The sequence below is a fragment of the Kytococcus sedentarius DSM 20547 genome (genome assembly GCF_000023925.1).
Taxonomy (GTDB): Bacteria; Actinomycetota; Actinomycetes; order Actinomycetales; family Dermatophilaceae; genus Kytococcus; species Kytococcus sedentarius.
Genome location: NC_013169.1, coordinates 2550043 through 2659638, shown reverse-complemented (window position 1 = coordinate 2659638; position 109596 = coordinate 2550043). Strand labels below are relative to the sequence as shown.

Sequence of the window (109596 nt, the reverse complement as noted above, 5' to 3'; positions counted from 1 at the left end):
ACTCCGCGGGCAAAACTTGCGGTGGTATCGTCCGGTAAGGATGAGGAGGAGCTCCTCCTGGGGCCGGCCGACGCAGCGAAGGTCTCACGGCGGACGCTGCGCTTCCTCCGGGTGGTGCCCGCAGGAGAGCAGGCCACAGATGAATGAGAACGGGACGGAACTGGCGCTTCGGGCTTCCGCTGTCCGGACCACGGCGGGCAGGTGGTGACGCCGAAGGGGGATCGACCGGTCGGTCGGTCCTGGGCAGGATGCCTGACGATGCTTGTCATGGTGCTCGTGGCGGCGGCGTACCTCGCCCCGATCGTCATCCTCATGCTGGGCCGGTGACCAGGCCGTCCGGCAGCATGCGTGTCTGACCCCCGGTCAAAGTGGACGGTGCGGCCCTCTGTCTGCAGCAGCAGGGCCTCGGCTGCCTTACCGTCGTGCGGCGACTGCTGGACCGGCACCGCCATGAAGTCCGACCGCCCCCGGGACCGGTCATCCACGCCTGGCGGCGAGCACGGTGGCTTCCCAGCCTCTCGCCAGCATTCTCGGCGGCTGCTTACTCCGTCGAGCTGACGCACGTGGTCTGTCACCGCCTGGCCCTGCGTTTCTCCGACCTGCTGCCAGGCTCCCGCGCAAAACGTGTCGCGTATTCACCAGTCAACGACCGTGACCCGGCCCCGGAGGGACGGTCGCCGCGGGGGTGTCGGTCCAGGACTGCCATCAGCATGAGGAGGATGACCGTCAGATAGCCGATGCCGACTGCCATCATGCCAACGAGCTGCTGGTCAGCAAGCCGGTCCGAGACCCAGGGACCTCGATGGTCTGGTAGAAGTCCGGCGCCAGCAGGGAGCCCGTCTGCCTGAGCGCCAAGGCCAGGTGTCGCCTGCCATGAGCATGGGACCGCTCTGAGCGGTTTTCTGCCAGGTTCATGGGACCACCTGGGTTGCCAGTCATGGGACCACCCGGCGCGCCTGCCTGGTGGGGCCTCGGAGGGTTCGTTGGATCGCCTCGTCAGCGTCGTCGGCGTGGAGGTCCAGTGGGCATGGGATTCAGGGAGGTCAGTGTGATCGAGGTCAGAGAAGTGTTGCGCGGCTGGCTCGAGGGTGCGGGGTTGCGCACCGTCGCCGAGCGGGCCGGGGTCGACCGCAAGACCGCGCGCCGGTACGTGCAGGCCGCCCAGGAGGCGGGGCTGGAACGCTCGGCCGGGTGGGCCACGGTCGACGACGCGCTCGTCGGAGCTGTCGTCGCGGCGGTGCGCCCGGCACGCCCGGGCGGGCACGGTGCTTCCTGGGAGGTGCTGCTCGCGCACGAGGAGCAGATCCGCTCCTGGGTGGCCAGGGACGGCAAGGACGCCAAGCCGCTGTCGATCGTCAAGATCTAGGAGCTCCTGGCCCGCCAGGGCGTCGTGGTGGCCTACCGGACGCTGCACCGGTTCGCCACCGAGCGGTGCGGCTACCGGGCCAGGGAGACCACGGTCCGCGTGGACGACGGCGAGCCGGGCGTGGAGCTGCAGGTCGACTTCGGCCACATGGGCTACCTGGTCGACCCGGCCGACGGGCGGCGCCGCAAGGTGCACGCGCTGATCTTCACCGCGGTGGTCTCCCGGCACATGTTCGTCTGGTTGACCTACTCACAGACGCTGACCGCGGTCATCGCGGGTTGTGAGGCCGCGTGGGGCCTTCTTCGGTGGCGTGTTCAAGGTCCTGGTCCCGGACAACCTCAAGCCGGTCGTGACCGACGCCGACGCGGTCAACCCGCGCCTGTCCACCGGCTGGCTGGACTACGCCCAGCACGCCGGGTTCGTCACCGACCCCGCGAGGGTCCGCTCGCCCAAGGACAAACCCAGGGTCGAGCGGGCGGTGCAGTTCGTGCGCGGCAACTTCTGGGCCGGGGAGCACTTCAGCGACCTGGTCGACGCGCAGGCCCGTGCCGAGCAGTGGTGCTCGGTGCGTGCCGGGATGCGGATCCACGGCACGATCCAGGCGCGTCCGGTGGAGGTGTTCACCCGGGTCGAGGCCCCGGTGCTGCTGCCGGTGCCGCAACCGTATGACCAGCCGGTCTTCACCCGGGTCAGGTCCACCGCGACTACCACGTCGAGGTCGCCAGGGCGCTGTACTCGGTGCCCGAGGCCCACCTGGGCCAGTACCTGGACGCTCGCGCCGACCGTGAGCTCGTCAAGCTCTACACCAGCGGGTCCGGCGGCGGGCGCCTGGTCAAGACCCACCCCCGCCAGGCACCCGGGCGGCGGTCCACGGACCGGGCGGACCTGCCCGAGCACAGGGCCGGGTATGCCCTACGGGACCTGACCGCGCTGATCGCCACCTGCGCCTCGCACGGCCCGAGCATCGGCATCCACGCCGAGCGGCTGCTGGACGAGCCGCTGCCCTGGACCCGGATGCGCGCGGTGTACCGGCTCCTGGGGCTGGTCCGCCGCTACGGGGCCGACCCGGTGGAGGCCGCGTGCTCACGCTCACTCGACCTGGACGTGGTCAGCGTGACCAAGATCGCCAACATGCTGCAGCGCGCCACCGAGCACGCCGCTCCGGTGCTGCCCGCCGCCGCCGGCTCGGCGGTGCTGGTCAGGTCCTTGTCAGGGTTACCGCCTAGGGTCCTTGGCTGGGTGCCGGAGGCACCCTCGGCCGTGCCCCTGGTCGGTGTCTGTTCGTGGGAGTGTCCGTGCGGAACGTGGTTGTCTCTGGAGTGTTGCTCGTCCTCTTCGCCGTGGTGGTGGGTGTCGCGGTCGTGGTGACCAAGCCGTCGACGGAGCCCGGTGGTGCGCAGGCTGCTGGTGCGAGCAGCTCGGTGGTGCGGCAGGACAGTCATGTCCTGGACGAAGCCGGTGAGGGGGCGCCGGTGCTCGTGGAGTTCCTGGACTTCGAGTGCGAGGCGTGCCTGGCGGCGTACCCGTTGGTGGAGCAGGTGCGAAAGGAGTACGCCGGGGAGTTGACGTTCGTGGTCCGCTACTTCCCGATCGATGGGCATGCCAACTCGATGAACGCTGCTGTCGCGGTCGAGGCGGCGGCCCAGCAGGGCAGGTTCGAGGACATGTACGAGCGGATGTACCAGACCCAGCCCGAGTGGGGCGAGCAGCAGGAGTCCAAGGCGCCGCTGTTCCGCCAGTTCGCCCAGGAGCTGGGGCTGGACATAGAGGCCTACGACGCCGCGGTCGCCGACCCGGCCACGCAGCAACGGGTGGAACAGGACCGCCAGGACGGGATGGCGCTGGGCGTGCAGGGCACCCCGACGTTCTTCCTGGACGGGGAGCCGATGCAGCTGACCTCTGCGGAGGACTTCCGCGCCCAGATCGATGCAGCCGTCAACGACTGAGCCGCACCCGGCCAGCGGGGCGTCGCCGCCGCCGGCTGGACCGTCCATGCCGGCGGTCGCGTGGGTGCTGCTGGTGTGCGGGTCGGTCGGCCTGTCGGCGGCGTTCGTGCTGCTGGTCGAGAAGTTCCGGCTGGTCGCCGACCCGGCCTACGTGCCCAGCTGCAGCATCAGCCCCCTGCTCAGCTGCGGTTCGGTGATGAGCACCGCCCAGGCGGAGGTGTTCGGGTTCCCCAACCCAGTCATGGGCGTGGCCGGGTTCGCCGCGCTCGTCACGGTCGCGGTGACCCTGCTGGCCGGTGCACGGCTGCCGTCCTGGTACTGGATCGGCCTGACGGTCGGCACAGGACTGGGGACGGTTTTCGTGCACTGGCTCATCTTCCAGAGCCTGTACCGCATCGGTGCGCTGTGCCCGTACTGCATGGTGGTCTGGGTGGTGACGGTGAGCGCGCTGGTCGCGGTCCTGGCCCGCTGGTCGCGCGCAGGAGCGCTGCCGCCCTGGGTCGGCGGCTACGCAAGCACGATCGTCGTGGCCTGGGTCCTGGTCATCGCCGCGCTGATCGCCATCCGCTTCTGGGACTACTGGGTCACCCTCTTGTAGGTTGGCCGGCTACCGAGGCAACGTGGGTGGCGAGGATTAACATCTACGTATGTCGATGACAACGAAGGTCCCGAGCGACCGCGAAGGTCCGGGGCGCGATGGGGGGTTGGCCCTGGCGGCTGCGTTGTTCCACGGTTTGTCGGACCCGTCCCGGTTGGCGATCCTGCAGCACCTGAGCCTGGGCGAGCACCGGGTGCGTGACCTCACGGAACACCTGGGGCTGGCGCAGTCGACGGTGAGCGCGCACCTGGCGTGCCTGCGGGACTGCGGCCTGGTGGTGTCCCGGCCGCAGGGTCGGGCCTCGATGTTCTCGCTGACCAGTGCCCCCGAACTGCTGGGCGTGCTGGACGCCGCGGAGCGGCTGCTCGCCACCTCGGGGTACGCCGTGGCGCTGTGCCCGAACTACGGCATCGGCACCGAGGGCACCCTGGCCCCGGAGCAACTGCGCAGGCACACCGGTCAGGAGACGGGAGCGTGACCCGCGAGAGACGACGGCGGTACTGGCGCGGGGTAAGCCCCGGCGCGCTGGCCGGTGGTGACGATCAGCACCGCGGCGAATGCCCTTGAGGCCGTCGTGTTCCTGCCGCTCGACGCGTGCCTCGGGCGGCCAGTTGCGAGGTTCGGTGAGGTCTGGCGGAATCCCGCGCGAGGTCTGGTACCTGGCGGTCGAGTGCGTGGAGGCCTCGGTCGAGCAGTTCATGCATGTCTGGCCACCCGAGCCCGGGTTGAAACCACCGACCCGCAGGCGGTGACCTTCGCCGCCTGCGGAACGGGGTCCGCCGCGTCGAGTGACGTCGAGGTGCTGGCGTGAGAGCCGACGCCGTTCGTCTGCGCGTCCAGGATCTGTCCGACGACATGCGCAGGCGCGCTGTCCGCGGCGACAGCCTCGCGCCGGCTCAGGGTGGTCACCGGCTCGGGACCGCTCAAGCTCGCGTGCCGGTCACAACCCTGCTTCAACACCCGTGCTGAGAAGCGCTCCGAGAGTTGAGTCCCGCATAGTGGTGTAGCGCGGTGGCCACGATGTGCCCGGACATGGGTGCGGTCACCGTGTGATCCTTCGAGTCAACCTTCCACAGAATCCTCGAACGGAGTCATCACGATGACCGCACCTCACATTGTGGACCCTGCCGGCCTGCTGAGCGAAGCCCTGGCCGAAGCCTCGCCGGACCTGATGCGCCACTTGCTGCAGCAGACCATCAACGCCCTGCTGTCCGCAGACGCCGACGCGGTGGTCGGCGCCGAGTACGGCCGCCCCAGCACGACCCGTACCGCCCAGCGCAACGGGTACCGTCACCGCGACCTGGACACCCGCGTGGGCACGATCGACGTGGCCGTTCCCAAGCTCCGCACCGGGACCTACTTCCCCGAGTGGCTGTTGGAACGCCGCAAGCGGGCCGAAACCGCGCTGATCACCGTCGTGGCCGACTGCTATCTGGCCGGGGTGTCCACCCGCCGCATGGACAAGCTGGTCAAGACCCTCGGTATCGACGGCCTGTCGAAGTCCCAGGTCTCGCGGATGGCCGCCGAACTCGACGAGCACGTCGAGGAGTTCCGGCACCGGCCCCTGGACACCGCCGGGCCGTGGACCTTCATCGCGGCCGACGCCCTGACCATGAAGGTCCGTGAAGGCGGCAGGGTCATCAACACCGTCGCGTTGATCGCCACCGGGGTGAACAACGATGGCCACCGCGAAGTCCTGGGCCTGCGCGTAGCAACCGGAGAGACCGGGGCGGCATGGAACGAGTTCTTCGCCGACCTCGTCGCCCGCGGCCTGACCGGTGTGCAGCTCGTGACCTCTGACGCCCACACCGGTCTGGTCGAAGCGCTGCGGGCCAACCTGCCCGGCGCGACCTGGCAACGCTGCCGCACGCACTACGCAGCCAACCTCATGTCGGTCACTCCCAAGAGCATGTGGCCAGCAGTCAAGGCCATGCTGCACAGCGTGTACGACCAGCCCGACGCCCCCGCGGTGGACGCCCAGTTCGACCGGCTCCTGGACTACGTCCAGACCAAGCTTCCCGAGGTCCACGCCCACCTGGACGCCGCTGAGGCCGACATCCTCGCGTTCACCAATTTCCCGAAGGACGTGTGGTCCCAGATCTGGTCGAACAACCCCGCCGAACGCCTCAACCGTGAGATCCGCCGCCGCACCGACAGTGTCGGGATCTTCCCCACCCGCCAGGCCGTGGTCCGTCTCGTCGGGGCCGTCCTGGCCGAGCAAACCGACGAATGGGCCGAAGGCCGCCGCTACCTGGGCCTGGACCTCCTGGCCCGCTGCCGCATGCACCTCATCCCCACCCCCCAGGAGGACACCACCACGACCACCGAGCTACCCGCCCTCACCGCCTGACAAACCACCCCACGACCCGAAGGACACCGCTACACCACTACCCGGGACTTGACCGCTCCGAGATGCCTCGGTGCGTTCCGGCGGCGTCGCGGTCGCAGTTTCACGTCGCAACGCCACGACGTCGGGCGTCAGGCAGGAGTGTCCCTCGCGAGGAGCCGTATCGGGTAGCCGTCGGTCGGTAGTGCTGGGAGTCGACCGAAGTCGACGGCAGCGGACGGCGCCAGTGCCGTGTAGGTCATGTTTCGGACCATCTGATCCAATGCGACGGTCATGAGCCGTGTTGAGACCGGTTCGCCGGGGCACCGATGGTGAACGGCCGGGTCGCCGCCGCCTTGAGGCACGAAGGCGAACGGATCGGGTTCTTCGCCGAGGAACCGGTCGGGGTCGAAGCGTTGCGGGTCGGGCCAGATCCGGCTGTCGTGGTTCGTGCCGTAGAGGTCGAGCAGGACGCGGCGGCCCCGGGGGAACCGGTGGCCGCGCCATACGAATTCTTCGCGGACGATGGCGGCCACGGCAGGGAAGAACGGATAGTGGCGGCGCACCTCCTCCACGAAGGCCAGGTCCTCGTGCCCGTCGCCGAGCGCGAGCCGTTCCTTCCAAGCCGGTTGCGCATCCAGGGCGTGGGCAACGAACGTGATGTAGACGGCGGTGGCGACCGTGGGTCGTAGCACGTTGAGCAGCTCCACCCCCGCTACGCGGGGGGCCATGGGTCGACCGTCTCGTTCACGGTGATGGGCGATGACATACGCCGCAGATGAGGCGGGTGGGTCAAGCTTGCCCGCACGAACCTGGCCGATGATGTCTGCGGCCCACCGGTCGGCCGCCTTGCGGGCGGCACGCGACCGAAGGTGACCGACGCCGACGTGCCCGGCCTGGTCGAACAGCGCGCTGAGCTGACGGGTGCGGGTGTTGACCTCGGCTGCCGGCAGGGGGACCCCGGCCCACGCGCAAACGGCCCGGGTGAGGAGCAGCTGGAGCTCGGGATAGAGCCGAGTTCGCCCTTGCCCGATCCAGTCGTCGACAGCTCGTTGCCACTCGCGGGTGACGGCCTCGGCAAGCGCTTCGACCCGGTCGGGTTGAACGATCTGCAGGAACATCGCCTTGCGCTGCCGATGGTTCTCGCCGTCGAGGCCCTGGACGCCGCCCTGGCCGAAGAGGGTCTTCTGCAGCGGAGGTGGGGCGGCTCCGGCCCGCTGGAATCGTGACGGGTCGTAGAACACAGCGGCGGCCTCTGCGCCAGTCATGCAGGTGGTACGGCGCAGTAGTAGCCGGGTCTCGAAGATGTCCTCACCCAGTTCGGCAGCCCGGCGCGAGATGCAGCGGTACGGGTCCCGAAGGAGTGCGATCGTGCCGTCGGCACGCTTGATGTTGGACGGTGTCACAGGAATGCTCCCTTCCTTGGGCCTCGCTCGACCGTACTCACTGTCACCGGTGCGGCCAGGACAGTGGCTATGTGCGGCCGACGTCGCGGCGTCGGAAGCCGAGTAGACCGACAACCACGAGCGCCGCCGCGGTGCCGAGGACCAAGCCGAGCGGGGTCGTGTCAGGGGGTCCACCGGGCAACTTCGGCGGATGGGTGAACGGGGACAGGTTGAGCAGACTCTGGCTTACCCCGTCGAACGCGTCAAGGAGCAACAACACGAGGAACGCGACCCAGGCCGCCCAGGCTGCTGGGACGAGCCGGGGCATCAGGCCGAACAACGTGACCACGATGCCGGTGAGGACCCAGACACCGATCAGCTGCACCATGGCCGCACCCAGCAGCCGAGGCACCTGTCCTGCGACATCATCAACGCTGAAGCCGTAGACCAGGCCAGCGACCAAGCCGGCCGCGGCCAGTGCCGCCGCGGGGCCAAGCAGCGAGAAAGCGAGGTGGCTGGCGACCCAGCGCAGGCGCGCGGTGCCCGTGACGAGCACGGGCTTGGCGCGGAGCTGCTCCTCCTCCGTGCGCAGCCGCAGTCCGGCTTGTACGGCATAGCCGCCGGCGATGATGCCCAGGATGCTGAAGGTGCCGGCGAGGATCACGTCGCTGGCCCCGGCGCGGCCGCCGAGCCGTTCGAACATGCCCCTGAGCTGCTCGCTGTCGGCGAAAACCTCCCCGGCACTCTCGGCGGCGCCGGCGAACACCCCGGCGAGCACCACCAGCCCGCCCACCCATCCGAGCAGCGGTCCCCGCTGAAGCCGCCAGGCCAGGGCCAGTGGTCCGCGCAGCCACGGGGTAGCCCGGGCCGCACCAAGCCCGGGTCGGACCAGCCCAGCGCCGACGTCGCGTCGGGCCGACAGCGCCACCGCCGCGGCGGTGAGCGCGGCGACGAGTAACGCGAAGAGGCCGAGGAGCCACCATCGCTCACCGGCGAAAGGTCGGATCTCGTTCGCCCAGCCCAGCGGGGAGAGCCACGACAGCCACGGCGGGCCGTCGTCCACGCTGATGACGTCGCCGACGGCGCGGAGCACGAACGCGCCGCCGAGCACGACCCCGCCGATGCCCCGAGCGGCTGCGGCACTCTCGGTCAGTTGCGCCACCACTGCCCCAACTGCCGCGAAGGTCCACCCGACCGCGGCCAGCTCAAGCCCGATGGCCAGCGACCCCGCCGCGGGCAGGCGCTGGGCGATCTGCCCGGCCGCGGTTACCACGGCCAGCACCAGGTTCCCGGCCAGTGTCACAACCAGTGCCGCGACCAGGCCGGCGTGCCGACCAACCACGGTGACGACGAGCAGCTCACGCCGACCCGCCTCCTCGTCGGCGCGGGTATGCCTGATAACGATCAGCATGCTGACCAGGCCGTACATCCACAACATGTCGCTCGAGGACCACGTCGCCAGCGCACCTCGGCCCTGGCCGTACAACGGGCCATGGAGCATCAGCATCCCCGGGCACTCGGCCAGACCGACGTAGCCGGGCGACGCGTTCGCCACGGCCAGGATCGGGTAGCCGGCCAGGAGCACGATCCACGCCAGCAGCAGCCAGCGATCCCGGCGCACGAGCAGCCGGACCAGCGCACCAGTACCCACCACAGAGTCACCCCAGGACTTGACCGAGGTACTCATCGGGTCCCGCCGGGTCCTGACCCGGCAAGGGAGGGCTGGGTCTCGTAGTGGCGCAGGAACAGCTCCTCCAGGGTGGGTGGCTGACAGGCCACGCTGCGGACCCCAGCCGCGCCGAGGAAGCTCAACACGCCCGGCAACCCCGCGCTGTCCACACTGAACCGGACCCGGGTGCCGTCAACCTGCAGGTCCTGGACACCGGCCAGCGTTGCCAGCTCCTGGGTCGAGCCGGTCAGCTCGGCGGAGACCGAGGCACGGGTCAGGTGCCGCAGCTGGGCGAGCGTTCCGGTTTCTACGGCCCGCCCGGCGCGGATGATGGTGACTCGATCACACAACGCCTCGACCTCGCTGAGGATGTGGCTGGACACCAGCACCGCGCGACCCAGCTGTTGCCGGTCTTCGGTGATGACCTGCCTAAAAGTCTCATCCATCAACGGATCGAGCCCGGAGGTCGGCTCGTCGAGCAGCAGCAGCTCGGCGTCGCAGGCCAGCGCCGCGACCAACGGGAACTTCTGCCGGTTGCCCTTGGAGTAGGCGCGGCCCTTCTTGCGCGGGTCGAGGTCGAACCGCTCGAGCAGCTCGTCGCGGCGCCTCGCGTCCAGGCCGCCGCGCATTCGGCCGAGCAGGTCGACCACCTCACCGCCGGTCAGGCTGGGCCACAGCGCGACATCGCCGGGCACGTAGGCGATCCGCCGATGCAACTGCGTGGCATCGCGCCAGGGATCGCGCCCCCACAGCCGGGCCATGCCGGCGTCGGCGCGCATCAAACCGAGCAGGATCCGGACCATAGTGGTCTTCCCGGCCCCGTTGGGCCCCAAGAAACCGTGCACCTCACCAGCGCCGACGGCCAGGTCCAGGCCGTCCAGCGCCCGCGTCGGGCCGAAACTCTTGCGCAGCCCGGCAACGGTGATGACCTCTGCCGTGCTTCTCGGTGTCACCTGTGTCTGGGTCCTCTGGGCCTGTCCCTTCGATCGGGCTGCGCTGCCTGCACACTGGGACACCGAACTGCTCAGCGGCGCCGGGCGGCGCCGAGCAGGTAGTCCCCGCGGCGGGTGATCGAGCCCAGGGTCTGCAGGCCGTGGTGGGGCAATTCGTCCAAGAACTGCTCGGCGGTGAACCGATCGTGTTCGGGGTGGTCGAACAGGGCCCGGTAGCTGGGCCGGGCCAAGGCGTGAGCGGTGACCTCGTCGAAGTAGAAGACCCGCCCGGCCGCAGCACCCGGCCGATCTCAGCCAGCGCCGTGCGCCAGTCCTCGATGTGGTGCACGATCGCGAAAATCGAACGCGGCGTCGTACGCCGCCTCGCCCGCACCGAAGACGGCGCGCAAGTCCGTGGCATCACCCACCGCGAGCCGCGCCCGGTTCGCATGGTGGCGCAGACGTCGCCGCGCCCTGCCGACCATTCGCTCATCGAGGTCAACCGCGTCGACGTGTCCAGCACCGAAGTAGTCCAGGATCAGCGACGTGCCGTAACCGGCGCCGCAGCCGATCTCCACGACCCGGGAGCCCGCCGGCAGCGAGCCGCCGCAGTGTGGGCGCCTCGTACCAGCGTTGCAGCATCCGGCGAGGCGGACTGTCGACCACCCACGTCTCGGTCCTGTTCGCCAACATTGTGGACGGACACCTCTCTCCGGCGACGCCTATACGAGTCAACACCAACGATCAGCCCCGATCCTGATTTGACGATGCATCTAGACTACAGGGTATCATCGGGGCATGGCGATGATGCAAGAGGAGCGGGCGACGTTGGCGCCGGCAACGGCCATGTTTCGCGGGCTGGCCGATCCGGTGCGGCTGGCGATCGTGCGGCAGCTGGCATCGGGGGAGGTGCGGGTGGTGGACCTGGAGCACCGGCTGGGGCTGGCCCAGTCCACGGTGTCGGCGCACCTGGGATACCTGCGCGAGTGCGGCTTGGTGGAGTACCGAGCGGTGGGCCGGCAATCCTTCTACTCGCTGACCCGCCCGGAACTGATGGACCTGCTCACTTCGGCCGAAACCCTGCTGGCCGCGACGGGGCAGACGGTGGCTCTGTGCCCCACCTACGGCACCTCGACGGCCACTTGGGAGACCCGATGAGTACGGCGTGCGGCTGCGCCGACGAGGAGCCGCGCAACGACGAAGGTGAGCTGGAGGAGCGCGGGCCGGAGCGGCTCTGGGAGGTCAGCGAGCTGAGGTTCGCCGCGCTGGCCGGACTCTTCCTGATCGCCGGCCTCATCGCCGACCGCTCCGGCGCCTCCGAAGGTGTGGTGACCGGGCTGAACGCCGTTGCCCTGGCGCTGGGCGCCTGGACGTTCGTCCCGAGCACGCTGAGGCGGCTGGTCAAGGCCAAGATCGGCGTGGGGACCCTGATGACGATCGCCGCGGTCGGCGCGGTCATCCTCGGGGAGGTCGCCGAGGCCGCGATGCTGGCGTTCCTGTACTCCATCAGCGAGGGGCTGGAGGAGTACGCCGTGGCCCGCACGCGCCGCGGGCTGAGAGCCCTGCTCTCGCTGGTGCCGGCGGAGGCCACCGTCCTCCGCGCCGGCACCCAGGTCACCGTCGCCCCCGCCGACCTCGCGATCGGCGATCTCCTGCTGGTCCGGCCCGGGGAACGGGTCGCGACCGACGGCGTCATCCGCACCGGCCGCACCGCCCTGGACGTCTCTGCCTTGACCGGCGAGTCGGTCCCGGTCGAGGCCGGGCCCGGGGACACGGTGTACGCCGGCTCCATCAACGGTACCGGGGTTCTCGAGGTCGCGGTCACCACCACCGCCGAGGACAACTCCCTGGCAAGGATCGTCAGCATCGTCGAGGCCGAGCAGTCCCGCAAGGGGGACGCCCAGCGGCTCGCGGACCGGATCGCCAAACCCTTGGTGCCCGGCATCATGGTCCTTGCCGCTCTCATCGCCGTGGCCGGCAGCCTGCTCGGCGACCCCGCCACCTGGATCGAGCGGGCCCTGGTGGTCCTGGTCGCCGCCTCCCCGTGTGCCCTGGCGATCTCCGTGCCGGTCACCGTGGTCGCCGCCATCGGCGCCGCCAGCCGCATCGGCGCGCTGGTCAAGGGAGGCGCCGCCCTCGAGGCGCTCGGCCGGGTCCGGGCCGTCGCCCTGGACAAGACCGGCACCCTGACCCGCAACGAACCGGCGGTCGTGGAGGTGGCCACCGTCACCGGCCGGACCCGGGAGGGGGTCCTCGACATCGCGGCCGCGCTGGAGGCCCGCAGCGAGCACCCGCTGGCCCGCGCGATCCTGGCCGCCGTTCCCGAGCATCGCGACGCCGACGGGGTCCAGGCGGTCACCGGCGCGGGGTTGACCGGGACCATCGACGGGATGCCGGTTCGCCTGGGTCGTCCCGGCTGGATCCCGACCGGCGAGCTGGCCGGGGCGGTGGCCGGCATGCAGGAGGCAGGCGCCACCGCGGTGCTGGTGGAGTGCGACGGGACCGTGGTCGGTGCCGTCGCCGTCCGCGACGACCTGCGCCCCGAGGCCGCCGAAGTGGTCGCCCGGCTGCGTGCGGGCGGCTACCAGGTCGCCATGCTCACCGGTGACAACGAACGCACCGCGACCGCTCTCGCCACCCAGGCCGGTATCACCGAGGTGCACGCCGAGCTCCGCCCCGAGGACAAGTCGACCATCGTTCACCGACTGCGCGCCGAGCGACCGACCGCGATGGTCGGCGACGGCGTCAACGACGCTCCGGCCCTGGCCACCGCGGACGTCGGGATCGCGATGGGCGCCATGGGCAGCGACGTGGCCATCGAGACAGCCGACGTCGCCCTCATGGGTGAGGACCTGCGCCACCTGCCGCACACCCTCACCCACGCACGCCGTGCCCGGGCGATCATGCTGCAGAACGTCGGCCTCTCCCTGGCCCTGATCACCATCCTGATCCCGCTGGCCGCACTGGGGGTGCTCGGACTGACGGCCGTGGTACTGGTCCACGAGATCGCGGAGATCCTGGTGATCGGCAACGGCGTGCGCGCCGGCCGCGCCCGCCCGCTTCCCCCGGCGCCGCCCGCCCAGGTGGCGCCAGCTCGGACACCAGCCGAAGCGGGGGCAAGGTGACCAGCGCTACCAGCCGGGCCGTGCCGCGCGCCCGAGCGAGCCGCGCGCTCGTCCTGCTGGCAGCCCTGGCCGCCGCAGCGATCGACCTGGGTGCCAAGGCCGCGTCCGAGGCGCAGCTGGCCGGCTCCACGGTCGACCTCGGGGTGCTCCGGCTTCGGCTGGCCTACAACTCGGGCGTGGCGTTCGGCATGGGTGACGAGCTTCCCGTCGGCGTGATCGTCGCCGTCACCGCCGTCATCTGCCTGGCCCTGATCGCATACGCGTGGCGCAGGGCGCCGGACGCCGGGTGGGTCGAACGGATCGCCGGCGGCGCCGTCATCGGCGGCGCCGTCGCCAACGTCGTCGACCGCGCCCGCGACGGCACAGTGACTGACTACTTGCACACCGGCTGGTGGCCCACCTTCAACCTCGCGGACACGTTCCTGGTCACCGGCTTCATCGTGATCGCCCTGTTGCACGCCCGCCCGGAGCGAACGGCCGACCAAGCCTAGGAGCCGGCAGCTGCCCAGCGCGCCACATCGGACATCACCGACCGGCACCGGTGACGCTCGAAGACTGGCGCTGAGATCCCCGAGCAGCGGCTGGCGTGGCCCACACCAGCGCCGTCAGTCACTACTGGGGATGTGCTGACCGCCTGCCCGTCTCAGGACGCGACTGGCAGAACCATGCCGCTGGGGCGACGGCTGGCGAAGGGCACGAGAGGTTGAAGCTCCCATCATGCCGCCGAAGCAGCACGCCCGTCCGTGACAGCAACGGGCATCCACCGGCACTCGCCGTCGTGCCCACCGAACCCGCTGCAGACCCCAGAAGACCTGGCACGACCCGGAACGGGCCGACCGAAGGAGACGAAGATAGATGAACACGATCACCGCCGCGCTACAGGCAATCGGCCTCTTCATGGTCACCAATATCGACGACATCATCGTCCTGTCCCTGTTCTTCGCCCGCGGAGCCGGACAACGAGGTACCACCGCCAAGATCATCGCCGGCCAGTACCTGGGGTTCGGCGGCATCCTCCTCGCCTCGGTGGCGGTGACTCTCGGGGCCGGGCTGTTCCTACCCGACGAGGCGATCCTGTACTTCGGTCTCATCCCGCTGCTGCTGGGCATCCACGCCGCCTGGCAGGTGTGGCGTAACGGGGACGATGACGACGACACCATCGCGGATCGGCCCATCAGCGCCCTGACGGTGGCCGCAGTGACGTTCGCCAACGGCGGAGACAACATCGGGGTCTACGTGCCAGTGTTCCTCGCCGTCGGCACCGGTGCGCTCGTGGCCTACTGTGTCGTGTTCCTGGCCCTGGTCATCGTGCTCGTCGCAGTAGCGAAGTTCGTCGCCACCCGCAAGCCGATCGCTGAGGTGCTCGAACGTTGGGAGCACATCCTCTTCCCCCTGGTCCTCATCGGGCTGGGCATCGTCATCCTGATCGAAGGCGGCGCGTTCGGCTTGTGAGGAAACCGTCGCCCGCCGGTCCTCCACGCGCCGGCTCACGAGCCGTGGGCAGAGGCGCACGATATGTGGGTGCCCACGCCCTCGAACGGGTCAAGGAGCGCAAGACCAAGCTTGGCCGCAGCACCCAGGGAACCGGTCGCGGTCCGAGGGAGAGTCCAGATCTGTACAGGCGAGCGGGTGCCATGCCTGCCCAGCCCACCATCCGGGCAGGTCACATCAGGCATCGCGGATCGCTGTCAGTGAGGGCTGCAGACCGTCCACTGGTCGCGCAGCGGAAGAGTCGAGTCGGTGGTGACCCTGGGAGGGTTTCAGGTCACGGTCGCCGGCCTACGGCGGCTGTACCCGCCGCGGGACCCGGCCTCAGGTACCTTGTACCTGCCCGACGAGGTGGCCGCGGGCTCGACCACTAGTTCCTCATGGTGCCTGGACGCGCGGCATGGCAGGTGCGCACGGCCAAGCGGTTGCCGCTGCAGACGACGGGCGTGCGGGTCACTCGAGACAGCGTTGACGCGAGCGGATCCCATCCTTGTCGACGGCGCTCGAAAACTGGACGGTTTCGGCGGTCGAAGAGTGAACGGTTTCAGTCTAGGGATTCCTGCTCGGCCTTGATGCTGGGCAGGGTCTCGACGCCGCGGTCGCGGAGCCGGTAGGAGGCGCCTTTGAGGGCGATGACGTCGGCGTGGTGGACGATGCGGTCGATCATCGCGGCTGCGACGACCTGGTTGCCGAAGACGCCGGCCCAGGAGCTGAACGGCAGGTTGGACGTCAGGATGAGGGAGGCGTGCTCGTAGCGGGAGGAGACGAGCTGGAAGAAGAGGTTGGCGGCGTACTGCTCGAACGGTAGGTAGCCGACCTCGTCGACGATGATCAGGCTGTAGCGGCGTAGCCGGGTGAGCTCGGCGGCCAGGCGGCCGCGGTCGTGGGCCTCAGTCAGTCGGGTGACCCAGTCGGTGGCGGTGGCGAACAGGACCCGGTGTCCCTGCCGGGCGGCGGCGACGCCCAGGGCGGTGGCCAGGTGCGTCTTACCGGTGCCCGGCGGCCCGAGCAGGACGACGTTGCGGTGCTCGGCCAGGTACGCACCCGAGGCCAGGGCCTGGATCGGGGTGCGGGCGCCGGGTTGGTGGTCGAATTCGAAGTCGTCCAGAGTCTTGACCGCACCGAAACCGGCGGCGCGGGTGCGCAACCGGGCGCCGGAGGCGTTGCGGGCGGCGACCTCACGTTCCAGGACCGCGGCCAGGTAGTCCTCGTGGGTCCATCCGGTGTCGCGGGCGTGGTCGGCCAGGCGGGCGGCGGACTCGGTGATCCGCGGCGCCTTCAACGCCGCGGCCAGGTGGGTGATCTGCTTCAGCGACTCGGTGCCGGCGGAGGTCGGCTTGCGGCTCATCGCGACTCCAGCTCGCCGGCGTCGATCCCGAACGCCTTGTCGTAGTCGGCCAGGTCCCGGACCAGGTCGTCGGCCTCGGGACGGGACCTGGGGTGCTGGTAGGCGTGCCGCAGCCCGGCCGCGGCGGTGACGTGGGCGGGGTCGGTGATCGTCATGCTCCGGGCCCAGCGGCGCGGGTGCTCAGCCACCAGCTGACCCCCGTGACGGACCCGCACGACGTCGAGGTCGGCGGCCACGTCGACCCGGGCCCCGATCGCGCGCGGGTGCACGGAGTAGTCGTTGGTGTCGACGCGCACGTAGTAGTCCCGGCCCAGGCGGACGTGGTTGCGCCAGCCCAGGTGCAGCACCGCCGGCGGCAACGCCAGCATCGCCTCCTTGTCCGCTGCCAGCAGCTCGGTCGGGCGGGCTTTGATCGTGCGCACCGTCCGGGCGTTCGCGGTGGACAGCCAGTCGGTGAACTGGGCGTTGAAGTCGCCCGGAGAGGCGAAGTGGCGCCCGGGCATGAAGGAGGTCTCGAAGAAGCGGTTGCGACGCTCGACGATACCCTTGGACTCGGGGTCCCGCGGTGGTAGCAGCACCACCTTCGTGGCCAGCGTCCCGGCGAACACCGCGACCGGCTCGGTCAGCTTGCCGCGTCCGATGCCGGGCTCGTTGTCCCAGATCAGCCGGCGAGGTACCCGACCCAGCTGGTCCAGCAGCTCCCACGTGCCCAGGAGCAGGTCCGGTGTCTTGCGGGTCGGGATCATCCGCCCGAGCGTGAACCGGGAGTACCCGCACGTCATGACCAGCACCGGCAGCAGGGTGCGCGAGCCGTCCTCGAGCAGGATCTTGCGAGGCGGGAACCACAGGTCGCGCTGAGCCACGTCCCCGGCCGTCCAGGTGAGCCGGTCGGCCGGGTCGATCGGGCGGTGATCGACCCGGAGACGGTTGACGTTGTCACGGAACCAGCGGATCGAGCCGGTCCACCCGACCCGTTCGGCCAGCACCGTCGCGGGCATGTCCGGCGTCTCCTCGAGGAGTTCCGGGAGCCGGCGTCCGCCCGTGAGGCTGTCTCCAGTCCGGCGTAGCCGTCGGCGCGGTAGCGGGCGTGCCAGCGCTCCAGGGTCCGCAGCCCTACATCGGTCTCGCGAGCTAAGCGCGCGAGGGGCACCTGGTCCTCGACGTGGAGCCTGAGGATTCGCCACCGCGCTCGAGCGTCCACGACGCACCTACTGCAAGGCGTTCTCGCGCCCGCGCTCGGCGCGCTGAAGGGCGCGGTAGACCGTGGAGCGGCCCACGCTGAACAGCTCGGCCAGCTCGCCCACGGTGTGCTCGTCGGCAGCATGTAGCTGGACGAGGTGAGCTTCTTGCCGGGGGGTGAGTTTCGGTGACTTCCCGCGCAGCCGGCCCTTGGCCTTGGCGACCTTCATCCCCTCGCGGGTGCGGGCACGGATGAGGTCGGCTTCGAACTCGGCGACCATCGCCAACACGTTGAACAACAGTTTCCCCATCGGGTCGGTCGGGTCGTACACCGATCCGGCGATGCTCAGCTTCACTTCCCGCGCCGCGAGGTCGTCGGCGATCTGGTGGGCATCACGGACTGAACGCGCCAGCCGATCGAGCTTGGTGACCACGAACGTATCGCCGTCCCGACAGGCAGCCAGCGCCTGCCGCAGGCCCTCACGGTCGGCGTTGCGGCCCGTGAGCCCGTGATCGACGTAGATGCGCTTGGGATCGACGCCGAACGCCGCGAGTCCGTCACGCTGCGCGGTCAGGTCCTGCTCGTCGGTGGAGACTCGGGCATAGCCGACCTTCGAGGGGGACATGCTCTCCATGTGTGTCATATAGCCCCCCTTCACCGGACAGTTCACCGGACGGGTCTTACGGGACAGCCCGCCAGGCGTGCCGTCCTTCCTCTCGATAAGTAGCGGTGGTGTCCGGTGAGGGTTCCCCTTACGGGCATGCGATCTGGGCTGACGCCTGTGACCGAGTGTTCAGTGCGTGCTGTATAGTTCAGTCCATGCTGACTATTGCTTCGCGTCTCGACGTGATGAACCGCCTGGGTCGTGCACTGGCCGACCCCACTCGATCCCGGATCATCTTGACCCTGCTCGACCATCCCGCTTACCCAGCGGAACTGGCCCGAGATCTGGACCTGACACGCCCGAACGTGTCCAACCACCTGGCATGCCTGCGCGATTGCGGGATCGTCGTCTCCGAGCCCGAGGGGCGTCGGACACGATATGAGATCGCCGATTCGCACCTGGCGCAGGCGCTGACGGCACTGGTCGATGCCACCCTGGCAGTGGACGAAGACGCCCCGTGCATCGATCCCGCCTGCTCGCTTCCCGGATGCGACGCAGCTGGGGAGGGCGCATGACCCTCACCTCGGTCTTGCAGGCGATGGGCCTGTTCGCAGCGACCAACATCGACGACATCATCGTGCTCTCCCTCTTCTTCGCGCGAGGGGCAGGCCAGCGCGGCACTACCGCCCGCATTCTGGCCGGCCAGTACCTCGGATTCGCCGGCATCCTCGGTGCCGCGGTCCTGGTGACCATCGGTGCCGGAGCATTCCTGCCCTCGGCAGCCATCCCGTACTTCGGTCTCATCCCTCTGGGCCTCGGCCTCTGGGCCGCATGGCAGGCCTGGCGCGGAGACGATGACGACGATGACGATGAGGCCAAGGTTGCCGGCAAGAAGGTCGGCGTGTGGACAGTCGCAGGCGTCACCCTTGCCAACGGCGGCGACAACATCGGCGTCTACACCCCTGTCTTCCTCAGCGTGGAACCTCTCGCAGTAGTCGCCTACTGCATCGTCTTCCTCGCGCTCGTCGCGGTCCTGGTGGCCCTGGCAAAGTTCGTCGCCACCCGCCCCCCGATCGCCGAAGTGCTCGAACGCTGGGAGCACATCCTCTTCCCCATCGTTCTCATCGGCCTCGGCATCGTGATCCTCGTCAGCGGCGGAGCCTTCGGACTCTGACGTAGCGGCAGCGATCCAAACGGCCCCGACTGGGCGCACCCCTCTCGGTTCAGACCGCGACACCTACCTGCAGCCAGTCCTGCGTGATCGCGGCAACAAGACCGCCACGGAGCGCTGCAAAAACCCCGCCACCAAGCGAACGAAGCCACACCGTGCCGACGACTCGTGTTCCCTGTAGCGCCGCGATGACAACCGGAACTGCTCTGCGAACGTGGGAGGCGCCCTTTGCGCTGAGGATGGCCAGGTTGTGGTGCACCGTTGAGCCGCGGGGGTCATACAGGTCCCCGTTTCGGTCGGTCATGCCCACTGGCCTCAGGAGGTCAGTGGCTTCCAGGCGCAGGTCGTCCTCGTGGTGGCCCAGGCGGCGGACGGTGAACTCGTCGCCCACTCGTCGGGTCTCCACGAGGGCCGCGCTGCGGCGCTGGAGCTTGCTTCGACGTGCCTTGCCCATGGTTCTCCTTACTGTCTGGCCGTCTGCTGTTCAGACGTGGCAAGGGCAGTAGAGCGCGGACGCGGCCTCGGGTGAGGTGCGTCGTCCACAGGCCATCAGGGCTCGGTGGCGTTGGGCTTGCGCAGGTGGACGCAAACGCCGACGTAACGGCTGCGCGGCTGGTCACCGGATGAGGGCCCTCGTGCCGTGTCAGAGGCGGTCGCCCCGGCGCCGAGCGAGCCGCTCCCAGCGCCGTTCATAGGCCACGACGGCGGAGCTCAGCTGGGTGTGGATGAGGCGTAGGTCGGCCTCATCGAGGCGATCGGTTGACAGGGTCCAGGACAACTTTTGCAGCACCTGCGCCCACTCGGCGCCCGTCTTCGGCCGGTCTATGACGGGAACCTGGACGATCTTCTCCACGATCTTCTCGCCCCGGTAGACCTCCACCGTCTGCTGTACGACGTCGACCGCTGCTCGCTCCGACTCGGCTGCCTTCTTGTGCTGCCACGCCCGCTGACGGCACGCGGCGGAGCACCACTTCGGCACGCGTCCGCGGCGTGGAACGTCCACCGCTTCGCCGCACCATCCACACGTCACCTGCTGCCCGGGGAGGCGGCGGCCGGGGCGGTTGGGGACGTTGATGTTGTCGCCAGTTCGGCTGGTCATCGGGACGAGATTCCTGTCTGTGGGACACCGGTAAGTACACGTTGCAACGATAAACGGCGCCGTGGATGCAAGAGGTGTGTGGCACTTCGGGTTGGGGGAACGTGGGCTTCGTGAGGCCCGACGAACGCGTCACGGTGCGTGACGGGCTCGAGGCGTGCAGTCAGAGGGCGTCCAGGTGCACGAAGCCGCGCGGGTGAGGGGCGCTGCGGCGCTGGTCTTCTGGACGCGGAGAGGTTGTCGGTGAGCGGTGTTTCGCTGCGGGTGTCCGGGCCCCTGGGCGTTGTCCACGGGCCCGTGCGGTGTCACGGAAGCGAGAACGGCCGGCCGGAGGCCGGGAGAGGAGTGCGGGGATGAACACGTACGGGGTGCGTGCGAAGGAGCACTGGACGAAGTACCTGCCGGAGCGGGTCGCGCAGCTGGGGGACCCGGAGGAGTTCTTCGCGAGCCTGGGTGAGCAGGTGGAGGACCAGGTGTTCGACATCTCCCGCAGTCTGGAGGTGCAGCACGCGCAGCGGATCCGGGATGCGGACTACCTGACGCGGGCGGGGATCCTGACGAACATCAAGCGGCAGGCCGAGGAGATCGTGATGAGCGAGATGGTGCTGCTGCCTCCGGAGGTCGAGGAGGACGAGTTCCCCGAGGACGAGGAGGACGAGGTGGCCATGGAGATCAACAGGGTGACCTTCTCCAACGGGATGCCCGTGGATCGGGACCACGAGTTGTGGAGGCTGCAGGAGGACGACTCGGTGAGCGTGGAGGAGTTCCGGGCGGCGGGTCTTGCTTGGGACCGCGAAGTGGAGGCAGCGGCCCGGGAGAAGGTGCGTCAGCGCCGCGCGGCGCTCTGAGAGGTCGCCGTCACCAGGAGTCCCGGGCCCTGGCCATGTCCTCCAGGTAGGGCAGGCTCGGGGTGCCTTCGGTGTCGGCGTTGTAGCGCATCGGGATGCTGAACCGGGCCAGGGGGTGGGCCAGGCCCACGTGCCCGTCGCGCGGGGAGTAGAGGTCACCCGCTCGCAGGAGTGCTGCATGGGCATCTGCCAGCCGCTCGGGTGCTTGCTCGAGCATGGCGCTGACCCGGTCGGTCTCTGCGGGGTGGGCACACAGGGCCACTGCTGTGAGGTAGGCCCGCTGGAGTTCGGGCATGTGACTCCACCGTGGGGTGACGTACATGGTGTCCACCAACTCCCCGGCGGCCGGCAGCGCGTGGTGGACGTCCGCGGACTGGATGAGGAGTCCTGTGGTGCGGGTCCAGACCTCGGCGGCCAGGAGCTGGACGTGGGCGGGGTGTCCGAGCGTCGCACGGTGCACGGCCTCGAGGGCCTCGGGGTGCCAGTCGACACCGTGCCGTCGGGCCACCGGGCGCAGCGCCTCCGCGACTTGGTCCGCCGTGAGGTTCTGGGGCAGGTCGTGGAACTGCACGAGGTCATCGGGCAGGTCGTGGGCCCGCGTGATCTGTGCGATGCGCTGGTGCGTGGCGGGTAGTCCTGCACCGACGAAGAGGACAGGTGCTTGCGGGTGGGCGTCCCGGAGGCGGGTGAGCACCGTCAGGAACGTGGTGAGGTCCTGGGGGGACAGCATCTGGACCTCGTCGATGCAGAGGATCATTCCTGCCCCGGTGCGCTCCTGCTGGGCGGCGGCAATGTCGCTCAGTGTCCTGGCGATGCCGGGGGCGTCGTGGGCATTGGTGAGCTGGGTGAGAGGGACCGCGAGACCGGGGTTGGGTGGTGGGCCCATCTGCAGTGCGGTGGTCAGGATGCCGTGCAGCGTGGTCTGGGGTTGCCCCTGCCAGCCCAGGACCATGTGGCCAGCATCCCGTGCGATCTGGGCGCATCGGAGCATCAGGACGGTCTTGCCCACGCCTCGGTTCCCCGTAAGGGCCCAGTTCGAGGATGTTGAGAGATTGCGGGCTCTTCACAGATGAGGGTGTAGGTGGGGTCTGAAGCCGCCGGTCTCGAGCAGGCTGCGGGCGATGTAGTTGGTGAGGTTGCGGAAGCCGAGGGCGGAGCCGCGGAGGTGTTCCAGGCGTCCGTTGAGGGCCTCGGTGGGCCCGTTGGATGTGCCGGGCCGGTCGAAGTAGGCGAGCACGTCGGCGGCGCGCTTGGCCAGGGTCCGGCCCAGCGTGGTGAGCTCGACCAGTGGCTGCGGGATGCCGGCGCCCAGGTCTGTGATCAGTTTGTCCATCAACTCCCGGCCCTGGCGCCGGTCCTGGTGGCGGTAGGCGGCGATCATGCGCTGGTAGATCCCCCAGGTCGCCTCGACCTCGAGGTGTTCCTCTGCCGCGAAGAGCGCGTGCAGGCGGTCGTTCTGCTTGTCGGGGAGCAGGTCCGCGCCGGTGTGCAGGGTTCGGCGGGCCTTGTAGAGCGGGTCGTCCTTGAATCCTCGGTGGCCGTGGATCGTGAGCTGGACCCGGCGTCGGCACGCATCCAGGGCGTCGCCGGCCAGTCGAACGACGTGGAAGGGGTCCATCACCGCGACCGCGTCGGGGACCTCCTCGGCGGCGGCGGTCTTGAAGCCGGTGAACCCGTCCATCGCGACCACCTCGACCCTGTCGCGCCAGGGCTGGTCGCGGTCGGCCAGCCAGGTCTTGAACACGGCCTTGGAGCGGCCTTCGACCATGTCCAGTAGCCGGGCCGGGCCAGTGCCGTCGCGAACCGGGGTGAGGTCGATGATCACGGTCACGTACTTGTCGCCCTTGCGGGTGTGGCGCCACACGTGCTCGTCTACGCCGAGGACACGCACCGAGTCGAACCGGGCTGGGTCATCGATCAAGACCCGCTTGCCTTCGGCCAGGACCGCGTCGTTCGCGGTGTTCCAGGCAACACCGAGGCCTTCGGCGACGCGAGACATCGTCAAGTGCCCGACCACGATCCCTTCGAGTGCCCACCGCAGCCCGGCCCGGGAGATCTTCGCTCGTGGTTCGGCCGCGGCGGTGGTGTCCTGCCGCCACACATGACCGCACCCGGCGCACCGGTACCGGCGGATCGTGACCAGCAGAGTCGTGGGGCGCCAGCCCAGCGGTTCATGGGCCAGTTCCCGGGTCACGGTGTCACGCGGGACACCCTGACAACCGCACCGCCGGCACCACTGGTCCGGCTCCACGACCCGGCAGGCCAGCACGGCACGGTCGGGTTCGAGCCGTTGGCCCACTGCTTCCAGGCCGAGCACGTCCAGACGGCAGAAGGCAGTCAGGTCAGGGTGGTCGAACAAATCAGCGCGGCCACCGACGGTAGCGTCGTACATGTCGAGGTCTTTCGAGATGGGCGTGTAGGAACCTCCATCCTCGGAAGACCTCGACCCCTACCCCCACACCGACGCGCCACCCGACCGCGCGACATGCCCTACACCCTCATCTATGAAGAGCCTCGAATCCTTCTGTGTCGCGGGTCAACAGCAGCGGGGACAGTCGTCGGCCACCGGGGTGTCGTCCTGAAGCAGGTCGAGCAGGCTCGTTGTGAGCTCGTTGCCGATCCGGTAGGCCTCGGCCACCGACACCACCTCGGCACCGGGATGCTCAGAGAGCCACCCGGTGGCGTCGTCGACGGAGGCGAAATAGTGCACCTGGTTGCAGAAGGCCGAGCGGATCGAGGTGATCTGCTCCAGGTTCACCAGCGACACCACGGCGCTCGGGGGTGTGACGCCGGTGACACCGGCAACCGGATCGATGGTGACGCGGATCGTCTCTCCGCTGGCCGGGGAGACGGACTCCACGCGCGCTGGGCGATCGAGGAGGGCCGGGAAGATGAGGGTGTCCAGGGCGCACCAGGTGTAGAGCTCCTCACCGTCGACGGTGAACCGGTGCGGTGTAGGGCGCAGCGTGAGGCCCTGGCCGACGATTCGGCCCTGGTCGTCGTACTCGGTGTCCTGCATCGCGGCCAGTCCGAGCCGTACCTCGTCGATCGTGCGGCCCGCAGCCACGGACAGCTGTTGGACGGTGACGGGGTCACCGTCGGCGAGCAGCCGCAGCAGCGGGATGAGCAGGCCGGTCTCTCCCAGTCGGCTGAGCCGCTCGGGCAGTTGCATGCTGAGGTCAGACATCGTGGGTTCCTCCAGTTCGTTCACGCGCAGCACGACAGGAGCGACGGGTCGGTGGTGAAGGCCTTGGCGGCGATCCGGATGCCCTCGGCCATGGTCAGGTAGGGGGCCCAGGCGTCGGCGACCTCGGCGACCGTCTTGCCGAGCACGTGGACCCCGGCGGCGGCGAGCTCGCCGGCGTCCTTGGCGACGGCGGTGATGCCGAGGATCTTCCCGGTGTCGGCGTCCACGACGATCTTGACGAAGCCGCGGGTGTCGCGGTTGACCAGTGCGCGGGGCACGTGGTGCAGGGGCAGGACGCGGCAGTCGCAGCGGATCCCGGCGGCGACGACGTCCTTCTCGGTCATCCCGACCGCGCCGATCGCCGGGCCGGTGAACGTCACCCTCGGCAGTCGGGCGTAGTCCACGGCCCGATCGGCGTCGGCGAACGCGTTCTCGGCGACGAGGGTGCCGTGGTGGGCGGCGACGTAGACGAACTCGGGGTGGCCGGTCACGTCGCCCGCGGCCCAGATCCGCGGGTGGGAGGACTGCATCCGGTCGGAGACGACCACCTCGCCGAGGTCCCCGGTCTTGACCCCGACCCTGTCGAGGCCGAGCCCATCGGTGGCCGGTCGTCGTCCGAGGGCGACGAGCACCTGGTCGGCGCGGAACTCCTCCCGGCCGCCGGCGACGTCCGCGGTGACGACGGCCTGCCCGGTCGCGGCGTCGCGGGACACCCGCGTCGGCAGCGCGCGGCGGACCACCCGGATGCCCTCGTCGGCGAACACCTCCTGCAGCGTCCTGGACACCTCCGGCTCCTCCTTCGACGCGAGCCGGGACCGGACCAGCACGGTGACCTGGGAGCCGAGCCGGGCGAACAGCTGCGCCTGCTCCAGGGCGACGTAGCCGCCGCCGAGCACGAGCAGGGACTCAGGGAGTTCGGTCAGCTCCATCGCCGTGGTCGAGGTCAGGTACCCGGTCTGGTCCAGGCCGTCGATCGGCGGGGCCCACGGCCGAGAGCCGGTCGCGACCAGGTAGTGCCCGGCCTCGATCGTCTCGGTGCTCCCGTCGTCCCCAGCGACCTGGAGGACCGGTGCGTCGGGGGTGCCGGCGAACGCGGCGTCGCCGCGGCGGACGGCCCAACCGTAGGAGTCGGCGACGTCGGCGTACTTCTCGCCCCGCAGCGACTCGACCAGCGCCTGCTTCCCGGCGATCAGGGCGGGCATGTCCACTGGCCCCGCCGTCGTCGCGATCCCCGGGAACCGGTCGGCGGCGTCGGCCGCGGAGTGCCGTGCGTCGGCCGCGGCGATCAGGGCCTTCGACGGCACGCAGCCGGTGTTCACGCAGGTGCCACCGAGCGTCCCGCGCTCGATCATCACCACCGACTTGCCGAGCGTGGTCGCGCGGATCGCGGCGGCGAACGCACCACCGCCCGATCCGATGATGGCGAGGTCGTACTTCGTGGGCATCGCAGCTCCCGTCACTTGGGTTTCTCTTCTTTCTCGGCCATACTGGACCTTCCAGTGCAGGGGAAGGTCAAGAAGGCTTCTGCCGAAAGAAAAGGGGGCCTGCGATGCGCATCGGGGAACTCGCCGAGCGGGCGGGAACGACGGCGAAGACGCTGCGGTTCTACGAGGAGCAGGGCCTGCTGCCCCCGGCCGAGCGCACGCCGTCCGGATACCGCGACTACGCGCCCGAGACGGCCGCCCGGATCGACTTCGTCCACCGCGGCCAGGCCGCGGGCCTCACCCTCGCCCAGATCCGCCAGATCCTCGACATCCGCGACGGCGGCGCTGCTCCCTGCGAGCACGTGCGCGATCTCCTCGACGCGCGCCTCGCCGAGATCGAGCAGCAGATCGCCCAGCTCACAGCGCTCCGAGACACCATCGCCGAGCTCAGGCACGACGCCGCGCAGCCCGACCCCGACTCGTGCAGCGCGGACCAGGTCTGCCGGTACCTGTAGCTCACGGAAAATCCTCTCGGCTCTCCCAAGCGACGAGAACGGAAAGTGGCTCATCCGATCTGAGGGTGTAGCGGCGGTGGCGTGACGGGGTCGGGAGTTGGGTCGAGGTCCCCTGATGATGGGGGTTCCTACACCAACTCATCCAGAAGACCTCGACGTGAGCGACGCTACCTTCCACTGCCCTGACCTGACCACGTTCTGCCGCCTGGACGAGCTCGGCCTCGTCGTGGTCGGGCAGCGCCTGGCGCCCGACCGTGCGGTGCTGGAGTGCCGCGTCGCGACGCGCGGTGACGACGCGTTCTGCCACGGGTGCGGAGCCGAGGGCGTCGTGCGTGACACGGTCTCGCGGTCGCTGGCGCACGAGCCCTTCGGATGGCGGCCGACGACGCTGCTGATCAGGGTGCGTCGCTACCGCTGCGCGACCTGCCTTCGGGTGTGGCGCCAGGACACCACGGCCGCAGCCGAGCCACGGGCGAAGCTCTCACGGGCAGCGGTGCGCTGGGCCTTGGTCGCCCTGGTGGCCCAGCATCTGACGGTCGCCAGGATCGCCGAAGCTCTTGACGTGTCGTGGGACACGGCGAACGACGCCGTCCTGGCCGAAGGTCGCCGGTTGCTGATCGACGACCCCGCCCGGTTCGACGGCGCCCGCGTGATCGGCGTCGATGAGCACGTGTGGCGGCACACCCGCCGTGGGGACAAGTACGTCACCGTCATCATCGACCTGACCCCGATCCGTGACGGCACCGGACCGGCCCGTCTTCTGGACATGGTCGAAGGCCGGTCCAAGAGCGCGTTCAAGACCTGGCTCGCCGCCCGCCCGAAGACCTGGCGCGACGGCGTGGAGGTGGTCGCGATGGACGGGTTCACCGGCTTCAAGACCGCTGCTGCCGAGGAGCTGCCCGACGCGACCGCAGTGATGGACCCCTTCCACGTGGTGAGGTTGGCCGGTGACGCCCTGGACCGCTGCAGGCGCAGGGTCCAGCTCGATCTGCACGGCCACCGCGGCCGCGCCAAGGATCCGCTCTACCGCGCCCGGCGGACCCTGCACACCGGCGCCGACCTGCTCACCGACAAGCAGAAGACCCGGCTGGAAGCGCTGTTCGCCGCCGACGAACACATCGAGGTCGAAGTGACCTGGGGCATCTACCAGCGCATGATCACCGCCTACCGCCACCCCGACCGCTCCCAGGGCCGGACTCTCATGACCGCGGTGATCGACTCCCTGGCACGCGGCGTCCCGGCCGCGCTGAGCGAACTTGTCACGCTTGGACGGACCCTCACCAAGCGCGCCGCGGACGTGTTGGCGTTCTTCGACCTGCCCGGCACCAGCAACGGCCCCACCGAGGCCATCAACGGCCGTCTCGAACACCTGCGCGGCTCCGCCCTGGGCTTCCGGAACCTGACCCACTACATCGCCAGGAGCCTCCTCGAAGCCGGCGGCTTCAGACCACGACTACACCCTCAGATCGGATGAGCCTAACCGGCTCATCCGATCTGAGGGTGTAGCGGCGGTGGCGTGACGGGGTCGGGAGTTGGGTCGAGGTCCCCTGATGATGGGGGTTCCTACACCAACCCATCCAGAAGACCTCGACGTGAGCGACGCTACCTTCCACTGCCCTGACCTGACCACGTTCTGCCGCCTGGACGAGCTCGGCCTCGTCGTGGTCGGGCAGCGCCTGGCGCACGAGCCCTGCAGAGGGCGGCCAACAACGCTGCTGGTCAGGGTGCGTCGCTATCGCTGCGCGACCTGCCGACGGGTGTGGCGTCAGGACACCACGGCCGCAGCCGAGCCACGGGCGAAGCTCTCACGGGCAGCGGTGCGCTGGGCCTTGGTTGGCCTGGTGGCCCAGCATCTGACGATCGCCAGGATTGCCGAAGCTCTTGACCTGTCGTGGGACACGGCGAACGACGCCGTCCTGGCCGAAGGTCGCCGATTGCTGATCGACGACCCCGCCCGGTTCGACGACCCTCGCGGGCTTGCTGCAGTGGGGGCACCGGGACCCCTTCGACCCGATGATGGCGGCGCAGGCGATGTTGGAGTCGCTCACCCTGGTCACGTCTGACGCGCGCCTGCTGGCGCTCGAGGGGCTCCACACGCTGGGGTGGGGGCGCGGCTCAGCCCACCCACTCCGGCATCGCGGCGCCGTAGCCGCTGACGGGGCGCTCGATCGTCGCGCCGTCGAGGGTGAGCGGGGGCGGGGTCGTCCCCAGGTGCCCGTGCGGTGAGTCGACCTCCACCCGCTCGGCGGGCAGGTCCTCGAGGGGCTCGTCGGCAGGAGCCGGTGCGGCCAGCAGGGTGCGGGCAGCGCCGAGCAGACTGACCCGCACGATGCCGGCACGCGCCCGGGCCAGGTGCCGCAGCACCTCCGCGGCCATCACGTAGCCGGTGGAGTGGTCGAGGGCCTGCACCGGCAGCGCGCCCGGGCGCTCGCCGTCCCCGCACCGGACCGCGATGCCGGTGGCCGCCTGGACGATGGAGTCGAACCCCGGGCGCTGCGCCCACGGGCCCGATTCGCCCCACGCGGAGAGCGACGCGACCACCAGGTGCGGGTGCTCCGCCGCCAGCGTGCCCGGGTCGAGCCCGAAGCGCGCCATCGAGCCGGGGCGGTAGCCCACGAGTACCACATCGGCCCGGGGGAGCAGCGCCCTCACCGCCTCGCCGTCGGCCGGTAGGTCGAGCTCCGCCGAGCGCTTGCCCATACCGTTGGAGAGGTGCTGGTCCAGCAGCTCGGGGCGCCCCGGCGGGTCGATGCGGAGCACGTCGGCTCCCAGGCAGGCCAGCAGCTGGGAGCAGGTGGGGCCGGCGATGACGCGGGTGAGGTCGAGCACGCGCACCCCGGCCATTGGTGCAGCCGGGTCGGGGGACAGCGGCGCACGCTCGCCGCCCGGTTCGGGCAGAACCCACGGCTCGTTGGCCGTGGACGCCCCGTGCGGGTGGGCCTGCCACTGCTCGGAGGTGCGCACGGCCACCGCGATGCCGTGCTCGGCGGTGATGTCGTCCTCCACCTCGAGGGCGGTGCGCTCGGCCAGGGCGTCGGTGAGCTCCTCACGGGTGCCGGCGCCGGTGGCCCGGGTGATCGCCGCGGCGTGGTGCGGGTAGTTGCCGTGCAGGCGCACCCATCCCTCGGCGGTGGGGAAGAAGCCCGAGAGCGGTGCCCACCCCTGGGCCTCCCGCCCGTGCACGCGCAGGTGCTCGATGGCGGCGAACGCGCTGGCCACGAGCGCGGGCCGGGTGCCGACCTCCACCGTCAGCCCGCGGGCCCGGCACAGCTCCCCCGTGGCGTCGCGGGCGGCGGTGACTGACGACCACGCCAGGCCCTCGGCGTCGAGGGGGCCGGCCCACCATCGGATCGGAGCGCGGGTCATCGCCCCATCACCACGATCGCGCGGCCGGTGATGCGCCCCTCGGCGAGGTCGCGGTAGGCGCGGTCCACCTCATCGAGGCCATAGGTGCGCGTCACGGCGCCGGCAACGTCGAACCCGCCCTCGGCGGCCAGGGCGACCACCGCGGGGAGGTCCTTGCGGGTGCGGGCTCCGAACGAGCCCCGGATGGTGTGGCCACGGCGCACCAGCTGCGTGATCGGCACGCGCGCGGTGGCGTCCCCGGCGGCGATGCCGACGGCCACCATGCGGCCGCCGTCGGCCAGCAGCGACTGCGAGAGCTCGAAGGTCTCCGGCCGGCCGAGCGCCTCGAAGACCACGTCCACGCCGCCGGGCACCGCCTCACGCACGGCGGCCGCGGGGTCGTCAGTCGCTGCCGTGTTGACCGTGTGCGTGGCGCCCAGTACCCGGGCGCCGGCCAGCTTCTCGTCCGTGACGTCCAGGGCCACCACCGCGCTCGCGCCCAGGTGCTTGCCCATCTGCACGATGCTGGAGCCCACCCCGCCGACGGCGACCACCGCCATCGACTCCCCGGCCTGCAGGCCCGATGCGGCGAGCGCCCCGTAGGCCGTGAAGCCGGCGCAGCCCAGCACGCACGAGCTATCCATGGGCAGTGCCTCGTCCAGCGCCGTGAGGGCCGTGACTGGCACGACCGCGAATTCGGCCATGCCCCCCATCGAGTACATGGACAGCCGCGAGCCGTCCGGGCGGGTGAGGCGGCTGGTGCCGTCCAGCAGGTTCCCCTTGAGGCGGTTCTCGGCGAAGAAGGTCTCGCACATGTCGTCGCGGCCGCGCTCGCAGTGGCGGCAGTGGCCGCACGGCATGACGAAGGCGCCGACGACGCGGTCGCCCGTCGCCAGCCCCTCGACCCCCGGGCCCACCTGCGCGATCGTGCCGCTGATCTCGTGGCCGACCACGGCCGGGCCGGGGAAGGCGACCTCGCCCTTGAGCACGTGCAGGTCGGTGTGGCAGACGCCGCAGGCGGTGACGCGGACCAGCGCCTCGCCCTCCTGCGGCTGCGGGACGGGGATCTCCTCCACGGTGAGCTTCGGCGAGTCGCCCTGCCAGACGGCGGCGAGCATGGTGGCCGGCAGGTCGGCGGATGCGGTGGCGGTGGCGGTGTTCATGAGGGAGGGCCTCTCGGGGTGCGGTGGGGTGGGCGGGGTGACCCCCGCCACCGTTCCACTGGCGGCCCCGGGTCGCAAGGGATGCGGTGGGACCCCCGACCTCAGTCGGTCAGGACCAGCGACAGGCCGAGGTCCAGCGCCTGCTCCGCCCGGTCGCGCTCTGGCGCAGGGGCGTTCAGGACGTCGAGGGTCAACCCGTTGACCAACGCCGTCACCACCCGCGTCGCCTCCTCCGGGTTCAGCCCCTCACGGAGCCGGCCGGCGGCCTGTGCGTTCTCGAGGAGGGTCCGCACCCCATCGCGCATCTGCTGCAGCACGACCCAGTAGAGGTCGGCCAACCACTGGCGGGTCGAGGCTGCCGCCCCGAAGCTCACCCAGGCCGCGGCGTCCTCGTGGCGTTCCCCCTCGAGCGGGAGGAGCTCGCGCAGGGCCACCAGCAGGGCCCGGCGGAAGGACTCCGACGTGGCGGGGTCAGCGCGGACGGCGGTCTCCACGCGGGCGGCCTGCCGTTCGGCGGAGCGGGTCAGGGCCGCGACGAGCAGGTCCTGCCGGGTCGGGTGGTGGTACTGGACCGTGCCGGCCGAGAGCCCGGACTCGGCCGCCACCGTGCGCACGCTCACCACATCGAACCCCTGCTGGGCGATGACGCGGATCGCCGCCTCGGCCAGGCGCACCTGGGTGGGTGGCGGGGCCCCGGCGGGCCGCGGCATCGGGTCGGTCGGCATGGCCACATCCTCTCGTACGACCGTAAGGTACGCTCTGCACCTCGTCATACGATCGTAAGAGAGGCGCATCATGGGAGACCTGCTGGCCCTGGCCGGACTGGCGCTGCTCGACAGCCTGAGCGTGGGCACCCTGGTGATCCCCCTCGCGCTGGTGGTCTCGCGGCGGAGGGTCGATGTGGGGCCGCTGACCGTCTACCTCGTGACGGTGGTGGCCATCTACTTCGCCCTCGGGGTGGCGCTGGTGGTCGGCATCGAGGCGCTCACGGGGCCGTTCCTGCGGGCCTTCGAGACCGAGCCCGCCCAGTGGGTGAAGCTCGCACTGGGGGTCGTGCTGCTGGCGTTCGGCATCCTCGCCCCCACGCCGAGGACCCGCACCGGGCCCCGCCCGGCCCCGCAATCCCTCGCGCCGGCTGCGATGGTGGCGCTCGGCGCGGGGGCGGCGCTCACCGAGGCGGCCACGATGGTGCCGTACCTCGCGGGCACGGCGATCATCTCCGGGATGGAGATCGGCTGGCCGGTGCGGCTGCTCGTGCTGGCGGGGTACTGCTTGGTGATGATCCTCCCGGCGCTGGTCCTCATCGGGCTGGCCGGAGCGGTGGGTGACCGGGTCTGGCCGCGGCTCGAGCGGTTCATCCCGGTGCTGGAGCGGGAGGCCAGGACGACCCTGCTGTGGATCGCCGCCATCGCCGGTGGGTGGATGGCCGTCAGCGCGTGGGGGGCGTTGTCCGGCGGGTGAGGGGCGCCCCTCCTCGGCGGGTGGATGTTCAGCCGTCGAGGATGCAGAACTCGTTGCCCTCGGGGTCGGCCATCACGGCCCAGGAGAGGTCCTCGCGGCGGTCGTCCACCATCGTGGCGCCGAGGCGCAGGGCGCGCTCGACCTCCTCGTCCCGGGAGGTGCCGGAGTGGCGCAGGTCCATGTGGGCCCGGTTCTTCAGCCGCTTGGCGTCGGGCACGCGGAAGAACAGGATCGTGTAGCCGTCCGGGGTGACGAGGTAGCACTCGTCCGAGCCGGGGTGGTACGACTCGGGCTCGCTGACCTCCCAGCCGGTCAGCTCCCGCCAGAACTCGGCGATGGTGTGGGGGTCGAGGGCGTCCCAGGTGGTGTGGGAGAGGCGCAGGCCCATGGTGGTCTCCTCCGGGGTCGGGCGGGGTGGGGGTTCGGTGCTCGCGCCATGGTCACACGGGCGGCTGGGGCGCTACCTTCACCCCCTGAGGACGAGGGACGAGATGGTGGCCGTCGCGCGGCAGGTGCTGGACGGGCAGGCGGTGGAGGCCCGGGCACGGTGGCTGCGCCCCGCCATCGCGCTGGTGCCGCCGGTCGACGGGGGGTCGGGGGCTGGTGCGGACGCCCCGGTCGTGGGCTGCTTCGGCGGGCGGCGCCGTCCCCGCATCGTTACGCCGGGGAGGGGGCGGCGGCCGGTGGCGGCTGCGTGAGGGGGCCCTCCCAGCGGACCTCGCCGTCCACGACGGTGTCGGTGGGGGCCAGCCCCAGGTGGCGGGCGATGCGCTGCGAGGCGACGTGGTGGGGGTGGATGTGGGCGAGGGCGCGCTCGACGCCACGCGCACGGAGCCCGGCCACGAGCAGCTCCGCGGCGCGGCGGGCGAATCCCTGTCCCTGCCACGGGGTGCCGATGACCCACGCGACCTCTGCGGGGCCGCCGTCGTGGGGGAGGGTGGCCTGCACGTAGCCGATGGGGCGGCCGTCGGTCGCCAGCACCACGATCTCGTTGACCCACGTCTCGGTGCCGTCGGCTGACCCGCCGCGGGTCTGGGTCGTGTACCGCCGGGTGAGATCCTCGACGGTGGGCGGCTCGCCGCCGGTGAACGCGTAGAGGGCAGGGTCGGCCAGGACGCGCGCCATCGCCGGGGCGTCCTCGACGCGGAGCGGGCGCAGGGCGATGGGGTGGGTCACCGGTGCAGTGGAGCACTGTCTGCCGCAGGACTCAACGGGTTTTCGACCCCTGGGTCACCAGCAGAGGCAGAAGGGGTGCCCCGCCGGGTCGGCGTACACCCGGAATCCGCCCTCCCGGGCGGGCTCGGTCTCCTCGCCGAGGTACTCCGCTCCGATCTTCAGCGCGTGGGTGTGGGCGGCCTCCAGGTCCTCGGGGTGGAAGTCCAGGTGCACCTGCTGGGGGCGCCCCTCGGGCCACTGGGGCGGCTGGTGGTCGGGGTCCAGCTGGATGGCGAGGGTGAAGTCGCCATCCAGCTCGATGGCGTGCCAGTCCTCGTCGCGCCGGGTGACGGTGCCGTCGAGCAGCTGGGCCCAGAAGCTGCTGCTCGCCTCGAGGTCGGCGGCGTCGAACACGATGGTGGAGGCCTTGGTCATCTTCATGCCCGCCACGCTTGCACCAGGCCGGGCCGGCGGCAACCGGGGGGCGGACGGCGGCGCGTGACGGGCCCGTACGCACGACGATGCCGGGCGACGGTCGAAGGGGGCGACCGTCGCCCGGCATCGGGCATGGGGGGGTGGTGACCGGCGCGGTCACCAGGGGGGGTCAGGCGTTCTTGATCGCCGAGATCTCGAACTCCAGGGTCACGTCCTCGCTGACCAGCACGCCACCGGTCTCCAGGGTGGCGTTGAAGGTGAGGCCGAAGTCGCTGCGGGCGATCTTGGTGCGGCCCTCGAAACCGATGCGCTGGTTGCCGTAGGGGTCGACGGCCGCGCCCTCGTAGTCGAAGTCGATGGTGACCGGCTGGGTGACGTCCTTGATGGTCAGGTCGCCGGTGACGCGCAGGGTGTCGGCGTCGGCGGCGGTCACCTCGGTGGAGCGGAAGGTGAGGGCCGGGTACTGCTCGGCGTCGAAGAAGTCGCCGGTGCGCAGGTGGCCGTCACGCTGCTCGTTGCGGGTGTCGACGCTGGCGGTCTGGGCCGTCAGCTCGATGGTGGCGTTCTCCAAGCCGGCGCCGGTGGTGGCGGAGCCCTCGAAGTCGTTGAAGTTGCCGCGCACCTTGGTGACCATCGCGTGGCGGGTGACGAACCCGATGCGGGAGTGGGTCGGGTCGATGGTGTAGGTGCCGTTCAGCTCGGTCAGGGTGCTCATGCGATTCTCCTCGGGGGGTTGGTGATCTGTCACCAATATATGCATGACACGTCACAGTGTCAACTGAGGGGGTGGGTTGCCCGCCGGGGAGGCCGGGTCCCGGCGCCCGGCAGCGGGCCGGGCGCCGGCGTGTCGGCCCCGCTCACTCGGGGAGCGGGGCGTCCTCGAAGAGTCCGGCGTGGAGGGCGCGGAGGGCCTCGTCGCGCTCGTCGCAGCGCACCACCACCGAGAGGTTGATCTCGTTGGCGCCCTGGCTGATGAGCTCCACGTTCGCGACCGGGGCCAGGCTGGAGAACACCCGCGCTGCCAACCCGCGCGTGGCGCGCAGCCGGTCCCCCACCACGGCGATGATGGCCCGCCCCCGCGCGACCTCGACCTCCGCAAACTCCCCGAGGTCCCGCAGCAGCGCCTCCAGGTCGACCTCGTCCTCCACCGTCACCGAGACACTCACCTCGGCGGTGGCGATGAGGCCGACGCTCACCTGGTGCTCGCCGAACACCTCGAACAGCCGCTGCATGAACCCGGCGTGGTCCAGCATCCTCGGCGAGCTCACCGTCAGCAGGGTCACCGGACCCCGGGACGCGATCGCGGTGGCCGCCTGCGCGCTGACAGCGCCGGGACGGATGGTGGTGAACTCACCCTCGGGGCGCTGCGTGTGGCGCACCGTCACCGTCGCGCCACCGGCCATGGCGGGCGCGATCGTTGCCGGGTGCAGCACGTTCGCGCCGAAGGCCGCCAGCTCAGCCGCCTCGGCCGCCGAGACCTCGTGCACGCTGCGCGCCGACGGCACCACGCGCGGGTCGCACGTGAGCACGCCCTCCACGTCGGTCCAGATCTGCACCTCGTCGGCGTGGAGGGCGGCCCCGAGCAGCGAGGCCGAGAAGTCGCTCCCACCCCGGCCGAGGGTGGTGGTGGTGCCGTGCGGGTCGCTCCCGATGAAGCCCTGCGTGATGGCGGCGCCGGAGGCCTCGATGGCGGGGAGCGCGATCTCGGCCACGGCGGCCGCGATGGCGTCGGTGTCGGGCCGGGCCGCCCCGTGGCGCGAGTCGGTGTGCACCAGGTCGCGGGCGTCCAGCAGGGGGAACCCCGTGTGGGCCGCGAACAATCGGGTGGACAGGCGCTCGCCGGTGGACAGGATCGCGTCGCGGCTGCGCGGGGAGAGCTCGGCCAGGATCGCCACGGCCCGCAGCAGGCTGTCGAGGTCGCCGAACAACTCGTCAAAGGTCCGCGCCAGCCCGGCATCGACCCCGCCCAACAGGTCGACGGCGATCTCCTCGTGGCGACGGCGTAGGTCTGCGCTCAGGCCCAGGGCCTCCTCCACCCGGCCGGCGGCCGCCGCGTGCGAGGCGGCCACGAGGGTGTTCGTGGTGCCGCCGGTGGCGGACAGCACGACCAGGGGTGTCCGCCCCATCGAGGAGCGGACCAGATCCGCGGCGCGGCGCAGGCGGTCGGCATCGGCCACGGAGGACCCGCCGAACTTCATCACGAGGGGCATGCTCACTCCCGGGCGCACGGTGGATGGGTGGCCGGATCATTGCACGCCCCGCGCGCCGGGAGCGCGCCCGCGGGGGCCGATCCGGAGTTCGCCGTGACCTCCGGAGGGCCTCCGGCGGGCGGCTGTCAGTCCAAGAAGATGTCGGGCTGCAGCGTCTCCGGGCTGCCGCCGTAGACCGACAGGTCGGTGATGCCCGCCTCGGCCAGCACCTCGTCGTCGACGAAGAAGGTGCCCGTGGCCTCCCGCGCCGGGCGCGTGAGGATCGCGTGGGCGGCATCGCCCATGATGCGGGGGTCGCGGGCGCGCGCCATCGCGGCCTCCCCGCCCAGCACGTTCCGGATCGCCGCGGTGGCGATGATGGTGCGAGGCCACAGGGAGTTCACGGCGATCCCAGCCTCCCGCAGCTCCTCGGCCAGGCCCAGGGTCACCATGCTCATGCCGTACTTGCTGATCGAGTAGGCCGTGTGCGGGCCGAACCACTTCGGGTCCAGGTTCAGCGGCGGCGACATGGTCAGCACGTGCGGGTTCTCCGCTCGCTCCAGGTGCTCGATGGCCGCAGCGGTCAGCAGGTAGGTGCCGCGGGTGTTGACCTCCTGCATGAGGTCGTACTTCTTCATCGGCAGCTCCCGGGCGGGGGAGACGTCCACGGCGCTGGCGTTGTTCACGACGATGTCGATGCCGCCGAAGCGCTCCACGGTCGCCGCGACGGCCTCGCGCACGGACTCCTCGGAGCGCACGTCACCCACCACCGGCAGGGCCTTCCCGCCGGCCGCCTCGATCTCGGCAGCCGCCGTGTGGATCGTGCCCTCCAGCGCCGGGTGCGGCTGGTCGGTCTTGGCCAGCAGCGCGACGTTGGCGCCGTCGGCGGCGGCACGCAGTGCGATGGCCAGGCCGATGCCGCGGCTACCGCCGGACATCAGGATCGTGCGGCCCTGGAGTGTCGTGGTCATGGGGTCCTCTCGGGAGTGGGTCGGGTGTCCGCAGGAGCACTGGACTCCCGCGGCACCAGGGTCAACAGGGTGGCCTCGGGGCGGCACGCGAAGCGGTAGGGCGCCATCGGGGAGTGCCCCAGGCCGGCGGAGACCTCGAGCCAGGCGGCGTCGTCGGGCTCCGGGGTGCCCCGGGCGGCCGTGCCGGCACCGGGCCACCAGCGCGAGACGCCCTTGACGCGCCCGGCATCGAGGTCGCAGTTCGTGGTCAGCGCGCCCCAGCCGGGCACGCACACCTGGCCGCCGTGGGTGTGTCCGGCGAGCACCAGGCCGGCGCCGTCGCCCACCATCGCGTCCAGCACCCGTTGGTAGGGCGCGTGGGTGACGCCGATCGTCAGGTCCGCGTCGTCGGCCGCGGGGCCGGCCACGCGCTCGTACTCGTCGAGCCCCAGGTGCGGGTCGTCCACCCCGACGAACTCGAGCCGCACCCCCTCGACCTCGATGCGGGAGCGCGCGTGCGTGAGGTCGGTCCAGCCGCGCTCGCGGAAGGCGGCCGTCAGCTCCCGCCACGGCATGTCGCGCTCGGTGCGGGTCCCATCGTGGTGGCTGCGGCCCTGCGTGAGGTAGCGCAGCGGGTTGGTGAAGCGCGGCGAGTAGTAGTCGTTCGAGCCGCAGACGAACACCCCGGGCAGGTCCAGCAGCTCGTCGAAGGTCGCCAGCACGTCGGGCACCGCGGCCGGGGAGGACATGTTGTCCCCGGTGTTCACCACCAGATCCGGCTCCAGGGCCGCGAGGTCGTGCACCCACCGCATCCGCCGCTCCTGCCCGGGCACCAGGTGCAGGTCGCTCACGTGCAGCACGCGCAGCGGCAGGGCGCCGGGGGGCAGCACCGGCACGGTGAAGCGGCGCAGCGTGTAGAGGTGCCGCTCCACGAAGTGGCCCCAGGCCACGCAGGCCGCCCCGGTGGCGGCCACGCTGCCGACGGCCAGCGCGGTGCGCCGCGCGAGGGTGGCTGCGTCCCACGCACCACCGCGGGGTCGCAGCGGCGCCGGGGGGCGGGGGGCGAAGGTGGTGATCACGCGGCCATCATCGCACCGGGTGCCGGCGCCGGGTGGGATGATCACCCCATGAGCGACCTGAAGCAGCAGATCTCCACCGACCTCACGACCGCCATGAAGGCCCGCGACAAGGTGACCTCCTCCACCCTCCGGATGGTGATGACGGCCATCCAGAACGCCCAGGTCGCCGGTGACTCCGCCAAGGAGCTCACGGACGACGAGGTGCTCGCCGTGATCACCAAGGAGGGCAAGAAGCGCCGCGACGCCATCGCCGAGTACGAGAAGGCCGGGCGCGCCGAGCTGGCTGCCGCCGAGCAGGCCGAGCTCGAGGTGCTGGAGGCCTACCTGCCCCAGCAGCTCTCCGACGCGGAGCTCGAGTCGTTGGTGGCGCAGGCCGTCGCCGAGGCCGGGGTCACCGAGAAGTCCCAGATGGGCCAGGCCATGAAGGCCGCCCAGGCGAAGGTGGCCGGGCGCGCCGAGGGTGGCCGCGTGGCCGCCGCGGTGAAGAAGCACCTGGCCTGACCCGCCGCCCGACGGGGCCGGACGACACGATGAGGGGGAGCCCGCCGCGCGGCGGGCTCCCCCTCATCGTGTCTGCCTCTGCCTCGGTCAGTTCTCGCCGGTGTCGCCGTCGGCGACCGAGCCCTCCACCCGGTCGCCCTGGGCCTCGAGCTCCGTGCGGATCTCCTCGGGCGTCGGCTCCTCGGCGTCCGTGCGCGGCGTCAGCTTCACGAAGCCTGCGGTGTCCTGCTGCCCGCCGTGGGAGGTCTCGATGCGCTCGATCGTCGCGTCGCCCGGCGCCCAGGGCTTGGTGTTCAGCGCCAGCAGGCCGGCCTTGCGGAGCTCGTCGCGGGCCTCCAGGACGGTCATCCCGGAAACGTCGGGCACGTCCACGAGCGTCCCGCCGCGCAGCTCCTCCGGCGGCGTCGGGAAGGACTCGTTGGGGAGATCGCGGTGGGCGAAGTCCATGATCTTGCGGAAGGTCGGCGCGGCCAGCGTGGAGCCGTACAGCCACCCGGGGTAGGTGCGGTCGCCCAGCTGGATGTCGCGGAGGTTGCCCAGGCTGTCGGGCGTGCCGACCCACACCGAGGCCGCCAGCTGCGGGGTGTAGCCGGAGTACCAGGTCTCGTCGGACCCGTCGGCCGTCCCGGTCTTGCCGGCCGAGACCCGCCCGCCGGAGAGGCGGGCCCGCGCGGCGCCGCCGTCGGTGGTCTCCGGCACGGAGCGGAACACCTCGGTGACCGCGGCGGCCTCGCCCTCCTCCAGCACGCGCTCGCACTGCTGGGCGTCCAGCGGGATCTCGGTGCCCTCGAAGTCGGCGATCGACTCGACCGGGTAGGGGGTGCACCGCGTGCCGCCGGAGGCGACGGTCGCGAACGAGTTGGCCAGCGACAGGGGGCTGGCCTCGTCGGCGCCCAGGGCCACCGAACCGGGCTTGGCGGAGAAGGGCACGTACTCGCCGTTCTCGTCGAGCTGCGAGCGGTGCAGCCCCATCGAGGTCATCGTGTCGCGGACACGGCAGGGTGACAGGGCGGTGGTCAGCTCCGAGAAGGCGGTGTTCACCGACTCCTCGGTGGCCTCCTTGAAGTCGATCGAGTCACTGAAGCGCCCGTGGTCGTTCTGCACGGCCCACAGCTCGCCGTCGGCGACGTCGGCGCACTCCGCGAACTCCTGCGGCCGGAAGACGGCCTTGGGCACCTCGCGCTCCTCGCCGCGGGAGTTGATGGAGGTCAGGTCCACCGTGTCGCGCAGCCCGATCCGGCCGTCCACCGGGAAACCGTCGCGGATGGCGGTGACCGCCGAGTACAGCTTGGCCGTGGAGCCGATCGCGAACCCGCCGCTGGTCGTGTACGGGCGGTCCACCGAGTAGCCCACGGCGGTCTGGCCGGAGCCACGGTCGAAGCCGTACTCCCGGTTCTGGGCGATGGCGCGCACCTTGCCGGTGCCCGGCTCCACCACGGCCACGGCGGCGGCCACGGCGTTGTCGTTCTCCGCCGGCACCGCGTCGCGCAGCTCCTTGGTGGCGCGGTCCAGCAGCTCGCTGTCGAAGGTGGTGGTGATGGTCAGGCCGCCACGGTCCAGGCGGGTGCGGCGGTCGGACTCGGTCTCGCCCAGGGCCTGCTGGCGCAGCAGCCACTCGACCACGTAGATGCAGACGAACGGGTAGTCGCTGGTGGCGCAGGAGCGGCGCGTGTACGAGACGTCCAGCCCGAGGTCGGAGGCGACGGCCTCCTCGTACTGCTCGTCGGTGATGTCCCCGAGCTCGTGCATCTTGAACAGCACCACGTTGCGGCGGTCCAGGGCGCGCTCGGGGTTGCTGATGGGGTCGCTGGCACCGGGGGCGCGCACGATGCCGGCCAGCAGGGCCGACTGGGCGATGGTCAGGTCGGCGGCCGGCACCGAGAAGTAGTGCTGGGCGGCGGCCTCCACGCCGTAGGCGCGGTCGCCGTAGTAGACGAGGTTCAGGTAGTTGGTGAGGATCTCGTCCTTGCTGTGCGTCTTCTCCAAGGAGACGGCGTACTTGATCTCCCGCAGCTTGCGCGCGTAGCCGGCCAGCCCGTTCTGGGTGGTGGCCCGGCGGGCGGCCTCGAGGTCGCCCTCGCGCAGCGCCTGGTCCTGCAGCGAGACCTTCACGTACTGCTGGGTCAGCGTGGATCCGCCCTGGGTGCCGCCGCCGCCGAAGTTGTTCACCAGGGCGCGGGCGATGCCGGTGAGGTCGGCCCCGTTGTGCTCGGTGAAGCGCTCGTCCTCGATGGCGACCTGCGCCTTCTTCATCCACGGCGAGATCTGGTCGGACTCCACCACCACGCGGTTCTCCCCGAAGGGGGCCGCGATCTGCATGCCGTCGGCGGTGACGATGCGGGTCTGCTGGGTCACGCCGCCGGAGCCGAAGTCCGAGGGCAGCTCCTCGAAGTAGGTCACGCCGGCCTCGGTCGTCTTCCCCACCCCGATGGTGAAGGGGATGAACAGTGCGGCGGCCAGGAGCCCTGCGATCAGGCAGCTCACCACGAAGCCGGCCAACGCGGGCAGCGGGGTGAGGTGAGGGGTGGAGGGTCGAGCCATGGGGGCAAGGGTACGGTCCCGCCGCCCGCTAGGCTCGGAGCATGCGCACATGGGAGTACGCCACCGTTCCGTTGATCGTCCACGCGACCAAGCAGATCCTCGACCAGTGGGGTGAGGACGGGTGGGAGCTCGTCACCGTCATCCCCGGCCCCGAGGGCAACAACCTCGTGGCCTACATGAAGCGGGAGAAGGCCGCCTGATGGGGGCCGTCGAGCAGCGGCTGGCCGAGGCCGGCATCGAGATCCCCGAGGTCGCCGCCCCGGTGGCCTCCTACGTCCCGGCCACCGAGCACGCCGGGCTGGTCTACACCTCCGGTCAGCTGCCGATGGTGTCCGGCACCCTCGCCGAGACCGGCATCGTCGGTGAGGGCGTGGGCACGGTGACGCCCCAGCGGGCCGCCGAGCTGGCGCAGATCTGCGCGGTGAACGCCCTGGCGGCCGCGAAGGCCGTCGTCGGCGACCTCGACCGTATCGAGCGCGTCGTCAAGGTCGTCGGCTTCGTCGCGAGCGAGGCCGGGTTCGCCGGGCAGCCCGCCGTCGTCAACGGCGCCAGCGAGCTCATGGCCACCGCCTTCGGCGAGGCCGGGCAGCACGCCCGGTCGGCCGTCGGCGTCGCGGCCCTGCCGCTGGGCGCCCCGGTCGAGGTCGAGGTCGTCCTGGCCGTCCGGGACTGACGTGGCACGGCCGTACCGCGACTTCCCGATGCCGCCGGCCCTGGTGCCGACGGTGCGGGAGTGGCTGGCCGCCGCCCCGGCCGACCGCCCCGACCCGGTCCCGGCGCGTCCGGCGGCCACCGTGCTTGTCGTGCGCGACGGCGCCCGGGGCGTCGAGGTCTTCATGCAGACCCGCGCCGCCACCATGGCCTTCGCGCCCAACATGATGGTCTTCCCCGGCGGCGGGGTGGACGCGCGCGACGAGGTGGTCGAGACGGCCTGGTCGGGCCCCACGCCCGAGGAGTGGTCGGCGCGGATGCCGGGCACCACGCCCGCGTCGGCGCAGCAGTTGGTGCTCGCGGCCGCCCGGGAGGTCTTCGAGGAGACCGGCGTGCTGCTGGCGGCCCACCCCGACGGCCGCCCGGTGAGCGAGGCCGAGGCGAGCGCTCCCGGCATCGAGGAGGGTCGACGGCGGGTCGACGCGCGGGAGCTGTCCTTCAGCGAGTTCCTGGCCGAACAGGGCCTCACGGTGCGCAGCGAGTGCCTGGCCGTGCGGGACCACTGGACCACCCCCGAGTGCGAACCACGCCGCTACGACACGTGGTTCTTCGCCGCCCGCATCCCCGAGGGGCAGGAGCCGGACGACGGCACCAGCGAGGCGGTCTCCGCCTCCTGGGAGGTCCCGGCCCGGGTGCTGGACCGTCTGGCGGCGGACCCCGGGCTGATGCTGCCGCCCACCATCGCCGCGCTGGAGGAGCTCACCGCCGCGGCCACCACCGAGGAGGTGCTCGCCGACCGGGCCGAGGTCCCCGAGGTGATGCCCTGGCCCGAGGAGGTCGCGGTCGACGAGCGCTTCCCCGACGGCCTGGCGATGCGCTGCCCCTGGGAGCGGTGAGGCGTGCGCGCGACTCGTACGCACCTGCCCGACGGCGGTGAGTGGACCGGTGGAGTGCTCAGCGAGCGCGCCACCTGCCTGCTGTGCCCCAACCCGTCGCCGATGACGCTCGACGGCACCAACACGTGGCTGCTGTCCGAGCCGGGGTCACACGAGGTGGTCGTGGTGGACCCGGGGCCGGAGCACCCCGAGCACCTGCGCCGCATCGTCGACGAGGTCGCGCGGCGGGGAGCCCGGGTGGCCCTCACGCTGCTCACCCACGGGCACGCCGACCACGCCGAGGGGGCGGACAGCTTCCACCGCCTGACCGGTGCCCCGGTGCGGCGTGCGCGGGTGGCCGGGGGTGACGACGACCTCGTGGCCGGCGACCACCTCTCGGTCGGTGGGCTCGAGCTCGTGGTCGTGCCCACGCCCGGCCACACCTCGGACTCGGTGAGCTTCGTGCTCCCGGCGGAGAACCGGCTGCTGACGGGGGACACCGTGCTGGGCCGGGGGTCCACCGTCGTCGCCCACCCCGACGGGGACCTCGCGGCCTACCTGGACTCGCTGGAGCGCATCGAGCGGCTCACGGGGTCGGGGGAGGTCACCTCGCTGCTGCCGGGGCACGGCCCGTTCGTGGCCGATGCGGCCGGGGTGGTCGCCTGGTACCGCCAGCACCGTGCCCAGCGGCTGGAGCAGGTCGCCGCCGCCGCCGGCGAGGCCACGCCGGACGTGGGCGAGGACCTGGCCGACGCGGTGGTGCGGGTGGTCTACGCCGACGTGCCCCGGGAGGTCTGGCCCGCGGCCCGGCTCACCGTGCTGGCGCAGCTGGAGTACCTGCGCGCGCAGCGCTGAGCGAGGCGGCCCGGACCCCGCCCCGGGCACGGCTGAGCCCCCGCCAGCACGAGGGGCTGCGGGGGCTCAGGGCTGCCGGGTGCAGGACTGGGACGGGCCCCACAGCGGCAGCGGTGCGGGGGCCGGGGTCAGCGCGCGCGCTTGCGCAGTCGCTCGACCTCCAGCAGCCGCACGGAGCGGGCCTCCAGGCGGAGCCATCCGCGGGAGGCGAAGTCTGCCAGGGCCTTGTTCACCGTCTCGCGGCTGGCGCCGACCAGCTGGGCCAGCTCCTCCTGGGTGAGCTCGTGCTGCACGAGCAGGCCGTTGCCGTCGTCCACGCCGAAGCGCTCGGCGAGGTCGAGCAGGGCCTTGGCCACGCGGCCGGGCACGTCGGTGAAGACGAGGTCGGCCACGTTGTCGTTGGTGCGGCGCAGGCGGTGGGCCAGGGCGCCCAGCATCGCGACCGAGGCCTGGGTGTTGTCGCGCAGGAACCCGCGGAGGTGGCCGTGGGCCAGGGCGAGCACCTCGGTGTCGCTCACGGTGATGGCCGAGGCGGTGCGGGGGCCGGGGTCGAAGAAGCTGATCTCGCCAATGATCTCGCCGGGGCCAAGCACGGCCAGCAGGTTCTCGCGGCCGTCGTGGCTGGAGCGCGAGAGCTTGAGCTTGCCGGCGGCGATCACGTACAACTTCTCGCCCGGGTCGCCTTCGTTGAAGATGACCTGCCCCCGCTTGAAGGTCTCACGCTCGGTGAGCTCCAGCAGGGCGGCGGCTGCCGGCTCGTCCAGTCCGGCGAACAAGGGCGAACGGGTCACGATGTCGAGGTCCACGACTGCAGTGTGCCACGCCTCACAGCGGGCCCGGGAGAAGCAGCCCGTCGTGCCCCCCACCTATCGTGGTGCCGATGAGTGCGCCAGCGGCCGCCCCGCCCCCCGAATCGGACCTCGCCCGGACCCGCCGGGCCCGGAAGATGTATCGCGTCCTGGTCGAACGACACCCGGATGCCGAGTGCGAGCTGGACTTCCGCAACCCCTTCGAGCTGCTGGTGGCCACGGTGATGTCCGCGCAAACCACGGACGTAGCCGTCAACGCGGTCACCCCGGGCCTGTTCGCCCGCTACCCCGATGCGGTGTCGCTGGCCGCCGCCGTCCCGGCCGAGGTGGAGGTGCTCATCAAGCGCACCGGCTTCTACCGTGCGAAGACGCGCTCCATCATCGGCCTGGCGCAGGCCCTCGTGGAGCACCACGCCGGCGAGGTGCCCCCACGGATGGCCGAGCTCGTGAAGCTGCCGGGGGTCGGGCGCAAGACGGCGAACGTGGTGCTGGGCAACGCCTTCGACACGCCGGGGCTGACGGTCGACACCCACTTCGGGCGCCTCGTGCGCCGGATGGGGTGGACCGCCGAGACCGACCCGGTGAAGGTCGAGCACGCCATCGCCGAGCTGATGCCGCGCAGGGAGTGGACGAACCTCTCCCACACGCTGATCTTCCACGGGCGGCGCGTGTGCCACTCGCGCCGCCCGGCGTGCGGAGCCTGCCCGGTGGCGCGCTGGTGCCCCTCGTCCGACACGGGTGTGACCACCCCGAAGCAGGCGTGGTCGATGGTCAGGGGCGAGGTCCCGGTGGAGTTCCTGCCGCCGGACGAGGCCCTCCTGCCCCCGCGGGTCCGCGACCAGGAGCCTGTGGACGGCCGGGTGGTGCTGTGAGCGGGGAGCCGGTGGACGGACCCGAGGGAGGCCGGGGGGTGCCCGCCCCCGGCTGGGTGAGAGCCCTGCAGGGCCGCATCGACGCCGCCGCGACCGGTGAGCTCACGCGCCCCCTGGCCCGGCCAGCTCGGGGGCTCGAGGTGCCGCGCTCCCGCCGGGCGGCCGTCCTGGTGCTCGTGGGGCCGGACGGCATCGTCCTCACCCGCCGCTCCTCGCGCCTGAGCTCGCACGCCGGCCAGGTGTCCTTCCCCGGGGGCGGGATCGACGCGGGGGAGGACGCCCAGCAGGCCGCCCTGCGGGAGGGGCAGGAGGAGGTGTGCCTGGACCCCGCCAGCGTGCACGTGGCCGCGCACTTCCCGGAGCTGCCGGTGGCGCCGAGCTTCCGCCCCGTGACCCCGGTGGTGGGCTGGTGGCGGGAGCCGCACCCCATCGGCGTCGGGAGCGAGATCGAGGTGGCGAGCGTGCACACGGTGCCCGTGGACGAGCTGGTGGACCCCGCCCACCGGTTCACGGCGCGGCTGCCGGGCTTCGACCGCACGACGCCGGGTTTCGCGGTCGACGGGCTGTTCGTCTGGGGCTACACGGGGTGGCTGCTGTCCACCGTGCTGCAGCTGGGCGGTGTGGACCGTCCGTGGAACACCGACGACGTGCGTGAGGTGCCGCCCGACTACCGCTGAGTCGTGACACGCCGAAGGCGGCCACCCCGGTGGGGTGACCGCCTTCGAGCAGCCGTCGGGTGACGGGCCCCGGTCAGCGACGCGGGGTGGTGGCCTTCGGGTTCGCGGCGTCGGTCAGCGTGTGCTGGGTGCGCTGGGCGGCGGCGATGGCCTGCTCCGGCTTGCCCTTGATCTTCTTCATCTGCGCCATGCCGAACAGCGCGCCGACGATCGTGATGAGCAGCAGCACGCCGCCCACGATCAGGAAGGCGGCCCAGGTGGGCAGCACGGTGGCGATGCCCCACGCGGCGGCGAACAGGAACATCATGAACGCGAAGACGCCGAAGAAGGCCGCGATGCCGAAGCCGATGCCGGTCTTGACGCCCTTCTGCACGTCGGCGTTGATCTCGGCCTTGGCCAGCGCAATCTCATCGCGCACCAAGGACTGGGCGTTCGTGGTCGCGTCGCTGACGATCTGGCCGATCGTGCGCTCGCCGTCGGTCACGGTGGTGCGCTGGGGACCCTGCGTGGAATGGTTGGTCGTGGAGGCCTGGGTGGCCATGACTGCTCCCGTCGTCGGTTCGTCGTTGCTGCTCAGTCTGTCTCTGATTGTGCGGGTTCACGGTGCTCCGCGCCACCCGTCGCCCCGAGAGGTGCTGTGTCTCACGATGCCATGCCCGCCCGTCGCGTCCCTAGGCTGGTCCCCATGATCTCCCTCTCTGTGCCCTCCTCGTCCCACCCGTTGTCGGGACTGCTGGACCTCCCGGGCGTGCGGGCGGGGGCCGACGCCGCCCGTGATGCGTGCACCCAGCTGCGCTGGCACGAGGGCCTGCGGCGGCGTTCCGCGGAGTGCGCCACGGAGGCGCGTGTGCACGGCGCGTGGGCCTCGGCCTCGCTGGAGGGCGCGGAACTCCCCGTCTCCTGGGTGCGGGAGGCGATGGTGGGGGTGCGCGACTGGGGGGACGACCCGGACCCGGTGGAGGCGGTCGTGCGCGGCGCGATCCGTGCCACCGAGGAGGCCGCCCACCTCGAGTCGTTGGTCGCCAGCTCGCCCAGCCAGGTGCTGGCGCGGCTGCACACCGCGGCAGCGCAGGGTCTGGTGGACGACGACGCCCTCGGCCGCCCGCGCCGGGAGGGCGAACAGGTGCCGGAGTTCACGGAGATCGGGCCCCTGCCGCCGGTGGAGGTCGTGCACGCCCGCCTGGCCGGGTTGCGCGACGTGCTGGCGGCCCCGTCGATGGTGCCCGCCGTGGTCGTGGCGGCCGTCGCCCACGCGGAGATCGTCACCCTGCGCCCCTTCGTGCGCGGCAACGGGCTGGTGGCGCGGGCCGTGCAGCGCGCCGTGGTGCGCTCGCGGGGCCTCGACCCGATGGGGGTGGCGATCGTCGAGGCCGGCCACCGCCCCGGGGGTGGCATGGAGTACCTGGGCGCCCTGACCGCCTACGCGGGGGGTACCCCGGACGGCGTCGCACTGTGGGTGCGCCACGTCTGTGACGCCGTCGTCGGCGGCGCGCGGGCCGGGGAGCGGGTGGCCGATGCGGTGCGCGCCGGGCGGCTGCCGCAGGTCGACTGAGGGCGCCACTTGCATTTGCCCGGCACGGGGTGCATCATATTTCCAGCGCGCTCCCTTCGGGTTGAGCGCGCGGCGCACCTGCCTTTCCCCCCCAGGGCATGGCGCGCCGAAGGCCCCAGCTGCCCCCCCGGCTGGGGCCTTCACTTTTTCCCGGGAGGTCCAGGGGGTCCTGACGTCCTGCTACCCCGGCTCTGTCCGCCCGGTCTCCGCGCCCCGTCGAGGGTCTGCGGCAGTCGGCGCCGGCTGGTCGGGTGGGGGGTGACGAGCATCGCTTAGGTAAGGCTATGCTCCTCTCGGCATCCCGACAGCAACCGTTCGCCCGAAAGGCCACACCATGCAGCGTTCCCACCTGACGCGGGGGTTCGTCCTCCTCTCCGTCGCCGCTCTGTCCGTCAGTGCCTGCGGGGCCGATGAGTCGGCCGAGGCCGGGAGCGGCTCGGGTTCCGGGTCGGGTGACCAGGCCGCCGGCACGGTCAGCATCGAGGACAACCACGGCACGCAGGAGGTCACCACCCCGCCGGAGAACGTGGTGGCCACGGACAACGGCATCTTCGAGACGCTGGACGCCTGGGGTGTGAAGCTGAAGGCCGCGCCGCAGCAGCTCGTGCCCGAGGGTCTGGACTACAAGACCTCGCAGGACGTGGTGGACCTCGGGTCGCACCGCGAGCCGAACCTCGAGGCCGTCGTCGCCGCCGAGCCGGACCTGGTGCTCAACGGTTCCCGCTTCGCGCAGTTCAAGGGCGACTTCGAGAAGCTGGTGCCGGACGCCACCATCGTGGAGCTCGACCCGCGCGACGGCGAGCCGCTGGACGGCGAGCTCAAGCGCCAGACCACGGCCCTGGGTGAGGTCTTCGGGAAGACCTCCGAGGCCGAGGAGCTCAACAAGGCCCTGGACGCCGAGATCGAGCGGGTCAAGAAGGCCTACGACTCCGAGCAGACCGTGATGGGCCTCATCACCTCTGGCGGCGAGCTGGGCTACGTGGCCCCGGGCAACGGCCGCACGCTCGGCCCGTTGTTCGACATCCTCGGGCTGAAGCCGGCCCTCGAGGTCGAGGGCGGCAGCGAAGACCACCAGGGTGACGACGTGTCCGTCGAGGCGATCGCCGAGTCCAAGCCCGACATCATCCTGGTGATGGACCGGGATGCCGCGGTGGCCGCCGACGAGGAGGGCTTCCAGCCCGCCGCCGAGATCATCGAGAAGTCCGAGGCCCTCAAGGACGTTCCTGCGGTGAAGAACGGCCACGTCTACTACATGCCCAAGGACACCTACGTGAACGAGGGCATCCAGACCTACACCGAGTTCCTCAAGACCATCGCTGACGGCCTGGAGGACACGGCTTGAGCGACGGCACCACGCTCGACCAGACGGCCCCTGCCCCTCGGGACAAGGGCCGTCTGGTCGACCCCTGGCTCCTCCTGGGCATCCTGGGTGTCGCCGTGCTGCTCGTGCTCTCCCTGTTCACCGGCGTGGTCGACGTGCTCGACGGCAGCGCCCTCGGACGCGAGATGTTCGGCATCACCCGCATCCCGCGCACCGTCGCCCTGGTGCTCGCCGGCGCCGCCATGGCGATGTCCGGGCTGGTGATGCAGATGCTCACCCAGAACCGCTTCGTCGAGCCCACCACCGTGGGGACCACCGAGTGGGCCGGGCTGGGTCTGCTGCTCATGCTGCTGCTGTTCCCCACCTCCGGCCTGTTGCTGCGGATGGTGGGCGCCATCACCATGGCCTTCATCGGCACCATGGTGTTCTTCCTCTTCCTGCGGCAGGTGAAGCTCACCTCCTCGTTGGTGGTGCCGATCGTGGGCATCATGCTCGGGGCGGTCGTGGGGGCGGTGACCAGCTACATCGCACTGGCGAACGACGCGTTGCAGAGCCTCGGGGTCTGGTTCGCCGGCAGCTTCACCTCCGTGCTGCGGGGGCAGTACGAGGTGCTCTGGGTGGTCGCGCTGGTGGTCGTCGCGGTGTTCGTCGTGGCCGACCGCTTCACCGTCGCCGGCCTGGGCGAGGACGTCGCCACCAACGTGGGCCTGAACTACCGCGCCGTGATGCTGCTGGGGACGGCCCTGATCGCCGTGGCCACCGGGGTGGTCACCGTGGTGATCGGCAACCTGCCCTTCCTGGGCCTGATCGTGCCCAACATCATCTCGATGTGGCGCGGGGACGACCTGCGCTCCAACCTGCCGTGGGTGTGCCTGCTGGGCGTGGCCATCGTGACTGTCTGCGACCTGCTGGCGCGCACCCTCATCGCGCCCTTCGAGCTGCCCGTGTCGGTCATCCTGGGCGTCGTCGGCGCGGCGGTCTTCATCGGCCTGCTTCTGGGGAGGCGACGTGTCTGAGCTGACTGCCCGCGCCGGTGTCGAGGACGTCTCGACCTCGCCGGCCGACGCCCACAGCGCACCCCGCGCCAGCCAGCGCTGGCGGGGCCCGGTCAGCGGGTCCGGCCCGTTCCCGAGCGACCGCGACCGCACGCGCTATGCCGTGGTGATGGCCGTCCTGGGCGTGCTCGCGCTGGTGATCGGCGGCGGCCTCGTGGCCTGGGACAACCCCCTGCCGTACGGGAGCCCCGGGTTCTGGCGCATCGCCGAGCTGCGGGCCACCAGCCTCGTGGTCATCGTCGTGGTCGTCATCTGCCAGGGCACAGCGACCGTCGCCTTCCAGTCCGCGGCGAACAACCGCATCATCACGCCGTCGATCATGGGCTTCGAGGCGCTCTACGTGGCCATCAGCACTGGCGCGGTCTACTTCATGGGGGCTGCCGGCATCGTGGCCCTACAGGGGTGGCCGCAGTTCGCGCTGACGGTCCTGCTCATGGTCGCCTTCTCGATGGTGCTGTACGGCTGGTTGCTGACCGGCCGCCGCGGCAACATGCACGTCATGCTGCTGGTCGGCATCGTCCTGGGCGGCGGGCTGGGCTCGCTCAGCGCGTTCATGCAGCGCCTGCTGACGCCGAGCGACTTCGACGTCCTGACGGCCCGGCTGTTCGGCTCGGTGGCCAACGCCGACGCGTCCTACCTGCCCCTGGCCATCCCGCTGTGCGCGGCGAGCGCCGCGGCCCTGTGGTGGCGCAGCCGCCGGCTCAACCTGGTGGGCCTGGGCCGCGACGTCTCCACCAACCTGGGCCTCGACCACCGGCGGGAGGTGCTCATCACCCTGTTCCTGGTCTCGGTGCTCATGGCCACCTCCACCGCCCTGGTCGGCCCACTGACCTTCCTGGGCTTCCTCGTGGCCATGCTCAGCTACCAGCTGGCGGGCACCTGGGACCACCGGTACGTGCTGCCGATGGCGGGGCTGCTGGGCTTCGTCGTGCTGGGCGGTGCGTACGTGGTGCTCAAGCACGTCTTCTACGCCGAGGGGGCGGTCTCCATCCTCATCGAGGTCGTCGGGGGCTCGGCCTTCCTGTTCATCATCCTGCGGAAGGGAACGTTGTGATCGAGGTCAGTGGGGTCCGCAAGGACTACACCAGCGAGGTCCGCATCGGGCCGGTGGACGTCACCATCCCCACCGGTGGCATCACGGCGCTGGTGGGGCCCAACGGCGCCGGCAAGTCGACCCTGTTGACGATCATGGGCCGGTTGCTGGGCAGCGACGCCGGGACCACCAGCATCGGCGGGTTCGACGTCGCGCGTACCCCGTCCAAGCAGCTCGCCAAGGTGGTCTCGGTGCTGCGGCAGGAGAACCACTTCATCACCCGGCTGACGGTGCGCCAGCTGGTCGGGCTCGGCCGCTTCCCGCACAGCGGGGGCCGGCTGACGGCCCGCGACGAGGAGCTGATCGACCAGTCGATCGCCTTCTTCGACCTCACGCCGCTGCAGGGCCGCTACCTGGACGAGCTCTCCGGCGGTCAGCGACAGCGGGCGTACGTGGCGATGGTGCTCTGCCAGGACACCGACTACCTGCTGCTGGACGAGCCCCTGAACAACCTCGACATGCGCCACGCGGTGGTGATGATGCAGCACCTGCGCCGGGCCGCCGACGAGCTCGGGCGGACCATCGTGATCGTGCTGCACGACATCAACTTCGCCGGCCACTACGCCGACCACATCTGTGTGATGAAGGACGGCGCGGTCGAGGAGTTCGGCAGCCCGGACGAGATCCTGCGCGACGACCTGCTCTCGCGCGTCTTCGAGACGCCCGTGACCTGCATCGACGGCCCCCAGGGGCGCCTCGCCGTCTACTACTGACGCCGTCGGCCGGGCCCGATGGGGTGAGCCCGGGTTGAGTTGTCCCCGCACCGCTCGGGCGCTCGTCCACAGGGTCGGTCGAGCTGCCCGGTGGGGGGTGGTGCGCAGCCCGCATCGTCGTGGTCATGACGGCACACGTGATCGGCATCGGAGCAGCGACCGGCGGCCTGGGGGCATCCACCCTCGCCGCGGCGGTGGCCCTGCGGGGCGCCTCGACCGGGGCGCGCACGGTGGCCGTGGACACCTCCCGCTGGGGCACCGCGTTGGCGGTGGCGCTGGGCATGGAGTCCGCCCGCGGCCTGCACTGGGAGGACCTCACCCGTAGTGACGGGGACCTGCCCGGTGACGAGCTGGTGGCCGCCCTGCCCCGGGCCCACGGGGTGCACCTGCTGGCGCGCGACGGCATCGGGGAGCAGACCTGGGCCGACCTGCCCCGGCAGGTGGTGCACCACGCACGGCGGGCAGCCGCCGGGGTGGCGGACCTGGTGGTGGTGGATCTGCCGCCGATGGGGTCGCCGGACTTCCTGGGCTGGGCCAGCTGGTGCCACCAGCTGCGGGTGCTGGTGGGCGACGCGCCCGGCACCGTGGCGGTGTCCCCGGCCCTGCGTGGTGCCCTGGGGGTGGTGCCGGGGCGGACGGCGCTGCTGCTGCGCGGTGGCCGGCCCGCCCGGGGCCTGGTCGACGCGGTCCAGCAGGTGGCCGGGCACCCCGTGGCCGGGTCCCTGGCGCAGGACCCCTCGGTGGGCCGCTGCGAGCTGGTGGGGAGCCCGGTGGGCTCCGTGCCCGGCCCGCTGCAGGAGCTCGCCGACGAGGTGCTGCTCACCGCGGTGGAGGTGGCGGCATGAACGCCCCGCAGAGCATCCGCCAGCAGATCGCGCACGGTCGCTCCCCCGACCGCGAGACCGTCGGGGAGGTCGCCGGTGCGCAGCGGTTGCGGCTGGGGGACCGGGGGGTGCGTCAGCGCGGTGAGCGGCTGGGGCGCCAGGTCCTGGGGGCTGGGCCGTTGGAGCGGGTGCTGGCCGAGCCCGGGGTCACCGACGTGCTGGTGAACGGCACCGAGGGGGTGTGGGTCGACCGCGGGCGCGGGTTGGAGCGCGACACCACCCGGGTGGGCTCCGCCGAGGAGATCCGGGCCCTGGCCGTGCGGCTGGCAGGTCTGGCGGGGCGTCGGCTCGATGACACGGCTCCCTGCGTGGACGGCCTCCTGCCCAGGGGGATCCGGCTCCACGCGGTGCTGCCCCCGCTGGTGGACGGTGCAGCGCACCTGTCGCTGCGCGTCCCCCGCGAGGTGGTGCCCAGCATCGACGAGATGCTGCGGCTGGGCACCGTGGACGAGCTGGGTGCCCGGGTGCTGCGGGCCGTGGTGGAGCAGCGGTTGGCGTTCGTGGTCTCCGGGGGCACCGGCAGTGGCAAGACGACCCTGCTGGCCACGCTGCTCAGCCTGGTGGACCCCGCGGACCGGATCCTCGTGGTCGAGGACGTCCGGGAGCTCGCGGTGCAGCACCCCCACGTGGTGCGGATGCAGTCCCGCTCGGCCAACGTGGAGGGGCGCGGCGCCATCGACATGACGCACCTGGTGAAGCAGTCCCTGCGCATGCGTCCCGACCGGGTGGTGGTGGGGGAGGTGCGAGGGCCGGAGATGCGCGAGCTGCTCTCGGCGCTCAACACCGGCCACGAGGGGGGTTGCGGCACCTTGCATGCCAACGCCATCGAGGACGTGGTGGCCCGGTTCGAGGCGCTCGGGGCGCTGGCGGACATGACGCCGGCCGCCGTGCACGCCCAGCTCGGCAGCGCGCTGGACTGCGTGCTGCACGTCAAGCGGCTGCCCGAGCGGCGCGTCCTGGCCCAGGTGGGGGTGCTCGTGGCCGGCGAGGACGGCCGCGTGCGCGCCTTGCCGGCCATGGACTTCCGGGCCGGCGGGCTGCGCCGCGCGGCGGCCTGGGACCGCCTGCAGGACCTGCTGGGGTGGTCACGGTGACCGCCGTGGTGGTGGCCTCGCTGCTGGCGGCGGCGCTGCTGCTCTGGCCGGCCCGTGCCCGGCACGAGGTGGCGGTGGGCCTGACGGAGCTGCCCCGCCGGCGGGCCGAGCTCGAACGCAGGGAGGCCACGACCCGGTCCCTGCGGGGAGCCCTGGCGGCCGACCCCGTGAGTGCTGCGGGGTCGGGTGTGCGCGGGGTCCTCGCGCTGCTGCGACAGCGCCTCGGGAGGGTCCGCGTGACCGACGACGAGGTGCTGCGGCTGCTGGACGGCCTGGCCGCCGCCCTGTCCGCGGGTCTCCCGCCGGCTGCGGCCCTGCGGCTGGTGGCCGACTCCGGGCCCGCCGTGCCCTGGCTCGAGCCGGTGCTCGGGGCCGGGGAGCAGGGCGGCCTGTTGGGCGCGTCGTGGAAGCAGGTGGCCGCGGGGCACCAGAGCGTGGCTCTGGAGCAGGTGGCCAGTGCCTGGGCGCTCTCCGAGCGGTCCGGGGCCGCGCTGGCACCCGCCGTGGCGATGGCGGCCGAGACCGTGCGCCGTCAGCGGGAGAGCCGGCAGACCGCCCAGTCGGCCGCCTCGGGCGCCATGGCGTCCATGTACATGCTCTCGTTGCTGCCGCTGGTCGGACTGGCCGGCGCCGGAGCGCTGGGGTGGTCCCCGCAGGAGCTCTACCTTCAGCAGCCGCTGGGCCTGGTGAGCGCGCTGGCCGGGGTGGCCCTGCTGGTGGTCGGCTGGCTGGCCTCCCGCCGGCTGGTGGCACTGGCCCTGCGCGGGGAGGTCATCCGATGACGGCCACCGTGTGCGCCATGGCCCTCACGGCCTGCGCGATCTGGCTGGTGTGGCCCGCCCCCACGGCGGCGGGAGGTGAGCGCCTGGGCCGCGGTGACAGGGCGGGGTCCACGGCGTCCGGCGCCGGAGCGCCTGCGCACCCGCGGCGTCGCCTGCTGGGGCTGCTGCCGCCGCGGGCGCCGAAGCCGCCCACGGCGGACGTCGACGACCTGGCCGCGGTGCTCGACCTGATGGCGCTCGCCCTGGACTCCGGGTGCGCCGTCACCGACGCCCTCGAGCTGGTGGCCGACGAGGTCCCCGAGCCCCTGGCCGGGCACCTCCGCCAGGTGGTGGCCGCCCGCCGGTGGGGAGTCACCGGTGCCGACGCCTGGAAGGGACTGCCCTCCCAGTGGGGACCGGTCGCCCAGGCCCTGACGCTGGCGCAGCTGGCCGGCGCCCCTCCGGCGGAGACCATCCGCCGCGCCGCGGCCGACCTGCGGCGCGACCGGCGGGCCGCCCTGGAGCGTGCGGCCGCCCGCCTCCCGGTGTTCCTGGTGATCCCACTGGGCACCGTCTTCATGCCTGCCTTCGTCCTCATCGCGGTGGTCCCGCTGGTGGTGGCGCTGGCAACACAGACCCTGGGTCACGCCTGACCCGGTGGAAGGGGGGCCCACCACCCGGGTGGGTCCACGACAGAAGGAGAAATCCCATGCAGAACAAGATCACCCGCTTCGTCCAGCCCCGCCTCGAGGGCATGCGCGCCGGCAACGAGAAGGGCATGGCGGTGGCCGAGTACGCCATCGGCATCTTCGTCATCGCGGCCGTCGTGCTGCTGGGCATGCAGGCCATGGAGGACCTGGTCCCGCGCCTGATGGGCGAGATCATCCGCTCGGCCTTCGGCAAGTTCGGAGGCTGATGACCGTGCACCGTCGAGGTCTCCGCGACTGGCGCGCCCACAGGGCCGGCCGGAGCGGCGAGGGAGGCTTCACCTCGGTGGAGCTGGCCATGGTGATGCCGGTGATCGTGCTGGTGCTGGGCATGGCTGTGACCGCGATGGTGCTGGTGGTCGACCTGCTGCAGGTCACCGACGCGGCCCGGGTGGGAGCCCGGGCCGCGTCCCGCGGCGAGTCCGGCATCGAGGTCCGCCGGCAGGCGTACGCCCTGGCCCCTGACGGGGCCGACGTGGACGTGCGGCGCCGCGGACGGTCGGTCACCGTCACCGTCTCGTCCCGGGCGCGTGGCCCGGCCGCCTGGTTCCCGGGCCTGCACCCGGACTCCTCGGCCACCGCGCGCCTCGAACCGGGGGTGCGATGAGCACGCCCCACCCGCCGGCCCCGGTGCCCGGGGCGGGGTCGGCGGTCCCCTCCGGGGAGTCCACGGAGCGGGGTTCGGGGTCGATGGTGGCCGTGCTCATCGGCATGGTCCTCATCGCCCTGCTCGCTGCGGGTCTCACCGCCGGCCAGACCTGGCGGGCGGCCTCCCAGGCGCGCACCGCTGCGGACCTCTCGGCGCTCGCGGCCTCCGGGGCCACGGCGCCCACGGCGCTCCTGCCGGTACCGCCGTGCGTCACCGCGGGCCTGGTCGCACGGGAGAACGGTGCCACCCTGGTGTCGTGCACCGTGCGGGACTTCGACGTCACCGTCCGGGTGGCCGTGGACTCCCGCACACCGTTCGGTCCGGCCATCGGCCAGTCCACGGCGGGACCCCGGCCGCAGGACGGCCCGCGCAAGAAGCCGCGGGGCACACGGCCCCCGCCGCCACCCCGGGGCGAGCTGCCACCGCCCCCACCAGGGCGGTGACGGTCACGGGGCACCCGGGGGCGGTGGTCACCGCCGCCCGGGCCCCAGACGTCCGTGGGGCACCCGGATCACCGGGTGCCCCACGGGCACGTGCGCGCTCTGCCGGGCTCAGGCGCCTCGGCGCGGGTAGGGGTCCTCGTCCGTGCGCGGGTCGGTCCGCAGCGGCTCACCCGGCTGCGCCGGGCGCGGCTCCTGGTGGTCCTCGTAGCGGGGGGCCTCGTCACGCCCCGGGCGGTCGTCACGCAGGTCACCACCGCGCAGGCCGTCGCGCCCCGGAGCCTGGTGGTCCTCGTAGCGGGGAGCCGCGTCGCGGTCGGCCGGGCGGTCGGCCACGTGGTCCTCCCGCAGGCCGCCGCGGTCGGCGGGGCCCGCCACGGCCGCCTCGCGCTGGCCGCGTGCCTCACGGGCCTCGCGCTCGAGCTCCTTCTCGCGCTTGCGACGCTTGGCGCTGGAGCGCAGGCCGAGAGACATCAGCCACAGGCCCAGGCCTGCCGCGGCCAGGGCGCCCATGCCGCTGAGGAACAGGGTGAGCACCGGCATCGTGGTGCTGACGTTGAGCGCCTCGATGGTGGTGGAGCCGTCGGCGCCGGTCACCACGTAGAGGATGAACAGGACGGCGAGCACGAGGATCAACAGGCCGATGATGAGCATGGGTCGCCTTTGTGAGGGGGACGGTGCGGGCGGCACAAGACTACTGCGCCGACCACTGTGCTGCGAGGACCTGCAACACCCTCACGGCGCCCTCCTTGGAGAGTGGCTCGTTGTTGTTCCCGCACTTGGGGGACTGCACGCACGCCGGGCACCCCGCGTCGCACGGGCAGCGGCGCACCGCATCGAGGGTGGCCTCCACCCAGGGACGGCGCGCGGCGAACCCGCGGTCGCCGAAGCCCGCCCCGCCGGGGTGGCCGTCGTGGACCATCACGGTGGGCAGGCCCGTGTCCGGGTGGAGGGGGGTGGAGACCCCGCCGACGTCCCACCGGTCGCAGGTGGCCACCAGCCCCAGCATGCCGATGAGGGCGTGCTCCGCCGCGTGCAGCGCACCCGGCAGCTCCACCTCATCGACCCCGGCGTCGGCAAGCACCTCGGGGGTGAGGGTGAACCACACCGACTGCGTGGGCATGGTGCGCTCGGGCAGGTCGAGTGGGTGTTGCCCCAGCACCTCCCCGGAGGGCAGCAGGCGGCGGAAGGCCGTCACGTGCGTGCGCACCAGGACGTCCCCGACGGACCACTCCACGCCGTCGCCCGGTGCCCGGTCGCGCACGGCCGTGACGTCGAAGGCCTCCTCGGTGACCGCGCGCGTGATCCACCCGGGGTCACCCTCCACCACCGTGGCCACGCCGTCGTCCAGGTCGAGCTCGGTGACCACGTGGGTGGTGCCCTGGTGCAGGTACACCGCGCCGGTGTGGACCGTGGAGTCCGCGCGGCCGGCGTCGATGGTGCCCAGCACCCGGCCGGTGCGGCTCTCCAGCAGCTGCAGGGTGCCGGCCATGCCGCGGAGGTCCACCAGGCCGTGGGGACGCTCGGAGCCCGCCCAGTACCAGCCGGTGGGCCGCTCGCGCAGCATCCCGGCGCGGACCAGGGAGTCGCGCACCAGGGCGGTCCCCGGCCCGAACCACAGCGAGTCGGCCTCCGTCAGCGGGAGCTCCGCCGCCGCACAGGCGAGGTGCTCGGCCAGGACCCGCGGGTTGGAGGGGTCCACCACGGTGGCCTCCAGGGCGCCGGAGAAGATCCCCTCGGGGTGGTGCACCAGGTAGTGGTCCAGCGGGTTGTCGCCGGCCACGAGCACGGCCAGCGCGGGCTGCCCCGAACGCCCCGCGCGCCCGGCCTGCTGCCAGAAGCTCGCCCGCCGCCCGGGCCACCCGGCCATCACCACCGCATCGAGCCCGGAGACGTCGATGCCCAGCTCCAGGGCCGTCGTCGCGGCCACCCCCCGGAGCGTGCCGTCGCGCAGCCCCCGCTCGATGGCGCGACGCTCCTCCGGCAGGTAGCCGCCCCGGTAGGCGGCGATCGCGGGGGCCCCGGCGGCCCGTGCGTCCCCCTCGGCTCCGGTGCCCCTGCCGGTGCCCGTGAACTCGAGCTGGTCGGCGACCACCCGCGCGGTCACCTCCGCACCCACGCGCGAGGTGGTGAAGGTGAGCACCTGGCGCCCCGCCTCGATCAGGCGCGCGCTGATGCGGGCGGCTTCGGTGAGCGTGGAGGGGCGGCCGTCCCCCGCCTCGGGCTGGGGGTCCCACAGGGCGTAGGTGACCTCCCCGCGGGGGGAGCCGTCCTGGGTGACGGCCTGCACCGGGGCGTCGAGCAGGCGGCTGGCGTGGTCGGCCGGGTCGGCGACGGTGGCCGAGGCGAGCAGCACGGTGGGCTCGGTGCCGTGGCGGCGGGCGATGCGCAGCAGGCGCCGCAGCACCAGCGCGACGTGGGCACCGGGCACCCCGCGGTGCACGTGGCACTCGTCGACCACCACGTAGTGCAGCCGGCGCAGGAAGGCGCGCCACCGCTCGTGGCCGGGCAGCAGCGAGTGGTGCACCAGGTCGGGGTTGGTGAGCACGTAGTTGGCGTGCTGGCGGGCCCAGGTGCGTTCCTCGGTGGGGGTGTCGCCGTCGACCACCGCCGCGCGGATGCCGGGGACCATCCACCGCTCGACCGCCGCCAGCTGGTCCTGCGCCAGGGCCTTGGTCGGTGCGAGGTACAGGGCCGTGGCCCCACGGCCGGTGACGTGGTGGGCGCCGTCGGCCAGCGCGGAGAGCACGGGCAGCAGGTAGGCCAGTGACTTGCCCGATGCGGTGCCGGTCGCCACCACCGTGTGCCGCCCGGCGTGGGCGTGCTCGGCCACCTCGGCCTGGTGGGACCACAGCTGGTCGATGCCGGCCCCGGCCAGGGCTGCTTCGACCTGCGGGTTGAGCCAGTCGGGCAGCGGCGCGGTCACCGCATCACGAGCGGGATGGGTCTCGGTGTGGACGAGGCGGTCGGTCAGGCCCCCGGTGGTGAGCAGGGACAGCCAGTCCTCGGGGGACGTGCTGTGGGGTGCGCCGGGCATGGCCCCATTGTCCGCCACCGCCCCTTGGCCGGCCCCGCGCCGCCCCTGACCACACTGCTGCAGGCGGTGGCGGCGGTGGCGGCGGTGGGGCGGCCGGGTGTCGTCAGGTCAGCGCAGGAACAGCGTCCGCAGCCGCACCGCGGCGAACCAAATGCCGAACACAGACATCGCGACGAAGTACAGCGCGTGTCCGGCCACGGCCCACGTGAGCTCGCCGAAGGCCAGGTGCCGCATCAGCTCCACCCCGTGCCACAGCGGCAGGGCCTTCACCACCCACTCGATGGGCGTGGGAAACACCTCCACCGGGAACAGCGTGGCGCTGAACAGGAACATCGGCAGCAGCACCAGCTGCACCAGGTCCATCTGCTGGAAGCTCTTCAGGTAGCTCGTCACCGCCATGCCCAGTGCCGCGAAACCCAGCGCGATGAGCAGCGCCACCGGCACCATCAGCACCGCCCACCACGAGGTCACCAGCCCCATCGCCGTCATCACGCCCATGAACCCCAGCGCGTACAGCAGCCCCCGGATCAGCGCCAGCACGATCTCCCCGGCGGCCACGTCCAGCGGCCCCAGCGAGGTCTGCAGCATGCCCTGGTAGAGCTTGGCGAAGCGCAGCTTGAAGAACACGTTCCAGGTGGAGTCGTAGACCGCCCCGTTCATGGCCGAGGTCGCCAACAGCGCCGGGGCGATGAAGGCCGCGTACTCCACGGTGCGCCCACCGGGCCCCTCCACGTCGCCCACCAGACCGCCGAGGCCGTAGCCCATCGCCAGCAGGTACAGCACCGGCTCGAAGAAGCCCGAGACCATCACCAGCCAGTTCTGCCCGGCCATCACCTTCAGCCCACGCTCCACCACGGCGCGGATGTTGCCGCCGTACAGGCCGCCCACTCGGTTCGTCGGCGCGCTCACGAGTTCAGCCTCCGCTCGAAGATCCGCCGGGCCACCAGCAGTCCGATGAGGGCCAGCGCGGCCAGGAAGCCCACGTGCAGCGCCGCCCGGGCCCAGCTGAGATCGGAGGAGTAGGCCGCCCAGCGGGCCAGCTCCGTGCCGTGCCAGATGGGGGAGATCCACCCGATCGGTTGCAGGAACCACGGCATGCTCGACAGCTCGAAGAAGGTGCCGGCGAACAGGAACATCGGCATCACGATGAAGCGCTGCACCATCGCGAACTGGTAGCCCTCGGACTCCAGCGACGCCGCGTAGGCCAGCAACGGGGCGCCGAAGGCTGCGGCCGAGAGCACCGCGATGGGCACGCACAGCCACGCCCAGGGTGAGCTGATGGCGCCGAAGACCCACATGATCCCCAGGAAGATCGCCGCCTGGGCCACGAAGCGCAGCATCACGCCGGCGAAGTGCCCCTCGGCGATCTGCTGTGGCGTCACCGGGGTGGCGTGCGGCCCGTGGTACAGCCGCTCCCACTTGAACCCCGCCATCACCGGGTAGGTGAACTCCCCGGCCGCGGACATGACGATGGTCGACACCAGCAGCGCCGGCGCCACGAAGGTCAGGTACTCCACACCGTCGACGCCCCCTGCCCCGGCATCCACCAGCGTGCCCAGTCCCACACCGAGGGCCACCAGGTACAGCAGCGGCTCGGCGATGGCGTAGACGAGGATCGACTGCGCCCACGCCCTGGCAGTGATCAGCCAGTACTCCACGTGGTACCACCAGCCCCAGCGCCGCGCCCGGCGCGCCATCTCGGCCGGGGGTGGCACCCGCCCGGAGGACGCCAGGTGCCGCAGGCTCACGAGGTCGTCGCCGGCGCTCGATGCGGTGTGCCCGCCGGCCGCGGCCGGCCCCGGTGCGCGGTGCTCAGTCAACGAGGGTCCGCCCGGTGAGGTGGAGGAACACGTCCTCCAGCGAGGAGCGACGCACCAGCGACGTGACGGGCTGAAGCCCGCGGGAGGTCACCGCATCGAGGGCGGCCTCGGCGTCGTCGGCGTAGAGCAGGATGCGGTCGGGCAGCACCTCGGTGCGCTCGCCGAGCGACTCCAGCTGGCCCACCACCTCGGCGTTGCGGTCGGCGCCGAAGCGCAGCTCGAGCACCTCGCGGGTGGAGTAGGTGCGGATCAGCTCGCGGGGTGAGCCCTCGGCCTTGATGGTGCCGTGGTCCACCACGATCAGGCGGTCGCACAGCTGCTCGGCCTCGTCCATGAAGTGGGTGGTGACCACCAGGGTGACGCCCACCTCCTTGAGGCGGAACAGCCGGTCCCACAGCACGTGGCGGGCCTGCGGGTCCAGACCGGTGGTCGGCTCGTCGAGCAACAACACCTTCGGCTCGTTCACCAGCGAACGCGCGATGGTGAGGCGCCGCTTCATGCCGCCGGAGAGGTCGTCGACCTTGCTCTTGGCCTTCTCGGTGAGCTGGGCGAACTCGAGCAGCTCGTCGGCCTTGGGGCGCAGGTAGCTCCACGGCAGCCCGAAGTAGCGGCCGTAGACCATCAGGTTGTCGCGGGCGGTGAGCTCGGTGTCGAGGTTGTCCTGCTGCGGCACCACGCCCAAGGTGGCGCGCACCTCCGGGCCGTGGGTGTCGGGGTCGAGCCCGGCCACCTCCATCGTGCCGCTGGTGCGGTTCAGGGTGCCGCCGATCATCCGCATCGTCGTGGACTTGCCGGCACCGTTGGGGCCGAGCAGGCCGAAGGACTCACCCGGGGCGATGTCGAAGTCGATGCCGTCGACGGCCGCGAAGTCGCCGTAGGTCTTGGTGAGCCCGCGGGCGCGGATGACGGGGGCCGATGAGGAGGCGGGGGACGAGGGGGAGCTCACCTGCGCATCGTGGCACGGGCCTGCGACAACCTCCACGGAACTGCTGGTCAGCCCATCAGGCGACCGATGCCCTGCAGTGACAGGACCACCCCGATGATGCCCACCACCCAGCCGGCCTCCCGCCCGGCGTTGCGGTCCAGCCAGCCGCCCACGCGGCCCAGTGCTCCGTCCAGGCGGTGCCCGAGCGCGGTGCGGGCGGCCACCAGCAGCAGGGCGGGCAGCACCATGACCAGGCAGTAGCCCGCGAGCACCGCCAGTCGCGCGGGTACGGACAGGTCAGAGCCCAACAGCAGCCCGATGGCGCCCAGGTAGGGCAGCATCGACGCCGCCTCGATGAGCCCGGAGACCAGGGCGACGGCCACCACGGTGCGCGCGTCGGCATCAGGCCCGATGGCGTGTCGCATCCAGTCCTTGAGCCGTGCCGCCCTGCCCCCCAGACCCCCGGGGAGGGTGATGGTGCCGTCCACGACGTAGCTCAGGGCCACCAGTGCGAGCCCCCCGACGATCCAGGTGATGGGGTGACTGAGCCAGTCGGGCCAGCCGCCCAGGGCTGACAGGGCGGTCTGGCCACCCAGCATCAGGGCCACACCGAGCACCCAGTAGAACGCGGCGATGACGGCCAGATGGGCCAGCACGCGGCGGCCGGCTCGGGCGTGCGCGAGCAGCGCCAGCACGGGCAGCACGAGGGTGCCGAAGCTGGTGCTGTCGAGCAGGGCGAGCCCGGCGAGGGCCACGAAGCCGCCGATGTCCACGATCTCTCCTTGGAAGCACAGGTGTGTCGGAAGGAGTGTGCGGGTGCTCCGTTGCGTGTGTCAACACAGGTGTGCTGCTTCCGTGGCACGATGGGGGCGTGCCCCGCCTCGCAGACCACGCCGAACGCCGCGCCGCCCTGGCCGATGCGGTGTTCGCGGTCGTGGCGCGTGAGGGGCTGCGTGGTACCTCGGTGCGCACCATCGCCGCCGAGGTGGGGTGGTCACCCGGTGCGGTGCGGCACTACTTCTCCGCCCAGCACGACCTGCTGGCCTTCGCCATGGAGGAGATGGACCACCGCATCGCGGCCCGGGTCATGGACGTGATCACGTGGGACGGGCCGGGTGAGGAATGCGCCCTGGAGTTGTTGGAGCAGCTGCTCCCGCTGGACGACCTGCGCCGGCAGGAGGTGGCCGTCTACGTGGAGTTCGTGGTGGCGGGGCGGACCGACGAGCGATTGCGCCCGGTGGCGACGCGCGCCTGGCAGGGGGAGCGGTGGCTGGTGCGGGCGGCCCTGGCCCAGGCCCTGGGTCTGGACTCGCCCCAGGAGGCCCAGACAACCCTGCCCGCCGCCGCCGAGGGGGCAGTGCCCGGACTGCATGCCGTGGTGGACGGGCTGACGCTCAGCGGAGTCGGTGTGCCGCAGGAGATGGACGCGGCCGCCCTGCGAGCGGTGTTGCGGGAAGCCCTGGCGGCCGCCGTCGCCCGCGCCGCGGGCTGAGCAGCGGGGCGGGCCGGCTGGGACGGGGGCGTCCGCTACCGTGCCAGCACACCGGGGTCACCGTGGCCCGGTGGGAGGGAGAAACCCATGGAACCGCCCGTCCTCATTGGCCTCGTCGTGCTGGCGCTGCTCGTGGTGCTGGTCATCTGGCTGTACAACGCACTCGTGCAGGCGCGCAACGCCATGCGCCAGGCCAAGCACGGCATCGAGGTGGCCCTCACCCAGCGCCACGACCTGCTCACCAAGCAGATGCAGGTGGTGCCCGCAGCGGTGCAGGCCGAGCGGTCCTTCCAGGAGCGCGTGGTGGAGCTGCGCCAAGCGCGACCCGCCGAGGGGCAGAGCGTGCCGCAGCTGGAGCAGGCCGACCGGGCCATGGATCGCGCCCAGGGGGCGGTGAACGTGACCGCCGAGGCCTACCCGGAGTTCCGCGCCAACGCCTCGTTCGTGGAGTTGCAGCAGGCCGTCACCTACACCGAGGAGCAGTTGGCCGCCGCGCGGCGCAGTTACAACGGGGCGGTGGCACGCCTGGACGACCGACGCCAGATGTTCCCCTCCAACATCGTGGCCGGCATGTTCGGCTTCGGGACCGAGCCCATGTTCCGGGCCAGCGACTCCGAGCGCCAGGACGTGGACCTCTCCGGCCTGGGTGACCAGGTGGGTGGCGGGGGGAGTCGCGGGTGATCCGCCTGCCCGAGCCGGCTGACGTCATCGATGCTGCCGGCGTGGACCCCGAGTCCTTCCGCGCCGAGCGGGACCGGGCGGGGCGGATGGGGCGCTGGCTGTGGATCGTCGGCGGGCTGATGGCGGCCGCGCTGCTGGTGCTGCACTTCTCCGGCATGACCGGCCGGGTGGGCCTGGGGCTCATGGTGCCGGGGTTCATCGGCGGGGTGTTCCTGCTGATCGTGGTGGTTGCCGCCGGCAGCATGGTGGTCTCCCGCAGGCAACAGCCGGTGGTGGACCGTCTGAACGCCGAACTGGTGGTTCCGGTGCTGCGCTCCTACGCGGCGCAGATCGACCGGTTGAACGGCACGTCCGGCAGTGAACTGCACCTGGAACGCGCGGAGCCGCAGTGGGTTCGCGCCGTGGAGGTGGTGGACACCGGCGACCGCGTGCGCACCGACGACGCCCTGGTGGGGGTGCTGGCCGGCGAGCCGTTCATGGTGGGGGAGTACAAGGTCACCGAACGCCGGGGCACCAAGGACAACCGGCGCACGGTCACCCTCTTCCACGGCACCGTGGCGCGGGTGCGCACGGCCCGCCCGGTGGCGGCGCCGCTGCGCATCGTGCCCCGGGGCAAGGAGAACTTCAGTGGGGCGGGCCTGTTCTCCGGTGGTGGGATTCCTCTGGAGAACCCGGCCATGGGGGACGGCTTCAAGGTGTTCACCGACACCCCGCAGGACGCGTACTTCGTGCTGCCGCAGACGGTGCAGGAGGGATGGGTGATGGTGGCCCAGCGCCACGGTGGCGCCATGGGCCTGCGCGCCGAGGGCGACCAGTTGCTGGTGGCCCTCGACCACGGAGGCAACGTCTTCGACGTGAGTCTGCGCTCGCGTGAGCCGGTGCGGACCTGCCTGGAGAAGATCGTGCACCAGGTGAACGACACCGTGGAGGCCGCGTCCCTGTTGGGTGCCTGGGGTGGGCGGATGGAGCGTCCCCGCCTCTGAGCCGTGGGACGATCAGGCGCGTGACCGCATCGAGCACGCCCGCCGCGCCCACGGGCCCCCTGACCGTCGTCTTCCTGCACGCCCACCCCGATGACGAGGCGTCCCAGACCTCCGGCTCGCAGCGCCTGCTGGCCGATGCGGGGCACCGCGTGGTGGTGGTCTACGGCACCAACGGCGACCACGGCATCGTGCCGGAGGACCTGGCGCCCGGTGAGACGGTGGTGGACCGCCGCCGTGCGGAGGCCGAGGCCTCGGCGGAGGTGACGGGCACGCAGGCCGTGCACTGGCTGGGCTACGCGGACTCCGGCATGACCGGCTGGGACCAGAACGCGCACGAGACCTCCTTCCACAGCGCGGATGCCGCCGCGGCGGCGGTGAAGCTGGCCGCGGTGCTGGATGCGGACGACGCCGACGTGCTGGTGACCTACGACTGGCACGGCGGATACGGCCACCCGGACCACGTGAAGGCCCACCAGGTGGCGCACCTGGCGGCCGACGCCGCGGCCCGCCGCCCGCGCCTGCTGGAGAGCACCATGAACCGGGACCGCCTGAGGGCGAGCTTCGAGCTGGCGCGCGAGGCAGGGATCGACGACATGGACCCTGACGCCCCGGCCGACGACGGCAACCCCTTCGGCGAGCCCGAGGCGAACATCCACTGGGAGGTCGACACCTCATCGGTGCTGGGTGCCAAGCGCGCGGCGCTGGAGTGCCACGCCAGCCAGACCAGCGACGTGGGCTTCATGCTGGCGCTGCCCGAGGAGGCCTTTGCGGCCTGGTTCGGCACGGAGTTCTACATCGAGCCCGGGCGTGAGCCGGGCCTGGTGGCCGGCCGCTGGTGGGAGGTCGCGTGAGCACCCCCGCGCAGACCCCCGTCCCGCATCGCCACCCCTCGCCGCCGGCCCCGCGCCGGGTGACTGATGACGGCGAGGACCTGACGCCCCTCATCGAGTCCCTGCGGGCCGACCTGGAGGCCGCCGACTACACCATCGAGGGCATCGGGGCGGCCGTGGGCGAGCTGGCGGCCGCCGCCCTGCACCGCGACCAGCCGCTGCCGGCCGACCGGGCGACCTGCGACCGCACCGAGCCGGTCGCGCTGCTCACGCGCCTGTTCGGCCTGGGCCTGACTCTCACCCCCGATGAGGTGGCGCTCGCCCTGCCTCGCACGCGCGCCGAGGGGCTGGCGACGCTGGGGCTGGCCCGCATCGAGGGCGATGGGGTGCGCGCCGTGGTGGACCTGCGCCCCCACGCCACGGAACACGACTCCTGGTGGGTGGTCTCCGACCTGCCGGAGCTGCAGGCCGGCGGTGGGCCCCTGCCCGAGGACCACGTGCTCGGCATCGGCGGGGCGAGCGTCACCCTGGCGGCGTGGACCCCCCGGCCCGAGGTGGCGCGCGCGTTGGACATCGGCACCGGATGCGGGGTGCAGGCTTTGCACCTGACGCACCACGCCCAGCGCGTGGTGGCCACGGACATCTCCGAGCGGGCGCTGGAGTTCGCGCGCTTCACGTGCGCGCTGAACGGGGTGGAGCTGGACCTGCGGCACGGGTCGCTCACCGAGCCGGTCGCGGGCGAGGAGTTCGACCTCATCGTGAGCAACCCGCCGTTCGTCATCACCCCGCGCACCAAGGGGGTGCCGGTGTACGAGTACCGCGACGGTGGGGTGGAGGCCGACGGCATCACGTCCGGGCTGATCGGGCAGGTGGCCGCGCGGCTGGCTCCCGGGGGCATGGCGCAGATGCTGGGCAACTGGGAGATCGGGCCCGATGAGGACTGGCGCGACCGGGTGCGGCCGTGGCTGGCGGGGCTCGGCGTGGACGCGTGGGTGGTGCTGCGCGAGGTGCAGGACCCCGCCGAGTACGCCGAGACCTGGGCCCGCGACGGCGGCCACACCCCGGGGGACGGCCAGTACGAGGCCATGTACGGCGCGTGGTTGGACGACTTCGCGGCGCGCGGCACGGCATCGATCGGGTTCGGGGTGATCACCCTGCATCGGCCCGAGGTCGAGCGGGAGCCGTGGATCGCGCTGGACGAGGCGCGCGGGCAGGTGGACGCCGCGATGGGGCCGCACGTTCTGGCCGGCGTGCGGGCGCGGACCTGGCTGGCGGAGCACTCCGACGACGAGCTGTTGGACATCGCGTGGCAGTACGCCGATGACGTGACGCAGGAGCGCTACTACGCCCACCCGGGCGATCCGGACCCGCAGGTGGTGCTGATCCGGCAGGGCGGTGGGCTGCGGCGGGCGTTCCAGGTGGACACGGTCACCGCGGGGCTGGTGGGCGTGTGCGACGGCGACCTGACGGCGCGCCAGGGGCTGGCCGGCATCGCGGTGTTGACCGAGGCCGACCAGAGCGACCTGGCCCGACAGGTGCTGCCGGTGCTGCGGGACCTGGTGGCCGACGGGCTGCTGGTGCGCTGAGGGGGCGAGGGGGGGGGCACGGCGACAAGGTCACAATCGTGTATCACTCTGGGGGGGGGGTTGACCCCAACGAAGCATGTCGGTTGGTTGGGGGGTACCGATTGCAAGCAACCACGACGGGAAATGTGTATGTTCTACCTAGGGTACGATGCGTCTTGTGGAACCTGCCGAGCAGTTGCGCTCGCGGCGCAGGAGGCGGCAGGTGGGAGCCTCGAGATTGAGCCGCTGCAGTCGCGCCGGATGCTTGATTGGCATCGCACAATTGGGCGTGTTCCCGTGTTCGAGCCGACTTTGGTTCAGGTGCATGGAGGAACGGTCTCCGGAATGTGGCATGGGCGGGCTATGGGTGCCCTGCTCGTGAAGGAGTTTGGTTTCAAAGCAGGTCTTCGGATGGCAGAAGCGCTCAGAGGTGGCGTAACACTCGGGGCTGCGGCGACGTCCAGGCGAACCTTCATGTCCCGAGTCGCCTTGGGGGGCTGTCCGCGGGGGCTCTATTCATGATCAGCCCAGCTAGGGCAATGGCAGGGCCACGAGGGGAAGTGGCGGGCGCGGGTCGAACGCTGAGTCGCCAAGAAGTGAGGCAAGTCTCTCATTCCGAGGCGCTCACAGAATTGGCTGGACGATTCGCCACCAATCCTGATTTATCAAACGTGGTAGCGTGGAATGTGGCCTCTCCGCCAGTAGGACGGTCAAATGGTGAGGGAGGTATGCTGCAAGCGCTGGAGCGAACGAGGAAGTCGCGGGCGACCGATGCATCAGGGGTGGGTGGCTTAGTCGCGATTGATGAAGTTGATTTCAATTCCCCGCAAGGCCTGGTTGGCGTCGCAGCGATGAGGATTGTGGATCGTGGCAACAGCCTGGTGCTTTGGAGTCCGGCGGAACAAAGCATGGTGATTACCGTTGAGGTCCCAGAGGGTGTAGACGGGGCAATCTCATGGTCCGTGCGCTATCAGCTTTGGGGTTCATCACTGGATGAACTGGAGTATCAGGAGGTGGCTCGCAGTCAGAACGGCGAAATGGTGCGGAGTGCGCGACCTGTCTCGACGGGGGTTGGCATCATCCCGATGGACCCCCCATACTCGAACAAGTGTGGCCCCGGATGTTGCGCGAACGGCCCTGGGGGATACGGATACGAGGTCGGGGGGAGTTGCGTCAGCAGAAATGTGTACTCGTGTCTCGCGAAAATAGCTGCTTACACGTCTTGTCTCGCGTGCCGCATGCCCAAGATGAGTTGGCCGCAATTGATTTTTTGCGTTTCGGTCTCGTGCCCATGGATGTTTGGAAAATGCTGCACTGCGAGAGAGAAGCCACACTGCCGCCGGTGCAGGTGTCGATTCACGAGGTAGTGGCCGACGGGCCAGTTAGCTTACCGGAGGGAGTTGTGTCTTGACTAGTGCCAGTCCGCATGAGAAACGAGAGAGTCCGCAGCTCTGGGGATTCATTATCGCTGGAATTGCATGCAGCTTCCAGTTGATAAATTTAGGAATGGCGCGCTTGGACTACCGTTTCGTGGTGGCTGGCGCAATGTTCCTGGTTATTACCCTAGTGCTCTTGCTGCGCCGCGACCGCGTCTCAAAAAAAGCCATGGTTGCTTGGGGTGCTGTCGCGTCGCTACTTGTAGGGACCGCGGTGTGGTTGACTCTTTCATGGCATTGGGGGGTGGCAGTGGGTTTTGGGGCGTTGACCCTTCTTGTGTTCGAGGCGGCACGACGCTGACCGCCATCGTGCGCAGGCTACCGGTGTTGCGCGTCCTAGTGGCCGACGGGCTGCTGGTGCGCTGAGGGGCCGGAGAACCTCAGCTGTTCGACGGCGTGCCCTCGGGCTGACCGAAGGTGATCTCTGCGCCATCGCCGTGGAAGACCACCCCGGCGTCAGTGATCTTCACCCTGAAGGGCGCGTCCAGGAGTTCCGTCACCCAGTCGGGCTGCTCGGTCGCGTGTCGCACCCCATGGCCGAGTCTGTCCGGCGGTCAGGGTGTGGAGTCCACGATGGCGAACCACCCGTCAAAGGCGTTGTCCACAGCCGGCACCCCTCTGCGGTTGCAATCATGGAGTACCCGTCTCCGAAGGGGTCAGGGGTGACCTCGACCTTGAGAGCATCCTGGAGATCGATCGCCTTCGCGTCGCCCTTCCTGGCCTCGACGCTGGTCATAGCGCCGCAGAGCCCGCCTCTCTCGGTCGTGGGCCAGCACCGAATATGGGCGGACTCGGAGGCCGGCTGGCTCCTCGAGGACGTGGCACGTGACGAGGTGGTGGAACTCTGCACGTGCGGTCCTTCAGAGGTGGTGCAGCCGGCCAGCAGCCCACTCCCGATGAGAACCGAAACGGCAAAGCCGTACAGAACAGGTCGGTTCAACGAGATCGTCCTTGGCCACCAGCGAAGAGTGGCCTTGTATCCGCGGCGCGAGACCTGGCCGGCGCAGCATCTCCCCGCACAACGTCAACATCGGCCCCCACGCTCAGCCCGGATGATGCGCTCGACATCCTCAGGTGACTGGACTCCGCGTGCCCTGGTGATGGAGGCGAGGTCGTCTCGCTGGTCAAGGGGCGCTGGCTCGACGAAGGTTCCGATCAGCTCGATGGGCCCATCATCAACACGCAAGGTGCTGACGGCCTCCAGTTCGAACCCGATCAGCTGGCGTGAGTCGCCCCGGGTTTCGTGGAGGGCGGGTTATGCCGTGCTGGCGGTTTCCGGGGCACGGTTGAGTGAAGCGTAGTAGGCGGCCTCGTACTCGGCCGGTGGGGTGTGGGCACAGTGGCCGTGCAGGCGGCTGGTGTTGTACCAGTCGACCCAGGACAGCGTCGCTGCCTCGACGGCCTCCATGCCGCTCCACGGCCCCTCCCGCCAAATGAGCTCCTTCTTGCAGAGCCGGTTGACGGCCTCCGCAGCGGCATTGTCGAAGGAATCGCCGACGGACCCGACGGAGGCCTCGATCCCGGCCTCAGCAAGGCGGTCGGTGTAGGCAATCGCAACATATTGCGCGTGTTCAACCGGTCGTTGCAACACTGCTTCGTGGGATTGATCTTAGGTGTTCGTCGAGGACTTCGGCCGGGGTCTTCCAACCGAGGACCTTGCGGGGCCTGTTGTTGAGGGTGTAGGCGACTGCTGCGAGGTCCTCAGCGGACCAGCGCGACAGGTCGGTGACGAACGCGACGTACACGAAACCGGACCACGTGGAGACATATGTGGGGGCACCTCCCGCTTGCGGGGGAATGTCGGCGACCCACCGCGTGTCCGGGGCGGGCGCAGAGAAGTCCCGCTCGAGCTGGTCGTCGGGAAACTCCACCGCCTGGGTGGGACGTCGAGTGGTCTTCGGGGTCCTGGTGTTTGGGACACCTGCCAGGCCCAATGCGTTCATCCGACGCTCGACGGTGCACCGAGCGATGTGCTCTCCGGGATACGCGCGTAGCAGCGCCTTCCACACCTTCCGGACGCCGTACACGCCACGATTCGCGGCGTGAACGGCGATGATCCTCTCGTCCCATGCTTGGTCCGAGAGAGTTCGGGTGCTGGGTGGGCGAGCCTTGCGGGCGTAGTAAGAGCTGGGGGCGATCTGGTAGCCGGCCTCGGCCAGCGTGGTGCAGATCGGCTCGACCCCGTGCTCCTCACGATGCTCGTCGATGAACCCATCGACGTCAGTCAGCGGCGGTCGAGCTCCGCCTGGGCAGAATGCGCACTCGCCTGGCGCAAGATCGTGTTCGCTCGTCGTAGGTCGCGGTTCTCCTTCTCCAGCTCGGCGATCCTCACCGCCTCAGCGGTAGTGGTGCCGGGCAGCTCACCGTCGTCGACGCGGGCGGTCTTGACCCAGTTCCGCAAGGTAGCGCCGTTGATCCCCAACTGCTCACCGATGGCCATGCAGGCCTTGTGCTGGGACAGACGCGGCTCGTCGGCGAGGCGATCGCGCACCAGGCGGATCGCTCGCTCACGCAGTTCATCGGGGTACTTCCTCGGTGCGGGCATGTCTGCATCCTTCCGGCAGATCAGACCCTCCACCACACCCGGGGCGACTCACGTTCCAGGTGGACTCGGTCACGGCCGGGCTGGTGGGTGTGTGCGACGGTGAGCTGACCGCGCGGCAGGGGCTGGCCGGCATCGCGGTGCTCACCGACGCCGACCAGGGCGACCTGGCCCGGCAGGTGATGCCGGTGCTGCGCGACATGGTGGCCGACGGGTTGTTGGTGCGCTGAGGGGGGGGGGCGAGGGGGCTCTTCCCACAAGCGCGGGAAGAGCCCCCCGTGTGCCCTCAGTCGGGCTGCGTGAGCCGCGACAGTTCCTGCGTCGTGGCTTCGAGTGCCTTCTTCGCGGAGCCGGCCTGGACCGCAGCGTTGCGTGGGCCGTCGGCTCTCCTCTCCCAGATGCCCTCGTCGAAGGTGATCACGTACTCCTGGTCCACCTCCTGGGGCCCCTCGAAGTCCGTGAGAGCGAGCGTGTACTCGCGCGACGGGTCCAGGATCTCCGGCAGTTCTGAGACGGCAGCCGTCCCGTCACCGGTCTGGCGGACCTTCACCGAGCTGCCCACCAGTTCGGGCACGGAGGACGCCGTGACCGCGAAGGTGGACCGGGTGAAGGGAATGCCCTTGACGTCCAGGACCTCGTGGCCCGTGGCGCGGCCGGTGACGAAGACGTCTGCCTCGGCCTCGATGTCCTGGATGCTGTCGGCCGTCTCCACCTTGCTCACCGCGACCGTGCCTGATCGTGACGGCTCGGCCGCCGCCATCCCGTCGCTGGTCTGGTTGTTGTTGCAGCCGGCGAGCCCTACCAGCAGGACGGTGGCCACGGAACATGCCTGAAGACGCTTCTTAGGAGAGCGCATTGATCCCCCTACGGTCGTCGGACGTGAGCCCTCTTATGCCTCTTATGCCTCTCATGCGGCATGTGTGACTATCGCCACACTTACAGGGTGACACTGGAAGGCCTCGGTGTCCAGCACTCATGCGTCGTGACCCGAGGGGCCGGCGCTGCGGTTTGGCCGGAGCCTGTCACAGTCTGACCAAGTGCTCCTGGCCGGCCCCTGGGACGTGACGAGTGGTGATGCGTCGGTCAAAGGTCACCAGGCACCCGTTCTGGTGCACGGCAAGGGCAAGCAGGTACGCATCCGTGATCTGGCGGTGGCCCGTGATCACATCGAGGGACACGGAGCCGGCACAGGGCTGCGGTTCCGAGCTCCAGTACTCGTGCGAGGGGTGGTCGGTCGCTCGTCGGAGCAGGCGTCCGGCCTCGTCCACTGTGATGGGACTGGGGTAACCCGGCTGGCTGATGACACGGAGGAAGCCCATTTGTGTCGTGGCACAGGTGGCCCACCCGTTCGAGAGGCGTTCTTCAGCCCATCGGTGGGCGGCCTCATGGTCACGGTGATCGATGTCGAGCAAGGCGATCAGGGTGTTCACGTCCAACAGAGCCGCCACGTCAGGCTGGGTCCTCATCGAGAAGGGCCTCTACCTGCTCACGTGTGACGGGTTCCCCACGGTGCTGGAGAACCGGGAGGCCGTTTCGTTCACCCACGTCAACGAACGTCGGCGCGGACAGAGCAGCACGGGCAAGGGCCGACAGTTCCTGCCCGGCCGTGGTCCCACGGGCGCGAGCGCGGTCCTTGACGGCCTGGAGCACGTCGTCCTCGATGGTGAGTGTCGTACGCATGCATCTGATGCTAGTGCATCATGTGCGCTGGTGTCTGTGACGTGGGCGGCTGATGGCAGAACGCTGGCGGTTTCGGGGAGCCGGGCGGCGTCGCGGACAGGTGGTCACGTGGTGAGCATGATCAGCCAGGCGGCCGGGGCTCGGGACCGACCACCGCGAAGCGCATGGCCGTGAACTGACCGTCGCGTTCCAGCGCCTCACGACGCAGCCTCAACCGGCGCGGCAGCAGTGGCTTGCCGGCGCCCAGCGTGACCGGCACCTGGTGCACCCAGACGGTGTCCAGCAGTCCCGCATCGGCAAACTGCCCGGCGAGGTCACCGCCACCCATCACCCACACGTCCTTCTCGCCGGCGGCCTCCACGAACTCCGGGTGCAGGCCGGCGACGTCGCCGCTGGCTCCTGTCACCCCATCGATGGGGGTGACCTCGCGGTGGGTCATCAGCCAGGTCGGCTGTTCGTACGGCCAGGTGAATTCGCCACCGTCCTGGGTGAGCTCGCGCCCCAACCATGCATAGGTGCTGGCGCCGAGGACGATGGCCCCCACGCCGTCGAAGAAGCGGTCGAAGTCCAGCGAGTCGCCGTCGCCGTAGCGGCCGCCCGGGTCGTCGGCGTGCCCCGGCGTCCTGAACAACCACGCGAGGCTCTCGGCGTCGTCGGCGATGAAGCCGTCCAGGCTGGTGGCAGTGCAGTAGATGGTGGCCATGGGCCCAGCGTCCTGCCCCCCACCGACAACCTGGCCCTGACTCAGCCCAGGCTCCGGCGCCCGCTCCGCTCGGCGAACCGGTCGAGGGCTGCCAGCACCTCGGGTGCGCGCCACACGATCCGCCGCCCGTCCTGCGCCATCCGCGACTCCTTGAGGATCCCGGCCTTCAGGAGCGGGTTCACGGCACGCCGCACGTGGGGGGCTGCAAGGCCGAGGCGCTCCTGCACCACCTCGGCCGTCACCACCGGCCGCTCCCGCAGCAGGTCCACCAGTCGCCAGGCCGCCGCCTGGGGGCGCGCGGTGATCCGGTCCTGCCACCTGGCGTGGATCTCCACCAGCTCCGCGACGAGCACCCGGGCCTCCTGCGCCCCGCGGAGGGCGGCGTGGGCCATGCGCTCCACGATGGGTTCCGGGTCCCCGGTGCGGTACGCGTCCAATGCGTCGAAGTAGCGGCTCGTGTCCGTGGGTAGGCCAGCTGAGACCGGCACCGTCACCCGGCGCGTGAGTCGCTTGGCGCGCAGCATCGCGTGGACGAGTGCCCGCCCGGTACGCCCGTTGCCGTCGGTGAACGGGTGGATCGTCTCGAACTGGGCGTGAGCCAGGGCGGCATGTGCGAGCACCGGCAGGTCATCCCTGCGCATGAAGACGACCAGGTCCTCGATGAGGCCCGGCACGCGCTCGGCGGTGGGCCCCACGTGCACGGCGCCGAACGGCCCGAGGTCCGAACCGCCCACCCACACCTGCTCTCGTCGCCACTGCCCGGCCTGTGGGTCCACGCCGCCCAAGAGCGTCGCGTGCATGGACAGGAGTGCCGCGGCATCGGGCTCGCTGGCCGGCTCGATGGCCTCCACGAGGGCCGCCGTGTTCTGGGCGATCTCCGTGGCGTTGCGCCGGGACCGGTCGCCGACCTCGGCGGCGAGGATCGCCCGGGCGCTCGCGGTGAGGTGTTCGATGCGGGAGGACGCCGCCGCCTCGGAGCGCAGGAGCAGCCCGGCGTAGGGGGCGAGCGCCAGGGGAGACTCCGCATCGAAGCGGGAGATCTCGGCGGTGATGTCATCCAGGTCGGCGAGCAGCGGGGCCGGCGGCGTCCACGGTGCCTCGGCGATCGACGGCGGGACGGTGGCCTCAAAGGTCGGGCGGAGCTCGGATCGCTGGCGGCGCGTGAGGTGCTCGGTCGGCAGGGTGGAGACCCACGGGAGCGTCTCGTGCGCGACAGGGGGCCAAGGCGAGGTCATACAAAAAAGTTACCAGTTTTGGGTGAAAGTGGTAACTTTCCCTGCAGCTCCGCCTCGGCACCCACACCGACGCAACTCGCAGTTGTCGGGTGCCCACATTGCCGCGGGACCGGCGGGGCCCGCCGCGGGAGCGGGCGCCGCCGCGCCGTCCGTGCGACTACTACCCCCGGTCGTGGGCTACGGTGGCGCCCGTCGGCCCGGGCGCCGCAGAGCGGTGACGACTCCACCGCACGCCCACCCGACAGTGAGGAGTCCGCACGTGGCAGCCAAGGGCAGCAAGCTCGTGATCGTGGAGTCGCCGACCAAGGTGAAGTCCATCGGCCAGTACCTGGGGGACGAGTACCGCGTGGAGGCCTCCGTCGGCCACATTCGCGACCTGCCCACGCCCAGCGAGATGCCCGCAGACATGAAGACGGGGCCCTACGGCAAGTTCGCCGTGGACGTGGACAACGGCTTCGACCCCTACTACGTCATCGACGCGGACAAGAAGAAAAAGGTCACCGAGCTGCGCAAGGCCCTCAAGGAGGCCGACGAGCTCTACCTCGCCACCGACGAGGACCGCGAGGGCGAGGCCATCGCCTGGCACCTGCTGCAGGCGCTCAAGCCCAAAGTGCCGGTCAAGCGCATGGTCTTCCACGAGATCACCAAGGACGCCATCCAGCACGCGGTGAACACCACCCGCGACCTCGACGACCGCATGGTCGACGCCCAGGAGTCCCGCCGCATCCTCGACCGCCTCTACGGCTACGAGGTCTCCCCGGTGCTCTGGCGCAAGGTCAAGCAGGGCCTGTCCGCCGGCCGTGTGCAGTCCGTCGCCACCCGCCTGGTGGTGGAGCGCGAGCGCGCCCGCATGGCCTTCCGCATCGCGTCCTACTGGGACGTGGAGGCCGACCTCGCCCCCGCCGACGATCAGCAGTTCACCGCGCGCCTCACCAGCCTCGATGGGGTGCGCGTGGCCACCGGCCGCGACTTCACCGATGCGGGGGAGCTCAAGTCCTCCGCCCAGGTCACCCACCTGGCCGAGGCCGACGCCCGGGCCGTCGCCTCCGGCATCGAGGCCGCGCAGGTGACCGTCACCGATGTCAGCGAGAAGCCGTACACGCGCAAGCCGGCCGCGCCGTTCATCACCTCCACCCTGCAGCAGGAGGCCAGTCGCAAGCTGCGCCTGGGCTCCAAGGACGCCATGCGGGTGGCGCAGCGGCTGTACGAGAACGGCTACATCACCTACATGCGTACCGACTCGACCACCTTGTCGCAGTCGGCCATGACCGCGGCCCGTCAGCAGGCTCGTGACCTCTACGGCGCGGACTACGTGCCGGACTCCCCACGCTTCTACGGCAAGAAGGCCAAGGGCGCGCAGGAGGCCCACGAGGCCATCCGTCCCGCCGGCGACACCTTCCGCACCCCGGCCCAGGTGGCCGGCGAGCTGCGCGGCAGCGAGTACGCCATGTACGAGCTCATCTGGAAGCGCACGGTCGCCTCCCAGATGGCTGACGCCAAGGGCTCCACGGCCACCGTCCGCATCGGCGCGCCGCTGCAGGGCGTGCAGGTCGGGGGCAAGCCGGCGCGCCAGGCCGAGCTCACCGCCTCGGGCACGGTCATCACCTTCCGGGGCTTCCTGGCCGCCTACGAGGAGGGGCGCGACGCCGACCGTTACGGCGGGGGCGAGCAGGGCGGCTCGGGCGACGCCGGCGCGAAGTCCGGGAAGGGTGCCAAGGAGGTGCGCCTGCCGAAGATGGCCGCAGGGCAGGAGCTGGCCACCTCCCGGGTGGAGGCGCTGGGGCACGAGACCTCCCCGCCGCCGCGGTACACCGAGGCCACGTTGGTGAAGGCGCTGGAGGAGAAGGGCATCGGCCGCCCGTCCACCTACGCGGCGACCGTCGGCACCATCCAGGACCGCGGGTACGTGCGCACCAAGGGCAATGCGTTGGTGCCCACCTGGCTGGCGTTCGCCGTGACCACCCTGTTGGAGAAGCACTTCCCCACGTTGGTGGACTACGACTTCACCGCATCGATGGAGGAGGGGCTCGACGCGATCGCCGCTGGCGAGGAGGACCGCGTCGCCTGGCTGCAACGGTTCTACTTCGGTGACGAGGCGTCCTCGGCCACCGGGTTGCGTGAGCTGGTGGAGGACCTCGGTGAGATCGACGCCAAGGGGGTTTCCACGATCGACATCGGCGACGGGATCGTCGTGCGCGTGGGTCGTTACGGGCCGTACGTGGAGGAGATCGCGCCGGCGGGCACCGACCTGACCACCGGAGAGGTGCCGGACGATGCGGGGAGCGCCGCCCGTGCCGCGGACGGCACCGCTGCCTCGGGCGAGGAGGAGGCCAAGCCGCTGCGCGCCAGCATCCCGGAGGACATCGCGCCGGACGAGCTGACCCCGGCGATGGCGCGGGAGTACCTGGCCGAGGCCGCCTCCGACGGGCGAGTGCTGGGTCAGGACCCCGAGACCGGCCGCGACATCGTGGCCAAGACCGGGCGGTACGGGCCGTACGTCTCCGAGGTGTTCACCGACGAGGACGTCGCCCGCTTCGAGGCCGAGGGCAAGAAGACCACCGGCCGCGGCAAGGACCTGGTGAAGCCGCGGACCGGCTCGCTGCTGGCCTCCATGGACGTGCGGACGGTGACGCTCGAGGACGCCCTGAAGATCCTCTCGCTGCCGCGGGTGGTGGGTGCGGACCCGGAGAGCGGCGCCGAGATCACCGCGCAGAACGGGCGTTACGGGCCGTACCTGAAGAAGGGTACGGACTCGCGCTCGCTGGCCAGTGAGGAGCAGATCTTCGAGATCACCCTCGAGGAGGCCCTGAAGATCTACGCCGAGCCCAAGCGGCGCGGGCGCTCGGCGGCCAACCCGCCGCTGGCGGAGTTCGCCGAGGACCCGGTCTCGGGCAAGAAGGTGGTCATCAAGGACGGCCGCTTCGGGCCCTACATCACCGATGGCGAGACGAACGTGACCGTGCCGCGCGCCATGCGGCCGGAGGACGTCTCGGAGCTGCAGGCCTTCGAGCTGCTCGCGCAGAAGCGGGCCGAGGGGCCGAAGAAGAAGCCGGTGCGCAAGAGCTCGGGCACCACCCGCAAGGCGCCGGCGAAGAAGCCGGCCGCCGGGACTGCGCGCACGGTGAAGGCCGGGAGCCGCAAGAAGAGCTGAGGCGGCGGGCGCCCCGCATCGAGGCCTTGACGCGGTTCACACAACGCCTTACTCTGATGTAAGGAGGTGTGTGATGGTTGCAGCAACGATGACGAGCAAGGGGCAGGTGACCGTGCCCAAGGAGGTGCGGGACGCCCTGCACCTGACCGCAGGGTCCCGTCTGGTCTTCGAGGCGACCGCCGATGGCGGTTACCTCGTGCGTGGAGTCCGCGAGGCGGATTCGCTCGCCGTGATGGCGGGGCGGCTGAGGCGGCGGGGGCCGGCGGTGTCCCTGGTGCAGATGGACGGGGCCATCGCCTCCGGGGCGGCGGCAGGGCAGTCGGTGTGATCGGCCTCGACACCAACGTGCTCGTGCGCCTGCTGGTGGATGACGATGCCGAGCAGTCCGGTCTGGCGCGCGAGCTGGCGTCCACCGTGACCCCTGCCGCGCCCGCCTTCGTGCCGCTGGTGGTGTGGGTGGAGACCTACTGGGTCCTGCACCGGGCCTACGGCATCGCGCCGGATGAGGTGCTCGAGGTGTTCGATGAGCTCGCTGGGCGTGACGAGGTCCTCAGCGAGAACCCACGGGCCGTTGCCCACGCTCTGCGGGCGGCGCGGGAGGGGGTCGACTTCGCCGACGCCCTCATCGACGCCTCGGCGCAGCAGGCCGGCTGCGAGGTCGTGGCGTCGTTCGACCAGAAGGCGCAGCGGATGCTGGGCTGGTCGTCGCCGGAGACTCTGCGGGGGTGAAGCTCCTCAGCCGGCTCCGCCGACGAAGAGCTCCTGCAGGCGGCGCTGCTCCTCGTCCTTGCTGATCTCCTCGATCACCTGACGGATCGTCCAGCGCACGCCGTAGGGGTCGCGGATCGAGGCGAACCGCACACCGGCCGCCTGGAAGTCGGCGGGCTCCTCGCGCACGGTGGCGCCGGCCTCCTGGGCCGCCTTGGCGGTGACATCCACGTCGCGCACCGTGATGTCGAGGGAGAAGGCGGCCGTGTCCGGGTCCTTCCCGGCGGCGTCCATCACGGAGGACTGGCTCGCTGTGCCGAAGTCGTCGCTGGCCTCCATGACGGTGACGATGCTGTCGCCCAGGCCGAGCTCGGCGTGCAGCACGCTCCCCTCGGGGGTGTCGATGCGGACGAGCTGCTCGGCGCCGAAGACGCGTTGGTAGAGGTCCAGCGCGCCGGCGGCGTCCTCGAGGACGAGCAGCGGGTTGACGGTCACGGTTCCCGGGTTCTTCGAGGTGTTCATGCCCTCGAGTCTGGCTAGGATCGGTCCCATGGGGCTTGCAGATTCGCGACAGGCCGCGCCAGAGGGGAGTGCAGAACCGGCCCGCCCGCTGCCTCGTGGCCCGCTTCCCTCCGCCGGCGACCCCTCCGTGTGGGCCTCCGGCCGAGAGGCTGTCAGCTCACCCCTCGGTCGGGTGGTCGCGCACCGGTGGTGGGTGCAGTGGGCGCACGACGGTTCGACGCCGCAGAGTCCGCAGGTGCTGGGCCACCCCGTGGTGCACCTGACCGTCGAGTGGGGCCGTTCGTTGGCGGGGGATCCGGCGCCGATGCACGGCCACCTGAGCCCCTGCATCCTGCTGCACGGCCCGATGCGTGCCACGTTCTCGGTGGACCTCCCTCCGGAGGGCTGGGTCGCAGGGATCGCCTTCCACCCCGGCGCGTTCGCCGCAGCCACCGGCATCGAGGCCGACCGGTACGCGGCGCAGGTGGTGCCAGCGGCGGACCTGCTCGGGCCGGCCGCGTCCACCTGGCTGGACCGCGTCGTGCCCCACGCACATCGAGAGGGCCCGGCCGAGGCATCCGCGACCCTCCTGGATGCAGCCGCGAGTCGTCTCCGACTGCCCGGTCCCGGGGAGGCGCCCGGGTACGAGCTCGTGCGTGCCGCGTGCGACCGGATGCAGAACCAGGGCCACCGGGCCGTGGCCGACGTGGCCCTCGACCTGCACGTCTCGGTGCGCACCCTGCAGCGGGAGTTCCGCCGTCTGGTGGGGCTCAGCCCGCTGGTCGTGCTCCGGCGCTACCGGTTGCAGGAGGCGGCAGCCCGGCTGGAGGAGGGTGGGGCTCCGGACCTGGCATCCCTCGCCGCCGACCTGGGTTTCAGCGACCACGCCCACCTCACACGGGAGTTCACCGCGGCGGTGGGGCTGACCCCATCGGCCTACCGCGATCGGGTGGCCAGGGCCCGCGCAGTTCACGCACGGGCCTGAGCCGCACGCCGCGACCTGTCGCCCGCTGTCAGCCCGCCCCCCGTCCTGCCCGGCCCGCGAACCCCGGCGGACGTCCGGGCACCTCAGGTCAGCGCGGGCGCACCCTCCGGGAGCTCGAGGCGGTGGGCGCAGGTGGTCGAGGTGGACCGGTAGCCCAACGACTCGTAGAGCCGCAGGGCGTTGCTGGTGTTCTCGGTGTCGACGCCCAGCCCGGCGGCCTGCATGCCGTCGGCTGCGAAGCGGCGCTGCTGCTCGCCCAGCAGCGCAGTGGCCAGGCCCCGGCCGCGGTGGCTCGGCAGCACGCCGAGCAGGTCGGTGTACCCCTCGGTGAAGCCCTGCGGTTCCCAGTCCTGCTCGTACGCCGCGCCGGTGGCGAACCCGACGAGCTCACCGGTGGCCTCGTCCTCGGCGAGCACGCACCAGGCGGGACGGAAGGTCGACCCCTCCGTCACCTCCGCCCACATGCCGGGGGTCTGCTCGACGCTGCCCCAGTGCTCCGCGAACGTGGCGTTCCGCAGGGCCAGCACCTCATCGCTGCGGGCGGGGTCCCAGTCCAGCATCCGGATGCCCGCTGCCGGGAGGGCGGTGCGGGCCCCCTCCTCGATGCGGGGAGCCACCACCGTGATCGGCTCACCCGCGGAGTCCCGCAGGAGCGGCAGGTCCACCAGGGGCGCAGTCATCTCGTGGAAGAAGCGCACCACCGGCAGTCCGGCACGGTCGGCGAGGTGTCGCAGGTCGGTCTGCCCGACGGGGCAGTACGCGGTCAGGGCAAGCGGCCCGAAGCCCTCCTCGCGCGTGGCGCGGTCCCAGTCGGCAGCGTGCGCCAGCTCCCAGGCCAGGACCGCCCGCCCGATCCCGCGGCCGCGCCACTCCGGGTGCACCGCGCCGCCCAGGTGGGCGGTCCGCAGGGAGGTGACGGCCCGGTTGAGCCCGCTCCAGGCGACCGCCACCACGGTGGCCTCCCGGTCCCGGCCCAGCAGCACGTCCTCGGTGGGGCGGGACCGCTCGGCGTCCCAGTACTCCAGCAGCTCGGCCTCGGACCAGCGCTCGGGGTCACCGTCGTGCTCGCGGGTGACGGCGAAGAGCGCGTTCAGCTCTGCCGCGTCCTCGCGGGCGAAGGGGGCCCAGGCCAGGCCCGGCAGGGCGTCCAGGTCAGTGCGAGCAGCAGCCTCGGTGGTGATGTGCATGCCCCCATGTCAGCAGTCCGGCGACGGTGGGGCCACCGCTTTTCCTCCCGCAGGACCCGCGGGGCTCCCTTGCCACCATGTCCCAGACCTCCTTACACTCCGGTAAGGAGGTGGCGGACATGGTGATGGCGACGATGTCGAGCAAGGGGCAGGTGACCATGCCCAAGGAGGTGCGTGAGGCGCTCCACCTTGCGACCGGGTCCCGCGTGGTCTTCGAGCCGGCCGGTGAGGGCGAGTACGTGGTACGGGCGGTGAGGGGCTCGGGCTCCTTGGCAGACCTGGCCGGGTGCCTTCCCCGGCGGGGCGCCCCCGTGACCCTGGAGCAGATGGAACGGGCCGTGGCCGACGGTGCTGCTGCGTCGGGGGCGTCCGGGTGATCGCCCTGGACACCAACGTCCTGGTCCGCCTCCTGGTACAGGATGACGAGGAGCAGTCGCGGCTGGCGCGCGAGGTCGCGGCCGGCATCACGCCGGCGGACCCCGCGTTCGTGGCGGTGGTGGTGTGGGTGGAGAGCTTCTGGGTCCTGACGCGCGCGTACGACCTCCCCGCGGCGCAGGTGCTCGGCGCGTTCAGCGACCTCCTGGACCGGGACGAGGTGTGCAGCGAGGCACCGCGGGCCGTCGCGCAGGCGGTCGTCGGGGCCCGTGGTGGGGCGGACTTCGCCGATGCCCTCATCGACGCCGTGGCCACCGGGCACGGGTGCGCAGAGGTGGTGTCGTTCGACCGCCGGGCGCAGCGACGGCTGGGCTGGATCGACCCGGCCGAGCTCCTGGGCTGAGATCTCCCGGCGGCCCCGCACGCCCGCCGACCGCGGCGCGTTCCCTGCATCGGCCATGCTTGACCCTGACGCAACGTGAGGCGGTGACATGGGTGCCATGACCGATTCCGACGACCTGACAGTCGGCCAGGTGGCCGAGCTCCTGGGCGTGACGGTGCGCACCCTGCACCACTACGAGGCAGTGGGCGTGGCCGGTGCATCGCACCGGACCTGGTCCGGCTACCGCCTCTACTCGCCCCGGGACGTCGCCCGCCTGGAGCGGGTCGTCTTCCTGCGACGCCTCGGCCTCTCCCTGGAGGAGATCGCCGCGGTGGCTGATGGGGGCGACGTCGCCCCCCGCCTGCAGGCGCGCCGCGATGAGGTCATCCGACAGGTCGAGCAGCTCACCGGAGTGCTCGACGCGATCGACACGGCACTGGAGGCCGAGATGAACACCGAGAAGAACCAGCCCGAGAACCACGGCTACCGCATCAGCCGGGCCGAGCAGCGCGAGATCTTCGGCGACTCCTTCGCCACGGACCTCGATGACTACCAGGCCGAGGCCGAGCAGCGATGGGGTGACACCCCGGCGTGGGAGCAGTCCCAGCAGCGCACGCAGACGTACTCGCGGAGCGACTGGGAGCAGGTGAAGGCCGAGTCCGACCAGATCCTCGCCGACCTCGCCGCCGCGATGCGGGCCGGCGAGCCGGCCACCTCCACCCGCGCCATGGACGTCGCCGAGGCCCATCGGCAGCACATCACGCGGTGGTTCTACGACTGCACGCCGCAGATCCACCGCGGGCTGGGTGAGATGTACGTCGCCGACGCCCGGTTCACGAGGACCTACGAGGACGTCGCGCCGGGTCTGGCCGAGTACGCGCGCGACGCCCACGCGGCCAACGCCGACCGTCAGGCCAGCTGAGCCAGCGCCTGCTCGAGGTCGGCGATGATCGCCTCGGCCGACTCGAGCCCGACCGACAGCCGCAGCACGTCCGCGGCCGGTCGGGCCTCGGCGGGCACGGGGCGGTGGGTCAGGGCCGCCGGGTGCTGGATGAGCGTGTCCACGCCGCCCAGGCTCACCGCGTGCACGATCATCCGGCACGACTGCGCCACCGTGGAGGCTGCCTCATAGCCCCCGGCCAGGCGGATGGCCAGCATCGAGCCCGGACCCCGCATCTGGCGGGCGACCAGCTCCGCATCGGCGCCGCCGGCCAGACCGGGGTAGTGCACCGCGGCCACCTCCGGGTGATCGGCCAACCAGCGGGCCACCTCACCGGCGGTGCGGGTGGCGGCCTCGACGCGCACGGCCAGGGTCTGCAGGCCACGGTGGGCGGTGTAGGCCACCTGCGGGGCCAGCAGCCCACCGGTCACGGCACGGACCTGGCGCAACCGCACCGCCCACTCGGAGGTGCACGCGATCGCGCCGCCCAGCAGGTCGCCGTGCCCGCCGATGGCCTTGGTCAGCGAGTGCAGCACCAACGCCACCCCGTGGTCGGCCGGGTTCTGCAGAATCGGGGTGGCGAAGGTGTTGTCCACCAGCACCGGCACGTCCCCGGCCGCAGCCACCACCGCATCGAGGTCCACCAGCTCGAGGGTCGGGTTGGCCGGCGTCTCGACCACCACCAGACCCGTGCGCTCGGTGATCGCGGCGGCGATGCCGTCGGCCTCCACCCAGCTCACCTCGGTGCCCAGCAGCCCGGTGCCCAACAGGTGGTCGGTGCCGCCGTACAGGGGGCGCACCGCCACCACGTGGGGTGTGCCCGCCGCGACGCAGGCCAGCAAGGATGCCGCCACGGCCGCCATCCCCGAGGCGAACGCCACCGCCTCGTCGGTGTGCTCGAGCTCGGCCAGGGCGTCCTCGAAACGCGCGACGGTGGGGTTCCACAGCCGCTGGTAGACGAACGACTGCCCCTCACCCGGCCGCCCGCCGCCCGCGAGCTGCTCGTAGGCCTCCCCGCCGGCCTCGACCTCCGGCAGGGGCGACGTGCTGGAGAGGTCGATGGGGGCGGCGTGCACCCCCATCGAGGTCAGGTCGTGGCGTCCGGCGTGGACGGCTGCGGTGCGCGGGTCGAGCGGTCCGGGTGTGCTCATGGGGGTGACTCCTTTGGCTGTGGTCCGTCTCACACTAGAGGGCGTCGAAACAGCCTCGGAGGGGGGTCACCCCTGCCTCCTACAGCGCCTGGCCGGCCTCAGTAGCTGCCGCTGGCCCCACCCCCGGTGAAGCCCCCGCCGCCGCCGAACGAGGACGTGCTCGTCGAGCTGGGGGAGGGCGCCCCCATCGCGGTCGGGTTGGCGGCGTACAGCGGGATCCATGCGGCGTACGCGAACGGTACCCCGTTCGGCAGCGGCTCCGCGCCGTGCTGCTTGCGATAGGAGTGGAAGGCCTCGAACTCCTCGTCGGTCGGCTCCGCCAGGCTCGGGTCCTCCCGGCGGGCGTCGCGGATCAGCTGCTGGGTGAGCTCCTTCTCCTTCTCCTCCTGCGCGGCGAACCGGCGGTAGCTGCGCACACCGAGCCATCCGGCCAGGAGTGCGCCGACCCCTCCCAGAATGCCGGCCACCCACGCCACGACCTTCTGCCACGGCTCCCAGGCGAAGGGCTCCCCGCCGCGCGCGAGCTCGTAGACCGCATCGATGCCCTCGGTGTACCCCGCGGCGAACTCGTCGTCACCGAAGTGGTCGGTCATGCGGTCCACCACCTTCTCCGCGTCGCCGTCGGAGACGTGCTCCCGGGCGCCGTCGGCCACCTCCAGGCGCACCTGGCGGTCCTGCTCGGTGTGCAGCACCAGCACGCCGTTGTCCTTCCCGGCATCCCCGACGCCCCACGCGGTGGCCACCCGGCGCGCGTAGTCCTCGAGGTCCTCCCCCTCCAGCGACTCCACCGTCAGCACCGCGACCCGCGCCCCGTCGGTGGAGCGGTTCCCCTCATCGATGCGGGCGTTCACCTCGCGCTCCTCGGCGTCGCTGAGCAGGTCGGCGCCGTCGACGACGTTTCCCTGCTCCGGCGGGGCCGGGACGTCCAGGGCCAGTGCCGCCGTGGGCGTCATCAGGATGCCGCCGGCCAGCGCGCTGGCGGCGAGTGCACGGTGGGTGTGCATTGTTCCCCTCCTGGCGGGGCCCTCGAGTGACCCCCATCACGAATTTCTTGTGCTGCCGCACCCTAACGAGCCGACGGCGCGCGGGCGGTTCGGTGGCCCCCGGGGGTTCGGTACGGTCGTCACCGGGAGGGCGAGTCCCTCCCAGGTCACGGAGCGGCCACACCGGGCCGCCACGCAGCAACGGAGGGAGGGCGCCCATGCGCCCAGCACGTCGGGGAACGCGTCGGATGGTGCAGGGGGCGGCAGTGGCCGTCTGCCTGGCGGTGGGGGTGACCGCGTGCAGCGGTGACTCCGAGGGGGACGAGAGCTCGAGTCCCGCCTCCAGCAGCAACGCCTCGGGGGAGAACTCCTCCGAGGGGGGATCGCCCACCTCGGAGGACGAGGGGTCGGGTGAGCCCTCGAGCAGTGACGGCGAGTCCGCTGAGCCCAGCGAGTCCGGTGACGCGTCCGCTGAGCCCAGTGAGTCGAGTGAGTCGAGCGATGCGTCGGGCGAGTCGGGTGAGTCGAGCGAGCCGGGCGACGCGTCAGGCGAGTCGGGCGATCCCTCTCGTGACGAGCAGGGCCAGGGGAAGGACAAGGGCAAGGACGGTGCGTGGGCGAAGAAGGTGCCCGCCGGTGAGGCCCCGCCGCAGTTCGTGGTGATCTCGTGGGACGGCGCCGGGGAGACCCCGCTGGAGCAGGGCGTCTCCCGCTTCCGCACGGCCGGTGACGAGTCCGACGCCACCATGACCTTCTTCCTCTCGGGCCCCTTCCTGGCCACCGGACCGGAGGTCAAGGAGATCTACGACCCGCCCAACCACCCCAAGGGCATGCAGCACATCAAGCCGCGCACCCGGCAGATGGTCATCGACACCACGCGCGAGCTGGCGGCGGCCCTCGAGACGGGCCACGAGGTCGGCACCCACTACAACGGGCACTTCTGCGGCCCGAAGGGTGGCGGTGACTGGTCCGTGAAGCAGTGGCACCAGGAGATGGACGAGTGGTACGAGTTCGTCGAGCGGTGGGAGGGCAAGACCCCCATCGAGGGTGGGACGGCCCTGCCCAAGGGGCTGGCCCGCAGCGTCGAGGGTGGGCGCACACCCTGCCTGGAGGGCGTGGAGAACGCCCAGAAGGCCGCGGCCGAGGACGGCTGGACCTACGACTCCTCCAGCCTGGACATCGTGCGCTGGCCCGAGAAGGCCCACGGCATCTGGAACATCCCGATGCCGTCGGTGCACATCAAGGGCATGGAGGAGCGCATCGTCCCGGCCATGGACTACAACTGGTTCGCCGCCTTCAACACCTGGGCCCCGGACATGCCCAACGACGAGCGTGGTCGGGTGATGCAGGAGACCTACGACCTGGAGCTGGAGAAGGCGCTCAAGGGCAACCGGGCCCCGCTGATCCTGGGCAACCACCTGGCGGCCTGGGACGACGGCACCTACCTGGACGCCATGGAGCGCTTCACCCGGGAGCAGTGCGTCCGCGAGGAGGTCAACTGCGTCTCCTTCAAGGAGCTGGTCGACTTCCTGGACGCGCAGGACCCCGAGACGCTCGCCGCATGGCGCGAGGTGCCCCCGGGTGGCAAGGGTCGTTGGTGACCTGAGCCCTCTGGTCAGAACCCCGGCTGGCACCTAGGCTGCACGTGACGCACACCACATCCACCAGGAGGTCGTCATGACGCAGTACGCCAAGCCGGGGTCCGACGGGTCGCTCATGACCTACAAGGACCGGTACGACAACTTCATCGGGGGCCAGTGGGTGCCGCCCGTGGGGGGCGAGTACTTCGACGACCCCAGCCCGGTCGACGGGCAGGTCTTCACGCAGGTGGCGCGCTCGAGTGAGGGCGACGTCGAGAAGGCCCTCGATGCGGCGTGGAAGGCCGCCGAGACGTGGAACCGCACGACGGTGGCCGAGCGGGCGATCATCCTGAACAAGATCGCCGACCGCATGGAGGAGAAGCTCGAGCAGCTGGCCGTCGCCGAGACCTGGGAGAACGGCAAGCCGGTCCGCGAGTGCCTGGCCGCCGACATCCCGCTGGCGATCGACCACTTCCGCTACTTCGCCGGCGTCATCCGCGCGCAGGAGGGCACCCTCTCCCAGCTCGATGAGGACACGGTCGCCTACCACTTCCACGAGCCGCTCGGCGTGGTCGGGCAGATCATCCCGTGGAACTTCCCCCTGCTCATGGCCACCTGGAAGCTCGCCCCCGCGCTGGCCGCGGGCAACTGCGTGGTGATCAAGCCCGCCGAACAGACCCCGGCCTCCATCCTGTTCCTGATGGAGCTGATCGCCGACCTGCTGCCCGACGGCGTCATCAACGTGGTGAACGGCTTCGGCGCGGAGGCCGGCAAGGCGCTGGCCTCCAACCCGCGCATCCGCAAGGTGGCCTTCACCGGTGAGACCACCACCGGCCGGCTGATCATGCAGTACGCCAGCGAGAACCTCATTCCGGTGACCCTGGAGCTGGGTGGCAAGTCGCCCAACGTGTTCTTCAGCGACGTGATGGACGCCGACGACTCCTACCGCCAGAAGGCGCTGGAGGGCTTCTCGATGTTCGCCCTGAACTCCGGTGAGGTGTGCACCTGTCCCTCGCGTGCCCTGGTGCAGGAGGACATCGCCGACGAGTTCCTCGACCTCGCGGTGGCGCGGGTGAAGAAGATCCAGCGCGGCAATCCGCTGGACACCGACACCATGATCGGCGCCCAGGCCTCCAGCGACCAGTTCGAGAAGATCACCAGCTACCTGGACATCGGCAGGCAGGAGGGCGCCCAGCTGCTCACCGGCGGCTCGCCCGCATCGGTCGAGGGCCTGGAGAGCGGCTTCTACGTGGAGCCCACCATCTTCCGCGGGGACAACTCGATGCGGATCTTCCAGGAGGAGATCTTCGGTCCGGTGCTGGCCGTGACCACGTTCACGGACTTCGACGACGCCATGCGCATCGCGAACGACACGCTGTACGGCCTCGGCGCCGGCGTGTGGAGCCGCAGCGGAGCCACCGCCTACCGGGCGGGCCGGGCCATCCAGGCCGGGCGCGTGTGGACGAACTGCTACCACCAGTACCCGGCGCACGCGGCCTTCGGCGGGTACAAGCAGTCCGGCATCGGGCGCGAGAACCACAAGATGATGCTCGACCACTACCAGCAGACCAAGAACCTGCTGGTGAGCTACTCCGACGACCCGGCGGGGCTGTTCTGAGTGGTCGACACCCGACGCCCTGACACCCTCGGCGGGCACGTCCCGCCGAGGGTGATCGCCCTGCCCGCCGGGCTCGACCTGCTGCGCCGGCTGCGGGACCGCCACGGGGCGCTGATGCTGCACCAGTCCGGCGGCTGCTGCGACGGGTCGGCGCCGATGTGCTATCGCGACGGGGAGTTCCGTGTGGGGCAGCGCGACGTGCAGCTGGGCGTGCTCGACCTCGGGGCTGAGGCTGGGCAGGCCCCCATGGCAGCGCCGCAGGGCACCGACGCCGTCCCGGTGTGGATCTCCGGGCCGCAGTTCGCCGCCTGGCAGCACACGCAGTTGGTGATCGATGCCGTCCCGGGACGCGGCTCGGGCTTCAGCCTCGACGCGCCGGAGGGCGAGCGCCTGCTGACGCGCTCGCGGGTCTTCGAGACCGAGGAGATGGAGGCCCTGGAGCGTCACCCCGCGCTCACCGGCTCACAGGTCGATGCGGGCAAGCAGCCGCCGTTGCCCACCGACCCCGTGGTCGTGGCCGAGGTGGCAGAGGCCTGCCCGTTGCCGCTGCGCCGTGGCTGACCCGGGTCGCCCGGCTACCGTGCGGCGCATGGACCTCCCCGCGCCACTCATCCTGACCACCGAGCGCTGCCGCGTGGAGGCGCTGACGCCCGCTGACGCCGAGGTGGTGTTCGCCTACCGGTCGCAGCCGGAGGTCTGCCGCTACCTGGGGCACGCGGCGTGGACCGATCTCGACCAGGCGCGGGAGTGGATCACCGACTCCCCAGCCGAAGGGGGCGGCCGGCTCGGCATCCACGCCGACGGCGTCCTCGTGGGTGACGTGATGCTACGTGCGCGTCCGGCGGCCGCGGTGGACGGCGCCAGCGCGCCGGCCCACGTCGCGAGTCTCGGCTACGCCTTGCACCCCGACCACCAAGGGAAGGGGCTGGCCCGAGAGGCCGTGGGGGCCGTGGTGCAGGCAGGCTTCGAGCGGTGGGGGCTCCACCGCATCGAGGCACGCGTCTTCACCGGCGCCCGGCCGTCCTCGCGGCTGCTGGCGGACCTCGGCTTCACCCGCGAGGGTGTGTTGCGCCAGGTGGTGTGGAGCCGTGAGGGCACCTGGTTCGACGACGAGGTCTGGGCCCGTCTGGTCTGAGAAGCGGTGGAGGGTGGGGCAGGGCCCCGGGTGGCCGGGCCATCCGGGGCCCTGCTCCGGTGGGGAGGGTCAGTTGAAGAGGTCGCCCAGGCCGCCGCCACCGCCGCTGGAGCCGGACCCGGCGTGGGCCACGTTCTCCGCCGGCTGCACCACGACGTGGCCGTTGCCGGAGAAGGCCATCTGGAAGGTCTCGCCCGTGCCACCGCGCACCAGCGAGCCGATGCCGCCGGTGTCCACCCGCACGTCCATGCGCGTGCCGGCGGTCCACAGGACGGCGGCCTGCGGGTCCACGAAGGTGTTGCCGCCGGAGACGTCCAGGGCCACCGGCTCGCCCTTGGTGGTCACCGCGACGTAGCCGGTGCCGCGCAGGGAGACGTTGTACAGGCCGCCGGTCATGGCCGCGCCGCGGGCCTGGATGCGGTGGATGTCCCAGTCGATGGAGTGGGAGAAGGCCAGGACGTTCTGGCCGTTGATGCTCAGCTCGTCGTTCTCCATGTAGAGCACCTGGATGTCAGCGGCCTTGTCGGCCACGAACAGCTCACCGCTGCCCTCGGCCTCCATCATGTCGACGCCCTCGCCGGTGACCGCGGACTTGAACATCTTGCCGATGCCGCCGGAGCCCTTGTTCTTGAAGCGGATGTCGCCCTGGTAGGCCACCATCGAGCCGGAGCGCGCCCAGACGGGGCCGTACTGCATCTGGATCTTCAGCAACTTCTTGTTCTGCAGCATGAACTGGTCGTTGCCGGTGATTTCCTCGTACTGGTCGAACAGCTTGCCGTGAAGCGCCATGGTTCCTCCTGGTGTCGCGGTCGGTCGTCCGGGTGATGTCCCTCACGCTAGCCACCCAGGACCTGTTCCCGCTGCCCGTCCACAGGCGGATGTGGGCGCGGGCCACGCGGTCCACAGCGGCCAGGGGGCTGTCCGCGGGCCCGGATAGAGTCGCCCCCATGCACAACGAGGGATCGACGGGGGACGGCCAGTGGCTCAGTGACACCGAGCAGGTGGTGTGGCGGCGCTGGGTCACCCTGCGCACCGACCTGCAGGCGTACCTGAATCGCTCCCTCCAGGAGGACGCGGACCTCTCCATCTCGGACTACGAGGTCATGGTGATGCTCTCCGATGCGGAGTGCGACTGCCTGCGCGTCTCGGAGCTCGCGCGGCGGGTGGGCTGGGAGCGCAGCCGCCTCAGCCACCACGTGAGCCGCATGGAGAAGCGGGGCCTGGTGGCGCGGGCCACGGCCTCGGACGACGCCCGGGGGGCCGACATCCGCCTCACGGAGGCCGGGCGCGCTGCGCTGGAGGCGGCCGCGCCGGGGCACGTGCGCGACGTGCGGGCGGTCTTCTTCGACGGCATGGCGCCCGAGGAGCTGATGGCCCTGGACCGGCTCACCGCCCGCATGATGGAGCGCCTGCGCCCCGGCGACGACCTGGGGCGGCCGGTGACGGGGGCCGGTCCGTCGTGACGGTAGCCGGGCACGGTCTCTTCGTCGCCCTGGAGGGGGGTGACGGGGCCGGCAAGTCCACGCAGATCAGGCTGCTCGTGGAGCACCTTGCGGGCCAGCACGCCGGGCGGGAGGTGGTGGTGACCCGGGAACCGGGCGGGACCGACCTCGGCCGCCGCATCCGCGAGCTGCTGCTGCACGGTGACCACGTGGCTCCGCGTGCCGAGGCCCTGCTCTTCGCCGCCGACCGGGCCCACCACGTCGAGTCCCTGGTGCGTCCGGCGCTGGACCGTGGCGCGGTGGTGGTGGGCGACCGCTACGTCGACTCCTCGATTGCCTACCAGGGCGCCGGCCGGGACCTCGATGCGGTGGAGGTCGCCTCCATCTCCCGCTGGGCCACCGAGGGCCTGGTGCCGGACCTGACCGTCCTGCTCGACGTGGACCCGGCCACCGGGCGGAGCCGCCGCGGGGCGGAGCACGACCGGCTGGAGGCGGAGCCGACGGCCTTCCACGAGCGGGTGCGGCAGCACTTCCTGGACCTCGCGGCCGCGGCGCCGCAGCGCTACCTGGTGCTCGATGCCTCCCGGCCGCCGCAGGAGCTGGGCGCCGAGGTCGCCCGGGCCGTCGACGGGCTGCTGGAGGGGGTACTCCGTGCGTGACGGCGTCTGGAGTGCCCTGGTGGGGCAGGAGGAGCTGGCCGAGGGGCTGGCCCAGGCCGTGGCCGACCCGCGCCGGCTGACGCACGCCTACCTCTTCACCGGGCCGCCCGGGTCGGGCCGCTCCACGGCCGCCCGCGCCTTCGCCGCGGCGCTGCTCTGTCCCGATGGTGGGTGCGGCTCCTGCCGGGAGTGCCGCAGCGCGCTGGACGGTACCCACGCCGACGTGGAGGTCGTGAACACCGAGGGCCTCTCGATCTCCGTGCGCAACGCCCGGGACCTGGCCATGGCGGCCGCCCACCACCCGTCGGTGGGGGCGTGGCGCATCATCGTCATCGAGGACGCCGACCGCCTCACCGAGCAGGCCGCCGACGCGTTGCTGAAGGCGCTGGAGGAGCCCAGCCCGCGCACCATCTGGATGCTGTGTGCGCCCTCCCCGCAGGACGTGATCGTCACCATCCGCTCGCGCTCGCGGCACCTGTCCCTGCGCACGCCGCCGGTGCAGGCGGTCGCCGAGCTGCTCGAGTCGCAGGGGGTCGACGCGGCGATGGCGGCCTACGCGGCGCGGGCGGCGCAGTCCCACATCGGGGTGGCCAAGTGGCTCGCACGCGACGAGGCCGCCCGGGCCCGGCGTCACCGCGTGACCCGCATCCCCGCCGAGCTCACCGGTCTGGGGTCGGCCCTGCGCCAGGCCGCCACGCTGCACGAGGTGGCGACCTCCGAGGCGAAGGCGGAGGCCGAGCAGAAGGACGTCGCCGAGCGCGAGGAGCTGCTGCGCCTGAACGGGGCGGACCCGGCGGCGCGCACGCAGCCCCCGGCGATCCGCTCCCAGCTCAACCAGCTGGCCAAGGAGCAGAAGGCGCGCGCGACGCGGCGGGTGCGTGACGTCATCGACCGCACCCTCGTGGACCTCGCCTCGGTCTACCGCGACGCGCTGCTGCTGGCGGTGGGCGCGGGGCAGATCGAGCTCGTGAACCCGCAGAACGTCGCCGAGCTGGAGCAGCTGGCACGCACCACCTCCGCTGACAACCTGCTGTGCTGCCTGGAGGAGATCGACCGCGCGCGTACCCGCATCGCGGAGAATGTCATGCCCCTGCTCGCCCTGGAGGCCATGCTGGTCTCGCTGGGCGGTCTGCAGAGCGACGCAGGGCGCGCAGGCGCCCGGGAGGGACGACGATGACGAAGCGGACCGCGGGGGCCTGGCTGGCCGCGGCGCTGACGGCCGTGGTGGGGGTGGCCGGGTGCACCGACGGGTTGCCGGGGTCCGTCCCCAGCGACCTGCGCGAGCCGCCGGCCGAGGAGTCGCTGCCGGCACCCGCCGAGGGGTTGGCGCACTTCCACGAGCAGCAGCTGGACTGGGGCGACTGCGACGGGGGCCAGTGCGCCACGCTGACCGTGCCGGTGGACCACGACGAGCCCGCCGGCGAGACGATGGAGCTCGCGCTGTTGCGGGTGCCGGCGAAGGACCAGGGCAACCGCATCGGGTCGCTGGTGGTGAACCCCGGTGGGCCCGGGTCCAGCGGTATCGCCTACGCCCAGGCTGCGGACGCCATCGTCGGCAAGGACGTCCGCAAGTTCTACGACGTGGTGGGCTTCGACCCCCGCGGGGTGGCCGCCTCCGAGCCGGTGGACTGCGTGGACGACCGCACGCTCGACGCCTTCCTGGGCCTGGACACCACCCCCGACGACCCGTCCGAGCGTGATGCGGTGGCGCGGACCACCGAGGACTTCGTGGCCGGGTGCGAGCGCGAGCTGGGCGACCGGCTGGAGCACATCACCACCGAGGCCTCCGCGGCGGACATGGACATCCTGCGCGGTGCGCTGGACGACCCGCGGCTGAACTACCTCGGGCTCAGCTACGGCACGCAGCTGGGCGCCACCTACGCCGAGCGCTTCCCCGAGCGGGTGGGTGCCTTCGTCCTCGATGGCGTGCTGCCCACCGACCTCGACTCCCTGGACATCGGCCTGGGCCAGGCGCGGGGCTTCGAGCGCGCCACGAACGCCTACCTGCAGTGGTGCGTGGACGAGGGCGACTGCCCGCTGGGCGACTCGCCCGAGGCCGCGGCCGACGGGCTGCGGGAGCTGGTGGCCCGCATCGACGAGGACCCGCTGCCGCTCGGGGAAGACCCGCACGTGGACCGGCTCACCGTGGGGTGGGCCACCTATGGGCTGGCGGCCGCGATGTACAGCGAGGACAGCTGGCCGGCGCTCACCCAGGCCCTCGGTCTGGCGCAGGACGGGCAGGGTCGGGGCCTGATGGCGCTCGCCAACTCCTATGCCGACCGCACGGCCGGTGGGCAGTACGCGAGCAACCTGATGGAGGCGTTCAACGCCTACACCTGCAACGACCGGGTGGGGGACTCCCAGGGCAGGTCCGACGAGGAGATCCGGGCGGCCTTCGAGCAGGAGGCACCGCTGTGGGGCGAGTTCCTGCTGGGCGAGGTGTCGCTCTGTGAGGACTGGCCGGTGGAGCCCGCCGAGCCGTTCGAGGCGGTGGCGGCCGGGAGCGAGCCCATCCTGGTGATCGGCACGACCCGCGACCCGGCCACGCCGCTGGAGTGGGCGGAGGCGGCCGCCGAGTCGTTGGAGAACGGGCACCTGTTGACCCTCGATGGGGACGGCCACACGGCCTACCGGCGCGGTAACGCGTGCATCGACTCCGCCGTGGACGACTACCTGCTGACCGGTGCCGTGCCCGAGGACGATGCGGCCCGCTGCGACTGATCACCCCCGCTGTGACTCACACCGTCCGCGGGGCCTCCCGCGTGGCGACACCCGTGAAGGAGAACCACCGATGACGGACCAGCCCACCTCCTCGACCACGCCGGCCCCCGCGCCGGGCGCCGCACCCACCTTCTTCGTGGTGCGCCTGACCTACACCGCTGCCCTGGAGGAGGTGGATGCGGTGCGCGACGACCACCGCGCCCACCTGCGGGTCGCGGTGCAGCGGGGTCTCATCGTGGCTGCCGGGCCGCAGGACCCGCGCACGGGCGGTGTCATCATCGCCCGCGGCGCGCGGGACGAGCTAGAGGCCCATCTGGCGGACGACCCCTACGTGACCCACGGGCTGGTGGAGGTGGACATCACCCCCTTTGCCGCGGTGACCCTGGCGCCTGCTCTGTCCGCCTGAGGCGCCTCGGCATTTGGCGCTGCTCGCTGGCCTGGCGTAGGATCGGCGCTCGCATCACCACGTGCTGGTGCATGCCGCCTTAGCTCAGTCGGCCAGAGCGGCTCACTCGTAATGAGCAGGTCATCGGTTCGATTCCGATAGGCGGCTCCAGCATCTCGAAGGCCCTCACTCCGGTGGGGGCCTTCGTCGTGCCCGGGCATGGCACGCTCGGCCCCACGCGTCCGCGTTCGCTGCGCTGTCGCTGTCGCGGCCCCCGCGCGCCCGGCCCGACCACGACGGAGGGCGGGCGCGACCGCGTCGGTCACACCCGCCCTCGCGCCGGGGTAGCTGGTCGGCTCAGGCCTCGGGCTTGTCGGCCTGCGAGTCCTCCTCGCCGCTGCCCTCGGAGCGGTCGATGGAGCGCGCGGTGTCGTCGGCCTCGTGGCCCGGCAGCGGCCAGCGGGCGGTGGTCACACCGTTCTCCTTGGCGCGGTCCCAGGCCTCGGTGATGATCTTCTCGGCGGCCGCACGGTCACCCCAGTGCGAGCCCTCCTCGACGTACTTGCCCGGCTCCAGGGCCTTGTAGACCTCGAAGAAGTGGCGGATCTCGTCGAGCGTGAACTGCGAGATGTCCGTCGAGTCGGTGATGTGGTCGCGGCGCGGGTCGCCCGCGGCCACGCACAACACCTTGTCGTCGCCACCGGCGTCGTCGACCATGTGGAACACGCCCACCGGGCGCACACGGACGATGCAGCCGGGGAAGGTCGGCTCGTCCAGCAGCACCAGGGCGTCCAGCGGGTCGCCGTCCTCACCGAGGGTGTCCTCGATGTAGCCGTAGTCCGCCGGGTAGCGCATGGCGGTGAAGAGCAGGCGGTCCAGGCGGATCCGGCCGGTCTCGTGGTCGATCTCGTACTTGTTGCGGTTGCCGGCGGGGATCTCGACGGTCATGTCGAACTCCATGGGGCCTCCTTCGTAGGGCGTCTAGGCTGGGGGCCAGTCTGTCGCATTCCGCGCGCGTGTCCGAAAGGTGCCCGGTGAAGTCCTCCGCTCGCAACACCCTCATCGCCTCCACGACGGTGGTCGCCCTGCTGGGCGCCTACGTCACGGCCGACGTCTACGACAAGGTCCCGGGCGTGCTCACCAACGCCCCCGCCCCCGAGGCCGCGCAGAATGGGGAGGGTGACGAGGGCGAGGTCGACCTCCTCGACGACGTGGCCGGAGCGCGTCCCAGCGAGGCCGCGACCGCGCCCGAGGAGCCGCCGGCGGTGCTGCACCGCAACCTGCAGCCCGGGGCCGCCAGCAAGGTGGTGGACGGTCCCGTCGAGGCCGAGGCGGCCCAGCAGATCACCGACGACCTGCCGGAGCGCGAGCACCTGCTCGGTCACCTGCAGCACTCCGACCAGGCGCCCGCGCAGGAGGCCGTGAAGAAGGCCCTCGGCGACACCCTGCAGGACGAGACCCTCGGCTTCCTCTCCCTGGACGTCCGCGACGCGGCCACCGGCGAGGTGCTGCTCCAGCAGAACGCCGAGCGCCCCAACCACCTGGCCTCCATGACCAAGCTGGTGTCCACCGCTGCCGTCGTGCAGTCCGGCTGGGACCTCAACCAGCGCCTGGAGACGAAGGTGCTGCTGGACGAGGGCAACAACATCGTCGTCGTCGCCGGCGGCGACACGATGCTGTCGCGCGGCATGGGTGACCCGCTGTCCGTGTCCGGCCGCGCCGGCTTGAAGGACCTCGCCAAGCAGGTGGCGGCCGCCATCGAGGCCAAGCGGGAGGCCGGTGAGGACCTGCCGGAGGAGTTCCGGGTGGCCTTGGACGACTCGCAGGCCGGGCCGATGTACTCCGACGACTGGTCCCAGGTGGCGCTGAACGAGGGATGGACCGGCAAGGTCACCATGCTGCAGCTCTTCGACGACCGCGCCCGCCACCTGCACCCGACCCCGGTGGACCCGGCCATCAGCGCCGCCGGCACCTTCGCGGGCCTGCTCCACGAGGAGGGTGTGCCGGTGCAGAAGTCCGTCCCGCGCACCAAGGGGAAGTCCGAGGGCGAGCAGCTCGGGGTCGTGCGGTCCGCCCCGGTGCGCGACCAGCTCATCCACGCCCTCCAGGTCAGCGACAACGCCCGGGTGGAGACCATCACCCGCCAGGCGGCGCTGGGCACGGGGGGCATCGAGGTGAAGAACTCGGCCCCGTCGGACGTCGGCCAGTGGGTGGTGGAGCAGACCAAGGCCCGCGGCATCGACAACGCCGGGCACAAGCAGTTCGACGCCGCCGGGCTGACGAGCAAGAACGAGATCCCGGCACAGGTGCTGGGCGAGATACTGCAGCAGGGCGCCTCCGGTGAGGACCCCGAGTACCACCGCATCCTGGCGAACCTGTCCATGGCCGGTCTCTACGGCACGCTGCAGCCGCGCTTCTACGGCGACGGCCGCGAGGAGGCCCGCGGGTTCGTGCGCGGCAAGACCGGCACCCTTCCGATGGCCAGCGGCATGGCGGGCACCACCGTCACCCAGGACGGGCGCCTGCTCACCTTCGTGATCAGCAGCGACGACTTCGAGCGCGCGACGCAGCCGATGATCGCCCGCAAGGCCCACGACGCCGTGGTGGCGGCGCTGCAGAAGTGCGAGTGCAACCCCAGCGCCTGACCGGCCCCCGCCGCCGCTCCCGTCGTACCCGCCGGGGGCGGTGACCGTGCCCGGGCCGCCGGCCGCCGTCGCCGAGATCCGCCGCGCGGTGCGTCAACCCCTGTCCGATGCGGTGAGCGCCGGCCGCGCGGTGCTCCTCGCCTGCAGTGGGGGCGCGGACTCGGTGGCGATGGTGGCCGCGGTCGCCTTCGAGGCTGACCGCCTGCGACGTGGTGGCGCCTCCCCGGTGGTCGCGGCGGGGGTCGTGGACCACGGGCTCCAGGCCGGCAGCGAGCAGGTGGCCGCCGGTGCGGTCGCGCGCTGCCGGGCCCTCGGCATCGAGCAGGTGTGGTCGGAGCGGGTCGAGGTGACCCGCACCGGGGAGGGGCCCGAGGCGGAGGCACGCCGCGCCCGCCACGCCGCGCTGGAGCGCTGGGCGACAGCGCTGGCCGGGGGACCCACAGGGGGCGTGGGCACCGAGACCTGGCTCGCCCACACCCGCGACGACCAGGCCGAGCAGGTGCTGCTGGGGCTGCTGCGCGGGGCCGGGACGCGCTCGCTGGCGGGCATGGCCCCCGGGCGGGGTGACCTGGTGCGCCCCTTCCTGGCGGTGTCGGCGGCCACGACCCGCCGGGCCTGCCGTGACCTGGGGCTGCCGGTGCACCACGACCCGCACAACGACGATCCCCGCTTCACCCGGGTGCGGGCGCGCCGGGTGCTGGCGCACCTGTCGGCCGAGCTCGGTGAGGACCTGGCCCCGGCGCTCGCGCGGACCGCTGAGCACGCCCGGGCCGACGCGGACCTGCTGGACGCGCTGGCCGCGGCCCGCGCCGAGGGGCTGGCGGTGGAGCAGGACGGGGCGGTCCGGGTGGCCGAGCTCGCCGCCATCGAGGACGCGTTGCGCCGCCGTGTGTGGCGCCTCCTGGCGCGGCGTGCCGCCGAGCCCGGCACTCCGGACCCCACCTCCGTGCACCTGAGGGAACTGGACCGGTTGGTGACCGACTGGCGGGGCCAGGGGCCGGTCGACCTGCCCGGCGGTGGGCGGTGGGCCCGGTGGCGGGGGGTGGGCGGCGACCCGGTGGTCGGCCCCATCGGCAAGAATGGGGCTCCCCCCGCATCGGCGGAGGACTGACGACACCCCACCCACCCGCACCGTTGGAGGACCGCGTGGACGCTGAGCACATGGAGGACGCCCTCGAGAAGGTGCTGCTGACCGAGGAGCAGATCCTCGCCGGCCTGCAGGAGATGGCCGACCAGATCGCGATCGACTACCGGGGCAAGGACCTGCTGATGGTCGGCGTGCTCAAGGGCGCGGTCATGGTGGTCTCGGACCTGATGCGGGCCATGCCCTACAGCGTGCCGATGGACTGGATGGCGATCAGCTCCTACGGCTCGGGCACCAAGTCCAGCGGCGTGGTGCGCATCCTCAAGGACCTCGACGCCGACATCACCGACCGCCACGTGCTGGTGGTGGAGGACGTCATCGACTCCGGGCTGACGCTCAGCTGGATCCTGGAGAACCTGGCCTCCCGCGGCGCCGCCTCGGTGGAGGTGGCCACCCTCCTGCGCAAGCCGGACGCGATGAAGGTCGACATCGGGGCGCGCTACGTCGGCTTCGACATCCCCAACGACTTCGTGGTGGGCTACGGCCTGGACTACGACGAGCAGTACCGCAACCTGCGCTGCGTGGGCCTGCTGGCCCCCCACATGTACCAGTGACCGACCGGTGAGCCGGGGCGGGGTCCACCCGCGGACAGACCGCGGTCCGGTGGGGCGCTGTGGAAGACTGGGGCGCCCTCGCGCGTTGGTGCGAGCATCACACGTCAGCAGGACGTCGGCAGGACGAGACGCGGGGTCGCTCCCCGCACGAGGATGGCAATGAAGAAGATGTGGCGTAGGCCGATGTTCTGGATCTTCCTGATCATCGGTGCGGCTCTGATCTGGTTCGGGCTCAGCGGCGACGACGGTTTCGAACGGGTGGACACCTCCGCCGCGCTGGAGCAGATCGAGGCCGACAAGGTGGAGTCGGCCAAGGTGACGCCCGACCGCGTGGACCTGACCCTCAAGGAGGGCCAGGAGTACAGCGGTGGGGACGTCGAGAACGCGCGCCAGATCCAGGCCTTCTACGTGGACGCCCGCGGGGAGGACGTCGTCGCGGCGTTGAACGAGCACAAGCCGGAGAAGGGCTTCACGGACGACCCGGAGAAGACCAACTGGTTCGTCGGGCTGCTGATGACCCTGCTGCCCTTCATCCTGCTGGTCGCGCTGTTCCTGCTGATCCTTCCGCAGATGGGTGGCGGCTCGCGGATCATGCAGTTCGGCAAGTCCAAGGCCAAGCTGGCCAACAAGGACATGCCGCAGGTGACCTTCAGCGACGTCGCCGGTGCCGACGAGGTGGTCGAGGAGCTCGAGGAGATCAAGGAGTTCCTCACCGAGCCCACGAAGTTCCAGCAGGTCGGCGCCAAGGTGCCCAAGGGTGTGCTGCTGTACGGCCCCCCCGGTACCGGTAAGACGCTGCTGGCACGCGCTGTGGCCGGTGAGGCGGGCGTGCCCTTCTACTCCATCTCGGGCTCCGACTTCGTCGAGATGTTCGTGGGTGTGGGTGCCTCCCGTGTGCGCGACCTGTTCGAGCAGGCCAAGGCCAACGCCCCGGCGATCATCTTCATGGACGAGATCGATGCGGTGGGCCGTCACCGTGGCGCCGGCATGGGTGGGGGCCACGACGAGCGCGAGCAGACCCTGAACCAGCTGCTGGTGGAGATGGACGGCTTCGACGGCGCGACGAACGTCATCCTCATCGCCGCGACGAACCGCCCGGACGTGCTGGACCCGGCCCTGCTGCGTCCTGGCCGCTTCGACCGCCAGGTGGCCGTGGAGGCTCCGGACATGAAGGGCCGCCACGACATCCTCAAGGTGCACGCGCGCGGCAAGCCGATGGCCTCCGACGTGGACCTGCTGGCCGTCGCCCGTCGTACCCCCGGCATGAGCGGTGCGGACCTGGCGAACGTGCTGAACGAGGCCGCGCTGCTGACGGCGCGCTCCAACGCGCAGCTGATCGACAGCCGGGCGTTGGACGAGGCGATCGACCGCGTCATGGCGGGCCCGCAGAAGCGCACCCGCGTGATGAACGAGAAGGAGCGCAAGGTCACCGCGTACCACGAGGGCGGTCACGCCCTGGTGGCCGCGGCGATGAACCACACCGCCCCGGTCAGCAAGATCACCATCCTGCCGCGCGGCCGCGCGCTGGGCTACACGATGGTGATGCCGCTGGACGACAAGTACTCCACCACCCGCAACGAGTTGCTCGACCAGCTGGCCTACGCCCTGGGCGGGCGCGTGGCGGAGGAGATCATCTACCACGACCCCTCGACGGGTGCCTCGAACGACATCGAGAAGGCCACCGACATCGCGCGGAAGATGGTCACGCAGTTCGGCATGAGCGACAAGGTCGGTGCCGTGAAGCTGGGTGACTCCGGCGGCGAGCCGTTCATGGGCCGCGACATGGGCCACGGGCGCGAGTACTCCGAGCGGCTGGCCAGCGTGGTGGACGAGGAGGTCCGCCAGCTGATCGAGGCCGCGCACGACGAGGCCTGGGCCGCGCTGAACGAGAACCGCGAGCTGCTGGACAACCTGGTGCTGGAGCTGCTGGAGAAGGAGACGCTGAACGCCGAGCGGTTGGCCGAGATCTTTGCGCCGATCCGCAAGCGTCCGGTGCGCGCCACCTGGCTCTCCAGCGAGGGGCGTCCGGTCTCGCAGCAGCCCCCCATCCTGACCGAGGCGGAGAAGGCCGCGGTGGCCCGGGGCGACATCTCCGGCCCGCTGGACCAGCTGCCGGTGGACGAGCGTCCGGTCTCCCCGAGCCACGGTGCCGGAGAGCCGGGCAGCACCGCCGGTCCGGGTGAGGACCACGGCCAGCCGCCGTCGCCGGGCTCCAGCCCGAGCGGGTGGGGGCCGGCGGGTTCGCGGGACGACTGATGGACCACGCGCGGGCCGAGGCCGCCGTCCGGGAGCTGCTGCTGGCGGTGGGTGAGGACCCGGACCGCGACGGCCTGGTGGACACCCCGGCGCGGGTGGCCCGGTCGTACGCCGAGCTCACCTCCGGCCTGGACCAGGACCCGAGCGAGATCCTGGGCACCACCTTCGCCATCGACCACGACGAGATGGTGATGGTGCGCGACATCGAGATGCACTCGCTGTGCGAGCACCACCTGCTGCCCTTCCACGGGGTGGCGCACGTGGGCTACACGCCGCAGGACGGCCGGGTGGTGGGCCTGTCCAAGCTCGCCCGGCTGGTGGAGATGTACGCCCGCCGTCCGCAGGTGCAGGAGCGGTTGACCACTCAGGTGGCCAACGCGCTGGTGGACCACCTGCGCCCCGGTGGAGTGATCGTGGTCGTCGAGGCCGAGCACCTGTGCATGACGATGCGGGGGGTCCGCAAGCCCGGTGCCCGCACGGTGACCTCCGCGGTGCGCGGTCAGTTCACCGACCAGGCCACCCGCGCCGAGGCCCTGAGCCTGCTCCGGAACGGCTGAGCCGGGCCATGGTCGGCACCCGGACTCAGCCCTCACCGTCGCCCCGCCCGAGCGCCGCGGGGCTGCCGGTGGACCCCGACGGGCTGCCGCTGGTGATGGGGATCGTCAACGTCACGCCGGACTCGTTCAGCGACGGGGGCCGCTGGGCCGAGCGGGATGCGGCCGTCGCCCACGCCCGGGAGCTCGTCGCGGCCGGGGCCCACCTGCTCGACGTGGGCGGGGAGTCCACGCGGCCGGGGAGCGACCGGGTGCCCGAGGACGAGGAGCTGCGCCGCGTGGTGCCGGTGGTGCACGCCCTCGCCGAGCAGGGGTGGTGCGTCTCGGTGGACACGATGCGGGCGAGCGTTGCCGCCGCGTCGATCGAGGCCGGGGCCTCCCTCATCAACGACGTCTCCGGCGGTCAGGCCGACCCGGACATGTTCCGGGTGGTGGCCGAGGCGCAGGTCCCGTACGTGCTCATGCACTGGCGGGGGCACTCGCAGGACATGTACGGCGGCGCCCGTTACGACGACCTGACCGGCGAGGTACTGGACGAGCTGGCACGCCAGCTGGACCGCGCCGTCGCGGCGGGGGTGCGGGCGCAGGACGTGGTGCTGGACCCGGGGTTCGGGTTCGCCAAGACCGCCGCACACAACTGGCGCCTGCTCGGTGAGATCGAGCGCTTCGTCGGCGGGGCGACGGGGCTCGGGTGCGCCTCCCTCATCGGCGTCTCGCGGAAGGGCTTCCTGGGGCAGGTGCGGGAGGGCTCCGCCGCGCAGGGCGGCCAGCCGCTGCCCCCGGTCGGTCGTGACCTGGCCACGGCCGCCACCTCGGTGCTGAGCGCTCAGGCCGGCGCGTGGTCGGTCCGCGTGCACGACGTGCAGGGGACGGTGGACGCACTGGGAGTGCTGCGCCTCGCCGGACGGGCCGCAACCCCGGACACGTCCGCCGCGACCCCGGGCGGGGGTGCCTGAGATGGCTCGTGATGTGCCCGGACCGGTGATCCGGCTGGCCGGCGTGCGTGCCCACGGGCACCACGGTGTGTTCGAGCACGAGCGCCGCGACGGCCAGGAGTTCGTGGTCGACCTCGTCGCGCACCTCCCGGTGGGGGCCGGGGGTGGCGACGAGATCTCGGCCACCCTGCACTACGGCGAGGCCGCCGAGGCGCTCGTGGAGGTCCTGGCCGGTGAGCCGGTGGACCTGCTGGAGACCCTCGTTGAACGCCTCCTCGATGCGGTGGAGCAGCTCCCCGGCGGGCGGGCCTGCCCCCGCCTGGAGGTCACCGTCCACAAGCCGCAGGCGCCGATCACCGTGCCCTTCGCCGACGTCTCGGTGACCGGGGTGCGCGACCAGCGGGTGCCCGCCGTGGTCGCCCTGGGGGCGAACCTCGGCGACGCCACGGGCACGCTCGCGTCCGCCGTCGGCGAGCTGGCCGAGCTCCCCGGGGTGGAGCTGGTCGGCCTGTCGCCCCTGGTGGAGAGCGACCCCGTCGGCGGGGTGGAGCAGCCGGTGTACCTGAACGCCGTGGCGCGGGTGGAGACCACCTTGGCCGCCGCCGACCTGCTGGCCGCCCTGCACCGCATCGAGGCCCGTCACGGGCGCACCCGCGAGGTCCGGTGGGGGGCGCGCACGCTGGACCTCGACCTCATCCAGCACGGCGACCCGCGGGCCGGTACCGAGGTGCGGTGCGTCCCGGAGGGAGTCGGTCTGCACCTGCCGCACCCGCGGGCTTCCGAGCGCGCCTTCGTGCTGGGCCCCTGGCTGGCCGTGGACCCCGTTGCGGAGCTCGACGGGCGCCCGGTCTCCCAGTGGCTCGCCGAGCTCGACCAGGACGGGGTGCGGTCCGGCCCGCCCTGGCCGGCACTGACCCGAGGAGGACGAGCATGAGCCGCGACGCGCAGTTCCCCGACGACGTCGACGGGGCTGACGGCACCCGCCGCGACGACCGCGCCAGCCGTTCCCCGCGGTCCGGCCCGCCCGATGGGGGTGACCCCCGGCGCGGCGGCCCCGGTACCCGACCGGGGCAGCTCCTGCTGACCTTTCTGGCCGCCGGGGTGGTCGGGTGGGCGCTGGCCAGCTGGTGGCTGGGGCAGGGCAACGCCGTCCCCGTGCGGGCGGTGCTGGGCATGGTGCTCGACGTGGTCTTCAGCCTCGTGCTGCTGGGCGCGGCCCTGTGGGTGTGGCGGACCTCCCGGGCCCGCGGCCGGGGGCCGAACCCGCGGGAGGAGCGCATCCGGCATCGCGCGCCGTCGCCGCAGACGGCGCGGATCATCGTGGTGGCGGCCATCGCGGCCGCCTGGGCCGGGGCGGCGCTCGCCGGGGCCTTCTCGGGGTTGTTCGTGGCCGGCCTGCCCAACGCCGACGTGCCCAGCGTGCGCGAGGACCTCCTGCGCACCGGCCTCCAGGTGGGCACCTTCGGGCTGCTGGCGATCGTCGGCCAGGTCAGCCAGTGGCTCTGCCGGGTGCCGCCCGAGGACGGGGAGGACGGTGGCGAGGGCGGGAGCCGTCAGCCGTCCCCGGGGCGGTCGACGCCGGCGCTCGGGCGCACGAGCACCGAACGGGCCTGACGCGTCAGGCGGTCCGCGCGGGCTCCGGCTGGGAGGCGTCGTGTGCGGCCGTCTCGCGCTCGGCACGGCGTGCGGCGGTCCGTAGCTCCCGTGCCTCCTGGGCCCTCACCAGCACGATGCCGCCGAGCACCACGGCGCCGCCGACCAGCTGCACCGGCCCCAGGTGCTGCCCGAGGAGCAACCACCCGAACAGGGCGGTGAAGAGCACCTCGGTGAGCCCCACGAAGGAGGCGACCGTGGCGCCGAGCCGGCGGGTGGCCATGGTGCCGGCGCCGTAGGCCAGCCCGGCGGAGACCAGCCCGAGCAGTGCGACGCCCACCCACCAGGGCACCTCCAGCGATCCGATGGTGGAGGGCGCCGTGGAGGTGGAGAGCGAGAGCATGCCGAACAGGCCGGCCACCAGGAGCGTCAGGCCACCGACGAACATGCCCAGGCCGGCGACGGCGACGGCGGGCAGGTCCTTGTCCACCGAGCTGCCGACGAGGAAGTAGGTGGCCAGGCCGACGGCGGCGGCCAGGCCCCACAGGACGCCGATGGGGTCCAGGCCCGTGCTGTTCAGGTCGAGCACCAGCACCAGGCCCCCGACAGCCACGCCCATGCCGGCGAGGGTGAGGGGTGCGGGCGCGCGTCCGGTGCGCGCCCACATCACCAGGACGACCAGCACGACGCCCATGTACTCGAGCAGCAGCGCGACGGCGGCGGGGATGCGGGTGACGGCCTGGAAGTAGCAGAGCTGGGCCCCCGCGACGGCCAGTACGCCGTAGGCCAGCACCGGCCACCGCTGCTGGGCCACGAGGTGCCACTTGCCGCGCAGCAGGAGCAGCGTCGCGGGGGCCAGGAGAAGGGAACCGAAGAGCACCCGGCCGCTGGTGACGGCGGCGGGGGACCACCCGGCATCCATGAGCGGCTTGCCGAGCGGTCCGGCGAGGCCGAATGCCATGGCCGAGATGATCGCCAGGGCCAGGCCGCCCCCGTTGCCCGGGGAGGTCGAGAGGCCACGGCGGGCGAAGCGGGCGCGGGTGCGGCGCAGGGCCCCCATGGTGGGGGAGACGGCGTTCGTGGTGGTGGTGGCCATGGAGATCCCTCCTCGGAGTGTGGCCGCCGCGGGGGGCGGGGTGGTGCGGTGGCTCTGGGGTGCTGCGGGGCGCGGGTGGCGCGCGGGGCAGGCGCCTGTGCGGGGTCTCCCCGCATCAGGAGCAAGACGGCGCGTAGAACATGACGGTGTGTGTGGCCGTGAGGCTACGGTGCGCTAGGCTCATGGGTCAACATGGCTTTTACTCATGACACGGACGACGCCCTCCAGTCCGCCGCGGCGCTGGTGAACACCGCTGCCCGCCCGGGGGAGCCCGACGGGCTGGCCGATGCGGCCGACCTGCGCGCCTTCGAGCAGGAGTGGCAGTGGACCGGCCGCTTCGACGGCACCCCCGAGGAGCTCGCCGACGTGCACGCGCTGCGCGAACGGCTGCGGATCTTCTGGTCTGCCACGCCCGATGAGGCCGCCGTCCTGGTCAACGACCTGCTGCGGGAGCACCGGGCGTTGCCCCAGCTGGTCCGCCACGACGACTACGGCTGGCACTTCCACGCCGTCCCGCCGGACGCGGCCCTGGCGGCCCGCATGGCGGTGGAGGCGGCGATGGCGCTCGCGGACGTGCTGCGGGCCGGTGAGTGGGACCGGTTGGCCACCTGTGGTGCCCAGGGCTGCGAGGGGGTGCTCGTGGACCTGACGCGCAACCGGTCGCGTCGCTTCTGTGGCACCACCTGCGGCAACCGGGAGGCCGCGGCGCGGTACCGGGAGCGGCTCCGCGAGGGGTGAGTCACCCCATCAAGAAGGGGGTCAGGGGAGGTCCGGCTCGCCGCCGGACAGGTACGTCGTCGAGCGGCGCGTGGTCGTCCCGCCCCACACCTGCGCCAGGTGGCGGGCCACGTACGGCGCGGCGTGCGCGGCCACCTCGTCGGGCGTGCACCAGTGCAGGGCGGCGATCTCCGAGGGCTGCAGGGTCGCCTGCTCGATGAGGTCCGGGTGCTCGCCGAGATCGAACACGCACAGCAGGGCATCGGACCAGCCGCGATAGGGCGGCAGCCAGTTCACGCTGAGCAGGCCGCGGGGGGCGAGGGTAATGCCCAGCTCCTCCTGCACCTCGCGGACCACAGTCTGCAAGGGCCCCTCATCGGGGTCGACCACGCCGCCGGGCAGGTCCCACTCGGGCTTGTAGGTGAGCTCGCAGAGCAGCACCCGCCCCTGGCCGTCGGTGATCACCCCTTGCGCGATCACGCGCTTGACCGGCAGGGAGCTGTCCAGCACGCCCAGGCGCCCCTCGCGTGAGAGGCGTGGCGGGTCGGTGGCCACGCGGGAGGCGAGGAGGCGGTCGCCCTGCGGGGAGTCACCCACGAAGGCGCGCAGTGTGCCCTCGGTGCGCAGCCCGGCGCGCATGGTCAGGCGGCGGAGGTCCCGGCGGGAGGGGTCCAGGAGCACCTCCACCCGGCGTGCGCCTGCGGCCAGCTCGGCGTCGACGGCCTCGATGAGCACGGACGGCTCGACCGGGCTCTCCAGCTCCGTGCGCCGGACCCCGTCGTGGGGCGACTGCCAGTCCCAGGTGATCACCCCCTGAGGGTTCCACACGGGCCGACTGGGTGCGGGACCTGCAGTGCCTGTCGTGTCGTGGGCACACCCGCGAGACCAAGCGTTGCTGGGACGCGGTCGTGGCCGCCGACGGCACCGTGCAGTGGACCATCCGTCCGGGCCAGACCCACACCACCACCCCCCAGGACTACCGCAACCCCTGGCACCCCCGCCCCCGGAGCCGGCATACGCTCGGGGTATGCAGAACTCCTCACGGCGGACGCGGACCGTCGCAGTGGTCGCAGTGGCACTGCTGGCCACGGCTGCCCTGGTGCTGTGGAACCAGCGCGACGCCGACGAGCCGGAGGACATCCCTCGCACGACCTCCGGCACGGAGGTCGACGCGGCCACCCGTGCCAGCGAGAGCTCGCACGCCGCAGCGACCGGGACCGCCGGGGAGGTGGCCCACGAGTTGACCGAGCGGGCGGGCGCCGACGACGTGACGCTGCTGGTGGTCGGCGACTCCACCGGCGACGAGCGCACGGAGTGGGTGGCCCTGTGGGCCGCCCGGATGGCCGGTGAGGGTGCGGAGGTCACCTACCGCGACTGGGTGCCCGGCGAGGAGCGGTGGACCGACGACCCCCTCACCCTCGGGGACGGCGACCGCCACGTCACGATCGTGAACGCCTCACAGGCCGGTGCGCGCCCCGCCTACCCCCTCGCGCGCCGGTTGCTGCCCGATGCGGCCGACCTCGTCCTGGTGAGCTTCGGCCACAACGGCACTCGTGAGCAGGAGGTCGCCGAGATGCGGCAGCTCCTGGACCGTCTGGCGCAGGACTACCCGGACGCGCCGGTGGGGGTCATCGCACAGAACCCCGCCCTGGGTGGTTCGGTGGAGCACTCGCGCGCCAACCGGGAGGCCGTCGAGCAGGTGGCCCGCGCCCGGGACCTCCCCGTCATCGACGTCCACGGGGCGTTCGTCGACCACGGCGACGTGGAGTCGCTGCTGGTGGACGACCTCCACCCCTCCGATGCGGGTTCCCGCCTGTGGGCCGAGACCGTCCACCGGTTCCTGACCACCCCGCGCCCCTGATGCCTGCGCGCCCCTGACGTCTCCGCAACCGCGGCCCCCCTACCCTCCGCGCCCGTCGGCCCCCGCCTGTGCCGCGCCACCTCCGCACACCCCCAGCCCGCCCGATGCGGGGCGCTCGCCCTCTCCCGCGCCGCGTAAGGTTCCCGCCATGTTCGGCGACTCCGAGTTCCCCGCCCCGCGGCTCCGCATCGGCATCATCGGTGCGGGGCGCGTGGGTGCTGTTCTCGGGGCCGCCTGGGAGCGCTCGGGCCACCGCGTGGTCGCGCACTCGGTGGGCGATGCCGGCGCGGAGCGGGCCGCCGCCCTGCTCCCGCGCAGCATCCGGCGTTCGCCGGAGGAGGTGCCCCGCGAGGCCGACCTGGTGCTGGTCGCGATCCCCGGTCAGGACGCCGGCCGGCTCGTGGCCGGCCTCACCGCGGCCGGGGTCTGGCGGCAGGGCCAGCTGTTGGTGCACACCGTCCCCGGGGTGGGCGTCGAGCTCTTCGGCCCCGTCCTCGCAGCGGGGGTGCCGGTGCTGGGGGTCTCGCTCCAGCCCGCGATGGTCTTCAGCGGTGAGCGGCAGGACGTGGAGCGCCTCGCCGACTCCGTGGTCTGCCACCTCTGCCCGGTGGAGGTCGATGCGGTGGCGCAGTCGCTCGTGCTCGAGCTGGGTGCCACCCCGCTGCGGCTGGAGGCCGTGGACCTCCCCCGCCACGACGCGGCCGTCACCGCCGCCACCGAGGGGGTCGCGGCCCTCGTGACCACCGTCCGGCAGGCCCTGGCCGCCGGTGGGGTCGACGACCCCGATGCGGTGGCGGGGCCCCTGCTGCGCGTCTCGCTGGAGGCTGCCCTGGGGAGCGGTGAGGCGCCGACCGGCACGTCCCCCTCGGGCCCGGTGAGCCGGTGGGACACCCCGCGCTGGCGCGCACAGGCTGCGGCCGTCGACGCCGCTGACCCGCTGGCCGAGGTGCTGGTGGCTCTCGAGCGAGCGGCGGCGCGGCATGCGGTGGCGGCCCGCATCGAGACCCCTCCGGCGGCGCGTGAGTTGCTCCGCGAGCTGGGCCTGGAGACCGATGAGGGGACCCACCAGGGCTGAGACCCGGCCCGTGGGCGCCGCCACGCCCGCCATGTGGGTGCCCGCCCCGTCCGCCCCACCCCACCGCGATGTCGCATTCCTGCCAGCGCGACCGCCGCCAGCGGTGCATGCTGGGGGCGTGCACACCGACCACGCCGCCTGTTGCCGCATCGTCGCCAGCCGCGACGCGCGGTTCGACGGCGAGTTCGTGACCGCCGTGCACAGCACCGGCATCTACTGCCGCCCCAGCTGTCCCGCACGCACGCCGCAGCCGCAGAACATGAGCTTCCACCCCACGGCCGCGGCTGCGCAGGCCGCCG

Annotated in this window: 119 protein-coding genes, 1 tRNA gene, 4 pseudogenes and 1 other annotated feature (1 of these 125 only partly in view); of the genes and pseudogenes, 72 read left to right on the top strand and 52 right to left on the bottom strand. The window is 71.7% G+C overall.

Annotation, left to right across the window (positions count from 1 at the left end):
- Positions 1-1048: 1048 nt before the first annotated feature.
- The gene (locus KSED_RS15485) at positions 1049-1366 is read left to right on the top strand and encodes a hypothetical protein (RefSeq protein WP_237699541.1); all 318 of its coding nucleotides are present in this window, start codon (positions 1049-1051) and stop codon (positions 1364-1366) included.
- 399 nt (positions 1367-1765) lie between these two features.
- Here KSED_RS15485 and KSED_RS15480 read toward each other — a convergent pair whose 3' ends face one another.
- Positions 1766-1990, bottom strand: coding sequence for a hypothetical protein (locus KSED_RS15480; protein ID WP_237699540.1), 225 nt, complete (start codon positions 1988-1990; stop codon positions 1766-1768).
- A gap of 75 nt (positions 1991-2065) precedes the next feature.
- Between KSED_RS15480 and KSED_RS15475 the strand changes: the two are divergent.
- The 5 genes and pseudogenes from KSED_RS15475 to KSED_RS12620 all read left to right on the top strand — a co-directional run.
- A pseudogene (locus KSED_RS15475) lies at positions 2066-2734 on the top strand (Mu transposase domain-containing protein); the annotation flags it as partial.
- Complete coding sequence (locus tag KSED_RS12635; RefSeq protein ID WP_308699667.1) at positions 2689-3312, top strand: DsbA family protein; 624 nt, start codon at positions 2689-2691, stop codon at positions 3310-3312. The pseudogene KSED_RS15475 and the gene KSED_RS12635, both read left to right, overlap by 46 nt.
- A 46-nt stretch (positions 3313-3358) precedes the next feature.
- On the top strand, positions 3359-3910 hold the full coding sequence (locus tag KSED_RS12630) for a vitamin K epoxide reductase family protein (RefSeq protein WP_015780466.1): 552 nt from the start codon (positions 3359-3361) through the stop codon (positions 3908-3910).
- 49 nt (positions 3911-3959) lie between these two features.
- Positions 3960-4388: an ArsR/SmtB family transcription factor gene (locus KSED_RS12625; protein WP_015780465.1), complete on the top strand. Its 429-nt coding sequence runs from the start codon at positions 3960-3962 to the stop codon at positions 4386-4388.
- A gap of 621 nt (positions 4389-5009) precedes the next feature.
- Positions 5010-6260, top strand: coding sequence for an IS256 family transposase (locus KSED_RS12620; protein WP_012802028.1), 1251 nt, complete (start codon positions 5010-5012; stop codon positions 6258-6260).
- 128 nt (positions 6261-6388) lie between these two features.
- Here the strand turns inward: KSED_RS12620 and KSED_RS12615 are convergent, their stop codons facing one another.
- The 5 genes from KSED_RS12615 to KSED_RS15465 all read right to left on the bottom strand — a co-directional run bounded on the left by KSED_RS12615 (position 6389) and on the right by KSED_RS15465 (position 10800).
- Positions 6389-7642, bottom strand: a complete 1254-nt coding sequence (locus tag KSED_RS12615) for a cytochrome P450 (RefSeq protein ID WP_015780464.1) — start codon at positions 7640-7642, stop codon at positions 6389-6391.
- Positions 7643-7709: 67 nt separating this feature from the next.
- Positions 7710-9308: an ABC transporter permease gene (locus tag KSED_RS12610; protein WP_015780463.1), complete on the bottom strand. Its 1599-nt coding sequence runs from the start codon at positions 9306-9308 to the stop codon at positions 7710-7712.
- Positions 9305-10243: an ABC transporter ATP-binding protein gene (locus KSED_RS12605; RefSeq protein WP_015780462.1), complete on the bottom strand. Its 939-nt coding sequence runs from the start codon at positions 10241-10243 to the stop codon at positions 9305-9307. The genes KSED_RS12610 and KSED_RS12605 overlap by 4 nt, the downstream gene beginning before the upstream one ends.
- Positions 10244-10314: 71 nt before the next feature.
- On the bottom strand, positions 10315-10473 hold the full coding sequence (locus tag KSED_RS15470) for a hypothetical protein (protein WP_237699538.1): 159 nt from the start codon (positions 10471-10473) through the stop codon (positions 10315-10317).
- Between the two features lie 60 nt (positions 10474-10533).
- The gene (locus KSED_RS15465; protein ID WP_237699537.1) at positions 10534-10800 is read right to left on the bottom strand and encodes a class I SAM-dependent methyltransferase; all 267 of its coding nucleotides are present in this window, start codon (positions 10798-10800) and stop codon (positions 10534-10536) included.
- 220 nt (positions 10801-11020) lie between these two features.
- Between KSED_RS15465 and KSED_RS12595 the strand changes: the two genes are divergently transcribed.
- From KSED_RS12595 to KSED_RS12580, 4 genes are all read left to right on the top strand, one after another.
- On the top strand, positions 11021-11380 hold the full coding sequence (locus KSED_RS12595; RefSeq protein ID WP_015780461.1) for an ArsR/SmtB family transcription factor: 360 nt from the start codon (positions 11021-11023) through the stop codon (positions 11378-11380).
- Complete coding sequence (locus KSED_RS12590) at positions 11377-13347, top strand: heavy metal translocating P-type ATPase (RefSeq protein WP_015780460.1); 1971 nt, start codon at positions 11377-11379, stop codon at positions 13345-13347. Before KSED_RS12595 ends, KSED_RS12590 begins: the two co-directional genes overlap by 4 nt.
- Positions 13344-13838 carry a signal peptidase II gene (lspA, locus tag KSED_RS12585; RefSeq protein WP_041290965.1) on the top strand — a complete coding sequence of 165 codons (495 nt, stop codon included), beginning with the start codon at positions 13344-13346 and terminating at the stop codon, positions 13836-13838. Before KSED_RS12590 ends, lspA begins: the two co-directional genes overlap by 4 nt.
- A 364-nt stretch (positions 13839-14202) precedes the next feature.
- The gene (locus KSED_RS12580) at positions 14203-14799 is read left to right on the top strand and encodes a cadmium resistance transporter (RefSeq protein ID WP_015780458.1); all 597 of its coding nucleotides are present in this window, start codon (positions 14203-14205) and stop codon (positions 14797-14799) included.
- Between the two features lie 580 nt (positions 14800-15379).
- Here KSED_RS12580 and istB read toward each other — a convergent pair.
- The 4 genes and pseudogenes from istB to KSED_RS12565 all read right to left on the bottom strand — a co-directional run bounded on the left by istB (position 15380) and on the right by KSED_RS12565 (position 17988).
- A complete protein-coding gene (gene istB / locus KSED_RS12575; RefSeq protein WP_015780457.1) occupies positions 15380-16183 on the bottom strand; it encodes an IS21-like element helper ATPase IstB in 804 nt (267 codons plus the stop codon).
- On the bottom strand, positions 16180-17181 hold the full coding sequence (locus tag KSED_RS12570) for a Mu transposase domain-containing protein (protein WP_015780456.1): 1002 nt from the start codon (positions 17179-17181) through the stop codon (positions 16180-16182). Before KSED_RS12570 ends, istB begins: the two co-directional genes overlap by 4 nt.
- Before the next feature lie 68 nt (positions 17182-17249).
- Positions 17250-17507 (bottom strand): annotated as a pseudogene (locus KSED_RS15460) (helix-turn-helix domain-containing protein); the annotation flags it as partial.
- Positions 17392-17988, bottom strand: coding sequence for a recombinase family protein (locus KSED_RS12565; protein ID WP_041291718.1), 597 nt, complete (start codon positions 17986-17988; stop codon positions 17392-17394). The gene KSED_RS12565 and the pseudogene KSED_RS15460, both read right to left, overlap by 116 nt.
- A gap of 194 nt (positions 17989-18182) precedes the next feature.
- On the opposite strand from KSED_RS12565, the gene cmtR reads away from it, so the two are divergent.
- Both cmtR and KSED_RS12560 read left to right on the top strand, forming a co-directional pair.
- Entirely contained in the window at positions 18183-18542 is a 360-nt protein-coding gene (cmtR, locus tag KSED_RS14380) for a Cd(II)/Pb(II)-sensing metalloregulatory transcriptional regulator CmtR (RefSeq protein ID WP_006590980.1), read from the top strand.
- Positions 18539-19141 carry a cadmium resistance transporter gene (locus tag KSED_RS12560; protein WP_015780454.1) on the top strand — a complete coding sequence of 201 codons (603 nt, stop codon included), beginning with the start codon at positions 18539-18541 and terminating at the stop codon, positions 19139-19141. Before cmtR ends, KSED_RS12560 begins: the two co-directional genes overlap by 4 nt.
- A 49-nt stretch (positions 19142-19190) precedes the next feature.
- On the opposite strand, the gene KSED_RS14770 is transcribed toward KSED_RS12560, so the two are convergent.
- Together KSED_RS14770 and KSED_RS12550 are read right to left on the bottom strand one after the other, a co-directional pair.
- On the bottom strand, positions 19191-19592 hold the full coding sequence (locus KSED_RS14770) for a hypothetical protein (RefSeq protein WP_115306703.1): 402 nt from the start codon (positions 19590-19592) through the stop codon (positions 19191-19193).
- A 189-nt stretch (positions 19593-19781) separates the two neighbouring features.
- On the bottom strand, positions 19782-20237 hold the full coding sequence (locus tag KSED_RS12550; RefSeq protein WP_143827390.1) for a hypothetical protein: 456 nt from the start codon (positions 20235-20237) through the stop codon (positions 19782-19784).
- Positions 20238-20587: 350 nt separating this feature from the next.
- Between KSED_RS12550 and KSED_RS12545 the strand changes: the two genes are divergently transcribed.
- Positions 20588-21082 (top strand): hypothetical protein, encoded by a 495-nt coding sequence (locus tag KSED_RS12545; protein ID WP_015780451.1) that lies wholly within the window; start codon positions 20588-20590, stop codon positions 21080-21082.
- A 10-nt stretch (positions 21083-21092) separates the two neighbouring features.
- Here the strand turns inward: KSED_RS12545 and KSED_RS12540 are convergent, their stop codons facing one another.
- The 4 genes from KSED_RS12540 to merA form a co-directional block, all read right to left on the bottom strand.
- Complete coding sequence (locus tag KSED_RS12540; RefSeq protein WP_015780450.1) at positions 21093-22091, bottom strand: DUF8462 domain-containing protein; 999 nt, start codon at positions 22089-22091, stop codon at positions 21093-21095.
- A gap of 54 nt (positions 22092-22145) precedes the next feature.
- Positions 22146-23474: an ISL3 family transposase gene (locus KSED_RS12535; protein ID WP_015780449.1), complete on the bottom strand. Its 1329-nt coding sequence runs from the start codon at positions 23472-23474 to the stop codon at positions 22146-22148.
- A gap of 144 nt (positions 23475-23618) precedes the next feature.
- Complete coding sequence (gene merB, locus KSED_RS12530) at positions 23619-24269, bottom strand: organomercurial lyase MerB (protein WP_010155369.1); 651 nt, start codon at positions 24267-24269, stop codon at positions 23619-23621.
- A gap of 20 nt (positions 24270-24289) precedes the next feature.
- Complete coding sequence (gene merA / locus KSED_RS12525) at positions 24290-25714, bottom strand: mercury(II) reductase (RefSeq protein ID WP_010155368.1); 1425 nt, start codon at positions 25712-25714, stop codon at positions 24290-24292.
- 104 nt (positions 25715-25818) lie between these two features.
- Here merA and KSED_RS12520 point away from each other — a divergent pair, with 104 nt between their 5' ends.
- The 3 genes and pseudogenes from KSED_RS12520 to KSED_RS14760 all read left to right on the top strand — a co-directional run.
- Complete coding sequence (locus KSED_RS12520; RefSeq protein WP_010155367.1) at positions 25819-26208, top strand: heavy metal-responsive transcriptional regulator; 390 nt, start codon at positions 25819-25821, stop codon at positions 26206-26208.
- Positions 26209-26365: 157 nt separating this feature from the next.
- Positions 26366-27682 (top strand): ISL3 family transposase, encoded by a 1317-nt coding sequence (locus KSED_RS12515; RefSeq protein ID WP_015780262.1) that lies wholly within the window; start codon positions 26366-26368, stop codon positions 27680-27682.
- 118 nt (positions 27683-27800) lie between these two features.
- Positions 27801-28199, top strand: a pseudogene (locus KSED_RS14760) (ISL3 family transposase); the annotation flags it as partial.
- A gap of 124 nt (positions 28200-28323) precedes the next feature.
- Here the strand turns inward: KSED_RS14760 and KSED_RS12510 are convergent.
- From KSED_RS12510 to KSED_RS12500, 3 genes are all read right to left on the bottom strand, one after another.
- Entirely contained in the window at positions 28324-29574 is a 1251-nt protein-coding gene (locus tag KSED_RS12510; RefSeq protein ID WP_015780447.1) for a CoA transferase, read from the bottom strand.
- Positions 29571-30716 (bottom strand): zinc-binding dehydrogenase, encoded by a 1146-nt coding sequence (locus KSED_RS12505; RefSeq protein WP_015780446.1) that lies wholly within the window; start codon positions 30714-30716, stop codon positions 29571-29573. The genes KSED_RS12510 and KSED_RS12505 overlap by 4 nt, the downstream gene beginning before the upstream one ends.
- Positions 30717-30817: 101 nt before the next feature.
- A complete protein-coding gene (locus tag KSED_RS12500) occupies positions 30818-31441 on the bottom strand; it encodes a TetR/AcrR family transcriptional regulator (RefSeq protein ID WP_015780445.1) in 624 nt (207 codons plus the stop codon).
- 70 nt (positions 31442-31511) lie between these two features.
- On the opposite strand from KSED_RS12500, the gene KSED_RS12495 reads away from it, so the two are divergent.
- Positions 31512-32177: a GAP family protein gene (locus KSED_RS12495; RefSeq protein WP_015780444.1), complete on the top strand. Its 666-nt coding sequence runs from the start codon at positions 31512-31514 to the stop codon at positions 32175-32177.
- A gap of 28 nt (positions 32178-32205) precedes the next feature.
- Here KSED_RS12495 and KSED_RS12490 read toward each other — a convergent pair whose 3' ends face one another.
- Positions 32206-32565: a VOC family protein gene (locus tag KSED_RS12490; RefSeq protein ID WP_015780443.1), complete on the bottom strand. Its 360-nt coding sequence runs from the start codon at positions 32563-32565 to the stop codon at positions 32206-32208.
- Positions 32566-32668: 103 nt separating this feature from the next.
- Here KSED_RS12490 and KSED_RS12485 point away from each other — a divergent pair, with 103 nt between their 5' ends.
- Positions 32669-32875: a hypothetical protein gene (locus KSED_RS12485; RefSeq protein WP_143827389.1), complete on the top strand. Its 207-nt coding sequence runs from the start codon at positions 32669-32671 to the stop codon at positions 32873-32875.
- Here KSED_RS12485 and KSED_RS12480 read toward each other — a convergent pair.
- The 6 genes from KSED_RS12480 to KSED_RS12455 form a co-directional block, all read right to left on the bottom strand.
- On the bottom strand, positions 32835-33353 hold the full coding sequence (locus tag KSED_RS12480) for a GNAT family N-acetyltransferase (RefSeq protein ID WP_015780441.1): 519 nt from the start codon (positions 33351-33353) through the stop codon (positions 32835-32837). The two genes, KSED_RS12485 and KSED_RS12480, sit on opposite strands and share 41 nt — an antisense overlap.
- A gap of 54 nt (positions 33354-33407) precedes the next feature.
- On the bottom strand, positions 33408-33773 hold the full coding sequence (locus KSED_RS12475; protein WP_015780440.1) for a VOC family protein: 366 nt from the start codon (positions 33771-33773) through the stop codon (positions 33408-33410).
- Positions 33774-33936: 163 nt separating this feature from the next.
- Positions 33937-34482 (bottom strand): YceI family protein, encoded by a 546-nt coding sequence (locus KSED_RS12470; RefSeq protein WP_015780439.1) that lies wholly within the window; start codon positions 34480-34482, stop codon positions 33937-33939.
- A gap of 142 nt (positions 34483-34624) precedes the next feature.
- Positions 34625-35977: an aspartate kinase gene (locus KSED_RS12465; protein WP_015780438.1), complete on the bottom strand. Its 1353-nt coding sequence runs from the start codon at positions 35975-35977 to the stop codon at positions 34625-34627.
- 125 nt (positions 35978-36102) lie between these two features.
- Complete coding sequence (locus KSED_RS12460; RefSeq protein WP_015780437.1) at positions 36103-36927, bottom strand: SDR family oxidoreductase; 825 nt, start codon at positions 36925-36927, stop codon at positions 36103-36105.
- Entirely contained in the window at positions 36924-37985 is a 1062-nt protein-coding gene (locus tag KSED_RS12455) for a metallophosphoesterase (RefSeq protein WP_015780436.1), read from the bottom strand. Before KSED_RS12455 ends, KSED_RS12460 begins: the two co-directional genes overlap by 4 nt.
- 48 nt (positions 37986-38033) lie before the next feature.
- On the opposite strand from KSED_RS12455, the gene KSED_RS12450 reads away from it, so the two are divergent.
- Positions 38034-38486 carry a GatB/YqeY domain-containing protein gene (locus tag KSED_RS12450; protein ID WP_015780435.1) on the top strand — a complete coding sequence of 151 codons (453 nt, stop codon included), beginning with the start codon at positions 38034-38036 and terminating at the stop codon, positions 38484-38486.
- An 87-nt stretch (positions 38487-38573) separates the two neighbouring features.
- On the opposite strand, the gene KSED_RS12445 is transcribed toward KSED_RS12450, so the two are convergent.
- The gene (locus KSED_RS12445) at positions 38574-41027 is read right to left on the bottom strand and encodes a penicillin-binding protein (protein WP_015780434.1); all 2454 of its coding nucleotides are present in this window, start codon (positions 41025-41027) and stop codon (positions 38574-38576) included.
- Between the two features lie 41 nt (positions 41028-41068).
- Here KSED_RS12445 and sp36 point away from each other — a divergent pair, with 41 nt between their 5' ends.
- From sp36 to KSED_RS12430, 4 genes are read left to right on the top strand one after another with little or no spacing between them, the layout of a single operon-like run.
- Entirely contained in the window at positions 41069-41227 is a 159-nt protein-coding gene (sp36, locus tag KSED_RS14755; RefSeq protein ID WP_015780433.1) for a Sp36 family protein, read from the top strand.
- Positions 41227-41700, top strand: a complete 474-nt coding sequence (locus KSED_RS12440) for a RidA family protein (protein WP_015780432.1) — start codon at positions 41227-41229, stop codon at positions 41698-41700. The genes sp36 and KSED_RS12440 overlap by 1 nt, the downstream gene beginning before the upstream one ends.
- Before the next feature lies 1 nt (position 41701).
- The gene (locus KSED_RS12435) at positions 41702-42574 is read left to right on the top strand and encodes an NUDIX hydrolase (RefSeq protein WP_015780431.1); all 873 of its coding nucleotides are present in this window, start codon (positions 41702-41704) and stop codon (positions 42572-42574) included.
- 54 nt (positions 42575-42628) lie between these two features.
- On the top strand, positions 42629-43408 hold the full coding sequence (locus KSED_RS12430) for an MBL fold metallo-hydrolase (protein WP_015780430.1): 780 nt from the start codon (positions 42629-42631) through the stop codon (positions 43406-43408).
- 128 nt (positions 43409-43536) lie between these two features.
- On the opposite strand, the gene KSED_RS12425 is transcribed toward KSED_RS12430, so the two are convergent.
- Complete coding sequence (locus tag KSED_RS12425; RefSeq protein ID WP_015780429.1) at positions 43537-44214, bottom strand: Crp/Fnr family transcriptional regulator; 678 nt, start codon at positions 44212-44214, stop codon at positions 43537-43539.
- A gap of 74 nt (positions 44215-44288) precedes the next feature.
- Between KSED_RS12425 and nth the strand changes: the two genes are divergently transcribed.
- Both nth and KSED_RS12415 read left to right on the top strand, forming a co-directional pair.
- Positions 44289-45089, top strand: a complete 801-nt coding sequence (nth, locus tag KSED_RS12420) for an endonuclease III (RefSeq protein WP_115306704.1) — start codon at positions 44289-44291, stop codon at positions 45087-45089.
- A 38-nt stretch (positions 45090-45127) separates the two neighbouring features.
- Entirely contained in the window at positions 45128-45766 is a 639-nt protein-coding gene (locus KSED_RS12415; protein ID WP_015780427.1) for an NUDIX hydrolase, read from the top strand.
- Between the two features lie 73 nt (positions 45767-45839).
- On the opposite strand, the gene KSED_RS12410 is transcribed toward KSED_RS12415, so the two are convergent.
- A complete protein-coding gene (locus tag KSED_RS12410) occupies positions 45840-46307 on the bottom strand; it encodes a phage holin family protein (RefSeq protein ID WP_015780426.1) in 468 nt (155 codons plus the stop codon).
- Between the two features lie 144 nt (positions 46308-46451).
- Here KSED_RS12410 and KSED_RS12405 point away from each other — a divergent pair, with 144 nt between their 5' ends.
- The 12 genes from KSED_RS12405 (at position 46452) to KSED_RS12350 (ending at position 56038) form a co-directional block, all read left to right on the top strand.
- The gene (locus KSED_RS12405; RefSeq protein WP_015780425.1) at positions 46452-47318 is read left to right on the top strand and encodes a Fic family protein; all 867 of its coding nucleotides are present in this window, start codon (positions 46452-46454) and stop codon (positions 47316-47318) included.
- 334 nt (positions 47319-47652) lie between these two features.
- Entirely contained in the window at positions 47653-48660 is a 1008-nt protein-coding gene (locus tag KSED_RS12400; protein WP_015780424.1) for a siderophore ABC transporter substrate-binding protein, read from the top strand.
- The gene (locus tag KSED_RS12395) at positions 48657-49655 is read left to right on the top strand and encodes an ABC transporter permease (RefSeq protein ID WP_015780423.1); all 999 of its coding nucleotides are present in this window, start codon (positions 48657-48659) and stop codon (positions 49653-49655) included. Before KSED_RS12400 ends, KSED_RS12395 begins: the two co-directional genes overlap by 4 nt.
- Entirely contained in the window at positions 49648-50748 is a 1101-nt protein-coding gene (locus KSED_RS12390; protein WP_015780422.1) for an iron chelate uptake ABC transporter family permease subunit, read from the top strand. Before KSED_RS12395 ends, KSED_RS12390 begins: the two co-directional genes overlap by 8 nt.
- Positions 50745-51500, top strand: a complete 756-nt coding sequence (locus tag KSED_RS12385; RefSeq protein WP_015780421.1) for an iron ABC transporter ATP-binding protein — start codon at positions 50745-50747, stop codon at positions 51498-51500. Before KSED_RS12390 ends, KSED_RS12385 begins: the two co-directional genes overlap by 4 nt.
- A 125-nt stretch (positions 51501-51625) precedes the next feature.
- Entirely contained in the window at positions 51626-52345 is a 720-nt protein-coding gene (locus KSED_RS12380; protein WP_041290963.1) for a CpaE-like family protein, read from the top strand.
- The gene (locus KSED_RS12375) at positions 52342-53478 is read left to right on the top strand and encodes a TadA family conjugal transfer-associated ATPase (RefSeq protein WP_015780419.1); all 1137 of its coding nucleotides are present in this window, start codon (positions 52342-52344) and stop codon (positions 53476-53478) included. The genes KSED_RS12380 and KSED_RS12375 overlap by 4 nt, the downstream gene beginning before the upstream one ends.
- Positions 53466-54260, top strand: a complete 795-nt coding sequence (locus tag KSED_RS12370) for a type II secretion system F family protein (RefSeq protein ID WP_015780418.1) — start codon at positions 53466-53468, stop codon at positions 54258-54260. The genes KSED_RS12375 and KSED_RS12370 overlap by 13 nt, the downstream gene beginning before the upstream one ends.
- Entirely contained in the window at positions 54257-54892 is a 636-nt protein-coding gene (locus KSED_RS12365; RefSeq protein ID WP_015780417.1) for a type II secretion system F family protein, read from the top strand. The genes KSED_RS12370 and KSED_RS12365 overlap by 4 nt, the downstream gene beginning before the upstream one ends.
- Before the next feature lie 56 nt (positions 54893-54948).
- Positions 54949-55155, top strand: coding sequence for a hypothetical protein (locus KSED_RS12360; RefSeq protein ID WP_015780416.1), 207 nt, complete (start codon positions 54949-54951; stop codon positions 55153-55155).
- Positions 55155-55553, top strand: a complete 399-nt coding sequence (locus tag KSED_RS12355; protein WP_015780415.1) for a TadE family protein — start codon at positions 55155-55157, stop codon at positions 55551-55553. Before KSED_RS12360 ends, KSED_RS12355 begins: the two co-directional genes overlap by 1 nt.
- A complete protein-coding gene (locus tag KSED_RS12350) occupies positions 55550-56038 on the top strand; it encodes an Rv3654c family TadE-like protein (RefSeq protein ID WP_081439882.1) in 489 nt (162 codons plus the stop codon). The genes KSED_RS12355 and KSED_RS12350 overlap by 4 nt, the downstream gene beginning before the upstream one ends.
- Positions 56039-56146: 108 nt before the next feature.
- On the opposite strand, the gene KSED_RS12345 is transcribed toward KSED_RS12350, so the two are convergent.
- From KSED_RS12345 to KSED_RS12320, 6 genes are all read right to left on the bottom strand, one after another.
- Positions 56147-56689 (bottom strand): hypothetical protein, encoded by a 543-nt coding sequence (locus tag KSED_RS12345; protein WP_015780413.1) that lies wholly within the window; start codon positions 56687-56689, stop codon positions 56147-56149.
- Positions 56690-56729: 40 nt separating this feature from the next.
- The gene (locus KSED_RS12340) at positions 56730-59072 is read right to left on the bottom strand and encodes a DEAD/DEAH box helicase (RefSeq protein WP_015780412.1); all 2343 of its coding nucleotides are present in this window, start codon (positions 59070-59072) and stop codon (positions 56730-56732) included.
- 108 nt (positions 59073-59180) lie between these two features.
- Complete coding sequence (locus KSED_RS12335) at positions 59181-59981, bottom strand: ABC transporter permease (RefSeq protein ID WP_015780411.1); 801 nt, start codon at positions 59979-59981, stop codon at positions 59181-59183.
- Entirely contained in the window at positions 59978-60892 is a 915-nt protein-coding gene (locus KSED_RS12330; protein ID WP_015780410.1) for an ABC transporter permease, read from the bottom strand. Before KSED_RS12330 ends, KSED_RS12335 begins: the two co-directional genes overlap by 4 nt.
- On the bottom strand, positions 60885-61838 hold the full coding sequence (locus KSED_RS12325) for an ABC transporter ATP-binding protein (protein WP_015780409.1): 954 nt from the start codon (positions 61836-61838) through the stop codon (positions 60885-60887). The genes KSED_RS12330 and KSED_RS12325 overlap by 8 nt, the downstream gene beginning before the upstream one ends.
- A gap of 47 nt (positions 61839-61885) precedes the next feature.
- Positions 61886-62590, bottom strand: a complete 705-nt coding sequence (locus KSED_RS12320; protein ID WP_015780408.1) for a GAP family protein — start codon at positions 62588-62590, stop codon at positions 61886-61888.
- 98 nt (positions 62591-62688) lie between these two features.
- Here KSED_RS12320 and KSED_RS12315 point away from each other — a divergent pair, with 98 nt between their 5' ends.
- The 5 genes from KSED_RS12315 (at position 62689) to KSED_RS12295 (ending at position 67389) form a co-directional block, all read left to right on the top strand.
- Complete coding sequence (locus KSED_RS12315; RefSeq protein WP_015780407.1) at positions 62689-63309, top strand: TetR/AcrR family transcriptional regulator; 621 nt, start codon at positions 62689-62691, stop codon at positions 63307-63309.
- Between the two features lie 87 nt (positions 63310-63396).
- Positions 63397-63990 carry a LemA family protein gene (locus KSED_RS12310; RefSeq protein WP_015780406.1) on the top strand — a complete coding sequence of 198 codons (594 nt, stop codon included), beginning with the start codon at positions 63397-63399 and terminating at the stop codon, positions 63988-63990.
- Complete coding sequence (locus tag KSED_RS12305) at positions 63987-64973, top strand: DUF3137 domain-containing protein (RefSeq protein WP_015780405.1); 987 nt, start codon at positions 63987-63989, stop codon at positions 64971-64973. Before KSED_RS12310 ends, KSED_RS12305 begins: the two co-directional genes overlap by 4 nt.
- A gap of 20 nt (positions 64974-64993) precedes the next feature.
- Positions 64994-65824, top strand: coding sequence for a PIG-L deacetylase family protein (locus tag KSED_RS12300; protein WP_015780404.1), 831 nt, complete (start codon positions 64994-64996; stop codon positions 65822-65824).
- Entirely contained in the window at positions 65821-67389 is a 1569-nt protein-coding gene (locus KSED_RS12295; RefSeq protein ID WP_015780403.1) for a DUF7059 domain-containing protein, read from the top strand. The genes KSED_RS12300 and KSED_RS12295 overlap by 4 nt, the downstream gene beginning before the upstream one ends.
- Before the next feature lie 1795 nt (positions 67390-69184).
- On the opposite strand, the gene KSED_RS14990 is transcribed toward KSED_RS12295, so the two are convergent.
- The 4 genes and pseudogenes from KSED_RS14990 to KSED_RS12280 all read right to left on the bottom strand — a co-directional run bounded on the left by KSED_RS14990 (position 69185) and on the right by KSED_RS12280 (position 71349).
- Positions 69185-69334: a hypothetical protein gene (locus KSED_RS14990; RefSeq protein WP_015780402.1), complete on the bottom strand. Its 150-nt coding sequence runs from the start codon at positions 69332-69334 to the stop codon at positions 69185-69187.
- 725 nt (positions 69335-70059) lie between these two features.
- Positions 70060-70392 carry an integrase core domain-containing protein gene (locus KSED_RS12290; RefSeq protein WP_041291701.1) on the bottom strand — a complete coding sequence of 111 codons (333 nt, stop codon included), beginning with the start codon at positions 70390-70392 and terminating at the stop codon, positions 70060-70062.
- Positions 70376-70531 (bottom strand): annotated as a pseudogene (locus tag KSED_RS15455) (IS30 family transposase); the annotation flags it as partial. The gene KSED_RS12290 and the pseudogene KSED_RS15455, both read right to left, overlap by 17 nt.
- Positions 70532-70933: 402 nt before the next feature.
- Positions 70934-71065, bottom strand: a sequence feature (AL1L pseudoknot).
- Positions 71029-71349, bottom strand: a complete 321-nt coding sequence (locus KSED_RS12280) for a transposase (RefSeq protein ID WP_015780401.1) — start codon at positions 71347-71349, stop codon at positions 71029-71031. It overlaps the preceding feature by 37 nt.
- Before the next feature lie 59 nt (positions 71350-71408).
- Between KSED_RS12280 and KSED_RS14740 the strand changes: the two genes are divergently transcribed.
- Positions 71409-71576: a hypothetical protein gene (locus KSED_RS14740; protein WP_015780400.1), complete on the top strand. Its 168-nt coding sequence runs from the start codon at positions 71409-71411 to the stop codon at positions 71574-71576.
- Positions 71577-71632: 56 nt separating this feature from the next.
- Here KSED_RS14740 and KSED_RS12275 read toward each other — a convergent pair whose 3' ends face one another.
- The 5 genes from KSED_RS12275 to KSED_RS12255 all read right to left on the bottom strand — a co-directional run bounded on the left by KSED_RS12275 (position 71633) and on the right by KSED_RS12255 (position 74964).
- A complete protein-coding gene (locus KSED_RS12275) occupies positions 71633-72166 on the bottom strand; it encodes a hypothetical protein (RefSeq protein WP_015780399.1) in 534 nt (177 codons plus the stop codon).
- 202 nt (positions 72167-72368) lie between these two features.
- On the bottom strand, positions 72369-72812 hold the full coding sequence (locus tag KSED_RS12270; RefSeq protein WP_015780398.1) for a TA system VapC family ribonuclease toxin: 444 nt from the start codon (positions 72810-72812) through the stop codon (positions 72369-72371).
- Positions 72796-73026, bottom strand: coding sequence for a hypothetical protein (locus KSED_RS12265; protein ID WP_015780397.1), 231 nt, complete (start codon positions 73024-73026; stop codon positions 72796-72798). The genes KSED_RS12270 and KSED_RS12265 overlap by 17 nt, the downstream gene beginning before the upstream one ends.
- 121 nt (positions 73027-73147) lie before the next feature.
- On the bottom strand, positions 73148-73729 hold the full coding sequence (locus tag KSED_RS12260) for a dihydrofolate reductase family protein (protein ID WP_015780396.1): 582 nt from the start codon (positions 73727-73729) through the stop codon (positions 73148-73150).
- Positions 73730-73770: 41 nt separating this feature from the next.
- Positions 73771-74964 (bottom strand): Fic family protein, encoded by a 1194-nt coding sequence (locus tag KSED_RS12255; protein WP_015780395.1) that lies wholly within the window; start codon positions 74962-74964, stop codon positions 73771-73773.
- Positions 74965-75223: 259 nt separating this feature from the next.
- Between KSED_RS12255 and topA the strand changes: the two genes are divergently transcribed.
- The 3 genes from topA (at position 75224) to KSED_RS12240 (ending at position 78844) form a co-directional block, all read left to right on the top strand.
- Complete coding sequence (topA, locus tag KSED_RS12250; RefSeq protein ID WP_015780394.1) at positions 75224-78115, top strand: type I DNA topoisomerase; 2892 nt, start codon at positions 75224-75226, stop codon at positions 78113-78115.
- Between the two features lie 73 nt (positions 78116-78188).
- Positions 78189-78443, top strand: coding sequence for an AbrB/MazE/SpoVT family DNA-binding domain-containing protein (locus KSED_RS12245; RefSeq protein ID WP_041290961.1), 255 nt, complete (start codon positions 78189-78191; stop codon positions 78441-78443).
- Positions 78440-78844 carry a type II toxin-antitoxin system VapC family toxin gene (locus KSED_RS12240; protein WP_015780392.1) on the top strand — a complete coding sequence of 135 codons (405 nt, stop codon included), beginning with the start codon at positions 78440-78442 and terminating at the stop codon, positions 78842-78844. Before KSED_RS12245 ends, KSED_RS12240 begins: the two co-directional genes overlap by 4 nt.
- Positions 78845-78850: 6 nt before the next feature.
- Here KSED_RS12240 and KSED_RS14980 read toward each other — a convergent pair whose 3' ends face one another.
- Positions 78851-79345: a VOC family protein gene (locus KSED_RS14980; protein ID WP_015780391.1), complete on the bottom strand. Its 495-nt coding sequence runs from the start codon at positions 79343-79345 to the stop codon at positions 78851-78853.
- Here KSED_RS14980 and KSED_RS13890 point away from each other — a divergent pair.
- On the top strand, positions 79344-80309 hold the full coding sequence (locus KSED_RS13890; protein WP_081439877.1) for a helix-turn-helix transcriptional regulator: 966 nt from the start codon (positions 79344-79346) through the stop codon (positions 80307-80309). The two genes, KSED_RS14980 and KSED_RS13890, sit on opposite strands and share 2 nt — an antisense overlap.
- A gap of 83 nt (positions 80310-80392) precedes the next feature.
- Here KSED_RS13890 and KSED_RS12225 read toward each other — a convergent pair whose 3' ends face one another.
- A complete protein-coding gene (locus KSED_RS12225; protein ID WP_015780389.1) occupies positions 80393-81496 on the bottom strand; it encodes a GNAT family N-acetyltransferase in 1104 nt (367 codons plus the stop codon).
- Between the two features lie 77 nt (positions 81497-81573).
- Here KSED_RS12225 and KSED_RS12220 point away from each other — a divergent pair, with 77 nt between their 5' ends.
- From KSED_RS12220 to KSED_RS12210, 3 genes are all read left to right on the top strand, one after another.
- Positions 81574-81873 carry an AbrB/MazE/SpoVT family DNA-binding domain-containing protein gene (locus KSED_RS12220; protein WP_237699535.1) on the top strand — a complete coding sequence of 100 codons (300 nt, stop codon included), beginning with the start codon at positions 81574-81576 and terminating at the stop codon, positions 81871-81873.
- On the top strand, positions 81870-82274 hold the full coding sequence (locus KSED_RS12215; protein WP_015780387.1) for a type II toxin-antitoxin system VapC family toxin: 405 nt from the start codon (positions 81870-81872) through the stop codon (positions 82272-82274). The genes KSED_RS12220 and KSED_RS12215 overlap by 4 nt, the downstream gene beginning before the upstream one ends.
- A gap of 88 nt (positions 82275-82362) precedes the next feature.
- Positions 82363-83175, top strand: a complete 813-nt coding sequence (locus tag KSED_RS12210) for a MerR family transcriptional regulator (RefSeq protein ID WP_015780386.1) — start codon at positions 82363-82365, stop codon at positions 83173-83175.
- Here KSED_RS12210 and KSED_RS12205 read toward each other — a convergent pair.
- Together KSED_RS12205 and KSED_RS13885 are read right to left on the bottom strand one after the other, a co-directional pair.
- Positions 83163-84344: a trans-sulfuration enzyme family protein gene (locus KSED_RS12205; RefSeq protein ID WP_015780385.1), complete on the bottom strand. Its 1182-nt coding sequence runs from the start codon at positions 84342-84344 to the stop codon at positions 83163-83165. The genes KSED_RS12210 and KSED_RS12205 overlap by 13 nt on opposite strands.
- Before the next feature lie 98 nt (positions 84345-84442).
- Positions 84443-85348: a TPM domain-containing protein gene (locus KSED_RS13885; RefSeq protein ID WP_015780384.1), complete on the bottom strand. Its 906-nt coding sequence runs from the start codon at positions 85346-85348 to the stop codon at positions 84443-84445.
- Positions 85349-85545: 197 nt separating this feature from the next.
- Here KSED_RS13885 and KSED_RS12195 point away from each other — a divergent pair, with 197 nt between their 5' ends.
- From KSED_RS12195 to KSED_RS13880, 4 genes are all read left to right on the top strand, one after another.
- A complete protein-coding gene (locus KSED_RS12195) occupies positions 85546-86928 on the top strand; it encodes a hypothetical protein (protein ID WP_143827387.1) in 1383 nt (460 codons plus the stop codon).
- A 76-nt stretch (positions 86929-87004) separates the two neighbouring features.
- Positions 87005-88525 (top strand): acetaldehyde dehydrogenase ExaC, encoded by a 1521-nt coding sequence (gene exaC, locus KSED_RS12190; protein WP_015780382.1) that lies wholly within the window; start codon positions 87005-87007, stop codon positions 88523-88525.
- Entirely contained in the window at positions 88526-89086 is a 561-nt protein-coding gene (locus KSED_RS12185) for a DUF779 domain-containing protein (RefSeq protein ID WP_015780381.1), read from the top strand.
- A gap of 28 nt (positions 89087-89114) precedes the next feature.
- A complete protein-coding gene (locus KSED_RS13880) occupies positions 89115-89660 on the top strand; it encodes a GNAT family N-acetyltransferase (RefSeq protein ID WP_015780380.1) in 546 nt (181 codons plus the stop codon).
- A gap of 69 nt (positions 89661-89729) precedes the next feature.
- Here KSED_RS13880 and KSED_RS12175 read toward each other — a convergent pair whose 3' ends face one another.
- Positions 89730-90449, bottom strand: a complete 720-nt coding sequence (locus KSED_RS12175) for an AIM24 family protein (protein ID WP_015780379.1) — start codon at positions 90447-90449, stop codon at positions 89730-89732.
- A gap of 158 nt (positions 90450-90607) precedes the next feature.
- Between KSED_RS12175 and KSED_RS12170 the strand changes: the two genes are divergently transcribed.
- The 6 genes from KSED_RS12170 (at position 90608) to KSED_RS12145 (ending at position 95038) form a co-directional block, all read left to right on the top strand.
- On the top strand, positions 90608-91123 hold the full coding sequence (locus tag KSED_RS12170; protein ID WP_015780378.1) for a MarR family winged helix-turn-helix transcriptional regulator: 516 nt from the start codon (positions 90608-90610) through the stop codon (positions 91121-91123).
- Positions 91120-91761, top strand: coding sequence for a dTMP kinase (tmk, locus tag KSED_RS12165; protein WP_015780377.1), 642 nt, complete (start codon positions 91120-91122; stop codon positions 91759-91761). Before KSED_RS12170 ends, tmk begins: the two co-directional genes overlap by 4 nt.
- Complete coding sequence (locus tag KSED_RS12160; protein ID WP_015780376.1) at positions 91754-92938, top strand: DNA polymerase III subunit delta'; 1185 nt, start codon at positions 91754-91756, stop codon at positions 92936-92938. Before tmk ends, KSED_RS12160 begins: the two co-directional genes overlap by 8 nt.
- A complete protein-coding gene (locus KSED_RS12155; RefSeq protein ID WP_015780375.1) occupies positions 92935-94482 on the top strand; it encodes an alpha/beta hydrolase in 1548 nt (515 codons plus the stop codon). Before KSED_RS12160 ends, KSED_RS12155 begins: the two co-directional genes overlap by 4 nt.
- 70 nt (positions 94483-94552) lie before the next feature.
- Positions 94553-94888 carry a YciI family protein gene (locus KSED_RS12150; RefSeq protein ID WP_015780374.1) on the top strand — a complete coding sequence of 112 codons (336 nt, stop codon included), beginning with the start codon at positions 94553-94555 and terminating at the stop codon, positions 94886-94888.
- Between the two features lie 73 nt (positions 94889-94961).
- A tRNA-Thr gene (locus KSED_RS12145) sits at positions 94962-95038 on the top strand.
- Positions 95039-95224: 186 nt separating this feature from the next.
- On the opposite strand, the gene KSED_RS12140 is transcribed toward KSED_RS12145, so the two are convergent.
- Positions 95225-95827, bottom strand: coding sequence for an inorganic diphosphatase (locus tag KSED_RS12140; protein ID WP_015780373.1), 603 nt, complete (start codon positions 95825-95827; stop codon positions 95225-95227).
- A gap of 74 nt (positions 95828-95901) precedes the next feature.
- On the opposite strand from KSED_RS12140, the gene KSED_RS12135 reads away from it, so the two are divergent.
- The 8 genes from KSED_RS12135 (at position 95902) to KSED_RS12100 (ending at position 104569) form a co-directional block, all read left to right on the top strand.
- Positions 95902-97512, top strand: a complete 1611-nt coding sequence (locus KSED_RS12135; RefSeq protein WP_015780372.1) for a D-alanyl-D-alanine carboxypeptidase/D-alanyl-D-alanine-endopeptidase — start codon at positions 95902-95904, stop codon at positions 97510-97512.
- A gap of 46 nt (positions 97513-97558) precedes the next feature.
- Entirely contained in the window at positions 97559-98623 is a 1065-nt protein-coding gene (gene tilS, locus KSED_RS12130; RefSeq protein ID WP_041291692.1) for a tRNA lysidine(34) synthetase TilS, read from the top strand.
- 35 nt (positions 98624-98658) lie between these two features.
- Complete coding sequence (gene hpt / locus KSED_RS12125; RefSeq protein ID WP_015780370.1) at positions 98659-99210, top strand: hypoxanthine phosphoribosyltransferase; 552 nt, start codon at positions 98659-98661, stop codon at positions 99208-99210.
- A gap of 153 nt (positions 99211-99363) precedes the next feature.
- Entirely contained in the window at positions 99364-101466 is a 2103-nt protein-coding gene (gene ftsH / locus KSED_RS12120; RefSeq protein WP_081439875.1) for an ATP-dependent zinc metalloprotease FtsH, read from the top strand.
- A complete protein-coding gene (folE, locus tag KSED_RS12115) occupies positions 101466-102023 on the top strand; it encodes a GTP cyclohydrolase I FolE (RefSeq protein ID WP_041291690.1) in 558 nt (185 codons plus the stop codon). The genes ftsH and folE overlap by 1 nt, the downstream gene beginning before the upstream one ends.
- A gap of 8 nt (positions 102024-102031) precedes the next feature.
- Complete coding sequence (folP, locus tag KSED_RS12110) at positions 102032-102976, top strand: dihydropteroate synthase (RefSeq protein ID WP_015780367.1); 945 nt, start codon at positions 102032-102034, stop codon at positions 102974-102976.
- 1 nt (position 102977) lies between these two features.
- The gene (gene folK, locus KSED_RS12105; protein WP_041290960.1) at positions 102978-103889 is read left to right on the top strand and encodes a 2-amino-4-hydroxy-6-hydroxymethyldihydropteridine diphosphokinase; all 912 of its coding nucleotides are present in this window, start codon (positions 102978-102980) and stop codon (positions 103887-103889) included.
- Positions 103886-104569 carry a DUF3180 family protein gene (locus KSED_RS12100; RefSeq protein WP_015780365.1) on the top strand — a complete coding sequence of 228 codons (684 nt, stop codon included), beginning with the start codon at positions 103886-103888 and terminating at the stop codon, positions 104567-104569. The genes folK and KSED_RS12100 overlap by 4 nt, the downstream gene beginning before the upstream one ends.
- Before the next feature lie 4 nt (positions 104570-104573).
- Here the strand turns inward: KSED_RS12100 and KSED_RS12095 are convergent, their stop codons facing one another.
- Positions 104574-105644, bottom strand: coding sequence for an EamA family transporter (locus KSED_RS12095; protein WP_015780364.1), 1071 nt, complete (start codon positions 105642-105644; stop codon positions 104574-104576).
- Positions 105645-105836: 192 nt separating this feature from the next.
- Between KSED_RS12095 and KSED_RS12090 the strand changes: the two genes are divergently transcribed.
- Positions 105837-106382 carry a CGNR zinc finger domain-containing protein gene (locus tag KSED_RS12090; RefSeq protein ID WP_015780363.1) on the top strand — a complete coding sequence of 182 codons (546 nt, stop codon included), beginning with the start codon at positions 105837-105839 and terminating at the stop codon, positions 106380-106382.
- Positions 106383-106403: 21 nt separating this feature from the next.
- Here the strand turns inward: KSED_RS12090 and KSED_RS12085 are convergent, their stop codons facing one another.
- Positions 106404-107171, bottom strand: coding sequence for an NUDIX domain-containing protein (locus KSED_RS12085; RefSeq protein ID WP_015780362.1), 768 nt, complete (start codon positions 107169-107171; stop codon positions 106404-106406).
- A 217-nt stretch (positions 107172-107388) separates the two neighbouring features.
- Here KSED_RS12085 and KSED_RS12080 point away from each other — a divergent pair, with 217 nt between their 5' ends.
- The 3 genes from KSED_RS12080 to KSED_RS12070 all read left to right on the top strand — a co-directional run.
- Positions 107389-108222 (top strand): SGNH/GDSL hydrolase family protein, encoded by an 834-nt coding sequence (locus KSED_RS12080; RefSeq protein ID WP_041290959.1) that lies wholly within the window; start codon positions 107389-107391, stop codon positions 108220-108222.
- 148 nt (positions 108223-108370) lie between these two features.
- The gene (locus KSED_RS12075) at positions 108371-109297 is read left to right on the top strand and encodes a Rossmann-like and DUF2520 domain-containing protein (protein ID WP_015780360.1); all 927 of its coding nucleotides are present in this window, start codon (positions 108371-108373) and stop codon (positions 109295-109297) included.
- A 118-nt stretch (positions 109298-109415) separates the two neighbouring features.
- Positions 109416-109596 carry the 5' portion of an AlkA N-terminal domain-containing protein gene (locus KSED_RS12070; protein WP_015780359.1) on the top strand. Its footprint extends 1430 nt past the window's final position, so only the first 181 of its 1611 coding nucleotides appear in the window; the start codon lies at positions 109416-109418; its stop codon lies off the right edge, out of view.

What these genes read in the sequence shown, in the direction of transcription:
- KSED_RS12630 (WP_015780466.1), top strand. Translation starts at nt 3,359, where the DNA reads ATGCCGGCGGTCGCGTGGGTGCTGCTGGTGTGCGGGTCGGTCGGCCTG.
- KSED_RS12625 (WP_015780465.1), top strand. Translation starts at nt 3,960, where the DNA reads ATGTCGATGACAACGAAGGTCCCGAGCGACCGCGAAGGTCCGGGGCGC.
- KSED_RS12620 (WP_012802028.1), top strand. Translation starts at nt 5,010, where the DNA reads ATGACCGCACCTCACATTGTGGACCCTGCCGGCCTGCTGAGCGAAGCC.
- KSED_RS12610 (WP_015780463.1), bottom strand. Translation starts at nt 9,308, where the DNA reads ATGAGTACCTCGGTCAAGTCCTGGGGTGACTCTGTGGTGGGTACTGGT.
- KSED_RS12595 (WP_015780461.1), top strand. Translation starts at nt 11,021, where the DNA reads ATGGCGATGATGCAAGAGGAGCGGGCGACGTTGGCGCCGGCAACGGCC.
- KSED_RS12590 (WP_015780460.1), top strand. Translation starts at nt 11,377, where the DNA reads ATGAGTACGGCGTGCGGCTGCGCCGACGAGGAGCCGCGCAACGACGAA.
- KSED_RS12580 (WP_015780458.1), top strand. Translation starts at nt 14,203, where the DNA reads ATGAACACGATCACCGCCGCGCTACAGGCAATCGGCCTCTTCATGGTC.
- istB (WP_015780457.1), bottom strand. Translation starts at nt 16,183, where the DNA reads ATGAGCCGCAAGCCGACCTCCGCCGGCACCGAGTCGCTGAAGCAGATC.
- KSED_RS12570 (WP_015780456.1), bottom strand. Translation starts at nt 17,181, where the DNA reads ATGCCCGCGACGGTGCTGGCCGAACGGGTCGGGTGGACCGGCTCGATC.
- KSED_RS12565 (WP_041291718.1), bottom strand. Translation starts at nt 17,988, where the DNA reads ATGTCCCCCTCGAAGGTCGGCTATGCCCGAGTCTCCACCGACGAGCAG.
- cmtR (WP_006590980.1), top strand. Translation starts at nt 18,183, where the DNA reads ATGCTGACTATTGCTTCGCGTCTCGACGTGATGAACCGCCTGGGTCGT.
- KSED_RS12560 (WP_015780454.1), top strand. Translation starts at nt 18,539, where the DNA reads ATGACCCTCACCTCGGTCTTGCAGGCGATGGGCCTGTTCGCAGCGACC.
- KSED_RS14770 (WP_115306703.1), bottom strand. Translation starts at nt 19,592, where the DNA reads ATGGGCAAGGCACGTCGAAGCAAGCTCCAGCGCCGCAGCGCGGCCCTC.
- KSED_RS12550 (WP_143827390.1), bottom strand. Translation starts at nt 20,237, where the DNA reads ATGACCAGCCGAACTGGCGACAACATCAACGTCCCCAACCGCCCCGGC.
- KSED_RS12545 (WP_015780451.1), top strand. Translation starts at nt 20,588, where the DNA reads ATGAACACGTACGGGGTGCGTGCGAAGGAGCACTGGACGAAGTACCTG.
- KSED_RS12535 (WP_015780449.1), bottom strand. Translation starts at nt 23,474, where the DNA reads ATGTACGACGCTACCGTCGGTGGCCGCGCTGATTTGTTCGACCACCCT.
- merB (WP_010155369.1), bottom strand. Translation starts at nt 24,269, where the DNA reads ATGTCTGACCTCAGCATGCAACTGCCCGAGCGGCTCAGCCGACTGGGA.
- merA (WP_010155368.1), bottom strand. Translation starts at nt 25,714, where the DNA reads ATGCCCACGAAGTACGACCTCGCCATCATCGGATCGGGCGGTGGTGCG.
- KSED_RS12520 (WP_010155367.1), top strand. Translation starts at nt 25,819, where the DNA reads ATGCGCATCGGGGAACTCGCCGAGCGGGCGGGAACGACGGCGAAGACG.
- KSED_RS12510 (WP_015780447.1), bottom strand. Translation starts at nt 29,574, where the DNA reads ATGACCCGCGCTCCGATCCGATGGTGGGCCGGCCCCCTCGACGCCGAG.
- KSED_RS12505 (WP_015780446.1), bottom strand. Translation starts at nt 30,716, where the DNA reads ATGAACACCGCCACCGCCACCGCATCCGCCGACCTGCCGGCCACCATG.
- KSED_RS12500 (WP_015780445.1), bottom strand. Translation starts at nt 31,441, where the DNA reads ATGCCGACCGACCCGATGCCGCGGCCCGCCGGGGCCCCGCCACCCACC.
- KSED_RS12495 (WP_015780444.1), top strand. Translation starts at nt 31,512, where the DNA reads ATGGGAGACCTGCTGGCCCTGGCCGGACTGGCGCTGCTCGACAGCCTG.
- KSED_RS12490 (WP_015780443.1), bottom strand. Translation starts at nt 32,565, where the DNA reads ATGGGCCTGCGCCTCTCCCACACCACCTGGGACGCCCTCGACCCCCAC.
- KSED_RS12485 (WP_143827389.1), top strand. Translation starts at nt 32,669, where the DNA reads ATGGTGGCCGTCGCGCGGCAGGTGCTGGACGGGCAGGCGGTGGAGGCC.
- KSED_RS12475 (WP_015780440.1), bottom strand. Translation starts at nt 33,773, where the DNA reads ATGAAGATGACCAAGGCCTCCACCATCGTGTTCGACGCCGCCGACCTC.
- KSED_RS12470 (WP_015780439.1), bottom strand. Translation starts at nt 34,482, where the DNA reads ATGAGCACCCTGACCGAGCTGAACGGCACCTACACCATCGACCCGACC.
- KSED_RS12465 (WP_015780438.1), bottom strand. Translation starts at nt 35,977, where the DNA reads ATGCCCCTCGTGATGAAGTTCGGCGGGTCCTCCGTGGCCGATGCCGAC.
- KSED_RS12460 (WP_015780437.1), bottom strand. Translation starts at nt 36,927, where the DNA reads ATGACCACGACACTCCAGGGCCGCACGATCCTGATGTCCGGCGGTAGC.
- KSED_RS12450 (WP_015780435.1), top strand. Translation starts at nt 38,034, where the DNA reads ATGAGCGACCTGAAGCAGCAGATCTCCACCGACCTCACGACCGCCATG.
- KSED_RS12445 (WP_015780434.1), bottom strand. Translation starts at nt 41,027, where the DNA reads ATGGCTCGACCCTCCACCCCTCACCTCACCCCGCTGCCCGCGTTGGCC.
- sp36 (WP_015780433.1), top strand. Translation starts at nt 41,069, where the DNA reads ATGCGCACATGGGAGTACGCCACCGTTCCGTTGATCGTCCACGCGACC.
- KSED_RS12440 (WP_015780432.1), top strand. Translation starts at nt 41,227, where the DNA reads ATGGGGGCCGTCGAGCAGCGGCTGGCCGAGGCCGGCATCGAGATCCCC.
- nth (WP_115306704.1), top strand. Translation starts at nt 44,289, where the DNA reads ATGAGTGCGCCAGCGGCCGCCCCGCCCCCCGAATCGGACCTCGCCCGG.
- KSED_RS12410 (WP_015780426.1), bottom strand. Translation starts at nt 46,307, where the DNA reads ATGGCCACCCAGGCCTCCACGACCAACCATTCCACGCAGGGTCCCCAG.
- KSED_RS12405 (WP_015780425.1), top strand. Translation starts at nt 46,452, where the DNA reads ATGATCTCCCTCTCTGTGCCCTCCTCGTCCCACCCGTTGTCGGGACTG.
- KSED_RS12400 (WP_015780424.1), top strand. Translation starts at nt 47,653, where the DNA reads ATGCAGCGTTCCCACCTGACGCGGGGGTTCGTCCTCCTCTCCGTCGCC.
- KSED_RS12380 (WP_041290963.1), top strand. Translation starts at nt 51,626, where the DNA reads ATGACGGCACACGTGATCGGCATCGGAGCAGCGACCGGCGGCCTGGGG.
- KSED_RS12375 (WP_015780419.1), top strand. Translation starts at nt 52,342, where the DNA reads ATGAACGCCCCGCAGAGCATCCGCCAGCAGATCGCGCACGGTCGCTCC.
- KSED_RS12365 (WP_015780417.1), top strand. Translation starts at nt 54,257, where the DNA reads ATGACGGCCACCGTGTGCGCCATGGCCCTCACGGCCTGCGCGATCTGG.
- KSED_RS12360 (WP_015780416.1), top strand. Translation starts at nt 54,949, where the DNA reads ATGCAGAACAAGATCACCCGCTTCGTCCAGCCCCGCCTCGAGGGCATG.
- KSED_RS12355 (WP_015780415.1), top strand. Translation starts at nt 55,155, where the DNA reads ATGACCGTGCACCGTCGAGGTCTCCGCGACTGGCGCGCCCACAGGGCC.
- KSED_RS12350 (WP_081439882.1), top strand. Translation starts at nt 55,550, where the DNA reads ATGAGCACGCCCCACCCGCCGGCCCCGGTGCCCGGGGCGGGGTCGGCG.
- KSED_RS12345 (WP_015780413.1), bottom strand. Translation starts at nt 56,689, where the DNA reads ATGCTCATCATCGGCCTGTTGATCCTCGTGCTCGCCGTCCTGTTCATC.
- KSED_RS12340 (WP_015780412.1), bottom strand. Translation starts at nt 59,072, where the DNA reads ATGCCCGGCGCACCCCACAGCACGTCCCCCGAGGACTGGCTGTCCCTG.
- KSED_RS12310 (WP_015780406.1), top strand. Translation starts at nt 63,397, where the DNA reads ATGGAACCGCCCGTCCTCATTGGCCTCGTCGTGCTGGCGCTGCTCGTG.
- KSED_RS12280 (WP_015780401.1), bottom strand. Translation starts at nt 71,349, where the DNA reads ATGCCCGCACCGAGGAAGTACCCCGATGAACTGCGTGAGCGAGCGATC.
- KSED_RS12270 (WP_015780398.1), bottom strand. Translation starts at nt 72,812, where the DNA reads ATGAGGACCCAGCCTGACGTGGCGGCTCTGTTGGACGTGAACACCCTG.
- KSED_RS12265 (WP_015780397.1), bottom strand. Translation starts at nt 73,026, where the DNA reads ATGCGTACGACACTCACCATCGAGGACGACGTGCTCCAGGCCGTCAAG.
- KSED_RS12260 (WP_015780396.1), bottom strand. Translation starts at nt 73,729, where the DNA reads ATGGCCACCATCTACTGCACTGCCACCAGCCTGGACGGCTTCATCGCC.
- KSED_RS12255 (WP_015780395.1), bottom strand. Translation starts at nt 74,964, where the DNA reads ATGACCTCGCCTTGGCCCCCTGTCGCGCACGAGACGCTCCCGTGGGTC.
- KSED_RS12245 (WP_041290961.1), top strand. Translation starts at nt 78,189, where the DNA reads ATGGTTGCAGCAACGATGACGAGCAAGGGGCAGGTGACCGTGCCCAAG.
- KSED_RS13890 (WP_081439877.1), top strand. Translation starts at nt 79,344, where the DNA reads ATGCCCTCGAGTCTGGCTAGGATCGGTCCCATGGGGCTTGCAGATTCG.
- KSED_RS14980 (WP_015780391.1), bottom strand. Translation starts at nt 79,345, where the DNA reads ATGAACACCTCGAAGAACCCGGGAACCGTGACCGTCAACCCGCTGCTC.
- KSED_RS12225 (WP_015780389.1), bottom strand. Translation starts at nt 81,496, where the DNA reads ATGCACATCACCACCGAGGCTGCTGCTCGCACTGACCTGGACGCCCTG.
- KSED_RS12220 (WP_237699535.1), top strand. Translation starts at nt 81,574, where the DNA reads ATGTCCCAGACCTCCTTACACTCCGGTAAGGAGGTGGCGGACATGGTG.
- KSED_RS12210 (WP_015780386.1), top strand. Translation starts at nt 82,363, where the DNA reads ATGGGTGCCATGACCGATTCCGACGACCTGACAGTCGGCCAGGTGGCC.
- KSED_RS12205 (WP_015780385.1), bottom strand. Translation starts at nt 84,344, where the DNA reads ATGAGCACACCCGGACCGCTCGACCCGCGCACCGCAGCCGTCCACGCC.
- KSED_RS13885 (WP_015780384.1), bottom strand. Translation starts at nt 85,348, where the DNA reads ATGCACACCCACCGTGCACTCGCCGCCAGCGCGCTGGCCGGCGGCATC.
- KSED_RS12195 (WP_143827387.1), top strand. Translation starts at nt 85,546, where the DNA reads ATGCGCCCAGCACGTCGGGGAACGCGTCGGATGGTGCAGGGGGCGGCA.
- exaC (WP_015780382.1), top strand. Translation starts at nt 87,005, where the DNA reads ATGACGCAGTACGCCAAGCCGGGGTCCGACGGGTCGCTCATGACCTAC.
- KSED_RS13880 (WP_015780380.1), top strand. Translation starts at nt 89,115, where the DNA reads ATGGACCTCCCCGCGCCACTCATCCTGACCACCGAGCGCTGCCGCGTG.
- KSED_RS12175 (WP_015780379.1), bottom strand. Translation starts at nt 90,449, where the DNA reads ATGGCGCTTCACGGCAAGCTGTTCGACCAGTACGAGGAAATCACCGGC.
- KSED_RS12170 (WP_015780378.1), top strand. Translation starts at nt 90,608, where the DNA reads ATGCACAACGAGGGATCGACGGGGGACGGCCAGTGGCTCAGTGACACC.
- KSED_RS12155 (WP_015780375.1), top strand. Translation starts at nt 92,935, where the DNA reads ATGACGAAGCGGACCGCGGGGGCCTGGCTGGCCGCGGCGCTGACGGCC.
- KSED_RS12150 (WP_015780374.1), top strand. Translation starts at nt 94,553, where the DNA reads ATGACGGACCAGCCCACCTCCTCGACCACGCCGGCCCCCGCGCCGGGC.
- KSED_RS12140 (WP_015780373.1), bottom strand. Translation starts at nt 95,827, where the DNA reads ATGGAGTTCGACATGACCGTCGAGATCCCCGCCGGCAACCGCAACAAG.
- ftsH (WP_081439875.1), top strand. Translation starts at nt 99,364, where the DNA reads ATGGCAATGAAGAAGATGTGGCGTAGGCCGATGTTCTGGATCTTCCTG.
- folE (WP_041291690.1), top strand. Translation starts at nt 101,466, where the DNA reads ATGGACCACGCGCGGGCCGAGGCCGCCGTCCGGGAGCTGCTGCTGGCG.
- folP (WP_015780367.1), top strand. Translation starts at nt 102,032, where the DNA reads ATGGTCGGCACCCGGACTCAGCCCTCACCGTCGCCCCGCCCGAGCGCC.
- folK (WP_041290960.1), top strand. Translation starts at nt 102,978, where the DNA reads ATGGCTCGTGATGTGCCCGGACCGGTGATCCGGCTGGCCGGCGTGCGT.
- KSED_RS12100 (WP_015780365.1), top strand. Translation starts at nt 103,886, where the DNA reads ATGAGCCGCGACGCGCAGTTCCCCGACGACGTCGACGGGGCTGACGGC.
- KSED_RS12095 (WP_015780364.1), bottom strand. Translation starts at nt 105,644, where the DNA reads ATGGCCACCACCACCACGAACGCCGTCTCCCCCACCATGGGGGCCCTG.
- KSED_RS12090 (WP_015780363.1), top strand. Translation starts at nt 105,837, where the DNA reads ATGGCTTTTACTCATGACACGGACGACGCCCTCCAGTCCGCCGCGGCG.
- KSED_RS12080 (WP_041290959.1), top strand. Translation starts at nt 107,389, where the DNA reads ATGCAGAACTCCTCACGGCGGACGCGGACCGTCGCAGTGGTCGCAGTG.
- KSED_RS12075 (WP_015780360.1), top strand. Translation starts at nt 108,371, where the DNA reads ATGTTCGGCGACTCCGAGTTCCCCGCCCCGCGGCTCCGCATCGGCATC.